Raw genomic sequence first — 115,343 nt, 5'->3', positions numbered from 1 at the left:
AGCTGGCTTTAATGGTGTTTACTGGTATCAACTTCTTTCTGGAAGAAGTGGTGGCGGATGGAATCGAAACTTTCTTAATAATCCAACCTCACCATTCTTATTTTTAGTAGTATTAGCTGTATTTTTGATTTTTATTAAATTAATTAAATCATTTACAGTTAGAGAAATGCGCTACTTAATTCCAGTAGTAGTCTTCATGCAAGCACCAATTTCTAAGAACTTTATGCTTAGCTTTAGATTTACTGGAAGTGCTGGTATTAATGAATTATTAATGATCTTATTCATGATGCTAGCTAGCTTAGCATTAGCTGTTTTATATGAAAAATACTTGTACCAAGTACGTCCAATTAGAAGAGTCTTAATTGATTTAAGTAAGCAAGATAATTTAGCTGAAGTTATTCAATTGGCTTGGAAGAACTTTACTAATTGGATTAAGCAACACCATGTAAAAGTTCTTACGTGGAGCTGGTTCTACATCTTGAGTTTCCTTTCATTTTTAATTGAATCTGATAACTTAAGAATTCAAATTACTACTGCAACTGATATTAATGCAGTTATTTTCTTACTAGGAACAAGATTCTTTGCAATTATTTTAACAACCATCTTTTTAGATGCCTTGTTTTCAATTTTCTACTTTATTACTACAAGATATTGGACTTCCACTATTTTAGTAAGTGTAATTACAATTGGTTGGGCTATTGCAAATAAGGTTAAATTAAACTTACGTGGAGAACCAATTTATCCAAGTGAATTAAGTGAGGCAACTAACTTTAAGACTTTAGCACCAATGGTGGGAAATCAATTACTAATTGTAATTGGAATTGCCTTGGTAATCGTCATTGCACTGGATATTTACTTAGAAGTTAAACATCCAATTAAGAAAAAGGGATCCTGGAAGAGACGTGGAATTTGGGCCTTACTAAGCTTATTACTCTTTTTGACTCCATTACGATTTAACCATGATGGTGGAATTATTTACTACATTAATCGTGGTTTTGACAACAAACAATCTTTCAGAAACCCAGAAAGAGATATCCAGATTAATGGACCTGTTTTAAACTTTTTAAACTATATTGACCTGCAAGTAATGAATAAGCCAGAAAATTATTCTGCCGCTACAATTCAACACCTAAATGAGAAGTATAGTAAAGTTGCAGCTGAAATTAATAAGACTCGTAAGAATGATTTAAGTAAGCAAACTATCGTCTTTAATTTGAGTGAAAGTTTTGTTGATCCATATACAATTCCAACTATTAAGATTGATAAGTCAGCACCAAATCCAGTGAAATTTATTCAATCAATGGAAAGTAGAGCTACTTACGGTAATATGCTTAGCGCAGGTTATGGTGGTGGTACCGCCAATATGGAATGGGAGACTTTGACTGGACTTAATATGGGGATGTTCAAGACAACATTGACACCATATGTTCAAGTTGTGCCTAAGTATAAGTACTATCCAACAATTGGAATGGACTTTGGTATGAAGTCAGCAATCCACCCATTTATTGGTAGTTATTATTCACGTGTCGAAGACTACAAACGCTTTAAGTTTGATAAGTTTGCTTATGTTGGTTCTAAGTACAAGATTATTGATCAAAAGAAACTTGGTAAAAGTACTTATAACTCTGATTTCACCACTTATGCTAACGGAATTAAACAGATTAATTCTGAAAAGGGTGGCCAATTCATTAACTTGATCTCTATTCAAAACCACATGCCATATAATAACTGGTATCCAAATAATGAATATATGGGTAAGATTTCAGGTGAGTTATTTAACAGTAGTGCTGTTAAGGAACAAATTGCTACCTATGTAAAAGGTGTTCAATATACTGACCAGGCAGTTAAGAAGTTTATTGGTCAAATTGATAAGATTAATAAACCAATTACTATTGTATTTTACGGCGATCACTACCCAAGTATTCTTTCACAAAGTTATACTTCGAAGTACCCAGTTCAAATGCACTCAACGCGTTACTTTATTTACTCTAATAAGTACGCTAGAGAACATGGAGCAAAAGCTAAGTTGACTAATAAGACTAATTATGTAAATACTAGTGATTTCATTGCATTGATGCTAGAACAAACCAATTCAAAGGTTACTCCATATCAAGCTCTCTTAACCGAAGTACATGAAAAATTACCTGCAATTACAATCAATTATGAAGGTGATAAAGGCTTTGAATTAATTGATCAAAAAGGAAATAAAGTTGATCCAAAGACTTTGACTTCAGATCAACAAGCACTTTTGAGAGATTATGAAGAAGTTCAATATGATATGACAGCTGGTCAAGCTTATGGCTTAAAAGCAAAAGGTTTTTATAAATAGAAAAAGATGATTTGTCATTCGACAAATCATTTTTTGTTATCTAGTTGACTAATCTTCAAAAAGTAAGTAATATCATAGTTATAGAAGTAGTTGCTTGATTCAGAGTTCAGAGAACTAGCGGTAGGTGAAAGCTAGGCAGGTCAAGGTTTAAACGAAATACGATGGAGTTGTTTCCTTAAAGACAGATGAGAGGCATAGGTAATATGCAAATGTGGGTGGTACCACGGCTAAATTAGTAATTAAGTCGTCCCTAGTCTATTCGACTAGGGACGTTTTTTATGGAGGAAATTATGGCAAAATTTGATATCTTAGAAGACTTACAATGGCGTGGAGCTATTAATCAAGAAACTGATGCAGAAGGATTACGTGATTATTTAAAAGAACATGATGATTTGGCCTTATACTGTGGAACTGATCCAACTGGTGATTCACTTCACATCGGTCACTTAATTCCCTTTATGATTTTGAAGAGATTCCAATTGGCAGGTTATCACCCAGTAATTATTATTGGAGGGGGAACTGGCGCAATTGGTGATCCTTCTGGTCGTAAAACTGAAAGAACCCTTCAAAGTGCAGAACAAGTTCATAAAAATGAAGAAGCTCTAACTGCTCAAATGAAGAAGCTTTTTGGTACAGAAAACTTTGAAATTGTGAACAACAATGAGTGGCTCGGTAAGATGAATTTGGTTGACTTTTTACGTGATTACGGAAAGTATTTCCAAATTAATAACATGTTAAACAAAGATGTTGTGGCTTCTCGTTTAGAAAACGGAATTTCGTTTACTGAATTCACTTACCAAATTTTACAAGCGATTGATTTTTACCACTTAAATAAAGACCACAATGTTCAACTTCAAATTGGTGGTAGTGACCAATGGGGAAATATTACTGCTGGGATCGATTTAATTCATAAATTAGAAGGAAATGATAAGAAGGCTTTCGGCTTAACAATTCCATTAATGCTTAAAAGCGATGGTACTAAATTTGGTAAATCTGCTGGTGGTGCGGTATGGCTCGATCCTGAAAAGACAAGTCCATTTGAATTTTATCAATTCTGGCTCAATCAAGATGACCGTGATGTAATCAAATACTTGAAGTACTTTACTTTCTTATCACGTCAAGAAATTGAAGAGCTTGAAGAAAGTGTAGAAAAGGAACCTTGGAAGCGTAAAGCTCAAAAACGTTTAGCTGAAGAAGTTACGAAGTTTGTTCATGGTGAAAAAGCTTTGCAAGAAGCACAATACATTACTAAGGCACTCTTTAGTGGTGAAATTAAAGATTTGACTACTGAACAAATTGAACAAGGCTTTAAGAATGCACCAAGTGCTGAAGCTCCAAATGAAAGTAAAAACTTAATCGATTTCTTAGTTGAAACTAAGATTGAACCTTCTAAGCGCCAAGCACGTGAGGATGTTAAAAATGGTGCAATCTATGTAAATGGCGAAAGAATCCAAGACATGGACTATGTGGTAGATCCAACTGATAATTTTGATGGTAAGTTTGTAATTATTAGAAAAGGTAAAAAGAAGTACACTTTAGTGAGAATTAAATAATGAAAAAGATTGGAAATTTCCAATCTTTTTTAATTTTTCTTCGTTAAAATCTTGTTTATTAAAAGTTTTTATCATATACTTACAATAAGATTAAAAAATAGATAAAAAATTAATAATTTACAAGAAAGGGGTTAATAAGGATGAGACCCAAAAAGCTTATTGCCAGCATTGGTGTATTGTGTCTGGCAGCCGTTGGCTTGAGTGCGTGTAGTTCTTCCAATTCATCAAGTAAAGATAAACAAGAAATAACATGGATGGATGCAGCTGAAATTCCAACAATGGATATTTCAAAAGCAACTGATAATACCAGTTTTAACCAATTGAATAATGTGATGGAAGGATTATATCGCTTAGGAAAAGATGAAAAAATTGAGAATGCTTTAGCCACTAAAACACAAGTATCACAAAATGGTAAAAAGTGGGTCTTTACCTTACGTAAATCTAAATGGTCTGATGGCACTCCGTTAACTGCTAAAGACTTTGTTTATTCTTGGCGCAGAACGGTAAATCCAGCTACTGGTTCGCAATATGCTTATTTATTTGAAGGTATCAAAAATGCTACAGATATTACAGCAGGTAAAAAGCCAGTTTCCAGTCTTGGAGTCAAAGCAGATGGGAAATATAAACTTGTGGTAACACTTGATAAACAAGTACCATACTTCAAACTTTTGATGGGATTCCCATTATTTTTCCCACAACAGGAAAAAATGGTAAAATCTGCTGGTTCAAAGTACGGAACGGCTTCAAAATATGTTGCTTATAATGGTCCATTTGTACAAACCGGTTGGTCAGGTGCTAACTTATCTTGGAAATTAAAAAAGAATAAGAATTATTGGGATAAAAAAGCAGTTAAATTGAATACAATCAATTATTCAGTTCAAAAGACTACTTCAACGGCTTACAATATGTATCAATCTAATATGCTAGATGCAACTAAGTTGGATGCAGAACAAAGTAAACACTTAAAAGAAGATCCCGGTTACACTGTTCGTAATAGTGCGTCAACATTTTATTTGCAGTATAATCAAGCTAAACTTAAAGCTCTAAGAAATACCAACTTACGTCGTGCAATTTCAATGGCTGTAAATCGTCAAAGCTTAGTAAAAATTCTAGGTGGAGGTAATACAGCAGCTAACAGTTTGACAGCTAAGAACTTAGCTAAAGTTGATGGAGTAGATTTTTCATCAACTGTTTCAGATAATGGATATGATGCTTACAACCCAACTGCAGCTAAGAAGTTATTTAAACAAGCATTAAAAGAATTAGGTACTAAGAGTATTAGCTTAACAATTCTTTCTGATGATACCGATGTAGCTAAAAAGACCACTGAAACACTTCAAAGTCAACTTGAATCAACACTACCAGGAATGAATATTAAAACTCAAAATGTACCATTTAAGACACGTTTGAGCAGATCAACAGCTGGTGACTTTGATATTGTTGTTTCAGCCTGGGGAGCAGATTTTGCCGATCCAATTTCATTTGATGATTTGTTCACTTCAAACAATGCTAATAACAATGGTAAATGGAAAAACAAAGAATATGATCAATTAATTGAAGCTTCCAAGAATACTACAGATCAAAAGCAACGTTGGAAGGACTTAAGACAAGCCGAAAGCTTATTACTTGATCAACAAGGAGTATCACCTCTTTACTACCAAGGAGAAGCTTGGTTAGTACGTCCAGATATTAAAGGTATTATTTATAACTCTGCTGGAGCAAACTATAATTTTAAGAATGCATACGTTGCAAAAAATTAAACTGACACTGTAAGAAATTAGGAAATAAACTTCTGGTTTTTCTTAGGGTGAGGATTAATTAAAGGAGAACTTATGACAAAGTTTATATTAAAACGTGTATTTTATATGTTTCTAACACTCTTCATTGTGGCTACGGCAACTTTCTTCTTGATGAAAGCAATGCCAGGTTCACCATATGCCAATGAAGCAAAAATGACTCTCACCCAGCGTCATATTATGGATGAACAATATGGATTAAATAAACCAGTTATTGTTCAATACCTAATTTATTTAGGTTCAATGTTTAAGGGCGATTTCGGAACTTCATTCCAATATGCAAATCAATCTGTTTCAAGTTTAATCTTGCCAAGACTTGCTGTTTCAATGCAATTAGGATTACAGGCAATGGTTTTAGGAGTAGTTGTTGGAGCCTTTTTAGGGGCAGTAGCTGCAATTAAACAAGGTACTTGGGCAGATTCTGGTGCGACAGTTTTGGCCATTATTGGACGTTCTGTACCTAACTTTGTGTTAGCAGTTATTTTACAATACTACATTGGTTTAAAGTTAGGTTGGTTCCCAATTGCAGGTTGGGGTTCATTTGCCCAAACAGTATTGCCTACTATTGCATTGGCAGTAGCCCCAATGGCCGAAACAGAACGTTTTGTGAGAACAAGTATGGTTGACAATATGAACCAAGACTATGTTGAATTAGGGCGTGCAAAAGGTTTTAGTAGAATGGAAGTTGTACGTAAGCACGTAATGCGTAACAGTATGATTCCAATCGTAACTTTACTTGGACCTTATACTGTAGCATTGATGACTGGTTCAATGGTTATTGAAAATATTTTTAATATTCCAGGTATCGGTGAACAATTTGTTAAATCAATTTTAACTAATGACTACCCAACAATTATGGGAGTAACAATGGTTTATTCCATCGGACTAGTAGTAGTTTTATTAATTACTGATATTATTTATGGCTTAATTGATCCAAGAATTAGATTACAAGGAAATGAGGGATAAGGACAATGCAAGAAAAAGAACATTTAAATGCAGATTCTTTTGCACCATTAGCGCCTGAAGAGACACAAAGTAATGAAAATATTGTTGGTCCATCTCTCACTTTTGGACAAAGTGTTTGGCTTCAATTAAAAAAACGCAAAGCTGCCATTGTTTCAGCAATTGTAATTATTTTAATGGTGTTAGTTTCATTTGGGTCAACACCATTTATCAATAACAATACGTTAGTTAAATCTCAACCACAATATGCTAACTTACCAGCAAAAGTTCCAGGATTTAGCGCAATTAATGGACTGAATGGTAAATTAAAAGAAAATGGTAAGTGGGTTGATGTTTATGCCGAAAATAATGTTCCAAAAAATAAATATTTTATTGCCGGAACTGATTATTTAGGTCGACCACTTGCACCAAGAATTATTTATGGAACAAAAATTTCTCTAATTGTTGCCTTTGTAGCTGCTTTATTCGATTTAACGATCGGGGTAATTTATGGAATTATCTCAGGTTGGAAAGGTGGAGCAGTCGATAATGCGATGCAGCGAATTATTGAAATTATTTCCTCCATTCCTAACTTGGTTATTGTTGTATTAATGCTAGTAGTTTTAAAACCAGGGATGATGTCAATTATTTTGGCAATTGCCATTTCATCATGGACCACCATGGCACGACAAATTCGGGCTGAAACATTAACTTTGAAGAATCAAGAATATGTTTTGGCAGCAAAGAACTTAGGACAATCAGGTTGGAAGATTGCTTGGAAGCACTTAGTGCCAAACTTATCAAGTTTAATTATTATTCAAATGATGTACACAATCCCAACAGCAATTTTCTTTGAAGCATTCTTAAGTTTCATTGGGATCGGTATCTCAGCTCCACAAACATCACTTGGTGTTTTACTTAATGAAGGACAAAAGAACTTCCAATTCTTACCATATCAAATGTGGTTCCCAGCAATTGTTTTATGTATTTTGATGATTGCTTTTAACTTATTAGGTGATGGTTTACGTGATGCACTTGATCCAAGAACTAGAAGAAACTAGAAGGTAGGTAAAAATGGCTGAAAATGTTTTAGATGTAAAAAATTTAAAAATTAACTTTAATACGTACGCTGGTAAAGTAAAAGCCATTCGTAATGTTTCTTTTAGCTTAAAACCAGGTGAAACGTTAGCAATCGTAGGAGAATCTGGCTCAGGTAAATCTGTAACTACTAGAAGTATTATGGGATTACTTGCTCAAAATGCAGAAATTGCTGGTGGAGAAATTAATTTTCATGGCAAAAATCTTTTAGAAAACAAAGAAAAAGATTGGCGGCAAATACGTGGAAATGAAATTGCAATGATTTTCCAAGATCCAATGACTTCTCTTGATCCGACAATGAAAATTGGCCAACAAATTGCCGAGCCACTAATTAAACATAAAGGCGCAAGTAAAAAAGAAGCTTGGGCTAAGGCTTTGGAAATGATGAAAGCAGTTGGTATTCCTGATGCTGAAAAAAGAATTAATCAATATCCTCACCAATTTTCAGGTGGGATGCGACAGAGAATTGTGATTGCAATTGCTTTGATTTGTGAACCAGAAATATTATTAGCTGATGAGCCAACTACTGCTCTTGATGTGACAGTACAAGCAGAAATTTTGGACTTAATGAAGGATTTACAAAAGAGAGTTAAGACTTCAATTATTTTTATTACCCACGATTTGGGAGTGGTTGCTGGAATTGCAGATCGAGTAGCAGTAATGTATGCCGGCGAAATTTTAGAATATGGAACAGTAGAAGAAATCTTTTATCATCCACAACACCCATATACTTGGGGATTAATGAACTCTATGCCAACTCTTGAAAGTGAAGAGCTAGAATCAATTCCAGGGACCCCTCCTGACTTACTTGATCCTCCTAAAGGAGATCCTTTTGCACCAAGAAATAAATATGCAATGAAAATTGATGTTGAGAAAAAACCACCATATTATAAAGTGACTGATTCTCATTATGCAGCTACTTGGTTATTGCATCCAGATGCTCCTAAAGTTACCCCGCCAAAAGAAATTTTGCGTCGTTGGAAAAAATACGACGAGAAACACTCTAAAAAGGAGGAAAGCTAATGGACGAGAAAAAAAAGATTTTAGAAGTAAAAAATTTAAAGCAATACTTTAAGTCTGGTTCAAACACTGTTAAAGCAGTTGATGATGTTAGCTTTCATATTTATGAAGGAGAAACTTTTGGTTTAGTAGGAGAATCTGGTTCTGGTAAAACTACTACAGGAAGAAGTATCTTGAAGTTATATGAACCAACTGCTGGAGAAATCATTTTTGAAGGTAAGAATATTCATGACTTAAAAAAACGGAAAGATCTTCTTTCATTTAGAAGGGATGCACAGATGATTTTCCAAGACCCTTACGCATCTTTAAATCCAAGAATGACTGTTGAAGATATTATTGGAGAAGGTCTGGATATTCATGGTTTAGTTAAAAATAAGGCAGAACGTCGTGCACGTGTTGAAGCTTTACTAGATGAAGTAGGATTAGATAAAAAACATGCCACTAGATTTCCTCATGAGTTCTCCGGTGGTCAACGCCAAAGAATTGGGATCGCACGTGCGTTAGCTGTAGAACCTAAATTTATCGTAGCTGATGAACCTATTTCTGCTTTGGATGTTTCTATTCAAGCCCAAGTTGTTAACTTAATGAAAGAATTGCAGCAAAAGCAAGGACTAACCTACCTCTTTATTGCCCATGATTTATCAATGGTTAAATTTATTTCTGATCGAATTGGAGTCATGCGTTACGGAAAGCTACTTGAAGTAGGACCTGCTGATGATGTTTACAATAATCCTCTTCATCCATATACACAAAGTCTCATCTCAGCGGTTCCGATTCCAGATCCTGAAATTGAAAAAAATCGCAAACGAATTGATTATGATGGTAATTTGGAAAGTGATGGCCAAGAAAGAACGCTTCATGAAGTAGTTCCTGGTCGATTTGTTCGTTGTACTGATGAAGAAGTAGAGCATTATCGTCAATTAGCTTTGAATAACTAAGAATCCATCCATGAAGATGGATTTTTTTATTATGTGGTAAAATATAGGTGCTGCTTTAGCTCAGCAGGTAGAGCACCGCCGTGGTAAGGAGGAGGTCCCCAGTTCAAATCTGGGAAGCAGCTTTGAAAGAAGGAAAGAAAATGAGACATGAATTATCTTTTGAAGAAATAGCACAATTTCAGCAAGATTTTGAGGCAAGTAAGCAAAATAAACTTGCTACTTTGGCTGTAGTAAATAATGGTGTGAAAAAGGCTAGTTTGAATGAAGCGGCTGTAAGGAGTTTAAATCGAACTTTTTCAATTGAAATTCCTACAGATAATGTTACTGATCAAAAGCAATCCGGAAGATGTTGGCTTTTCGCTACTTTGAATGTTTTGAGACATCAATTTGCCAAAAAATATCAAGCAAAGAATTTTACCTTTTCACAAGCTTATTTATTTTTCTGGGATCGTATTGAGCGCGCAAATATCTTTTTTAATAATATTATCGCAACTGCTGATAAAGATTTAGATGATCGTACTGTTCATTCTTATTTTCAGGCACCAGATACAGATGGTGGTCAATGGCATATGGCGATTTCTTTGATTAGAAAATATGGATTGGTTCCTACTTATGCTTATGGTGAAAGTTTTACTGCCAATAATACTGCTAGTTTTAACCAAGCTTTGAATATGAAATTACGTGAAGATGGTTTGGTGTTAAGGAAATTAGTTCAAGCTGGAAAAGATAAAGAAGTAGAGCAAAAACGCCAAGAATTCTTGAGTGAAGTCTATCGGATGGCAGTTATTGCTTTTGGCGAACCAGTAAAAAAGTTTGACTTAGAATTCAAAAATGATAAAGGTGAGTACCTTTTTGAGGAAAATTTAACTCCTCAAGATTTCTTTAGAAATTATTTGATAGATGATTTGGATGACTATGTCGTCTTATTTAATGCTCCTGATCATGAATATGATAAATTATATGCTTTACCATTTGAAGATAACGTTGAAGGTGGCACTCCAGTGCAGTTCTTAAATACTAAAATTGAAAATCTTAAGGAGGCAGCAATTGCTCAATTGAAGGCTGGTGAAACACTGTGGTTTGGATGTGATGTAGGTAAACAAAGTGACCGCCAACAAGGAATCTTAGCAGCTGATCTGTATGATACAGATTTAATATTTGATATTGAGACTAAACTTTCCAAAAAAGAGCGTCTCCAAACGGGAGCAAGTGGTTCAACTCATGCTATGACTTTTGTTGGAGTAGATGTAGTTAATGGCAAGCCGCGTCAGTGGAAAGTAGAAAACTCCTGGGGAAGTAAGGTTGGTGATAAAGGCTACTTTGTTATGAGCGATAATTGGTTTGATGAATATCTTTTTAAAGTTGTAGTTAAAAAGAAATTTCTTCCAAAGAAACTAGTAGAAATCGCTCAAGGACCAGCCACAGCAGTTAAACCTTGGGATTCAATGGCATAAAGTGAAGTAAGAAGTAAAAGTAGGAAGTAAAAATGAAAAAGAATTTATATGGTTGGGGTGTCTTAATTTTAATGCCACTTTTTTTAACAGGATGTGGTAATAAACAGGCAGCAACTTCACCTCAAGTTTCTCATTCCAGTAAGGTTAATAAAAAAGCCACTACTAGTTCGAAGCCGGTAAAAAGTGTTGCCAAAACTTCATTTGATAGAGTAGTGGATGATACTCTAAAACGACATAAATACTCTGGAAAAATGACCAAAGAGGATTTTACGGTTAGCCAAATTGGTAATCAATTTGATGTACAAGAAAAAGAAACAGGAACAATCGTTAGCCACTATATTAAGAAAAATGGCAAATTATATTATCAAGATGTAACCACTAATAAACTGGAAGAGGTCAAATAATGGTCTATTTTCAAAAGATGACGCCACAAGGTTATCAAGAAATTGAGGAAGAAATTTCAAGATTAAAAAGGATCGGCCGCGGCGGATTAAAATCCTCCAGGAAGCTCGTAGTCTAGGAGATTTGTCAGAAAATTCTGAATATACAGAAGCCAAAAGAGATTTAGGTCACTTAGAAAGTAGGCTCCGTTATTTAAATAAACAATTGAAATATGCCCAAGTGATTGAAAAAAATGACAGTGGAGAAGTAGATCTTGGTTCAACAGTAGAACTTTTATTTGAAGGCGAAGAAGAAAGTGATACTTATCAGGTTGTAGGGCGCATGGAAGCTGATCTTGAGAAGGGAAAGGTATCATTTGATTCACCTTTAGGACAAGCGATTATGAAACAAAAGGCTGATACACTTGTGACAGTTGAGGCCCCAGCAGGAAGTTATCAGGTTAAAATTTTAAAAGTTGAGTAAACTTAAAAGTATATATTAATTTATACTTGTAAGCGCTTGAAAAAAGTACTATGATTAGCTTGTTGTTAAAGTCTGTTATTTAACTTAAAAGACAGAAATAATTACATGGTCAAAATTTTTGTTTCGATTTTGCTTATGATTTATGAGTAGAAAGTTAGTTTGATAACGCATGGTTTTGCAACATAGAATTTCTACATTAGGAAGCATATGATATGAATAAGATAGGCTAATAAGTTATGTAAAAAGTAGGGGGAATTATGTAACTTAATGCCTAATGTGGGAAGTTATATAGTTAAAATTAAAAAGGTGACTGAAAGTAGTCACCTTTTTTGTTTAATTGAAATTATCGTTATAAAGAATAGTATAAGTAACATCATCAAATTTATTTCTAATAGTTGAATAGTTAATAGGTTGGCCAGTACTTAGCCAAATAATCTGCTCCAGCTCTAAAATTGGATCATTTCTTTTGGCATTAAGGTAAGTAATGTCATTTTCTTCAGTTTTGCAGGCACGAATACGGCGATAGGAAGTAGCCAAAGTTAAGTGTAAGGCATCAGTAAAATAGCCATATAATGATCCAGATAGAGCTTCTTTGTTAATTTTAGGGACGATGCTTAAAGGGATAAAGAGATGTTCTAAAAGCAAAGGGTTATTTTTAAACATTCGTAAACGCAGAATATTATAAACGGGGTCATGATCTTGAATGAAAAGGTTCTCTTGAACTTCTTGATTGGGAAACTCAATTGAAAAATTAATAAGTTTAGTGGAAATATTTTCTTGCCCAAATGTTTTATCAATATCGTGAAAACTATTTATTGGGTGGTCATTCTTTCTTTCAATGGGCACCTCACTCAAAACTACTGTGCCATAACCAGAACGCTTATAAACATAACCTAATCGCTCCAAGTAATCAATAGCTTTCTTTACAGTTAAACGACTAACATTCAGTTCTTGGGCCAGCGCCTCTTGATCAGGAAGGAATGCCTGAGGAGGATAAACTTTATTTTTAATCCGATCTTCGACGATACTAGCAACTTGTAGATATTTGTGAATAGCCATTTTAAACTAAACTCCTTTGAATTAGTAGATTATAAATTTGCATTAACATCAAAGTAATAAGCAATGAATTATACTATTAAAGTATATAATTATTGATAACGTTTTCATTATACAACAATTAACTCAATCTACTAAGTTTAGAAGGTAAATTTCCGCTAAAAGATATATATTTTTTAGCGGAAATTTTTACTAATTGACTAGTTATTTTTTGCTTCAAAATAAGCAATAGAACCACGTAAAATAGCTTCATCGTTTAAAGTGGATAAATCTAAAATTGGAGAATGAGTAAAATGATAAGTGTGTTTTAAAGTAGTAAGTTCGTCTTCCAGTAATGGCAATAATTCTGGATGTTTAGTAATTGCACCAGTAAAGTAAATTCGTGCTGGATCTAAAGTGTGTTGTAAGTTAAAGATACCTTCAGCAAGGATGTGGAAGAATTTTTTAACAACTTCATTAGCTTGAGGATCACTAGTATTACCCAAATCAAACACTGTATTAGCATCAAAGTCTTTACCAGTGAGCTTGTTGTATTGTTCTGCCATGACATCAGGAGCCCCAATTTTTGACCAAGGAGTGTCATTAATTAAAAGTTCACCAACTTCTCCTGCAACTTTATGTGCTCCTTGCCAGAGCTGGTTATTAATGATAAAGCTACCGGAAATAATATGTTCAATTGATAAAATAATACTACTTGTAATAGGTTCTTTTTCTGACTTAATCAATCCTAGGGCAGCACTATCACTATCACTGCTTAAGGTTACTGGTACGTCGAATTCTTTTTTGAAATTATTAACTAGTGTTGTATTCTCAAGATATGAAATTCCACTTCCACCAGTGATAGTACCAGTTTGATAGTCAATAATTCCTGGAATAGAAAGAGCAATTCCTGAAATTGTCGAAGACTTTTTAATATCATTAACTGCTAAAGTAATCAATGTGTTGAATTCTTCAAGGGTTGTAGGGGTAGGGAAACTACTACTTAAGGTCAATTTATTATTTTCCCAAGTTCCAACTTTAATTTCTTGATCATTAATTTGAATTGCGACTAACATGTTAGCTCCGCTCCTTTTATTTCTTAATATAATTTCATGCTAGTTTTAAAAGTAACGAGTGTCAAAAATTTAGTCTTAAAAAATTAAGTGAAAAATGAATTTTTTGTTATAATTGAAAGATACGGGAACAATAAGGGAAGTGACAAGATTGGATCCAAATACACCTCAGTCTAAACAAGGTAATTTGGTTAGATATTGTGTATATTTAATTATTTATTTATTAGCAATTTTATGTAAAACCTGGGCAATTTGTAAAAATAAGTTTCATATTGTAGGGGCAATATTTTTTATAATTTTTGGGTTGTTTGGACTATGGTTTTATATTCGTCGCTATAATCGAGAACAAGAATTTTTTGAAGATCGAGTTTCTATTTCTTTATTAGCAGATTTTGGATTTAGTGCTGGAGTAAGTGTTATTGTAATTGGATTACGCTTTTTAACTTCCTATTGGCAAGCTCGTCACCGCTTTCCGATGACATATGTCCAAACAATGTTTTCTAATCAAGAATCAACGATTTTATTTTGGTTTTTAATTCTTGCTTTTGGAGTAATTTTACCAATTTTGCAGGTCTATCTAAGTGTTGGTTTCTTCTTTAATTATTACTTTAGAACTCAAGATATAGTTAGTTCTGTTTTTGGAATAATGGCGTCAGGAATATTTTTTGCAATTTTAAATGGACAATATTCACTTTCTTTATTTGTAATTAACAGTTTATGTGGGATGTTAATTGCCTGGTCTTATCTTTATACCCAAAATATTTTTACTCCAATATATTTAGCCATCTTGAATGGAATTTTTATGATTTTACTTATCTAAACAAAAAAGGATTACACTTTATAAAGTGTAATCCTTTTGCTTTAAGCGGATAGCGTGAATCGAACCCGCATCTTCAGCTTGGGAAGCTGACGTTCTACCATTTAACTATACCCGCGTAACGCATTTAGTATATCATAGCTAACTTCTGCGTTGCAACTCAATTTTATCTAAAGCAGGTGGAGTCTGATCCAAAGTAGCTGTAATATCTTGAGTTAACCAGGTGTTTAGCTGGTCGGGATTAAGTACAAGGGGCATACGGTCGTGAACTTGGGCATAACTTGGAGTTGGTTTGGTAGTTACCATGGCAAAGTCTTCTTTATTTCTAATTCCTGCAATAAAGGTTAAAGGAAAATCATTGTCTTTAAAGCTATATTGATCTTTGTAAGTTTTACCATTGCTTGCTTCATAGCTAGTTTTGCCAGCTTCAAAAAATTGATTGGCAACGATAATGCAGCGTCCCTTTTTAAAAGATTCATACCACATTGAATTTGGCCCAGCAAATACTTTTTCAATGCGGGCGTTAATTAAAGGACGCTTTGGATCAAATGGATTAGAATAACCCCAGTTTTTTGGAACGAAGCCCCATTTGCCAGTTGAACTTTTGGCTAAAAGTAAAGCTTGTTTTTTAGGAAAAATTTGTTGAGGAATTTGAAAATCTTCTTGGAAGTCTTGTGAAGCAACGGACAAATTGAGATCATCTTTTAAGATTCTTTGAATTTGTTTAATTGCAGGTTGTTCATAATGATTGCACATATTTTTTCCTCCATTTCTAACTTAATTCTATCAGGTTTTGTGATAGTTTAAAGAATTTGTGATTTTTGCTAAAATTAAGATTAACAGATAATTGTTGTGAGGAGAAAATTATGGCTAAAGAAATCTTATTAACTGGGGATCGCCCTACAGGGAAATTACATATCGGTCACTATATTGGTTCATTAAAAAATCGAGTAAAGCTTCAAAATGAAGATAAATATGATCCATATATCATGATTGCAGATACGCAAGCTTTGACTGATAATGCACGTGATCCTGAAAAAATCAGAAATAGTTTAATTGAAGTAGCACTTGACTATTTAGCAGTAGGACTTGATCCAGCAAAATCAACTATTTTTGTTCAATCACAAATTCCAGCACTTTTTGAATTAACAGCCTACTACATGGATTTAGTAACTGTAGCTAGATTAGAGAGAAACCCAACTGTTAAAACTGAAATTAAGCAAAAAGGATTTAAAGATTCTATTCCAGTTGGATTTTTAAATTATCCAGTTTCTCAAGCAGCAGATATTACAGCTTTTAAAGCTACTTTAATTCCAGTAGGGGATGATCAAGAACCAATGCTTGAACAAACTCGTGAAATTGTTCGTACTTTTAATCGAGTTTATAACACTGATATTTTAGTTGAACCTAAAGGTTATTTCCCACCTAAGGGGCAAGGAAGATTACCAGGGCTTGATGGAAATGCTAAGATGTCTAAGTCACTTGGTAATGCAATTTATCTTTCTGATGATGCAAAGACAGTCCAAAAAAAGGTAATGTCAATGTACACTGATCCAAACCATATCCATGTTGAAGATCCAGGCCAAGTTGAAGGAAATACTGTCTTTACTTACCTAGATGTTTTTGCTCCTGATAAAGAAAAAGTTGCTGAACTTAAAGCTCAATATCAAAAGGGTGGCTTAGGTGATGTAAAGATAAAGAAGTATCTTAATCAAGTACTCGAAGATGAACTAGGACCAATTAGACAACGACGTGAAGAATTTGCTAAGGATCCTGAAGCAGTTTATGAAATGCTATTAGAAGGATCAAAGAAGGCCAATGAAGTAGCCAATGAAACATTGCAACAAGTTCGAGATGCAATTGGGTTGAATTATTTCAAGAATATTTAGAATAACTGTGAAAAGAGTACAACGACTAATTTTAACTTTAGTATTTTTGGGATTTGGAGTTTTAAGCTTAGCAGCTAAGAACTCTGTGGTAAGTGATGAATTAGCAGTTTTTGATCAAAAAACTACTCAACTTTTAGCCCAGAGAAATACAAGTTTCCAGCGTCACCATGAAAAAGTTCATTTTGTTTTGCAAAGTAATAAAAAGGCTAAGGCGATTAAGCCCCAAGAAAATGAAATGATAATTTTTGTTACTAAAAATGCAAACAAAAGGAATGTAGAAATAAGTATGGGCAAAAACTTAGCAAGAATAATTCCACTTACTAAAAGAATGCAGATACTTCAAGCTACTAAGCAGCAACTGCGTTCAGCAGATAAAGGAACTTTTAATAGGGGTGTGCAAAGATTAATTAATATCAGTGCAACCTTAATTAATCAGCATTATCATGTAAAAGATAAAAATGATATAAGTGTGCGGCAATTGAGTAGCCTAAATACTTCAAAAAATATGAAAATACTTTGGTCACTAGCTGTGGGAATCTTTGCAATTGTTGCACTTGCATGGTACCAAAATTTTAAGATTAACCACTAAAGGGGTTGACGAATACAGCTAGAGCCTATAAAGTATTTGTATAGAAATTAATGAGCAAATAAACTGTTAGGTGAGACTCCTACGTGAACATATGCTGTCGCCCAGCAACATCCAGAGATGCCAACGGGTCAAACAGGGATCGTCGATTTAAGGCCCTCCCCAGCCAGCTAGACTTTTCTTACGTCACGTAGTGTTAAAGCTGAACGACGAGTAAAAATCGCTTGGATTTAAGACTAATACAGTTTGTGTATTAGTCTTTTTTGTTTGTTTGCTTGGTCTAGAAAGGATTTTGAGTGGTGTTCAAATTCAATACGACTAATAAGAAACAGCAGGCAAATACAAAATTAGTAAAAAGAATTGCAGAAGAAGACAAGTTTGCAACTTTACAAAGATTGAAGACATCTACTAGTGGCCTTACGCAGAGGGATGCAGAAATTCGCTTAGCCCAGCAAGGGCCAAATGAGGTGGTAACAAATCAAAGAAATAGCAAAATTCAATCTTTGATAAAATCTTTTTTTACCCCTTTTTCCGTTGTGTTAATAATTTTGGCAATAATTTCTTTTTTAGCAAATTATTTTTTAGAGCCAGTTGGTGAAAAAGATTTTAGTACTTCGATTATTTTGGCAATCATGGTCTGTATTGCAGCAGTAGTGAGATTTGTACAAGATCTAAAAACTAGTGATGCAGTCGAAGATTTAATGGAACTAGTTTCTGTTACAACAAATGTTAAAAGAAATCGAAAAAATGTAGAACTACCAACTCAAGATATTGTAGTAGGAGATATTATTAATCTAGCCGCTGGTGATATCATTCCAGCAGATATGCGGCTACTAAGAAGCAAGGACTTGTTTTGTTCTTCTGCTTCTTTAAATGGAGAATCACAACCGATTGAAAAGATAGCTAATAAAAAGCCTTCTGCTACTCAAATTAACAATTATTTAGAGTATCCTAATATTCTTTACGAAGGAACCACAATTGTTTCTGGCTCAGGGATGGGTGTTGTATTTGCGACAGGAGATAACACTGTTTTTGGCAAACTAGCTCGTACATTAGCTAAGACAAAAGTTAAACAAACAAGCTTTGATATTGGAATTAGGAAAATTTCCACATTACTTTTACTAATGACTTTAATTATCGCACCCTTAGTATTCTTGATTAATGGAAGCATTAAAGGTGATTGGAGCAATGCCCTAGTTTTTGCAATTGCAATTGCTGTTGGGTTAACACCTGAAATGCTACCAGTAATTATTAGCAGTAACTTAGTGCGAGGATCACTTGAATTATCCAAGCATGGCACAATTGTCAAAAAGATGAATTCCATTCAAAACTTTGGCTCAGCAGATATTTTGTGTACTGATAAGACAGGGACATTGACACAAGATAAGGTGGTTTTAGAACGACATTTTAATTTGGCCTTAGAGGAAAAAAAGAAGGTACTAGAATTAGCTTATTTAAATAGTTATTATCAAACAGGAATGAAGGATTTAATTGATAAAGCAATTATTGAAGCAGCCGCTGGAGAGATAGATACTAATGACATTCAATATCGCTATACTAAGATTGATGAAATTCCATTTGATTTTACTAGACGTCGAATGAGTGTAGTAGTTGCAGATGCAGAAAATGAACACTTACTTTTAACAAAGGGAGCAGCTGAAGAAATGCTGGCCTGCAGCGATCGAGTAGAGATCGATGGCAAAATTATGCCTCTTACTCAGCAATGGCAAGAAAAAATTCGCCACGAGATTAAACAGATGAATGAGGATGGTTTCAGAGTAGTTCTCTTAGGATATAAAAAGAATCCAGCACCTGTAGGTGAATTTGGGCCAGAAGATGAAAAAGAATTAATTTTAATTGGCTTCTTAGCATTTTTAGATCCACCTAAAGAAAGTGCCAAAGAAGTATTAAATAATTTACGTAAAGATGGAATTAAAGTAAAAATTCTAACTGGAGATAATGAAGCAGTTACCCGAGCAGTTTGTTTACAAGTGGGACTAAACATTGAGACAGTATATGAAGGTAGTGATTTTGAAAATAAGAGTTTTGATGAGATGAAAAAGATGGTGGAGGAATGTGACATTTTTGTAAAAGTTTCTCCAGAAATTAAGGCAAAAATTATCAATGTTTTAAAATCAAATGATCACACTGTTGCCTATCTTGGAGATGGAATTAATGATGCAGCAGCTATGCGAGTAGCAGATGTTTCAGTGTCAGTAGATGATGCAGTAGATGTTGCTAAGAAAACAGCAGATATTATTTTATTACGGAAGGATTTAAGGATTTTAGAAAAAGGGGTGCGAATTGGACGCCAAGTATTTGGAAATTCGATGAAGTATATAAAAATTACCTTGTCTTCGAATTTTGGTAATATGCTTTCAATTTTATTAGCATCATTATTTTTACCCTTTTTACCAATGTTGCCGTTACAAATTGTAGTATTGGACTTACTTTATGGGGTTAGTTGTCTCTCTATCCCATTTGATACAATGAATCCTAATTACTTGGAAGTACCACGAAAATGGCATGTAAAGAAACTGCCAAAGTTTATGCTTACTTTCGGTCCTGTTTCTTCGCTATTTGATATACTTACTTTTGGCTTTTTGTTTTATTATCTTTGTCCAAAATTAGTGGGACACTCTTATGCAGCAGCTAGTGTAAGTGAAAAAATTAGTTTTATGGCAATCTTTTGTACAGGTTGGTTTGTTGAATCATTATGGACGCAAGAAACTGTAATTTCAGTTTTGCGTGATCCACGTTTTCCTTTTTTAAAACAACATGCTACTTTACCGGTAATAATTGCTACTTTTGGAGTGGCAATTATTGGAACAATTATTCCATTCACACCACTAGCAAAAATTATGAATTTTGGCTTTGTACCACTTGAATATTTATTCTTTGTAGCTTTAATGTTAATTTTGTATATTGGATTAGCTAGTCTAGTTAAAAAATGGTACATGAAGAGGGAAAAATACTTAATTTGATGGGATTTTCTTTTACTGAGAAAATCCTTTTTGCTTCCTTGCATGCTATACTTATAGGTAAGAATTAAAGGAGGCACTATTAACATGACTAAAGAAAACAAAACATTTTATATCACAACTCCTATCTATTATCCTTCAGGTAAATTAACGATCGGAAATGCTTATACTACTGTGGCAGCTGATAGTATGGCTCGTTATAAGCGTGCGCGAGGTTATGATACTTTCTTTTTAACAGGTACTGATGAACACGGTTTAAAGATTGAACAAAAGGCAGAAGCCAAAGGAATTAAGCCACAAGAATTTGTGGATGAAATGGCAGATTCATACAAAAAACTTTGGAAGATGTTAGATATTTCTTATGATAAGTTTATTCGTACAACTGATAAAGAACACGTTGCTGCTGTCCAAAAGATATTTGAACAATTATTAAAGCAAGGTGACATTTATTTAGGAGAATATCAAGGCTGGTATTCTGTTGAAGATGAAGAGTATTTTACTGAATCACAATTAGCAGAAGTTTATAAAGATGACAATGGTAAGGTAATTGGGGGTAAAGCTCCATCAGGGCATGAAGTTAAGTTAATTAAGGAACCTTCGTATTTCTTTAAAATGAGTAAATACGCAGATCGTTTGTTAAAGTATTACCAAGAGCATCCTGAATTTATTTTGCCTCATTCTCGTGAAAAAGAAATGATTAATAATTTTATCAAACCAGGCCTTGAAGATCTTTCTGTCACTAGAACTACTGTGGATTGGGGAATTCCTGTTCCAAGTGACCCTAAGCATGTTGTTTATGTCTGGATTGATGCACTTTCCAATTATATTAGTGCCTTGGGTTATGGAAATGAAAACGATGAATTATTTAAGAAGTTTTGGCCAGCTGATGTTCATTTAGTAGGTAAAGAAATTGTTCGTTTCCACACAATTTACTGGCCAATTATGTTAATGGCACTTGGAGTACCACTTCCTAAGCAAATTTTTGGCCATGGTTGGGTATTGATGAAAGATGGAAAGATGTCTAAGTCTAAGGGAAATGCAGTTTACCCAGAGATGATTGTTGAACGTTACGGCTTAGATGCTTTACGTTACTACTTGATGCGTGCTATTCCCTTTGGCAGTGATGGAATTTTTACACCTGAAGATTTTGTAGAAAGAGTCAACTTTGATTTAGCAAATGATTTAGGTAATTTGCTTAATAGAACTGTTTCAATGATTAATCAATATCAAGAGGGATTAGTTGCACCAGTAAGTGAAGAACAAGATGAATTTGGTGAAAGTTTAAAGAAAGCTGCACAAGAAACTATTGCGACCTACTATGAAAAAATGGATGCTTTGCATTTTTCACAAGCTTTAGATGCAGTTTGGAAATTAATTTCTCGTGCTAATAAGTATATTGATGAAACTACACCTTGGATTTTAAATAAAGAGGGTAAAAAGATCAGTTATCTGTTGTAATGACCAATTTAGCAGAAACTTTACGCCTAGTTGCACTTTTGATTAAGCCAATTATGACCCAAAGCCCAATAGAAATGTTTAATCAACTTGGACTTGACTTAGATGATCCAGCTGCTAATGAACTGGTTTGGGGAAGCTATGGTTGGAATAATACTGTAACCACTGATCCTAAGCCAATTTTCCCTCGTCTTAAAAATGATGAAGAAATCAAATATATCAAAAAGCAAATGGCTAAGGCTAAACCTAAGAAAGAAACTAGAAGCCAGCAAAAAGATAAGACCAACAATAAAGCTATTACAATTGATGACTTTGATAAAGTAGAAATTAAAGTAGCAAAGGTTTTAGAAGTAGAACCAGTTAAGGGTTCAAATAAATTATTATCTTTTAAGCTTGATATAGGCGAAGAGCAACCTCGACAAATTTTGAGTGGGATTGCTAAGTTTTATCCAGATTATGAAAAATTAGTCGGTAAAAAATTACTTGCTGTTACTAATTTGAAACCTCGCAAGATGTTAGGCCAACTAAGTCAAGGAATGCTTTTATCTAGTGAAAAGGATGGTAAAGTTAAATTGGCAATTGTTGATCAAGAACATGAAGTAGGAGCACGTTTAGGATAATGGAAATTTTTGATTCTCATACTCATTTAAACGATGAGCCTTTTAGAGGTAAAGAGGAAATTTATTTAGAGCGTGCAAAGAATTTAGGTGTTACTAGAGCAGCAGTTGCAGGACAAGATCCTGAATTTAATCAACGAGCAGTAGATCTTAGTGAAAAGTTTGATAATCTTTATGCAATTGTTGGATATTGTCCAGATGTAGCTAAAGATTGGAATCAAGAAGCTGCAGATCAGTTAATTGAGCAGTTAAAGAAAGAAAAGACTGTAGCATTAGGCGAAATTGGACTTGATTATTATTGGGACGAGTCTCCCCGAGAGATACAAAGAAAAGTTTTTGCCGAGCAATTAGAAATCGCTCATGATTTAAAAATGCCTGTAAATATTCATACTCGTGATGCTTTTGAAGATACCTATCAAATTTTAAAGGAAAGTAAGGTAGGAGAGTATGGAGGTATTCTCCATAATTTTAATGGTAATCCAGAATGGATGAAGAAGTTTTTAGATCTAGGATTAATGCTTTCTTACTCTGGAGTTGTTTCCTTTACTAAAGCAACTGATGTACATGCAAGTGCCAAAGTTGTTCCTTGGGATGCAATGTTAATTGAAACTGATGCTCCATATTTAACACCCAAACCTTACCGTGGTAAACAAAATGAAACAGGATATGTTTATTATGTGGCCAAAGCAATTGCGGAGTTGCGTGGTGTAGAAATCGAGGAAGTAGCAGCTCATACGAACCAAAATGCGAAAAAAATTTATGGAATCAAATAAAGAAAAAAATTTTAATGCGGTGGTTATTGTTGAAGGACGCGATGATACTAAACGTCTAAAACAATATTTCCCAGGAATTGAAACTATTGAAACTAATGGGTCTGAGGTATCAAAAGAAACTTTAGCAGAAATTAAAAAATTGGCTCAAACAAGAGAAATTATTGTTTTTACAGATCCAGATTTTAATGGGGAAAGAATAAGGCGCTTAGTATCCCAAGTAGTTCCAAATGCTAAGCAGGCTTTTATTACTCGCAAAGAAGGTGAGCCAACTAAGCGGGGGAATAGTTTAGGAGTTGAACATGCATCTAAAGAAGCCTTGATGCGAGCTTTAAGCGATTTGCATGAAGTAGAAGAAACAAAAAGCGATTTAACAAAAAGTCAGTATAACGCTTTGGGGCTAGGGATGGGTCCAAATGCAAGAAAACTACGTGAAAAAGTAGGAGTTAAATTGAGTATTGGCTATGGGAATGCCAAACAGTTTTTTAAGCGTTTAGAAATGTTTGGAATTAGTTATGAAGAATTGAAAGAGGCGGTTGAAAGTGTCAAATAATATGCCAATTGCCAATCCAGTAAGGACTAAGGCGATTGTTAATCGGTACTTTGTGCATGCAAAAAAGAATCTTGGACAAAATTTTTTGGTAGATTTAGCTGCAATAAAAGGAATTGTGACAGCAGCAGATATCCAGCCAGGTGATCAAGTAATTGAAATTGGACCAGGAATTGGTTCTTTAACAGAACAAATTTTGTTAGCAGGGGCTAAAGTAGCAGCGTATGAAGTTGATACGGATTTGCCTGAAATCTTAAAAAATGAATTACCCGCTAAGATTGATGGGCAAACACTTGCTGAACGTTTTAAGTTAATTATGAAAGATGTTTTAAAAGCTGATTTTAAAGAAGATATAGGAGATTTTTTTGATTTTAATCACCCAATTAAAATCGTAGCTAACTTACCCTACTATATCACGACGCCAATTTTATTTGACTTAATCAAAAGCGATTTGAATTTTGTAAGTTTAACTTTAATGATGCAAAAAGAAGTTGCAGAACGTTTAGTAGCCCATCCGAAGACTAAAGAATACGGCCCTCTTTCAATTGCAGTACAAACTAGAATGAATGTAACTTTTGATGAAGAGGTAAAAAGTTCTTCTTTTATGCCTCGGCCAAAAGTTGATTCAGCAGTAGTTACTTTGAAACCACTAAGTAAAAAATATGATATTAAAGATTATAAATATTTCGATCACTTAGTAAAAATGAGTTTTTCTCAAAGGAGAAAGACTCTTAATAATAATTTAAAGCCTTTAGTTAAAGATAAAGATGAACGGGAAGAAATCATTGAGTCTTTGGGAGTAGATTTAAGAGTACGCCCAGAAGAATTAACAATTCCGCAATTTATTGAATTAGCTCATCTTGTTAGGGAGCACAGTATAAATTAAATGTCAATAATTAAACTTGATGTTTTTTACTTTTTTTGGTATAATCGAACCTATGCAAAGGAGTGACGTCGAGTGCCAATGACATTGATGGCTATTAAAGAAAAGTTAGACGCTCATATTGGAGAAAGTCTTATTGTAGTTGCACAAGCAGGACGCAAGAAAGTAACGCGCAGAAAAGGGACACTTAAAGAAACATATCGCGCTATATTTGTAGTAGATCTAGATCAAAATCAAAACAAATTCGAACGTGTTTCATACAGTTATACTGATGTATTAACTAAGAATATAGAACTTGAATTTAGTGAGTTCTAATTATAAAATTAATATTAATACGAACAATCACTAATGTTTTAGATTTAAACATTAGTGATTTTCTTATATTAAGAAAGGAGTAATTATGAAACGTTCAGAGCGATTAGTAGATATGGTGAAATATCTGATTGCGAGACCTCATACTTTGATCCCACTTCCTTTTTTTGCTAAACGATACGGAGCCGCAAAATCATCTATTTCAGAAGACTTATCAATTTTTAAGAAAACTTTGGCGCAGCAAAAAAATGGAATTTTGGAAACTATTCCAGGAGCAGCTGGAGGAGTTAAATATATTCCTTTTATGGGTGAAGAAGAAGCAAGGGAATATTTAAATAAATTGGCAGCCAAAATTCAAGATCCTGATAGAATATTACCGGGAAATTTTGTTTATCTTTCAGATATTTTAGGTTCTCCCGAGCAATTAGCCAAAATTGGACAATTAATAGCTACTACTTATGCCTATAGCAAAATTGACTATGTGATGACGGTTGAAACAAAGGGAATTGCTTTAGCACAAGCGGTTAGTCGTTACTTAAATGTGCCTTTTGTTATTGTGCGTCACCGTCCTAAAATTACAGAAGGAGCAACTATTTCTGTTAATTATGTTGCCTCATCAAGTGAACGTGTTGAAAAAATGGAGCTTGCTAAAAGGAGTCTTCCAGCCGGTTCTAATGTCTTAATTGTCGATGACTTTATGAAAGGTGGAGGCACATTAACTGGAATGGAAGAATTAGTTAATGAGTTTGGCTGTCATGTTGGGGGAATGGCAGTTTTGTGTGAGACACAATATGCATCCCAGAAAGTTGTTGATGATTACCAATCATTAATTAAAATTACTAGTGTCAATCGAGTACATAAAGTGATTGAGGCAGAACCAGGAAATATTTTAAAACAAACGAATTTTAATCGCTTTTAATAAAAAATGGTATACTTGTAGCAGTTAAGTTAATGAAGGGATTTAACAATGAATAAGTATGTAGTTATTTTAGCTGCGGGTAAGGGTACTCGTATGAAGTCGAAGCTTTATAAGGTTTTACATAAAGTAGCTGGTAAAAGTATGGTAGAACATGTTGTAACAGCTGCTGAAGGAACAAATCCTAATAAGATTATTACAGTTGTAGGAACTGGAGCTGCTAAAGTTAAAGACGTTTTAAAAGATCGTTCTGAATTTGCTTTTCAAAAAGAACAATTGGGAACTGGCGATGCTGTAATGGCAGCTAGTGAATTATTAAAAGATTTAGAGGGAGTAACATTGGTTGCTACTGGGGATACCCCACTTTTTACTAGTGAAACTTTTAATAATTTATTTAAAGAGCATGAAACTAGTGGTAATAGTGCGACAGTTTTAACTGCTAAGGCCCCTAATCCATACGGTTATGGAAGAATTATTCGTGATGAAGCAGGAAACGTATTGCGAATTGTTGAACAAAAAGATGGTAACGAAGCAGAATTAGCTGTTGATGAAATTAATACAGGTGTTTTTGCTTTTAATAATAAAGAATTGCTCGAAGCTTTAAAGCAAGTAGGCAATAATAATGCCCAAGGTGAGTATTATTTAACGGATGTGTTAGAAATTATGCGTAAGGCTGGTAAAAAGGTGGGGGCCTACCAAATGCCAGACTTTTCTGAAAGTTTAGGTGTTAATGATCGAGTTGCATTGGCACAAGCAACTAAATTAATGCGTAAGCGAATTAATGAAAAACATATGCGTAACGGCGTTACTTTTGTTGATCCAGAAACAGCTTATATTGATAGTGATGTCAAAATTGGAAATGATACGTTAATTGAAGGTAATGTTGTTATTAAGGGTAATACTGAAATTGGATCTGAGAGTCATATTACATCAGGTTCAAGAATTGTAGATTCTAAAATTGGTAATGGCGTAACGGTTACTTCTTCAACAATTGAAGAGGCAGAAATGGATGATAATACTGATATTGGTCCAAATTCACACTTACGTCCAAAAGCAGTAATTCGCCAAGGTGCACATATTGGTAATTTTGTAGAAGTTAAGAACGCTGAAATTGGTGAAAACACTAAAGTAGGACATTTGACTTATGTAGGGGATGCCACTTTAGGAAAAGATATTAACATTGGATGTGGAACTATTTTTTCAAATTATGATGGGGTGAAGAAATTCCATACTAATGTTGGTGATCATTCATTTATTGGTGCAGGTTCAACAATAATTGCACCAGTAAATATTGCTGACCATGCATTTATTGCGGCTGATTCAACGATTACTAAAGATGTTGAGAAATATGATATGGCAATTGCACGCGGTAGACAAACCAATAAAAAAGATTATTGGCATAAGCTTCCTCTTTCTCAAGATAAGGAATGGAAATAATTTTTTAGAAAGTAAATATTAAATATTAAAAAAGCGAGCGCAAACTCGCTTTTTTTGCTATGATTAAGTAGAGAAACATCATAGCTATTGTTGTGGAGGAAATTATGTCTAAATTAGACAAAGAAATTAAAATTTTTGCTCTTAACTCTAATAAACCGTTAGCAGAAAAGATTGCTAAAAGTGTTGGAGTAGAGTTAGGCAAGTCTGACGTTAAACGGTTTAGTGATGGAGAAATTGAGATTAACATCGATGAATCTGTGCGTGGTAAAGACGTTTACTTAGTCCAGTCAACTAGTGATCCAGTAAACGATAATTTAATGGAATTATTAATTATGATTGATGCCCTTCGTCGTGCATCAGCACGTACTGTTAACATTGTAATTCCTTACTATGGATATGCACGTCAGGACCGTAAAACACGTGCAAGAGAACCAATTACTGCCAAGTTAGTAGCTGATATGATTCAAACTGCAGGTGCAGATCGTGTTCTATCACTTGATTTGCACGCTCCACAAATTCAAGGATTCTTTGATATTCCAGTTGATAACTTAATGGGTGCACCATTACTTGCGGACTACTTCTTAAGTCATGGTCTTGAAAAAGATGCTGTTGTAGTTTCGCCTGATCATGGTGGGGTTACTCGCGCAAGAAAGTTGGCAGAATTTTTAAAGGCTCCGATTGCTATTGTAGATAAGCGCCGTCCAAAGGCAAATGTAGCAGAAGTTATGAATATTATTGGTGATGTTAAAGGAAAACGTGCCATAATCATCGATGATATGATTGATACTGCTGGAACTATTACTTTGGCATCACAAGCTTTAATTGATGCTGGTGCAACTGAAGTTTATGCTTCAGCTACTCATGCTGTTTTATCAGGACCAGCTATCGATCGCTTAAATGCATCCCCAATTAAAAAGTTAATTTTAACTGATTCAATTAATCAACCTGAAGAAAAAGAATTATCAAAGGCTGAGTTAGTTTCAGTAGGCCCATTAATGGGAGCAGCTATTAAATTAATTCAAGAACATAAACCAGTGAGTCCATTATTTGATACTCGCTTTGTAGCTAATAATTATAAATAAAACGTTGAGTTTTAGGCTCAACGTTTTATTTTTTGCGTGGTTTACGCAAATAATGAATTGTCTGATTTTTAATGTATTTTTGAAATTCTTGATAAATAGGCTCAAAGATTTGTACTTCTGAGTGTTCTTCCACCATAGCCTTGGGAAAGAAAAATCTTTCATCCCCTTGCAAGGTTCCATCTAATGATTTAACGAGTGGACTTAATTTAGATAATTCAACTAGAGTGCCATCTTCTTGCATGATTTCAATAGGACTATGAGCATTTTTACCGGTCGGTTTATAGGCATCATACGGTTCATCGAATGCAGAATTTAGAGCTGTATAGTACTTTGGATTAAATCCGGCTTGTTCAATTAACTTGTTGAGTTTTGGAATTAAGTTTTTAGTGTCTTCAGAAATTTTGGCACTTTCTAGTGGGTGGCGATATAAATAACTTTTGGCTAAATCTGATAAAATTTGATCAGGTGCATTAACCCACATTAAAAAGTTGGTTTCCATCACTCCATCATCTAACTGCAAGTAGGCTTCTAAGTTAGTAGTATCTCCCTTTAAAAAAGTAGCTAATTGAGGAGTTACTTGTAGTTGACCTTTTTTGTAAAGGTGTTGAGCTCTTTGAAGTAGACGGTGTAAGATAACTTCCATAGAGCGACCAAAGCGGTGAAAGTAGACTTGTTGATACATTTGGTAGCGACTGACAACATAGTCTTCAACTGCATGAATTCCTTTAGTAGTAAAAGAAATTCCATTCTTATAGGGACGGATTGCTTCTAAAAGGCGAGTTAAATCAAAATCTCCATATGAGGCACCAGTAAAGTAGGCATCCCGAAGCAGGTAGTCCATTCGATCGGCATCTGCTTGACTGGAAATAAGTTTGACTACTTGGGGATTAGGATAAGTTTTGGCAATAACACTAGCAACTTTTTTGGGAAAGTCATCTCCTACCTGCAAAAGTGCTTGATGAATTTCAGTGTTTTTGTCTAAAATTATTCGCTGACCCATTTTTTCATGGTCAGTATTAAACAGATGCTCAAAAGTATGAGAGTATGGTCCGTGACCAATATCATGAAGAAGTCCTGCTACTTGAGCAAGTAAACTTTCTTCAGAGTTCCAAAGTCCGTCATCTGGAGTTTTAGAAGGATATTTATCTTCAAAAATTTTGGTAATTCTTCTTGTAAGCTCATAAACTCCTAAATTATGTTCAAAACGTGTATGAGTTGCTCCTGGAAAAACATAGGAAATGGGGCCTAGTTGTTTAATACGGCGCAAACGTTGAAATTCTTTGGCGCTAATAATATCTAAAATAACTTGATTTTGAATGTGAATGTACCCATGAACAGGATCACGAATAACTTTTTCTTGTTTTAGTTGATTAATATGTGTTGTTTTCATTGATAATAATTTATAAGTTAAAATTCTTTGTATATTTGCTAAAATTGATTATAACAGGATTGTGGTAGAAGTGCTAATTTAGAAGGGATGAAAAGGATGGAAGACGTAAAAGTTAAAATTACTAGTACTATTACTCAAGAAGATCAAACGGAAACTTTTTCAAAATATGGCATTGGAACTCTTGAACAAGCGGGTGATAATACCTGGCGCGTGAAATATGATGAAGAAAACCCTGAAGGTAATGTTGAGGTTAAATTGTTAATTAAACCAGATGAATTAATCATGCAAAGAGGGAAAATCCAGGAAAATAACTATAACATGATGAAATTTGTTCCAGGTGAAAAGAAGAATTGTCGTATTATCGCAGCTAGTAAAATAATGGATTTAACTAGTGAAACTCAAAAACTAGAATTTTCTGGGAAAATGGGTGAGAATATGCAACTAAAAGTTGAATATAAGCTCTTTTCTGGTCTATACTTAATAGGTAGTTATGCAATTACAATGGAATTTTATCCGCAAAATTAAATTTAAAGTAAACTTATAACTGAAAGGACGTGCCATTAGTGGGTTTAAGCGAGTTTGAAGATCAAAATAAAGATGAATTATCAATGATTGAAGTTGCCCGTGCAATTTTACAAGACAATGGTAAACGGATGGCTTTTGCAGATATTGTGAATGCCATTCAAAAATTTTTAGGTAAAAGTGACGAAGAAATCCGTGAACGGTTACCACAATTTTATACTGATTTGAACACTGACGGTGAATTTATCTCTCTTGGAGATAATATTTGGGCATTAAGATCATGGTATCCATATGAATCAGTTGATGAAGAAGTAAATCACCCAGAAGATGAAGAAGATGTGCCACGTAAAAAACGCCATAAGAAAGTTAATGCCTTCATCGGGGATAGTGATGATGACGATATCATTGATTATGATTCTGATGATCCAGAAGATGAAGATTTAGAAATCGAAGATGATGACGAAGATGAGTACTCAGATGATGATCTTGATGATGCAACTGATAATGAATTAGATGATGGAATCGAAGGTCAGCTTTCAGAATTACATCCAGATGATGACGATGAAGATGAATAAAGTGCTTGACGAAAAGGTATTTTCCCTTTAATATTTTGTATGGGCACTTTAAGTGCAATTATAGCTCCCAGCTTGAGGGAGCTTTTTTTGTTTTTTCTAGAATAATGATTTTAATTTGATAATTTTTAAAGATGAAAGGAAGCAGCATGACTAAATATATTTTTGTAACTGGTGGGGTAGTTTCATCCTTAGGAAAAGGAATTACAGCATCTAGTTTAGGTCGTTTATTAAAGAATCGTGGATTAAAAGTAACGATGCAAAAATTTGATCCATATATTAATATTGATCCAGGTACTATGAATCCTTACCAACACGGAGAAGTATTTGTAACTGATGATGGTACTGAAGCTGACCTTGATTTGGGACACTATGAAAGAATTGTCGATGTTCGTACAGGAAAATACTCTAATGTAACTACTGGTAAAATTTACAAAGAAGTATTAGAAAAAGAACGTCGTGGAGACTACCAAGGTGCAACTGTCCAAGTTATTCCACACATTACTGACATGATCAAGAAGAAGATTATGCGTGCTGCGATGACAACTGATTCTGATGTCATTATTTCTGAAATTGGTGGTACTGTTGGGGATATTGAATCTACACCATTTATGGAATCAATTCGTCAAATGCGTCGTGAAGTTGGAGAAGATAATGTAATGTATATTCACTGTACTTTAGTTCCATATCTTCATGCAGCTCAAGAAATGAAGACAAAACCTACCCAACACTCAGTTGCAGAACTTAGAAGTATTGGTATTCAACCAAATATGTTAGTATTGCGCGCAGAAGAAAGTGTACCACAAGAATTAAAGAATAAGATTTCTACTTTTACTGATGTACCAGTAGAAAGAATTATTGAATCAATTGATGCACCTTCACTTTTCGATTTACCCCTTGCCTTTCAAGAACAAGGAATGGATCAAAAAGTGGTTGATTTCTTGAAGATCGATAGTCCAAAACCTGAAGCTGATATGGAAGCTTGGAAGAAACTTGATGAACGTGCTAAGAATTTAAGTCACACTACTAAGATTACTTTAGTGGGTAAATATGTAGAATTAGAAGATGCATATATTTCAGTTACTGATGCGCTTCAACATGCGGGTTACTTGTATGACACAAAGATTGAAGTAAATAAGGTTCAAGCTGAGGATATTACTGAAGATAATATTGCTGAGATTATGAAAGACTCTGATGGTTTAATTGTACCAGGAGGTTTTGGAACTCGCGGACTTGAAGGAATGATTACTTCAATTAAATATGCACGTGAAAATGATATTCCATTCTTAGGAATTTGTTTAGGGATGCAAATGGCTAGCGTAGAATTTGCAAGAAATGTTTTAAATTTAGAAGATGCACATTCTGCAGAAGCTAAGCCAGATGCTAAGAATAATATTATCGATATTATGGCTGATAAGCGTGATATTGAAGAAATTGGTGGAACTTTACGTCTAGGTCTTTACCCTGCTGCCTTAAAAGAAGGAACTAAGACTAAAGCTGCTTATGATGATCAAGATGTAATTCAAGAACGTCACCGTCACCGTTTCGAATTCAATAATAAATACCGTAAGCAATTTGAAGATGCAGGAATGGTATTTTCTGGGGTGTCACCAGATAATCGCTTAGTTGAAATTATTGAAAATCCTAAAAATAAATTCTTTGTGGCTGCTCAATATCACCCAGAATTTTTGAGTCGTCCACAACGTCCAGAAGGACTCTTTAAAGCCTTTATTGGTGCTGCAAGTGATTTACCTGCTAAAAATTTTTAATATAAGTTAAATTTAGATAACAGAAAAGTAAGCATTCTGTTATTCGCTTGTTTTTTCCCATATTTTTTTATATGATATAAATTGATACATTAGGTATTTAATTATTATTAGATGAAGAGGATTGTTTCCCCAATGAAACAAATGATTATTCATGGTGGAAAGCCCTTAAAGGGCGACGTATGGATTGGTGGAGCTAAGAACTCTACTGTAGCACTAATTCCTGCGTCCATATTATCACGTACTCCGGTGACACTTGAAGGTGTGCCAAGAATTGCGGATGTAGACAACTTGATGGATCTTTTAAGTGAAATGGATGTAGTTTCTGAACTTGACGGTACTACTTTGACGATTAATCCTGAAAAGATTGAACGGCGTCCACTTCCAGCAGGTAAAATCAAGTCATTAAGAGCCTCATATTATTTTATGGGAGCTTTATTAGGTCGTTTTGGGAAAGCAGTTGTAGGTTTTCCTGGAGGAGACGATATCGGTCCACGTCCTATTGATCAACATATTAAAGGTTTCGAAGCACTTGGTGCAACTGTCAAGAATGAAAATGACCAAGTGATTATTACTGCTCCAGAACAAGGCTTGCACGGTGCTGATATTCATCTTGCGATGCCATCAGTTGGTGCAACTATGAATATTATCATGGCTGCAGTAACTGCGAAGGGACAAACAATAATTGATAATGTAGCTAAAGAACCTGAAATTATTGATCTCGCAACTTTCTTGAATAACATGGGAGCTGTGATTCGTGGTGCAGGAACTGAAACTATAAGAATCGAAGGCGTTGATCATTTAGAGGCACAAGTTCCACATACAATTATTCCTGATCGAATTGAAGCAGGCACTTATATTTCTTTAGCTGCTTGTATTGGTGATGGAATTAAGATTCACAATATTATTGAAGAACATTTAGATAGCTTTTTAGCTAAAGTTGAAGAGATGGGTGTTGTAACTGAAGTACAAGAAGATTCACTTTATGTCTATCCAGCTGGTGATTTAAAGATGATTCAAGTAAGAACAGATCCTTATCCAGGATTTGCGACAGATTTACAACAACCAATTACTCCATTATTACTAACAGCTAAAAAGGGCGAAGGTGTAATTATAGATAATATTTATCCGAAACGAGTTGGTCATATTCCCGAATTACAAAAAATGGGTGGAGCAATTCAGGTACAAGATAACATTATTTTAATTCACCCAACTAAGAAAATGCATGGGGCCCATGTAAACGCTGGGGAAATTCGTGCAGGTGCGTCTTTAATGATCGCTGGTTTAATGGCAAATGGTGAAACCATAATTTCAAATGCGGGTAATATTTTACGTGGTTATGACCGTGTTGAAGAAAAAATTAGAAGTTTAGGCGGAGATGTTGAAATCCGCGATGTAGATTAAAAAGAGATTTGAAATTTCAAATCTCTTTTTTTCTATATTTCAGAAGTTTCATTTGCTTTACCCCAATCGCAAATTTGTTTAAGAATCGGTAATAGACTTTTTCCTTTTTTAGTAATGGTATATTCAACTTTAGGAGGAATTTCTGGATAGACAGTTCTCGAAATTAAGCCTTTTTCTTCAAGTTCTTTTAATTTATTGGCTAAGACACGATGGGTAACATTTCCTAACAGTCTTTGTATTTCTCCATAGCGCAGAGTTCCTAAAGTAGAAAGAGCGTATAAAATATTCATTTTCCACTTTCCAGAAATTAAATCTAATGCTTTGTTAAAAGGTTCCATTTCTTGAATTTGAAAATTATTAATTTCCTTTTTTGAGTGTTCGTTCATTTATCAATCACTATCCTTTTAGATACTAGGTGTTTAAAAAGTGCGTACTTGTTAAAGTTAGTTTAACAACTATAATAATAAATATCAAAAACAACTAACTATTTGTAAGTAAAGGAGAAAAAAGATGGAAATTACTGTATGGTCAGATTATGCTTGTCCTTTTTGCTATATTGCAGAAGCAAGAATTGAGAATTTACTTAATGACATGGGAGTAAGTGATCAAGTACATTTTGATCGTCATGCATTTCAATTATATCCAGATGCACCAAAAGATGTAACTGAAACTACTTTGGACCGTTTTGCAGCTAAATACGGATTAAGTAAGCAAGAAGCTGCTCAAAGAATTGAACAAATTTCTCAAATGGGACGTGCAGAAGGGTTAGACTTTAAATATTCTTCAACTTTGAATACAAATACAATGGATGCTCATCGACTTACTCAATGGGTAAAAGATAATTATGAAGGTGAAGTTGTAGATAAGTTATCTGAGCTCTTATTTAAAGCTTACTTTAGTGAAAATGTAAAATTAGCAGATCATGCTGTCTTACTTAAAGCAGCTCAAGAAGCTGGAGTTGATGTAGCTGCTGCAAAGAAATTACTTGATTCAACTGACTATCATGATAAGGTCGTAGCAGATGAAATGTTTGTCCAACAAAATGGAGTACATGCAGTACCATTTTTTGTCATTGATGGCAAAGGCTACATGGGAGCTCAACCACGTGAGGTCTTTGAAAAGGCAATCAAGGAAGGCTTAGAAAAGGAAAAGACAAAATAATGCAGTTATTTATTCAACCGGTTGTAAATATTTTTCAGACAGCTGCCTACTTTTTCATTGATGAAAAAACAAAACATGGCTTTTTAATTGATCCAGGTGCAGAAGGAGAAAAATTACTACAAAAAATTGCTGAAAAAGGTTGGAAGATTGATAAAGTACTCCTTACCCATGGACATTTTGATCATTCTTATCAGGCTGCTAAAGTGGCTGATACTTTGGGCGTAGAATGCATTGTAAATGAAAATGCTCCCTATTTCATGAAAAATGATCAATTAAATTTGGCAGCTCGTTATGGACAACATGTAGTTTGGCCAAAAAAGGTAAAATTAGTTAAGGATCATACTTTGATAAAAAGTAATGATGGTTCTTTTGAATTAGAAGCAATTGCTACTCCAGGTCATACTCCAGATTCTCAAATTTTTTATTCAAAAAAATATGACTTTGCTCTAGTAGGGGATATGCTTTATAACGGTGACATCGGATTAACTGAATTCCCAGGAGGAGATCAGAGTCAAATTTTAGATTCAATATCGCAAAAGATTGCGACTCTCCCTGAGAAGACAGAACTTTTGAATGGCCATACAGCTCCGATGAATGTTGAAGGTGTAAAGGCCCTTTTAGCCCAGGATTATGGAATTAGAAGATAGAGGTGGAAAAATGAGTACAGAAAATAAGAATCTTAATAAAAATACTTTTGAAGATTTGAAAATTCAAGAAGGTATGGTTTGTGGCCCAGATGGTTGTAGTTTAGCCGACCATTTTGATTGGGCAAAGAAGGCAAAAGAAGCTAAGTAAAGGAAGTTCGATGGAAGAACTTCCTTTTTTATTTTTAATTTATTAAAAATATTTTTTAGATTATCATTTTAAATTAATATTTCTTTTGATAAAATATAAAATTGTAAACCTGTCATCCACACTAATATTACATAGGTGGGAGAGATTTTATGAATAAAAATAAGCTACATAAAATGAGTTTATTTTCAGCAGTAATGCTAGCTTTGAATTCTTTAATTGGTTCAGGCTGGCTTTTTGGAGCAGGCTCAGCCGCTAAGATTGCGGGACCTGCAGCCATTATTTCGTGGATATTGGGTGGAGCAGTAATTATTATTATTGCTTTGACCTATATTGAGTTGGGAGCAATGTTTCCTGAAAGTGGTGGAATGAGTAAATATGCTCAATACAGTCATGGTCCACTTTTAGGATTTATTGCAGCCTGGGCAAATTGGATTTCCTTGATAACTTTAGTCCCCATGGAAGCCGTTGCGGCAGTTCAATACATGAGTTCATGGCCCTGGAGTTGGGCAAATTGGACAAAGAATTTTATGAACAACGGTACAATTACGGTGACAGGTTTATGGGTTGTATTTCTGTTTATGTTTATTTTTACGTTAATTAATTTTTGGTCAGTAAAATTAATGACGAGATTTACAAATTTGATTTCTATCTTTAAGGTATTATTACCAACTTTAACAATTTTAGTGTTGATCTTTAGTGGTTTTCATGCAGAAAACTTTGGCCATAGTGTTCATACGTTTATGCCTTATGGAAGTCGCGCAATTTTTGAGGCCACTTCTGTTTCAGGGATTATTATGTCTTATGATGCCTTTCAAACTGTGATTAACGTTGGTGGAGAGTTAAAAAATCCAAGAAAAAATATTGTTCGTGGTGTATTGATTTCAATGCTGGTAACAGCAGCAATTTATATTTTGCTGCAAGTAACTTTTATTGGTGCAATTGACCCAAGTTTAGTTGCTAAAACTGGTTGGAAGGGAATTAATTTTACCTCTCCATTTGCAGATATTGCAATGCTTTTAGGAATTAATTGGTTAGTAATCTTACTTTATTTGGATGCTTTTGTATCACCATTTGGAACTGGGGTAGCATTTGTAGCTACAGCTTCACGTGCTATTGCTGCGATGACTCATACAAAGCATTTACCTAAATGGTTAGGAAGATTAGATCGTCGGTACATGGTTCCTCGCTTTGCAATGGTAGTTGATTTTATTTTAGCGATGATTTTAGTAAGTGTTTTTAGAAATTGGAACTTACTTGCGACAGTTATTACTGCAGCAACTTTAATTGCCTATTTAACAGGACCAGTAACTGTGATCTCTTTGAGAAAATTAGCTCCAGATTTAGATCGGCCTTTTAAACCAAATTGGATGAAGTGGGTTGCCCCATTGGCATTTATTTTAGCCAGTTTAGCAATTTATTGGACAATGTGGCCAACAACTATTCAGGTTATTTTAGTAATTGCTTTAGGCTTACCAATCTATTTATATTATGAAGTTCGTTACCAACATTCTTCTTTGAAAAAGCAACTAAAAGGATTCTGGTGGCTATTAGGATATTTAGTATTTATTTCATTAATGTCTTACATGGGAAGTGTAGGTTTTGGTGGTCAAAACTGGATTAAGTATCCATGGGACTTTGTAGTAATTATAATTGCTTCATATCTATTTTATCTTTGGGGAATTAAATCCCACTTAGAAAAGATTGAGCCAATTGCTATTGAAATAAATAAGAGGGTTAAAGATAAATAGTAATCTTCACGGACTTGAAGTATAGTGGTAAACATGCTACACTTATCTAGTCAAATTATAATCTATGATCTGAAAAGATGATCATGGCAAAGGAGTATTAAATTATGAAACAAGGTATTCATCCAGACTACCAAGAAGTAGTATTTATGGATTCAGCAACTGGTGCTAAGTTTTTAGCAGGTTCAACTTTAAAGCCAACTGAAACTATTGAATTTGAAGGTAAGACTTACCCATTAGTACGTGTTGAAGTTTCTTCAGCTTCACACCCATTCTACACTGGTAAGCAAAAGTTTGCTCAAGCAGATGGACGTATCGAAAAATTCAACAAGAAATACGGTATGGCAAAGAAAGACTAATATTTTCAATATTAGTAAAAGAGCGGTTCCTTTTGGAATCGCTCTTTCGTTTTTAATCACAACGTAACGTGGTATAATTCTAAAAGGTGCACATAGAGATTTTGCCAATTAAGTAAATGGTAAAGTATAATTAAGCTATATGCAATTTTTAGTAGGAGTAATCGAATTATGAAAATGCAACTAGCAGAAATAGCTAAGGCTTTAGATAGTGAATTAAATAATGGAGAAGAAACAGTTATTACATCCGTTGAATTCGATTCGCGAAAAGCAGCTGCTGATTCTTTATTTGTCCCTTTACAAGGAAGTAGAGATGGCCATGAGTTTATTGAAAGTGCAATTGAAAATGGTGCAGCAGCGACCTTGTGGAAAAAAGGTCACCCTGGAAAGCCAGAAAATTTTCCTGTAATTGAGGTTGAAGATCCATTAAAAGCATTACAAAAACTTGCAAAGTACTATCTTACTAAGGTAAATCCGACTGTTGTTGGGATTACAGGCTCAAATGGTAAAACTACTACGAAAGATATGGTTTCAGCAGTTTTATCAAAACGTTTCAATGTTCATAAGACGCAAGGAAACTTTAATAATGAAATTGGAGTACCAATTACAATTTTAGAAATGAAACCTTCTACTGAAATTGTAGTATTGGAAATGGGGATGGATCGTCCAGGCCAACTCCATCATCTAAGTGAATTGGTCCGCCCTGATGTATGTGTAATTACAATGATTGGTGAAGCCCATATTGAATTCTTTGGTAGTCGTGATAAGATTGCCGATGCAAAAATGGAAATTACTGACTTTTTAAAAGAAGATGGAAAGTTCATCTACAATGGGGATGAACCATTATTACGTCAGCGTGCAGAAAAGATTAAACAAGAGACAGGAACTTTTGGCTTTAATGATACAGATGATGTGTATGCCACAGAATTTGACTCACAAATGCGAAAAGCAACTTTTTCAGTTAATAATACTAAGCAAAAATTTACTATTCCAATGATTGGGAAACACAATGTTTCTAATGCTTTAGCTGCCTTAAGTGTAGGAAGACATTTTGGAGAAACCGATGAAGAAATAGCAGCAGCCTTGGCTCATTTTACTCCTACTGCAAATCGAATGGAGTGGAAAACAGGTGACGTGGGTGAGGCAATTATGGATGATATCTATAATTCTAATCCGACCGCTGTTAATGCTGTAGTGAAGTCTTTTGGCCAGGTTAAAGTTGAAAATAATGGCCGAAGAATCGCAGTTCTGGGGGATATGTTAGAATTAGGAGCTAAATCTTCACAGTTGCATGCTGAACTTGCCCCAATTTTTGATCCCAAGGTAATTAATGAGCTTTACTTATATGGACCAGAAATGAAAAATCTCTACGATGCGTTATTAGAAAAATACGATCAAGATCATTTACATTATTATGCGCAAGATAAAATGAATAAATTAAATGCGGACTTAGAAGAAGATATTAAGGCTGATGATATTGTTTTATTAAAGGCTTCTCATGGAATGCATCTTGAAAAAGTTTTAGACAATCTCCTTTAGGAAAGGAAAAAAATTATTTGAAATTCGCAGATTTAAATTTAAAACCAGAAATCTTAAAAGCTATTAAAAGAGCTGGATTTGAGGAAGCTACCCCAATTCAAGAAAAAACAATTCCACTAGTTTTAGAAGGAAAAGATGTAATTGGGCAAGCTCAAACAGGAACTGGAAAAACAGCTGCTTTTGGATTACCAGTTCTTCAAAAAATTAACCCTAAAGAAAAAAGTGTTCAGGCTTTAATTATTGAACCTACACGTGAACTTGCAATTCAGACTCAAGAAGAATTATTCAGACTAGGTAAAGATGAAAAGGCAAAGGTTCAAGTAGTCTATGGCGGAGCTGACATTCGTCGTCAGATTCGTTCTTTAAAGCAAGCACCAGATATCTTAGTAGGGACACCTGGTAGATTGTTGGATCATTTAAAACGTGGTACAGTCAATTTATCAGACGTAAAGACAATTGTTTTAGATGAAGCCGATGAAATGCTTGATATGGGTTTTATTCAAGATATTGAAAGTATTTTGAAGTATGCATCTAATGATCACCAAACGCTTTTATTTAGTGCAACAATGCCTAAGCCAATTATGCGAATTAGTGAAAAATTCATGAAAACTCCAGAAATTGTTCAAATTAAGGGAAAAGAATTAACAGCTAATTTAATTGATCAATATTTTGTTCGAGCAAAAGAGAATGAAAAATTTGATATTTTATGTCGTTTAATTGATGTGCAAAATCCTGAATTAGCAGTAGTTTTTGGAAGAACTAAAAGACGAGTAGATGAATTAACTAGAGGTTTGCAGGCACGTGGCTACAATGCAGCCGGAATTCACGGCGATCTTTCTCAAGGACGTCGAATGAATGTGCTTAAGCGATTTAAAAATGGCAAGCTTGATATTTTAGTGGCAACTGATGTGGCAGCTCGTGGATTAGATATTTCAGGTGTAAGTCACGTTTATAATTATGATATTCCGCAAGATCCTGATTCATATGTTCACCGAATTGGAAGAACGGGACGAGCAGGTAAAAATGGTATTTCAGTAACCTTTGTTACGCCAAATGAAATAGGTTATATGAGAACTATTGAACAATTGACCCGAAAGAAGATGATGCCTTTACGTCCACCATCAGATGAAGAGGCATTTAAGGGCCAATTAAGTGCTGCTACTAAAAAGGTAGATGACCTTTTAAAAGGTAATTTAGACAAATATACTAGTGGAGCAAATGAACTCTTAGAACAATATTCTGAAGTTGATCTAGCTGCTGCTTTACTTAAGACACTTTCTAAGGATGCTGAAAGTATCAAAGTTAAAATTACCCCTGAAAAGCCACTTCCATTTAAGGGTAAGCATGAGCGTAAGCGGGGTAATTTTAGACGTTCTAACAAGCATAATAATCGTCACCGCACTAATAATCGAAATCATACAACTAAAAAGCCTAGCGGACACGATTTTGTGATTAAAAAGAAAAAAGACTAAAAAAATCTCCTTCTATGATGTAGTAGAAGGAGATTTTTTGGAAAGGGTAAGTAATTGATTAAGGGAATTGGAATCGATATTTTAGATTTAGATCGAATCAAGAAAATTATTGCTAAGGGTGATCTATTTGCTAAAAAGGTTTTAACTGAAGCAGAGTTTTTACAATATAAAAAATTTTCTGGTCAGCGACAAGCCGAATATTTAGGAGGCAGATTTTCTTGTAAGGAATCTTTTACAAAGGCCTATGGAACAGGAATTGGAAAAGAAATAGGGTTTCAGGACTTAGAAATTTTACAAAAAGAGACTGGTCAACCAGTGATGACGTGCAAAAAATTTAGTGGTAAGATATTTGTCAGTATTTCTCATGAAAAGAAATACGTAATCACAGAAGTTTTGTTGGAGGAAAACAATTAAGATGATTCCTACTATTCATCGTCCAGCACAAGTAAATGTAAATCTGGATGCTATTAAACAAAATGTAAAAAATGAAGTAAAACATTTGGCTCCTAAGCAACAACTTTGGGCAGTTGTCAAAGCAAATGCATATGGTCATGGTAGTGTTCCTGTTGCTTATGCAGCAGAACAAGCAGGAGCAACAGGATTTTGTGTAGCTACTTTAGATGAGGGGCTACAATTAAGAGAAAAAGGCATAACTAAGCCAATTTTAGTTTTGGGAGTTGTTGATCCAAAATATGTTTCAGTAGCTAGCGAAAATAATATTTCTTTAGCGGCAGCTAGTTTAGAGTGGCTGAAGGAAGTTGGAGAAATTTTACAAATTAATCAGCAGATATTGAAAATTCATTTAGCTATTGATTCAGGGATGGGAAGAATTGGATTTTCAGAAAAAGAAGAGTTTATTGCAGCTAATCAATATTTAGAAGGTAATAAAAATTTTGATATTGAAGGGATGTTCACTCACTTCTCTAAAGCGGATTCGGCAGATACAGAATATTTTGATTATCAAGTCAAGCGCTTTAAGGAAATGCAATCCTTACTTACCGTTACTCCAAAATATATTCATGTGGCAAATACAGCAACAAGTATTTTTAATCGAAAAGTTAAAAGTGATATTGTAAGATTTGGAATTGGAATTTATGGCTTGAATCCTTCTTCTGCACCTAATACAAATGATTTGAAATCTGAAGTTACCTTAAAACCTGCACTTTCCTTTACTTCAGAACTTAGTTTTGTTAAACAAATTCACAAAGGTTATGGAGTGGGATACGGGGTCACTTTTAAGGCTAAAAAAGATGAGTGGATTGGAACAGTCCCTGTAGGTTATGCAGATGGTTGGTTACGACAGATGCAGGGCTTCAAAATTAAAGTAGGCGAAGAATATTGTGAAATTGTTGGTCGAATTTGTATGGATCAATTTATGGTATTACTTCCTCATGAGATGCCTGTAGGAACTAAGGTAGAATTGATTTCATCTGATCCTCAAGCACCAAATAATATTAAGGCTGTGGCCGATTATGCAGGAACAATTCATTATGAAATTGCCTGTTTATTGAGTGATCGATTACCTAGAAAATATAACTAATAAAATAAACTAGTTAGCAATATTGCTAACTAGTTTATTTTGTCTGCTAAAGAATTTTCGTCGTTTTTAATCGTTAACCCGGATTCTAAATCTTCGATTTCTGGTACTGGGTAACCCTTCTTTTCGAGTTTTTGCACAATATTTTTCATTGTAGTTTCTGAAACACCAGAAGGTAAGGTAAAAAGTGTGCGTCGAATTAATTCGCCATTTCTAACATCTAATGTTAAGCAGCCAGCAATTGTAGAATATTTGGAAATAATTTTAGACATTTTTGCTAAATTTCCTCGGTTATTATCTGACAAAACTGTTAAAACATAAGAACCAGTTTTCATGTTCCAAGCATCTGACAACATATCAAGTAAACGAGAGTGAGTTAGGATGCCGTAGAAACGATTTTCTTGGTCTAAAACGGCAATATAAGGTAAATCACGAATATTAAAGAAGACACGATAAAAAGGTGAATCAACTTTGATAGTTTTGGTGGCATTCTTTAAAAGGTAAGTTACAGGTAGTGACATATCACCACCTTGTGATTTGTGACGATAAATGTGCATTTTATAGATGTTCCCTCTAAAAATTTTTCCACTATCATCTAAAATAGGAACACAGCGAAATCCAGAATCTTCTAAAATTTCCAAAGCTTCTTGTAGGGTAGCTTTTTCATTTACTGTAGTTAAGTATGCTCGTTTACGCACAAGTGATTTAATAAGCATCAGCTTACCTCCAAATAATTGATTTAATAACTTATAAATTATAACATATTTAGATTTTTTGATTATGGTGAAAGAAAAGATAGATTAATTTTAGGTAAATAAAAAAACATTTGCCTAAGCAAATGTTTTTTTAGTAATTTGATAATCGATTATTGACGAACCTTAACGCCAGTTTCCTTGAAGGCTTTGTCCATAACTTCCTTCAATTGCTTAGCTGAAGCTTGCATCTTTTGCATTTCATCTTCATCTAAAGGCATTTCAATAATTTGTTCCAAACCATGACGACCGATAACAGCTGGAGTACCGATGTGAACATCGTGTAAGCCGTATTGACCATCCATAGGAACTGAAAGTGGAAGAACTGCGTGTTCATCGTTTAAGATAGCTTTAGTAATACGTGCTAAAGCAGTACCAATTCCGTAGAAAGTTGCACCCTTCAAGTTAATGATAGTGTAAGCTGCGTCTGCAACAGTCTTGTGAATTTCTTCAAGCTTGTTTTCGCCAACTTCTGGGTGAGCAGCAACCCAATCACGAACCTTAACACCACCAACGTTGTTGTAGCTCCATACTGGGAATTCAGTATCACCGTGTTCACCAAGCATGTAAGCATTAACTGAACGTGGGTCAACGTGTTCCATTTCACCGATAACCTTTTGAAGACGACCTGAGTCAAGAGAAGTACCTGAACCGATAACGCGGTCTTTAGCAAATCCTGACATTCTCCAAGTTGCGTGAGTCAAGATATCAACTGGGTTAGCAGCAACTAAGAAGATACCGTGGAAACCAGATTCAACGATTGGTTCAACGATTGAACTTAAAATCTTTAAGTTCTTGTTAACTAAGTCAAGACGAGTTTCACCAGGCTTTTGTGGTGCACCAGCAGAAATAACTACTAAGTCAGCATCTTTAGCGTCTGAGTATTCTGCTGAGTAGATGTTCTTAGGTGCAAGCCATGGAGTAGCGTCAGCTAAGTCAATTGCGTCACCCTTAGTTCTATCCTTAACGATATCAACGATACCTAATTCTTGAGCAATTCCTTGTTGAACTAATGAGAATGCGTAGCTAGAACCTACAGCACCGTCACCTACAAGAATAATCTTATGAATCTTTTCTTCTGTCATAATGTTAATACTTCCTTCCACTTAATTAGTGATAGATTTAACAATATAAATTATATCATTCTAGAGCGAATATGCTAAATAATTTCTCAAAAAAGTTGAAAACCTTCTTAAAAAGTGGTGAATAAGAAGAAAAGAGAGAGAATATGTTATAATTTTCACACTAAGAAAAAAGGATGGCGTAATTATGAAATTAATTGTAGGATTAGGAAATCCTGGAGCAAAATACGATAAAACAAAGCACAATACTGGATTTATGGCTATTGACCACTATCTTGAAAAAAATAATCTAAAACTCGATAAGGAAAAATTTTTGGGCCACTGGACTAAACAAAAAATTAAAGGTGAAGATGTTGTTATCTTAGAACCTCAAACTTATATGAATGATTCTGGGAAATCAATTGCACAAGTTACTAACTTTTTTAAAATTAAACCTGAAGATATTTTAGTTATTCAAGATGATATGGACATGCCGGTAGGTAAAATTCGAGTAAGAGCGAGTGGAAAATCTGGTGGCCATAATGGAATAAAAAGTATTATCGCATTATTAGGAACAAGTAATTTTAATCGTTTAAAAATTGGAATTCAGCACCCTGCAAAAGAGAGTGTGGTTTCGTGGGTATTGACACCGTTTAAAGGAGAAGATCAAAAAGCTATTGATAAAGCTTTAGATATAAGTGATCAAATTATTGAAGATTTTATTGATGGTAAGAGCACTCAATACTTAATGAATCGTTATAATTAAGAACTGGAGTTAATTATGCAAGTTTCAGACATTGTTGCAGAAGATAAGACACTAAATAACTTTATTGAAAAAATTCCTGGGTCTAATCGTTCACTTTTGACAGGAGTAAACGAAGTATCGCAAGCTCCTATAATTAAGCAAATGATGAATAAACTTCAGCAGCCATTAATGGTTATTGAGGAAAATGAAGACAAAGCGCAGCGACTTGCAAATGAACTTAGCAGTATTTTAGGAGAAGAGATTGTTCATACATTTCCAATCGATGCAACAATTGCTACACAAGCGGCAGTTGCCTCGCCTGATGAACTTAGTCAGCGTTTAAAAACGCTAAATTTTTTAAATAGTGGACGTCCTGGCGTTATTGTCGTCACTCCTCAAGCAGTGCAATACCAACTTTCAGATCCGGCTGAATTTAAAGCGGGGGCAAAAGTCTTTAAGCCAGAAAAAGAGTATGATTTACAGGAACTTTCTAAGTGGTTGACTAATGTAGGTTATCAGCGTGAAAGTATTGTAGCTAAGCCAGGAGAGTTTGCAATTCGTGGTGATATTGTTGACATTTATCCATTAGATAGAGAAAATCCTGTTAGAATTGAATTTTTTGGTGATGAAATTGACACCCTTAAAGAATTTGATGTTGCTACTCAACGTAGCTTAGATGAAGTAGAGACGATTACAATTGCTCCAGCACTAGATCGAATTTATCACAAAGAAGATTTTGAGCGAGCAGTAAAGCAGATTGAAGAAGATATTAAAAAGTCTCCTGCTGATCCACAAGCAGTAAACAATCATTTTGAGTTAAGTTTAGAAGCATTAGAAAAAGGCCAACTTCCTGAAAACTCTTCATTTTTAGTAGATTATTTATTGGCCAAGTCCTTTAGTTTGGTAGATTATTTAGCAGATTCTGGAATTGTTTTGTACGATGATTGGAATTTATTAAGAAAAAATATTACTGACATTGACCAACGTAACCAGGAATTTTTAAAAGAAGAAGTGGTTGCAGGAGCAATGCTGGCTAGACAAAAATTACGGCTTGATTTTAAGAAAGTCTTGAATCATGCTAAACAAGTTCGAGTTTACTTCTCGATTTTTCAAAAAGGACTGGGACGTTTAAAACTAGATCAGCTTGCTAATATTACTACCCGACAGCCACAGCAATTTTTTAGTCAAATGCCTCTAATTAAATCTGAATTGACTAGTTTTCATAAAGAAAAGCAAACAGTAATTTTACAAGCAGATAGCAAGCAAAGAGCACGTGAAATTAATCAAACTATGATTGATTATGGGCTCGATATTCCAATTGTAGCTAAAGATAAAATTTTACCAGGAAAAACTCAAATTATGGTTGGCAATTTGGTTAATGGTTTTGGCTTACCAAGTGTCAATTTAGTTTACTTGACTGAGCGAGAATTATTTAATCAACAAAAAAAGGTACAGCGTAAAGTTAGAACTCTTGAAAATGCACAACGTTTACGTAGCTATAATGAGTTAAAACCTGGTGATTATGTTGTGCATGTAAATCATGGTATTGGTCGCTTTGAGGGAATAAAAACTCTAGATAATAATGGTAAAAAGAGAGACTATATTACCATTACCTATCAAAATCATGATCAATTATTCGTACCAGCTGATCAGTTAGGCTTAGTTCAAAAATATGTTGCTTCTGAAGGAAAAGTACCTCGAGTTAATAAATTAGGAAGTAGCGAATGGGCTAAAACAAAGCGTAAGGTTCAAGCAAAAGTTGAAGATATTGCGGATGATTTAGTGGAGCTTTATGCAAAAAGAGAGGCAGAAAAAGGTTTTGCGTTTAGCCCAGATGATGAATTACAGAAAGAATTTGAAGCCTCATTTCCTTATCAAGAAACTCCGGATCAATTGCGTTCAATTAAAGAAATTAAGCAAGATATGGAAAGTGCTAAACCAATGGATCGTTTGCTGGTGGGGGATGTTGGGTTTGGTAAGACAGAAGTGGCAATTCGTGCTGCGTTTAAAGCAGTAAGAGATAATAAACAGGTAGCCTTTTTAGCTCCAACAACAATTTTGGCTCAGCAACACTTTGAAACAATGCAAGATAGGTATAAGGATTTTCCAGTCCGGGTTGCTCTTTTGTCACGTTTTCAATCTGCAAGTGAAGTTAAACAAATAATCGCTGATTTAAAAGCTGGGAAAATTGATATTCTTGTGGGAACGCACAGAGTATTATCAAAAGATGTCGAATTTAAAGATTTAGGCTTATTGATTGTTGATGAAGAACAACGATTTGGTGTTAAGCATAAAGAACGATTAAAGGAATTAAAATCTAATATTGATGTATTAACTTTAACCGCAACCCCAATTCCAAGAACGCTTCATATGTCGATGGTTGGTGTGCGTGATTTATCAGTAATGGAGACGGCCCCAACTAATCGGTATCCAGTACAAACTTATGTAATGGAAGAAAATAAGAGTGTGGTTCGAGAAGCAATTTTACGAGAAATGAAGCGAAACGGCCAAGTGTTCTATTTACATAATCGAGTGGGGGATATTGACAAAACAGTAAGTCAATTGCAAGAATTAGTTCCAGAAGCAAAAATTGAATTCATTCATGGGAGAATGAGTGAAAATCAACTTGAAGATATTATGTATCGCTTTGTTAAAAATGAATTTGATGTTTTAGTAACCACAACAATTATTGAAACAGGTGTAGATATGCCGAATGCAAATACTTTAATTGTTGAAGATGCTGATCATTATGGCTTAAGTCAACTTTATCAATTACGTGGTCGAATTGGGCGAAGCGCTCGCCTGGCTTATGCCTACTTTTTATATCGTCAAAATAAGGTGTTAACTGAGGTAGGAGAGAAAAGATTAGGTGCAATCAAAGACTTTACTGAGTTAGGCTCAGGCTTTAAGATTGCGATGAGAGATCTTTCAATTCGTGGTGCAGGAAATATGTTAGGAAAACAGCAACATGGATTTATTGATAGTGTGGGATATGATTTGTATGCCCAAATGCTTGATGAATCTATTAAAAAGCGCCAAGGGAAAAAGCAATTGCCTAAGACTAATGCTGAGGTTCAATTTAATCTTGAAGCTTATATTCCAGATGGTTATATTGAAGATCAAGAACAAAAAATTGAATTTTATAAAAAATTAAAGCAATTCAAACTAAAAGTGATGCTGATGAAATCTCAGATGATTTAATAGATCGTTTTGGTGATTATCCACTTCCTGTTGAAAACTTACTAAATGTTTCTGCAATTAAAGCAATTGCAGATTATGCCCAAGTTTTAACTATTGAGCAAAAAGATGATAAAGTTCGTATTATTTATGATAAAGAAGCTAGTAGACATTTAGAGGGGCCAAATGTCTTTAAGGCCTTAGAAAATGTTAATCTACGTGCTCGAGTAAATAATGATCCGCAAGAAAGATTAAATGTAATGCTTGAAGTAGAAAAGAAAACTTCTACAAGACAATTGTTTAAAGAACTTACAACATTTTTATCTGCAAGTTCGGAAATTTTAGAACAAGAAGAAGGAAATAAATAGATGCGTTTAGATAAATTTTTAAAGGTTTCTCGCTTAGTTAAGAGAAGAACAGTGGCTAAAGAGATGGCTGATAAAGGAAGAGTAAAGGTCAATGATAAAGTTGTAAAGTCTAGTTATGATGTCAAGCTAGGAGATACAATTGAAATTGGCTTTGGAACGAAGGTCTTGAAAGCAAAGGTAGTTGATATCAGAGATACTACCAAAAAGGCAGAAGCAAGTGATTTATATGAATTAATCGATTAATGACATTTTAGGTGTTAAATGTTATAGTTACACTTGTGAAAGATGGAGAGAGTAAGATTTTGAATAAGGACGGTGAAGAACGTGGTAAAAAAAGGCCCAAGAATTTATAATGGTCCTACTGAGGATGTTAAGTGGGAAAAAATGCAAAAACAAGCTAGGCGAAAGATAAAAGAAAAGCATCGAATTCGAAGAAGCTGGATTATAGCTATTTTTTCATTTTTAATTATTATTGGGTGTCTAAATTTATTACATCTAAAATCTAAGACAAATCAGCTTAATCAACAAATTTCTGCTAGTAAGATGAAATTAGATCAGGTTGATAAAACAAATACTAAACTTAAGACTCAGGAAAAGAATCTTAAGGAGACTGATTATCTTGAAAAGTGGATTCGTTACAAATTATATTATTCAAAAAAGGGAGAACAAATTTATAATATTCCTGAACCTCAGGATAATGATTAAATTATGAAATATAAAATTGGTTTACGTGTTAACGGTAAAGTTAATAACATTACAAAAACAGGAATTTTTGTTACTTTAGACAAGAAACATCATGGTTTAATTTATTACAAAGAGTTTGGTAATGATTGGAAAAACATTCAAGCTAAATACGAAAAGGGCCAAGAACTCAGAGTAGTAGTAATAAATAATAAAGATGGAAAATTGGCTTTATCCTTAAAACAAGTAAATAATCCAGATTTAGTTGACCCAACTAATCAATTTAACCATCAAGAAAATTTCTCCAAAACATTAGAAGAAGTAATAAATGAAGCAGATAAGAAAATATCAAGTCTTCAGAAAAGTTGAAAGTGATCCTTCAGGGATCGCTTTTTCCATAAGGAAATTAAATGATAAATTTAGAAAAGTTTTTTAATGACAATAATTTAGATTACAAAGATAAAAATATTTTGGTTGCAGCAAGTGGTGGACCAGATTCGATGGCTTTGGTTGATTTAATAAGAAAATTGAATCCTCGTAAGCTTGTGATAGCACACTTAGATCATCAGTTACGGGCAGATAGTTATTTAGAAAGTGAAGTTTTAACTGCTTATTGTCAAAAATATAAACTTCCATTTTTTGAAACTAAATGGGATAAAAAAGATCATCCTAGCACAGGAATTGAGGAAAAGGCGAGAAAAGTAAGATATAGCTTTTTAAAGAAAGTAGCTAGTCAAGAACAGATTGATTATGTTTTAACTGCTCACCATGGAGATGATTTATTTGAAACAATTTTATTGAAATTAACTCGCTCAGGTGATCCAAGAGAAATGAGTAGTTTAAAACCAGTTCGTCCTTGGGAAAACTTTCTTTTAGTTAGGCCATTATTGATGTATTCCAAAGAGCAGCTACTGGAATATGATAAAAAAGAAAAATTAGAGTTTATAAATGATCAAACAAATGATGAAGATAATATTATTCGTAATCGTTTGCGTCATCATGTAGTTCCAAAATTAAAAAATGAGAATAAATTGCTTTTAAAGAATGGGAATCGTTTTTTTAAAGAAATGGCTACTCTGATGAAAGAAAGAGAGTTACTTTTTAGAAAAATTAAATACGAAATTTTTTTAGGAACATTAAGAATAAAGGAAGAAGAAATAGCAGGATTTGATGAGTCCTTAAGACTAGATTATTTTTCTTATTTAATTAAGAAACGCTTTGGTAAGCAAGTTTCATTTAGTGAAAGAAATAGTGCGCAAACTAAAAATGGGTATAGTTATACCGCTTATCAAGGTTACTATTACTTATATAGAAAAGATAAATTCTTAAAACAGAAAATGTCCTGGGCAAAAGTGTTGATAAATACACCATTTAAGTGGCAAAATAATATGTACATGATTGCAAATCAAGAACTTAAAGATAAAAATTTAGAAAAAATAGGTGTATTTTTTACTACAGCTAATTCTAATTTTAGTATTGGGGAATTAATGCCAGGAATGCGGCTAAATTTGGCAAACGGTCAAAAGGTTAAGCCCAAAAAAAAGTTTGCAGAAAATGCTATTCCTAGTTTTTTACGTCCTTTTTGTTTGGTGATTTTTGCAAATAATCAGGTAAAATATATTCAAAATGTTTACCAGAATCAAAATTATGATAAGAGCTATAAAAAATATTATGTATATTCTTTAAAGAATAAATTAATTAATTAGGGATTATGGTAAATTTATGGTAAAATTTTGAAAGTAATTCTAGAGTATCCTGCGGAGGTTTTATATGAAAAATAAAAGAAATAGGCTATTTTCAAATGGTCTTTTCTACATCTTAGTATTCGTAGTACTCTTGGCTGGAATTAATTGGGCGATGGGTGGCTCAGGAAGTGGCTCATCTAGTGAAAATATCCGCTATTCTGAATTCTTAAAGGATTTGAAAGCTGGAAAGGTCAAGAGTTTCAATATACAACCAGCGAATGGTGTATACACTGTAACGGGTACATTTAAAAAAGCTCAAACTGCCAAAAATCAAAATAATAATACTTTTTCTTTATTAGGTGGATCTAGTTCTAAAGGAAAAGTAACTAACTTTAGTACTACGATGCTTCAAGATAACTCAATGGTTAGTGAAGTATCAAAGGCAGCTCAGCAAAATGGTACAGCAATTTCAGGGCAAGGAGAATCTCAGTCTGGGACTTGGATTTCTACCTTAGTAATGCTTGTTCCTACCATTATCTTCATCGTAATGCTATGGATGATGATGAACCAAACTGGTGGTGCTGGTAGAGGCCGCGGTATGATGAGTTTTGGAAAGACGCAAATTAAACCACAAGACCCATCAAAAAATAAAGTTCGTTTCTCAGATGTTGCTGGTGAAGAAGAAGAAAAGCAAGAATTAGTAGAAATTGTTGAATTTTTAAAAAATCCATCAAAATTTACTAAATTAGGAGCACGTATTCCAGCTGGTGTTTTACTTGAAGGACCTCCTGGTACTGGTAAAACTTTATTAGCACGTGCAGTTGCCGGTGAAGCAGGGGTACCATTTTACTCAATTTCAGGTTCTGACTTTGTGGAAATGTTTGTTGGGGTTGGTGCTTCTCGTGTGCGTGATTTGTTTGAAACTGCCAAAAAGAATGCTCCAAGTATAATTTTCATTGATGAAATTGATGCCGTTGGTCGTAAACGTGGTAATGGGATGAATGGTGGTCACGATGAACGTGAACAGACTCTTAACCAATTACTTGTTGAAATGGATGGATTTGACGGTGATGAAGGTGTAATTGTTATTGCAGCTACAAACCGCTCAGATGTTTTAGACCCAGCATTATTGCGTCCAGGTCGTTTTGATAGAAAAGTTTTAGTTGGTCGTCCAGATGTTAGAGGACGTGAAGCAATTTTAAAGGTACATGCACGTAATAAGCCTTTAGCAAGTAATGTTGACTTAAAGGAAATTGCGCGTCAGACTCCTGGATTTGTAGGAGCTGACCTAGAAAACCTTCTTAATGAAGCTGCTTTAGTTGCTGCAAGACGTGATAATAAACAAATTACCGCAGCTGATATTGATGAAGCAGAAGATCGTGTAATTGCGGGACCAGCTAAGAAGGATACTGTTATTTCTGCAGCTGATCGTAAGCGTGTGGCTTACCATGAAGCTGGACATGCAATTGTAGGATTGGTATTAAGTGATTCTAGAACTGTTCGTAAGGTAACTATTGTACCTCGTGGACGTGCAGGCGGATATAACATTATGCTTCCAAAAGAAGATCAAAATCTTTTAACTAAGAAGCAATTAATGGAACAAATCGCTGGTTTCATGGGTGGACGTGCTGGTGAAGAAATTGCAGTTGGTGAAAAATCTACTGGTGCTTCAAATGACTTTGAACAAGCAACTAATATTGCTCGTGGAATGGTTACCCAATATGGAATGACAGATGTTGGTATGGCAGAGCTTGAATCTCCAAGTATGCAAACCCCATATGGTACTAAGCCTTATAGTGAAGCTACTGCAGCAAAAATTGATGACACTATTGAAGCACTTCTTAACCAAGGTTACGAAACTGCTAAAGAAATCATTAACAATAATCGAGAAATTCACCATGCTATTGCTGCTGCTTTGCTTAAGTATGAAACCTTGAATGAAAAGCAAATTCTTTCATTATACAAAACTGGTAAGATGCCTGAAGATAGTGAAAATGAATTTCCAAGTGAAAATACGCCAACAACTTTTGAACAAGCAAAAGCTGCTGCGGAAAAACAAGCTCTTCATGAAGAAAAAGTTCAAGAAGAAGATGACAAAAAGAATATTCATCCTCTTCCAGATGATGATCGTAATATCAACGATATTCCACTTAATCCACCATCTGAAAAATCTTCTAACAGTGAGTCAGACTCACATGAAGATAACAATGAAAAAGATAAATCAGACAAAACTGATGATCAAAATTAAGTGTAAAATAGAGCCGATAAAGGCTCTATTTTTTTGAGAAAGGATATATTTAATGAGTGATTATTTAGTAAAGGCAATTGATAAAACTAAAAATTTACGTTTACTTACTATCAGTGCAAAAGATGTTGTAAGTGAAGCTCAAAAACGTCATGATACTTGGAGTGCTTCTTCTGCTGTGTTAGGTAGAACCATGTTGGGAAGTTTACTTTTAAGTGGAGCTTTACTAAAAAATGATAGTGAACTAACTGTACGCCTTTTAGGAAATGGACCAGTTGGTGCTACAATTGTTACCACTACTTCCGATTTAAAAGTTAAAGGTTATATTCAAAATCCTCATATAGCTTTACCACCAAAAGCAGATGGCCACATTAATGTTGGCAAGGCAGTAGGACAAGGTTGGTTACAAGTGACTAAAGATATGGGCTTAAAAGAACCATATACAGGCCAAGTGCCAATTGTATCGGGAGAAATTGCTGAAGATTTTACTTACTATTTGGCAAAGTCTGAACAAATTCCTTCCGCAGTTGGTCTTTCTGTATTTGTAAATCCTAATAACACAATCGGAGCTGCAGGCGGTTTTATGTTACAAGCATTACCAGGTGCAAGTGATGAGTTATTAAGTAAGGTTGAAAAGAAGATCAAGGAATTACCACATCTTTCTACATTAATGCTTGATGGTGTAACACCTGAAGAGTTAGCAAAAAAGATTTTAGGCGAAGATTGTAAAATTTTAGATAAAGAACCTGTAGCCTTTGAATGTGATTGTTCCAAAGAAAAATATGCAGAAATATTGGCTACTTTAAAGCCTAAGCAACTTAAAGAAATGATCGAAGAAGATCACGGAGCAGAGTTAACCTGTCAATTTTGTGAAGACAAATATCACTATAGTGAAGATGAATTAAAGGAAATCTTGAAAAAGCAAAAAGAAGACTAGTTTTGACTCACTAGCAATGAATTAAGGATTATGTTAGGATATTGGTTATTATTAGTAAGTGAATTTTATAAGGAAGGTGAATTATGGATCAAAGTTGGAAAATTCGCGATATAGAAATTCCTAATCGAGTTGTAGTGGCACCAATGGCGGGAATTTCAAATGCAGCGTTTAGGGTTGTAAGTAAAGAATTTGGTGCAGGGCTAGTTGTTTGTGAAATGATTTCAGATCGTGGAATTCTTCATGGTAACAAAAAAACTTTAAGTATGCTTCAAGTTGATCCGCGAGAACATCCGATGAGTATTCAGATTTTTGGTGGTAGTGAAGAAACTTTGGTTCAAGCAGCTCACTATGTTGATACTCATACTGCAGCAGATATTATTAATATTAATATGGGTTGCCCAGTGCCAAAAGTAACAAAAACTGATGCTGGTGCGCGTTGGTTGCTTGATCCTAATAAAATTTATCAAATGGTGCGAGCAGTTGTGCGTAATGTAGATAAACCAGTAACAGTTAAAATGCGTACTGGTTGGGATAGTAAGCATGTTTTTGCAGTAGAAAATGCACTAGCTGCACAAGAAGCAGGAGCTAGTGCGGTTGCCATGCATGGTAGAACGCGCAAGCAAATGTATATGGGTGAAGCTGACTGGGGAATTTTAAAGGAAGTCGCAGACCATTTAACAATTCCATTTGTTGGTAATGGGGATATAACGAGCCCAGAAAAAGCTAAACAAATGATTGATGAAGTAGGAGCTACTGCTGTAATGGTAGGTCGAGCTGCTTTAGGTAATCCTTGGATTTTGAAAGATATTGAGCATTATCTTGAAACAGGAGAAAAATTACCCCCGCAAACTGTGGCAGAAAAAGTTGAAACTGCTAAAAATCAACTCAATGGTTTGGTAGAATTAAAAGGTGAAAAAATTGCCGTACCAGAATTTCGCCGCCAAGCAGCTTATTATTTAAAAGGAGTTCCCCGTTCGGCTCGTACACGTGCTAAAATAAATGATGTATGGACTAAAAAAGAGGTTTTTGATTTACTAGATAACTTTGTAGAAAAGTATGAAGCAAGTCAGAAGCAAAAATAAAGTTAAAGGAGTTTTAACAGTGGCAAAAAATGAGATGAATGACCAACTTATCGTTCGTCGCGAGAAGATGGAAGAAATGCGCGAAAATGGAATTGAACCTTTTGGCGTAAGAAAATTTGATCGTCAAGATTTAGCAAAGACTTTAAATGAAAAGTACTCTGCTGAAGATAAAGATGAATTAAATGCAGATATGCCTAAGACCAAAGTTGCAGGTCGTATGCTTGCAAAACGTGGTAAAGGTAAAGTGGGATTTGCGGATATTTACGATCGAACTGGTAAGATTCAAATTTACGTGCGTAAAGATATTGTAGGAGAAGAAAACTACAAGATCTTTAAGAAATCTGATATTGGTGATTTTCTTGGTATCGATGGTGAAGTAATGAAAACCGATACTGGAGAATTAACTATTCGTGCTACTCACGTTACTTTCTTATCTAAGGCTCTTCGTCCATTACCTAATAAATGGGATGGATTAAAAGATGTTGAACAAATTTATCGTCAACGTTACTTAGATCTTATTACTAATCATGAAAGTTACGAACGTTTTGTTAACCGTACTAAGATTATCAAGGCTATCCGTAATTACTTAGATAGTCGCGATTTCTTAGAAGTTGAAACTCCAGTTCTTCATAACATCCCTGGTGGTGCAGAAGCTCGTCCGTTTATCACTCACCACAATGCTTTAGATATTAGTCTCTATATGAGAATTGCCCTAGAACTTCCTTTGAAGCGTTTAATTGTTGGGGGGATGGAAAGAGTTTATGAAATTGGTCGAGTATTCAGAAATGAAGGTGTTGATACTCGTCACAATCCAGAATTTACTGAGCTTGAAACTTATGCAGCATACTGGGACTTCCATGATGTAATGGATGAAGCAGAAGGAATTATTAAAGCAGCTGCTAGTGTGGTTACTGATGATGGCAAGATTACCTACCAAGGAACTGAACTTGATTTAGGCAAGCCATTCCGTCGTGTTCACATGGTTGACTTAATTAAGGAACAAACTGGTGTTGATTTCTGGCAACCAATGACTTTAGATGAAGCTAAAAAAGTTGCAGAAGAACATGGTATTCATGTTGAACCTTTCTGGAAAGTTGGTCATATTATCAATGCCTTCTTTGAAGAGTTTGGTGAAAAGACTATTGTTAACCCAACTTTTGTTTATGGTCACCCAGTAGAAGTGTCACCACTTGCTAAGAAGAATGCTGATGATCCAAGATTTACTGATCGTTTTGAAATCTTTATTATGGGTACCGAATATGGTAATGCTTTCTCAGAATTAAATGATCCAGTGGATCAACGTCACCGTTTTGAAGATCAAATGGCAGAACGTGAAGCTGGTAATGATGAAGCTGATATGATTGATGAAGATTACATCCGTGCCATGGAATTTGGTATGCCTCCTACTGGTGGTTTGGGAATCGGTATTGATCGTTTAACTATGCTTTTAACTGATGCACCTGCTATTCGTGATGTTTTGTTATTCCCAACAATGCGTCCTGAAAAAGTTGAAGACGTTGACGCAGAAGTGCAAGCAGATTTGAAAGAAAGAGCTAAAAAAGGCGATAAATAAGCTTTTAGACTATTTTGATTTAAAAGTAAAAAACTCTCTTCCTGTGTTATTAGGTACAGGGGGTGTTATATAAAAATTTTGATAGTAAAAGATAGATCATCCAGTTTTGGGAGGAATGAACTATGAGTAAGAATAAATTGCGGGCCATAGCTGCTTCTGATTTAATTGCTATTTTAATAGTCATTTTTTGGAGACCAAATACTTATTTTTTAAAGGCAGTAGATGCTGCAATAGTATTAATATTCATCTGCCTCTCTGTTTGGTTAATAGTTCAAATTATCAAAAATAGAAAAATACAAAAGTAAGCTCTAATATTCTAGAGTTTGATTAGGTAAATTGGATGGTTTTAACAAATAAAATAAAAGAGTCTGGGGAAAAACTAAATCCCTAGACTAAAAATTAAGAGTAAGAATTCTATTTTTAGAAATCTTGCTCTTTTTGTGCCTTCTTTTTGTTAAAACAGTTTCCTTTAGAACCTTTCTGTTCCAAAGTCATAACAGTAGAAATAGCTACTTTCTTCTCTTTTAGATATTCCTTAATTTGTAGTCGTAGCTGAATTAAGCGAATAATGTTGCTGGCTTCTGACATTGCCGAACGTGGTGCGTTAAATATTGGAGGGGGTAAGTTATAGTAATTTTATTTCTCCCATACGTCATAGGAAGCCCTATTATCTGAACGAAGCACTGTTTTATATAATTCTTTTGGCATAAGTTCATGCCAAGCAAGATAGAGTTTCTTTTTAAAGGCTTGTAAGTTGCTAGTAATCAACTTATTAATTTGCGGTATTAGATTTTCAGTAAGAAAACTGTTGCTATTTTTTACTTGGCTGATAATGTCGGCATGGTTTTCTCTCTTTTAAATTATTTCTATCTGTGCTTATAATTTACAGCCAAGCTTATTTTTATGAGAGAAAACTTGAAATCCACATTTTTGGTGGACTATAATTATTTTTCTCATAGTTGAGAAAAATAAAAATCACCAATTATCCTTACTTTACACTTGGATAATTAGTGATTTTTAGTTGTTTAGTGCATTTTAATATTGGAACGTATCGATTAACTCTTTCGCCTCATTATTTGTCTACTTACCTTATATAGTTAATTTTTATATTACTCATCTGGTTCGCTGTAATCCTCATAAATTGGAGTTGTAATCCTCATAAACTGGAGTATAGGAAGCAATACAACTAACTGGAATAAAGGTCCAAAAACCACTTTTATCACCACAGACTATAGAGTAACCAGTCTGTTCATCTATAATAGTAATTTCAGGATCATCAATTGTAATTGTATCACCAGCCTTATAATCTTCTGCCAAACTAGTAGGGATTGAAGCTATCTTAGTATTAAAAGTTACCTTAGCGGCATTATATTTGCTTTTGTCATAAACGTATTTCTTTACTAAATCCTTATACTCTGAAGACTTTCTATAGGGGACGAACTTAAAGTCAGCTGCTGGAATTGTAAAAATTCCAGCTTCACCATTTTGACCATAATAAAATCCAATATAATATTTACCGTCTTTTCCCTTAAATACTTTTATATCATATTGATTTTCATCAAGCTCATCCAAAGAATGCCAATTTTGAAGAACGGCATCCCCTTTTTTAATTTCCATAGTATCCACATTAATACCATCGGTACTACTTTCTTCGGTATCTCGAATAGCTATTAAATCGCCGTCTTTAATATTATCAATCCAACTTTGATATTTATTTAACAAGTTATCAGATGCTTTATCATTATTCTCACTGGTGTTGGTATTAGAGCCAGAATTAGTATCAGTTTTATCGCTGGTGTTAGTGTTAGAACCAGAGTTGGTATTAGTCTTATCACTGGTGTTGGTATTAGAGCCAGTTATGGTACTGGTCTTATCATTAGTGTTAGAAGCAGTATTAGTATTAACCTTAACACTGGTGTTGGTATTAGAGCCAGAATTAGTATCAACTTTATCACTGATATTAACTTTATCGCTGATATTAGTAGTAGGATCAGTTTGCTTCTTAAAGTTAGTAATAATTACATACTCACCTGGTGCAATTCTGTACATTGCCTTTGCAACACCGTTTTTCTTAATAATGAAGGAACCACCATAAATAGTTATAGTCTTACCCTTCTTAAGGACCTTAGAACCAGCTTTTCTCATACCCTTTGAAGTATAAATGTAAGCATTGCGAGCTAAAGTACGCTTCGTACCATCAATATTTTCGGCCTTAATGTATTCATTTTTACCTGAAATTTTGTAAAATTTAGAGCCATTAATAGTAACTTTCTTACTTACTTTGACAAATTGGTATGATTTTATCATTTTCTTTTTGCCATTAGTTTTCTTAACAATAGTTTTACCATCTTTTTTGTAGTAATAAGCATTGTGCATTACCTTCTTTTTAGCAGTTGCAGCTTCAACTACTGGTGTTGAATTCTCGGCTTCAACTAATGCAGCACCTGCTGAAAATAAAGTTAAAGCAGTAGCACTGGTAAAAACAAACTTTTTAAGATTCATATTATACCCCTTCAAATAAACATATCCGTAATTAATTTTTACATACAGAAGCTATTATAAAGATACTTTTATCAAAAAGCTTAAAATCTTCTATATCGAAATTTTTAATGGCCTATCTATTTTTGCTGTTTCAGAACGTCTCAGTATTAATTATTTTACTTTGATATTGATATATGGAATGCAAATGCAAACAAGAAAGCAAGAATAATGAAAGTACAAAAGTTTTTAGGAGATTATGATTGTATTGCTAAAACCAAGATCAAGGTCAAGGTCTTAAAGGGTAAAGGAATATTAGCCGACAATAATATTTTGGTATCAACCTATGATAGAGTTTTTAAATTACTCTGGCTGGGAGATAATGTATAGAAAATCCGTTAGAACAAACGCGTTCTAACGGATTTTCTATTTTAAGCACCTAGTTTCTTGATCCTATCTAATGCATTTCTTTAAAATATTTCTTGCAACTGAATTTATTTCTGCTATAATATTAATGTAATGCGGAAGTAGTTCAGTGGTAGAACATCACCTTGCCATGGTGGGGGTCGCGGGTTCGAATCCCGTCTTCCGCTCTATAGTAAAGACTTACCTTCGAAGGTGAGTCTTTTTTTGTACCGGGATATGGCTTAGCTTGGTAGAGCGCTGCGTTCGGGACGCAGAGGTCGCAGGTTCAAATCCTGTTATCCCGATAAGACTATCTCACAGTTAGGGATAGTTTTTTTTATTACTTGAGAATTGGTATAATTATTTTGAATAAAAAATTTTACTTTTACTATAGATAAAGAGTAAAATATTTACCTAAGATAAATGTACTTATAAAAAATTAGTAAGGCGGTGCAAAATGGAAAATTCTTACAGTAAAAATGCAAAAGAAGTTTTAGATATTGCACGAGAACAGGCACAAAGTTTTCACCATCGAGTAATTGGAACTGAACATGTATTATTAGCCCTTGTAATGCAAGCAGATGGTAATGCAGGGAAATTACTGCGAGCAAGTGGGATAACTCCGATGGCAGTTAGGGAAGAAATTGAACGTTACACTGGCTACGGTTCAAGCCCCAAAGTAACTTATATGGAAATGTCTCCACGATTAAATTTAGTTTTAAAATACGCCCAAGAAAAAGCCAGCAAAGTAGGTTCAAGAGAAATTGGGACTGAACATATTTTATTGGGACTATTAGCAAGTAATCAAATTTTAGCGAGCTTAATTTTAAAAAATCTAGGAATGGATACGGCCTTTTTAGCAGACCAAATTAAAGATGATATTGGTGAAGAGCCAGATTTTCAACCACAAATGTTTGGCCCAGGAGTTCCTAATGAAACTCAAAAAAATGGAAAATCAAAAACACCAAATTTGGATAATGTAAGTATTAATTTAAATAAACGTGCTCGAGAGGGAGGAATTGACCCTGTAATTGGACGTGATAAAGAAATTGATCGTGTTATTCAGATTTTATCGCGGCGGACAAAAAACAACCCAGTGTTAGTAGGTGAACCTGGTGTTGGTAAAACAGCTGTAGCTCAAGGAATTGCTAGTGCAATTGTTAATCACCAGGTGCCTCGAGATTTAGCTAATAAGCGTGTAATGGCTTTAGAAATTGGAAGTCTGATTGCTGGAACTAAATATCGTGGTGAATTTGAGAATCGCATGAAGAAGATTCTAGAAGAAATTCAACAGGATGGAAATGTCATTTTATTTGTTGATGAAATGCATACTTTAATTGGTGCTGGTGGAGCTGAAGGTGCAATTGATGCATCTAATATCTTAAAGCCCTCTTTAGCGCGTGGTGATATTCAAATGATTGGAGCCACTACGTTTGATGAATATCAAAAATATGTTGAAAAAGATTCTGCCTTAGCAAGAAGATTTCAGCAAGTTAAAGTAGGTGAGCCTTCTGAAGAAGATACAATCAATATTTTAGAAGGTTTGAAGCAAAAGTATGAACGTTATCACCATGTAAAAATTAGTGATCAGGCAATTGAGGATGCGGTGAGTTTATCGACACGTTATATTCCTAATAGATTTTTACCTGATAAAGCGATTGACTTAATAGATGAAGCAAGTGCAGCAATTAAGATCAAGGAAAAAGGAAAGCTTAATCCAAAAGTTTCAGAAATTGAAAAGGCACTAAAAGAAACAATTGCTAAAAAAGAAGAAGCAGTTGAAAGCCAAGATTTTTCTACAGCAGCTGAATTGAGAAATCATGAAAGTAAATTAAGGGCTATGCAAGAGTCACTTTTAGCATCTGAAAAAGATGATAAATTACCAGTAGTTGAGCCAGAAGAAATTGCAAAAGTTGTTTCTGAATGGACTGGTGTTCCAGTTACTAGAATGAGATCTAATGAAACTAAACGTTTGGCTGAATTAGAGAATATTTTACATAAAAGAGTTATTGGCCAAAATCGTGCAATTGAAGCAGTTAGCCGTGCAATTCGCCGTAGTAGAAGTGGAATTAAAGATGAGAAGCGTCCAATTGGTTCTTTCTTATTCTTAGGGCCAACTGGTGTTGGTAAAACTGAATTGGCTAAGGCCTTAGCAGATTCTGTATTTGGCTCAGAAGATAATATTATTCGAGTAGATATGTCTGAATATATGGATCAAGTTGCAAGTAGCAAGTTGATTGGATCAGCTCCTGGTTATGTGGGATATGAAGAAGGTGGCCAACTATCTGAAAAAGTGAGACGAAATCCATATTCTGTTGTTTTACTTGATGAGGTTGAAAAAGCAAATCCAGAAGTATTTAACCTACTTTTACAAGTATTGGATGAAGGATTTTTGACAGATTCAAAAGGTAGAAAAGTTGATTTTAGAAATACAATTATTATCATGACTTCTAATTTGGGATCTCGCTCACTTCAAGAAGATAAAGTAGTAGGTTTCTCAACTTCAAATGAAGATTTGGCTAAGATTCAAGCTGAAAAGGTAAAAGGTGCTACTAAGCAATTCTTTAGGCCAGAGTTTTTAAACCGAATTGATGAAACAGTGGTCTTTGAAAGTTTAACTAAGCCACAATTGAGAGAAATTGTCTCTTTGATGACTAAACGATTGGAAAAACGTTTAGCTGCACAAGAAATCACTTTAAAGATTTCACCAGCTGCTCTTGATCTTTTGGCAAAAAATGGTTTTGATCCTGAAATGGGTGCTCGTCCATTACGTCGTACTATTCAAAGAGAATTGGAAGATGTAATTGCAGAGCAAATTATTAAAGGCGAACTGAAAGCTGATCAGACAATTAAAGTTGGTAGTAATCGAGGTAAGTTAAAGTTTTCAATTGAAGATAAAGCCTTAAGTAAAAGTCTTTGACAAAAATTAAAAATTAATATACAATTTAGTCTGATAAAAAGGCTGAAATTCAGAATTTTACCGATCTATTGTCCGGTAAAATAATAAAACAAAAACGACTTCTGCGTTGTTTTTGTTTTTTTATACTTAAATTTCTCTTTTTTGCAAAATGTAACATAAATGTAATATTTATTTCTAGATGGATTTGGAAAGGATGTTTGCTTTGTTAGGACACGCTGTGAACTATGGTCAACATCGTACACGTCGCAGTTTCTCACGTATCAAAGAAGTTTTGAAATTGCCTAACTTGACCGATGTACAAACTCAATCTTACAAGTGGTTTCTTGATGAAGGAATTAGCGAAATGTTTGCGGACATTATGCCAATTTCAGATTTTTCAGGAAAGCTTTCTCTTGAATTTGTAGACTACAAACTTTTAAAACCTAAATATACTCTTGAAGAAGCACGTGATCATGATGCTAATTACTCTGCACCACTTCATGTAACTTTAAAATTGACTAACCATGAAACTGGTGAAATTAAAACCCAAGATGTTTTCTTTGGAGAATTTCCATTAATGACTGATTCAGGTACTTTTGTTATTAATGGTGCTGAAAGAGTTATCGTTTCACAGTTAGTTAGATCACCAGGTGTTTACTACAATTCTGATTTCGACAAAAATGGTCGAGAAATTTTTGGAGCAACTGTTATTCCTAACCGTGGTGCATGGTTAGAGTACGAAACAGACTCAAAAGATTTAGCTTATGTACGTATTGACCGTACCAGAAAGCTTCCTCTTACAGTTTTAATTCGTGCATTAGGTTTTGGCTCTAACGATGAAATTTTAGATATTTTTGGTGATAATGATTCTCTTCGTTTCACTCTAGAAAAAGATATTCACAAGAATCCAGCTGATTCTCGTGTTGCTGAAGCATTAAAGGATATCTATGAAAGATTACGTCCTGGTGAACCAAAGACAACTGACTCTTCACGTTCACTTCTCTTTGCACGTTTCTTTGATCCTAAGAGATATGATTTAGCTGCTGTTGGTCGTTACAAGATTAACAAAAAACTTTCATTAAAGAATCGTCTTTTAAGACAAACTTTAGCTGAAACTTTAGCTGATCCAGATACTGGTGAAATCATTGCTAAAAAGGGTGATGTAATTACTCATGAAGTAATGGAAAAACTTACTCCTTACCTTGATCGAGACGATTTCAAGATGGTGACTTATCAACCATCTGAAGAAGGGGTACTTACTGATCCAGTAACTGTTCAAGAAATTAAGGTTTATTCAAAAGTTGACCCTGATAGAGTAGTTAAATTGATCTCAAATGGTCATATTCCAGATGATGTCAAGAGTTTAACTACAGCTGACATTTTAAGTTCAATCAACTATTTCTTTGCTCTTCAAGATGAAATTGGAGTAACAGATGATATTGACCACTTAGGTAATCGTCGTATTCGTCGTGTAGGTGAATTACTTCAAAATCAATTTAGAATTGGTTTAGCTAGAATGGAACGTGTAGTACGTGAAAGAATGTCTATTCAAGATATTTCCACTGTTACTCCACAACAATTAATTAACATTCGTCCAGTAGTTGCGTCAGTAAAAGAATTCTTTGGTTCTTCACAACTTTCTCAATTTATGGATCAAACTAATCCATTAGGTGAGTTAACTCACAAGCGTCGTATGTCAGCTTTAGGACCTGGTGGTTTGTCACGTGATCGTGCGGGTTATGAAGTTCGTGATGTGCACTACACGCACTATGGTCGTCTTTGTCCTATTGAAACACCTGAAGGTCCTAACATTGGTTTGATTAACTCATTGGCAACTTATGCTATTGTTAATAAATATGGTTTTGTGGAAACTCCTTACCGTCGTGTTTCATGGGATACTCATAAAGTAACTGATAAGATCGATTATTTAACTGCTGATGTTGAAGATAACTACATTATTGCCAGTGCAAACTCTCCTTTAAATCCAGATGGTTCATTTAAAGAAAAAGTTGTTTTGGCTCGTCACAAAGAAGATAACATCGAAGTTTCACCAGACAAGATTGATTACATGGATGTTATTCCTAAGCAAGTAGTTTCTGTAACTTCTGCATGTATTCCTTTCCTTGAAAACGATGACTCAAACCGTGCTTTGATGGGTGCTAACCACCAACGTCAAGCTGTACCTTTGATTAATCCACATGCACCACTTGTAGGTACTGGTATGGAATACCGTGCAGCCCACGATTCAGGGGATGCTGTTTTAGCTACTGCACCTGGTGTAGTTGAATATGTAGATGCAAATGAAATTAGAATTAGACGTGATGATCAAACTTTAGATAAGTATGTTCTTGAAAAATATCGTCGTTCTAATGCAAGTAAGAACTACAACCAAACACCAAATGTTTACAAGGGTAAAGAAGTAGTTGCTGGCGAAGTTATCGCTGATGGTCCTTCAATGGAAAAAGGAGAACTAGCTTTAGGTCAAAACCCAGTTATTGCCTTCACTACTTGGAACATGTACAACTATGAAGATGCGGTTATGATTTCTGAAAAATTAGTCAAAGATGATGTCTACACTTCAATTCACATTGAAGACTATGAATCAGAAGCTCGTGATACTAAGCTCGGACCAGAAGAAATCACTCGTGAAATTCCAAATGCTGGTGAAAGTGCACTTAAGGACTTAGATGAAAATGGTATTGTCCGTATTGGTGCAGAAGTAAAAGATGGAGATATTTTAGTAGGTAAAGTAACACCTAAAGGTGTAACTGAATTATCTGCTGAAGAAAGATTACTTCACGCAATCTTTGGTGAAAAGGCTCGTGAAGTTCGTGATACTTCTCTTCGTGTACCACATGGTGGCGGCGGAATTGTGCAAAATGTTCAAGTATTTACACGTGCCGCAGGCGATGAACTACCACCTGGTGTAAATGAAATGGTTCGTGTATACATTGTTCAAAAACGTAAGCTTCAGGTTGGGGATAAAGTTGCTGGACGTCATGGTAACAAAGGTACTATTGCTTTAGTTTGTCCTGAAGAAGATATGCCATATTTACCAGATGGTAGACCAGTTGATATTTGTTTGAACCCAATGGGTGTGCCATCACGTATGAACATCGGACAGGTTCTTGAGCTTCACCTTGGAATGGCTGCTAAACAATTGGGTATTCACATTGCTACACCAGTATTTGATGGGGCTTCTGAAAGTGACATGTGGGAAATGGTACGTCAAGCAGGACTTGGTAAAGATGGAAAGACTGTTTTATATGATGGTCGAACTGGTGAACCATTCCACAACAGAGTCTCTGTTGGTATCATGTACTACTTGAAGTTAGCTCACATGGTTGATGATAAGATTCACGCACGTTCAATTGGGCCATACTCCTTAGTTACTCAACAACCACTTGGTGGTAAGGCACAATTTGGTGGACAGCGTTTTGGTGAAATGGAAGTTTGGGCACTTGAAGCATATGGTGCTGCTTACACTTTACAAGAAATCTTAACTTACAAGTCTGATGACGTTGTAGGACGTGTTAAAGCTTATGAAGCAATTGTTAAAGGTGAAAGAATTCCTAAACCTGGTGTACCAGAATCATTCAGAGTTTTAGTTAAAGAATTACAATCTCTTGGATTAGATATTGAAGTTTTGGATATGAACCACAAGGAAATTGAATTACGTGATATGGACACAGAGTCTGATGAACATATCAGTATTGATAAACTTTCTGAAATGGCCCAAAAACAAGAGAAGAAAAATTTAGCTGAACAAGCAGCTAAAAAAGAAGAAAAAGAAGCAGATACTTCTAAAATAGCTAATGATGATGCTTCTAGTGCATCCGATGATAAGGTTTCTAAGTAATATAGGAGGTTAAACTTTTGATCGACGTAAATAAGTTTGAAAGTATGCAAATTGGTTTGGCTTCACCAAATAAGATCAGAAGTTGGTCTTACGGAGAAGTTAAAAAACCTGAAACTATCAACTACCGTACTTTGAAACCAGAAAAAGATGGTCTATTCGATGAAAGAATCTTTGGACCAACTAAAGACTGGTCTTGTGCTTGTGGAAAGTACAAGGGTGTACGTTACCGTGGAATTGTATGTGATCGTTGTGGAGTTGAAGTAACTTCTTCTAAAGTTAGAAGAGAAAGAATGGGTCATATTGAATTGGCCGCTCCTGTATCTCATATTTGGTACTTCAAGGGTATTCCATCAAGAATGGGATTAGTTTTAGATATGTCTCCAAGATCATTGGAAGAAGTAATTTATTTTGCAGCTTATATTGTAATTGATCCTGGTGATACTGATTTAGAATACAAGCAACTTTTAACTGATGCTGAATACCGTGAAAAGAAAGCAAAATATGGTAAACGATTTACAGCTAAAATGGGTGCTGAAGCCATTCAAGAATTACTTGAACAAGTTGATATTGAAAAAGAAGTTAAAGATCTAAAAGAAGAATTAAAAACTGCACAAGGTCAAAAGAGAACTCGTGCAATTAGACGTTTGGATATTTTAGATGCCTTTAGACTATCAGGAAATAAACCATCTTGGATGATTTTAGATTGTCTTCCAGTTATTCCACCAGATCTTCGTCCAATGGTTCAATTAGATGGTGGACGCTTTGCGGTTTCTGATTTAAATGATCTTTACAGACGTGTCATTAACAGAAATAATCGTTTAAAGAGATTGTTAGACTTGAATGCCCCTCACATTATCGTTCAAAATGAAAAGAGAATGCTTCAAGAAGCAGTTGATGCTTTAATTGACAACGGTCGTCGTGGTCGTCCTGTTGTTGGACCAGGTAACCGTCCATTGAAGTCTCTTTCTCACATGTTGAAGGGTAAACAAGGACGTTTCCGTCAGAACTTACTTGGTAAACGTGTTGATTACTCAGGTCGTTCTGTTATCGATGTTTCACCAACATTGAAACTTTACCAATGTGGTGTTCCTCGTCCAATGGCTCTTGAATTATTCAAGCCATTTGTAATGCATGAATTAGTAAAGCGTGGATTAGCATCAAACATTAAGAATGCTAAACGTAAAATTGATCGTGAAGATGATGACATTTGGGATATTTTAGAAGATGTTATCAAGGAAAGACCAGTTCTTTTAAACCGTGCACCTACTCTTCACCGTTTAGGTATCCAAGCATTTGAACCAGTTTTAGTACCAGGTAAAGCAATTAGATTGCACCCATTGGTTTGTGAAGCATATAATGCCGACTTTGATGGAGATCAGATGGCGATTCACGTTCCATTGTCAGATGAAGCAGTAGCTGAATCAAGATTATTAATGCTTGCTGCTCACCATATCTTAGCTCCTAAAGATGGGAAGCCAATTGTAACTCCATCACAGGATATCGTTCTTGGTAACTACTGGTTAACCCAAGTAGAACGTGGTCGTGAAGGTGAAGGAATGATTTTTAATTCCCCAGCTGAAGCAACCATGGCTTATGTAAATGGTGATATTCACTATCATACTCGTATTGGTTTAGCGGCTGATTCAATGCCTGAAAAGCCATGGCCAAAGGGTTATGAACACGGAATCTTCGTAACTACTTATGGGAAGCTTTTATTTAACCAAATTTTCCCTAAGGACTTCTTCTATGTAAATGATCCAACTCAAGAAAACTTGACTAATCCACTTGATGAAAGATACTTCTTGCAACCAGGTGAAGATATTCATGAAAAATTGAACAACATGAAATTAGGTCAAGCCTTTAAGAAAGGATTTTTATCAGATTCAATCGCTCAAATTTATAAGGATTACAAGGTTCAAAGAACTTCTGATTACTTAGATGATTTGGAACAATTAGGATATACTATCTGTACTATTTCTGGTTTAACGATTGGGGTAGAAGATATTCCTACAATTACTGATAAAGACGACATTGTAGCAGAAGCTAGAAAGAAAGTTGCTGTTGTATCTAAGCAATATCGTCGAGGCTTGATTACTGATGAAGAAAGACATGATCGAGTAATTAATATTTGGAATAATTGTAAAGATATTGTTCAACAAGAAATTGCTCAAATTCATGCTCCACGTAATCCAATCACTGTCATGGCTGATTCTGGAGCTCGTGGTAACATTTCTAACTTTACTCAGTTAGCAGGTATGCGTGGTTTGATGGCCGCACCTAACGGAGGAATGATGGAGATTCCTGTTACTTCAAACTTCCGTGAAGGTTTATCTGTGTTGGAAATGTTCATGTCCACTCACGGTGCTCGTAAAGGTATGACTGATACTGCGTTGAAGACTGCTAACTCAGGTTACTTAACTCGTCGTTTGGTTGATGTTGCACAAGATGTAATTGTTCGTGAAGAAGATTGTGGTACTGATCGTGGAATTACTGTTCGCGCAATCAGAGAAGGCGATGAAATGATTGAACCATTATTTGATCGTTTGGTTGGTCGTTACACGGCTAAAAGTGTCACTAATCCAGAAACTAAAGAAGTAATTTGCAAGGCAAATGAAATGATGGACGAAGATATGGCACAAAAGATTGTCGATGCTGGAGTAACAGAAGTAACTATCCGTTCAGTCTTTACTTGCAACACTCAACATGGGGTATGTAAAAAGTGCTACGGTATGAACTTGGCTACTGGTGAAGCAGTTGAAGTAGGTGAAGCAGTCGGAACAGTTGCTGCTCAATCTATTGGTGAACCAGGTACTCAATTAACTATGCGTAACTTCCACAATGGTGGGGTTGCAGGTGGTGCCGACATTACCCAAGGTCTTCCTCGTGTGCAAGAATTGTTTGAAGCACGTAATCCTAAGGGTCGTGCAACAATTTCCGAAGTAACTGGTGAAGTGGTTTCAATTGAAGAAGATCCTGCAGAACATACTCGTCAAGTTACTGTTAAAGGTGAAACTGATACTAGAACTTACGATGTACCTTATACTGCTTCAATCGCAGTTAGCGAAGGAGATCATGTTGAACGTGGAGAAAAATTAACTTTAGGATCAATTGATCCAAAGGAATTAATCCGTGTATGTGATTCTTTAACTACTGAAAAATACATTCTTAGCGAAATTCAAAAAGCCTACAGAATGCAAGGGGTAGAAGTTGCTGATAAACACGTTGAAGTAATGGCACGTCAAATGCTTCAAAAAGTTCGCATTCTTGATCCAGGTGAGACAGATATTTTACCAGGTGAATTAATGGATATTGGTGAATTTAAGGAAAGAAATAGGGAAGTAATTATTTCTGGTGGTATTCCTGCTACAGCACAAAGTGTAATTCTCGGTATTACTAAAGCTGCTTTGGAAACTAATAGTTTCTTATCAGCTGCTTCATTCCAAGAAACTACTCGTGTGCTTACTGATGCATCAATTCGTGGTAAAAATGATCCACTTCTTGGTCTTAAAGAAAACGTTATTATTGGTAAAATTATTCCAGCTGGTACTGGAATGCCAGTATATCGTGAAATGGAACCAAAAGTTGATGTTCCAAAAGAGGTGGAAAGTAAAGTTTACTCAATTTCAGATCTAGAAAAGAAAATGGCTGCAGAAGATAAAGTGAAATCTCCAGAAGCTACAACTGAAAATAAATAATAAGATAGAGCCTAAAAACTCTTAGATTAGAAAACCGTCAATATTCTTGGTTTTATAAAACCTTGATATATTGGCGGTTTTTCGTTTCGGGATTGCTTAACAGCTTAAACTAAAAGACAAGTTAGATAGGACAAATAGATAAAGGGTAAAAAAGGAAGTGGTGAAGCAACTTTTTTAAAGAGGTACCAGATAATAAAAAGTAAACATGCGATTAAAATTAACCAGAGAGTACTTTCAATTCCGAGAACTAAGAAAAGAATAATAAAAATTATAATATCTCCAAGCCCAAGTTTATTTCGTAAAGTCAGAGTAGAAAAAATTAAAATAATAAATAAAATGATTAAATAATCTGTTTCTAAAAAGTTTTTAAAAGCACTTGAAGGAGAAAAAAAGGTAGAAAAAAGAAGAGGAAGTAAATAAATAGTAGAAAAGGAACTAGACCAAAAATCTTCAAAGCTAATTAAGAGAAAGAAAAATAAGAAAATCATTGAGTAAAAGTCAAGTGAAAAAATATTTAGTGTAAGGTAGACTAATAAACTATAGAGCAAACAAATTGATTGAAAGGAAAAATGTGTCATATTAAAAGACTTAAGGGTTAAGTGGCAACACCAATAACCAAAAAAACTAAATATAAATATTAAGAGATTAATTTTAATCACCCTTAAAGTATTACGCAAAAAAATGTTTTTTAATGTTGACCAGATTCTAAATTCGAGTTAAACTATCACTTGTGCATATAAATTATGATGTCCGTGAGGTGAAAAAGAAACTCCCGGATGTGTGAACAAATATTTTAGGAGGAAAATTTAATGCCAACAATTAACCAATTGGTTAGAAAAGGCCGTCACTCAAAGACGACTAAATCAAATTCACCAGCTTTGAATTACGCTTACAACAGCATGAAGAAGAAATTAAACTACAATCCAGCTCCTCAAATGCGTGGAGTTGCAACTCGTGTAGGTACTATGACACCTAAGAAGCCTAACTCAGCTTTACGTAAGTATGCTCGTGTTCGTCTTTCTAACATGTTTGAAGTTACTGCTTACATTCCAGGTGTAGGCCACAACTTACAAGAACACTCTGTTGTATTAATTCGTGGTGGACGTGTAAAGGACCTTCCAGGGGTACGTTACCACATCGTTCGTGGTGCTTTAGATACTGCAGGTGTTGATGGTAGAAAGCAAAGCCGCTCTAAGTACGGTGCAAAGAAGGACTAATAGGAGGAATTTCGAATGCCTAGAAAAGGTAAAGTTGCTAAGAGAGATGTTTTAGCAGATCCAGTTTACAACTCTAAATTGGTTACTAAATTAGTAAACCACTTAATGATTGATGGTAAGAAGGCCAAAGCTTCATCAATTCTTTACGATGCTTTTGATATTATCCAAGATAAGACTGGAAAAGAACCAGTTGAAGTATTTGAAGAAGCAATGAACAACGTTATGCCAGTTTTAGAAGTTAAGGCTCGTCGTATTGGTGGTTCTAACTACCAAATCCCAGTTGAAGTTCGTCCTGAAAGAAGAACTACTCTTGGATTAAGATGGATTGTTTCTTACGCACGTTTACGTAATGAACATACTATGGATGAACGTCTTGCAAATGAAATTATGGATGCTGCAAACAATACAGGTTCTGCAGTTAAGAAGCGTGAAGATGTTCATAGAATGGCAGAAGCTAACCGTGCATTTGCACACTACCGCTTCTAATTGGATGAGTTAGTTTTTTAAGGAGATAATTTTTATGGCTAACAAACGTGAATTCCCTTTGGAAAAAACACGTAATATCGGTATCATGGCTCACATCGATGCTGGTAAGACAACAACAACTGAACGTATCTTATACTACACTGGTAAAATCCACAAAATTGGTGAAACTCACGAAGGTGATTCACAAATGGACTGGATGGAAGAAGAAAAAGAACGTGGTATTACTATTACTTCTGCAGCTACTACTGCTCAATGGAAAGATTACCGTGTTAACATTATCGATACCCCAGGACACGTTGACTTTACTATCGAAGTAGAACGTTCACTTCGTGTTTTGGACGGTGCTGTAACTGTTCTTGATGCTCAAGCTGGTGTAGAACCACAAACTGAAAATGTTTGGCGTCAAGCAGATACTTATGGTGTTCCTCGTATTGTTTTCATCAATAAGATGGATAAAATTGGTGCTGATTTTGATAAATCTGTTAAATCTTTACACGAACGTTTAAGAGCCAATGCACATGCAGTACAAATGCCAATTGGATCAGCAGACACTTTTGAAGGTGTTATTGACTTAATCGACATGGTTGCAGATGTATACGATGAAGATAAGACAGGATCAGAATGGGAAACTATTCCAGTTCCAGATGAATACAAAGAAGAAGCAGAAAAGCGTCGTGCTGAATTAATTGAAGCAGTAGCAGATGTAGATGACGACATCATGGAAAAATACCTTGGTGGTGAAGAAATCTCAAATGAAGAATTAAAGAAGGCTATTCGTAAAGCTACTTTAGACTTGAAGTTCTTCCCAGTTTATGCAGGTTCTGCATTTAAAAACAAGGGTGTTCAAATGATGCTTGATGGTGTTGTTGATTACTTACCATCACCTATTGATGTTAAACCTTATGTTGCTCATGATCCTAAGACTGGTGAAGAAGTAGAATTAATGGCTGACGATAAAAAGCCATTTGCTGCATTAGCATTTAAGATTGCTACTGACCCATTTGTAGGACGTTTAACATTCATTCGTGTTTATACTGGTACTTTACAATCAGGTTCTTATGTTTTAAACGCTTCTAAGAACTCACGTGAACGTGTAGGTCGTTTACTTCAAATGCACGCTAACTCAAGAACTGAAATTCCAGAGATTTTCTCTGGTGATATTGCTGGTGCTATTGGTTTGAAGAATACTACTACTGGTGATTCTTTAACTGATCCTGATCACCCATTAGTATTGGAAAGTTTACAAGTTCCAGATCCAGTTATCCAAGTATCTGTTGAACCAAAATCAAAGGCTGACCGTGATAAGATGGATGTAGCTTTACAAAAGCTTACTGAAGAAGACCCAACTTTCCGTGCAGAAACTAACCCAGAAACTGGTCAAACTTTAATTTCAGGAATGGGTGAATTACACTTAGACATCATGGTTGAACGTATGAAACGTGAATTTAACGTTGAAGCAACTATTGGTGAACCACAAGTTGCTTACCGTGAAACTTTCACTAAGCCAGCTAAAGCTCAAGGTAAATTCGTTCGTCAATCTGGTGGTAAAGGTCAATATGGTGACGTTTGGGTAGAATTTACTCCAAATGAAGAAGGTAAAGGTTACGAATTCGAAGACGCTATCGTTGGTGGTGTTGTTCCGCGTGAATTTATTCCTTCTGTTGACCAAGGTTTACAAGAAGCAATGAAGAATGGTGTTCTTGCAGGTTACCCATTGATCGATGTTAAGGCAAAACTTTATGATGGTAGTTACCACGAAGTTGACTCATCTGAAGCTGCCTTCAAGGTTGCTGCATCTCTTGCATTGAAGAATGCTGCTGGTAAGGCTGGTGCAGTAGTCTTAGAACCAATTATGAAGGTTCAAGTAACTACTCCTGAAGAATACTTAGGAGATGTAATGGGATCTGTTACTGCACGTCGTGGTACTATGGAAGGTATGGAAGACAGAGCTGGTGCTAAGGTAATTAACTCATTTGTTCCACTTTCAGAAATGTTTGGTTATGCAACTACTTTACGTTCATCAACTCAAGGACGTGGTACATTTACAATGGTATTTGACCACTATGCTCCAACTCCAAAATCAATCCAAGAAAAGATTATTAAGGAACGTGGCGGCAATAGTGCTGAATAATTTAAAAAGTTATTGAGAATTTTCTCAATAACTTTTTTTATTAAAATAAAAATTATTTTTTAAAAGCCTTGATATTTATAGATTTACCAAGTACAATAGAAATCGTGCATTTAGAAAATTCTAAATGGAGACACAAGTAAGCTTTGACGCAAAAGGTTGCGGCACACCCGGCTGCATTGCCACAGTGGTGAGTCGGTAATTTTTGCCGAGCTAGTCATCTTTCATAAAGAAGACGAGGAGGTAATTAGATGGCAAGTCAACAAATTCGTATTAGATTAAAGTCTTACGAACATGGTATTCTCGATGAATCAGCTGCAAAGATTGTAGCTACTGCGCAAAGAACTGGTGCAGAAATTTCAGGTCCAGTTCCATTGCCTACTGAAAGAACTTTGTTCACAGTTTTACGTTCACCACACAAGAACAAGGATTCACGTGAACAATTTGAAATTCGTACGCACAAGCGTTTAATCGACATTTTGAATCCAACACCTAAGACTGTGGATTCATTAATGAAGCTTGATCTTCCAAGTGGTGTCGATATCGAGATTAAATTATAGTATTAAAATTAAATGGAGGTGTAATCATGACCAAAGGAATCTTAGGAAGAAAGGTCGGTATGACTCAAGTCTTCACTAAAGACGGTGTATTGGTTCCTGTAACTGTTATTGAAGCAACCCCTAACGTTGTTTTACAAGTTAAAACAAATGAATCAGATGGTTACGAAGCAGTTCAAGTAGGTTACCAAGACAAGCGTGAAGTATTGAGTAACAAGCCAGCCAAAGGTCATGCTGCAAAGGCAAAGACTTCACCTAAGCGCTTCATTCGAGAAATCCGCGATGTAGAGCTTAAGGACTATGAAGTCGGCTCAGAAATCAAGGTGGACTCATTTAGTGAAGGTGACGTAGTTGACGTTACTGGAACTTCAAAGGGTCATGGTACTCAAGGTAACATTAAACGTTGGGGTCAATCAAGAGGTCCTGAAACCCACGGTTCACGTTATCACAGAGTTCCAGGTTCAATGGGATCTATTATTAACCGTGTACCAAAGGGTAAGAAGTTACCTGGACGTATGGGTGGCAAGACAGTCACTGTACAAAATTTAGTAATCGAAAAAGTTGTTCCAGAAAAGAATGTATTACTTATTAAAGGTAACGTTCCTGGTGCAAAGAACTCATTAATTGTTGTTAAGTCTGCTGTTAAAGCTGCTAAATAGGAAGGAGGACTATAATGGCTAATATGCAAGTTATCGATCAAAAAGGAAAAGCTACTGGTAACGTTGATTTAAATGAAGAAATCTTCGGAATTGAACCTAATGAAGCTGTTGTTTTTGACGCAATCATTAGACAAAGAGCTGGTAAGCGCCAAGGTACTTCCGCTGTAAAGAATAGATCTGCTGTTCGCGGTGGTGGTAGAAAACCTTGGAGACAAAAGGGTACTGGTCGTGCTCGTCAAGGTTCTATTAGAGCCCCACAATGGCGTGGTGGTGGTGTTGTATTCGGCCCTACTCCACGTTCATACAAGATGAACATGCCTCGTAAGGCACGTCGCTTAGCTATGAAGTCAGTTCTTTCTCAAAAAGTTGCTGACAATGAATTAGTTGTTCTTGATCAATTAACTTTAGCTGCACCTAAGACTAAAGATTTGAAAGCTGTTTTAGATAGCGCAAATATTAATGGTAAGGTGTTAGTTGTATCTGATGACAAGAACGTTCAATTATCAGGAAAGAACCTTCCTAAGGTTAAAGTAGTTCCTGTTAATGGCTTAAACGTTGTAGATGCGGTTAACTACGATACTTTAGTATTGACTCAAGACGCTATTAAGAGAATTGAGGAGGTATTGGCATAATGGATGCACACGATATCATCTTACGCCCTGTAGTAACCGAAAAATCCATGAACTTAATGGATGATAACAAGTACACTTTTGATGTGCTTGTATCTGCTACTAAAACCCAAGTACGTAATGCTATTGAAGAAATTTTTGATGTGAAAGTTAAAAAAGTTAACATCATGAACGTACGTGGAAAAGAAAAGAGAGTTGGTCGTTATACTGGTAAGACTGCTCGTCGTAGAAAAGCTATCGTAACTTTAACTGAAGATTCTAACCCAATTAAGATCTTTAATGATAGCGAAAACTCAGAAAATTAAGTATTAGGAGGTCAGTCAATTGGCAATTATCAAATATAAGCCAACTACAAACGGCAGACGTAATATGACTTCTTCAGACTTTGCAGAAATCACTAAGAGTAAGCCTGAAAAGACTTTACTTGAATCAAAAAGTAAGACTGCAGGTCGTAACTCTTATGGACATATTACTGTAAGACACCGTGGTGGTGGTCACAAGCAAAAGTACCGTATTATTGACTTCAAGCGCAATAAAGACGATGTAAAAGCAATTGTAAAGGCTATCGAATACGATCCAAATAGAACTGCTAACATTGCTCTTCTTCACTACACAGATGGAATCAAAGCTTACATTTTAGCTCCAAAAGGATTAAAAGTTGGAGATGTTGTAGAATCTGGTTCAAATGCTGATATCAAACCTGGTAATGCATTACCATTAGGTGAAATCCCAGCTGGTACTGAAGTACATAATATTGAGCTTAAGCCTGGTAAAGGTGGACAATTAGTAAGAAGTGCTGGTGCAGTTGCACAAGTACTTGGTAATGATGGAAAATACACTTTAGTAAGATTACAAAGTGGTGAAGTACGTCGTATCTTATCAGTTTGCCGTGCTACGATTGGTGCTGTTGGTAATGAACAACACTCATTAATTAAGTTAGGTAAAGCTGGACGTAGTCGTTGGTTGGGCAAGCGTCCACAATCTCGTGGTTCTGTAATGAACCCTAACGATCACCCACACGGTGGTGGTGAAGGTAAGGCTCCAGTTGGTCGTCCACAACCAATGACTCCTTGGGGTAAGAAGTCTCGCGGAATTAAGACTAGAAGTTCTAAGGCTAGAAGTGAAAAACTTATTATCCGTCACCGCAAGGGTAACAAATAGTTAAACAAAAGGAGGTTAATTAATGAGCCGTAGTATTAAAAAAGGACCTTTCGCTGACGAAAGCCTTTTAAAGAAGATCGAAGCCCAAGAAGGCTCCGAAAAGAAGCAAGTAATTAAAACCTGGTCCCGTCGTTCAACTATTTTCCCTTCCTTTGTTGGTTACACAATAGCTGTTTACGATGGTAGAAAACATGTTCCAGTTTATGTGACTGAAGATATGGTTGGTCACAAGTTAGGTGAATTTGTGCCTACTAGAACTTTCCGTGGTCATAAGGCTGCTGATAAGGCAACAACTGGTAAGTAAGAGAAAGGAGAAACACATAAATGGCAGAACAAATTAGCTCAGCTAAAGCTGAAGCAAGAACAGTTCGCATCGCTCCTAGAAAAGCCCGCTTGGTTGTAGACCTTATTCGCGGAAAGAGTGTTGCTGAAGCATTGGCTATTTTAGAATTTACGCCAAGAGCTGCTTCCCCAATCGTTAAGAAAGTTTTGAAGTCAGCAATTGCTAACGCAGAACATAACTACGATCTTGAAAGTGCAAATCTTTACGTTTCTGAAGCATACGTAAATGAAGGAGCAACTTTAAAGAGATTTCGTCCACGTGCTAAAGGTATGGCTTCTCCAATTAACAAGAGAACTAGCCATGTAGTCGTTGTAGTATCTGAGAAGAACGATTAAGGGAGGTAAATTTAATGGGTCAAAAAATTAACCCAAATGGTTTCCGTCTCGGTGTTAACCGTGATTGGGAAGCAAAGTGGTATGCAGATAAAGATTACGCTGACACTTTAAATGAAGATTTACGTATTAGAAAGTTCATCTCTAAGAAGTTAGCGGATGCAGCTGTATCTACTGTAGAAATTGAACGTGCTGCTAATAGAATTAACATTTCTATTCACACCGCAAAGCCAGGAATGGTTATTGGTAAAGGTGGAAAAGAAGTTGAAGCTTTAAGAAAACAATTAAATGCTTTAACTCATAAGAATGTTCACATTAATATTGTAGAAATTAAGAAACCTGATTTAGATGCTGAATTGGTTGGAGAAAGCATTGCACGTCAACTAGAAGCTCGTATTGCTTTCAGACGTGCTACTCGTCAAGCAACTCAAAGATCTATGCGTTCAGGCGCTAAAGGTGTTAAGGTACAAACTGCTGGTCGTTTGAATGGTGCCGATATGGCAAGAAGAGAATGGCATACTGAAGGTAGTGTACCACTTCATACTTTAAGAGCTGATATTGATTATGCATGGGTAGAAGCAAACACCACTTACGGACAAATTGGTGTTAAGGTTTGGATTAACCGTGGAGAAATTTTACCACAACGTAAGAACAAGCCTAATGCTTCTAAGAAAGCGAAGGGAGGAAACTAAGAGTGTTAGTACCTAAGCGTGTAAAACACCGTCGTGAATTCCGCGGTAAAATGCGTGGTGAAGCCAAAGGTGGAAAAACTATCGCATTCGGTGAATATGGTTTAGAAGCTGTAGAATCTCACTGGATTACTAATAGACAAATCGAAGCTGCACGTATTGCCATGACTCGTTACATGAAGCGTGGTGGTCGTGTATGGATTAGAATCTTCCCACAAAAATCCTACACTGCTAAAGGTGTTGGGGTACGTATGGGATCTGGTAAAGGTGCTCCAGCTGGTTGGGTAGCTGTTGTTAAGCGTGGCAAGATTATGTTTGAAATTGGTGGCGTTCCTGAAGAAGTCGCTCGTGAAGCATTAAGACTTGCATCTAATAAGCTCCCAATTAAGACTAAGTTTGTTAAGAAGAGTTCGGAAGTAGGTGGCGAATCTAATGAAGGCTAAAGATATCAGAGCATTAACCACTGAGCAAATGTTAGAAAAGGAAAAGCAATATAAAGAAGAACTTTTTAATTTGCGTTTCCAACAAGCAACCGGTCAATTAGAAAACACCGCTCGCTTGAAACAAGTCCGCAAGAATATTGCTAGAATTAAAACAATTCTTAGCGAAAAAGAATTGAGTAAGAATTAAGTAGTGGAAGGGAGTTATTAACTTGAGCGAAACTAACGAAAGAAACCGTCGTCACGTATACCAAGGCCGCGTTGTTTCTGACAAGATGGATAAGACTATCACTGTTGTTGTTGATACTTACAAGAACCACCCTGTTTACAAGAAACGTATTAAGTACTCAAAGAAGTACTATGCACACGATGAAAACAACGAAGCTAATATTGGCGATACTGTTCGTATCATGGAAACCCGTCCATTATCACATGCGAAGCGTTACCGTCTTACAAAAATTGTGAAGAAATCTATTTAATCACGCGGATTTTTATTGAGGGGAGGATATACTAGTGATCCAACACGAAAGCCGTTTAAAGGTTGCTGACAACTCCGGTGCAAAGGAACTTCTAGTTATTAAAATTTTAGGTGGTTCTAAACGTAAAACCGGTAATATTGGTGATATTATTGTTGCTACTGTTAAACAAGCAACACCAGGTGGCGTTGTCAAAAAAGGTGACGTTGTAAAGGCTGTTATTGTTAGAACAAAATCAGGTGCACGTCGCGAAGATGGTTCATACATCAAGTTTGACGAAAATGCAGCAGTTATCATTAATGCTGATAAGAGTCCTCGTGGTACTCGTATCTTTGGACCAGTTGCTCGTGAACTGCGTGGGAACGATTTTATGAAAATCGTATCTCTTGCTCCTGAAGTATTGTAAAAGTTTTAGGGAGGTGCACTGATGTTTGTTAAAACAGGTGACAAAGTAAAAGTTATTACCGGTAAAGATAAAGGTAAAGAAGGTACTGTTCTTTCAGTCAACGCCAAAACTAACCGTGTCGTTGTCAAAGGTATCAACAAAATCAAGAAGCACGTAAAACCTTCACAAACCAACGCAAATGGTGGGGTTGAAGAACGAGAAGGTTCTATCCATGCTTCAAATGTAAAAGTTATTGCAAAAGCAGAAAAGTAGGAAGGAGGACATAAATGGCTAACAGTTTATTAGAAAAGTACAAAAACGAAATTGCACCTGCAATGAATGAAAAGTTTGATTACAAATCAGTTATGGAAATTCCTAAGATTGATAAAATTGTATTAAACATGGGTGTAGGTGACGCTGTTTCTAATGCAAAAAATTTAGATGAAGCAGTTGAAGAATTAACTTTAATTGCAGGTCAAAAGCCTTTAATTACTAAGGCTAAGAAATCTATCGCTAATTTCCGTTTACGTGAAGGCATGGCTATTGGTGCTAAGGTTACTCTTAGAGGAGATAGAATGTATGACTTCTTAGACAAATTAGTAAACGTTTCTCTTCCTCGAGTTCGTGATTTCCGTGGTGTAAGTGCTAAGTCATTTGATGGCCGTGGTAATTATACTTTAGGAATTAAGGAACAATTGATTTTCCCAGAAATCGATTACGATAAGGTAAACCGCGTAAGAGGTTTAGACGTTGTTATTGTAACTACTGCCAATACTGATGAAGAAGCTCGTGAACTTCTTACAGAATTTGGTATGCCTTTTGCTAAATAATTGGAGGACATTAATGGCTAAAACATCACAAATCGTCAGAAATCATCGTCCTGCTAAGTTTTCAGCACGTGAATACACTCGTTGCGAAAGATGTGGACGTCCACACTCTGTTTACCGCAAATTTAAATTATGCCGTATTTGCTTAAAAGACTTAGCACACAAGGGTCAAATCCCTGGTCTTAAGAAGGCAAGTTGGTAATTAAACGGTAAGGAGGCAAAATAAATGGTCATGACAGATCCGATTGCAGATTACTTAACTAGAATTAGAAATGCCAACATGGCAAGACATGATTCAGTTGAAATTCCTGCATCATCATTGAAAAAATCACTTAGTGAAATCTTAAAACAAGAAGGTTTCATTCGTGATTACCAAATTGAAGAAGACAATAAACAAGGTATGATTAAGATCTTCTTGAAGTATGGACCAAATAGTGAACGCGTAATTTCTGGATTAAAGCGTATTTCTAAACCAGGTTTAAGAAACTATGTAAGTGCAGAAAACTTACCAAAAGTTCTTAATGGTCTTGGTATTGCCATCATTTCTACTTCTGCTGGTGTAATTACCGATAAAGAAGCTAGAGAAAAGAACGTCGGCGGCGAAGTTATTGCCTACGTTTGGTAATTTTGACAGAAAGGAGAACTATTAATGAGCCGAATTGGTTTAAAGGTCATCAACGTTCCTGAAGGTGTCACTGTTACTAAAAATGGTGATGATATTACTGTAAAGGGACCAAAGGGTGAACTTACTAGATACTTTGACCCACGTATTACTTTTGAACAAAATGATGGTGAAATTCACTTCAGTCGTTCAAGTGAGTCAGATAAAGCTCTTCACGGAACTGAAAGAGCAAACCTTGCTTCAATGATCGAAGGAGTAACTAACGGATATGTTAAGAAATTAACTTTAGTTGGTGTTGGTTACCGTGCAGTTGCTCAAGGTAAGAAATTGACTTTAAATGTTGGTTATTCTCACCCAGTAGAATTTGAAGCTCCAGAAGGTGTTACTATTAAAACACCATCAGCTACTTCAATTGAAATTGAAGGTATTTCAAAGCAAGTAGTTGGTCAATTTGCGGCAGAAATTCGTGATGTTCGTCCACCAGAACCTTACAAGGGTAAAGGTATCCGTTACGAAGATGAACATGTTCGTCGTAAGGAAGGTAAGACTGGTAAATAATTAAAATAGAAAATTTTTGAGGTGAAATTGTGATTTCTAAACCAGATAAAAACAAATTACGCTTAAAGCGTCATAAACGTATTCGTGGTAAAATTTCTGGTACTGCTGCGCGCCCACGCTTAAGTATTTATCGTTCAAATAAAAACATCTACGCTCAATTAGTTGATGATGTAGAGGGTGTAACGCTTGCAAGTGCCTCAACAAATGACAAGAATATTACCGCTGAAGGATCTAAGATGGATCAAGCAGCCCAAGTAGGTAAAGCATTAGCTGAAGCAGCTGCTGCAAAGAATATTAAAGCTGTAGTGTTTGACAGAAGTGGTTACTTATACCACGGACGTATTCAAGCATTAGCTGATGCAGCCCGTGAAAACGGATTAGAATTCTAGGAAAGGAGAACAACTAATGGCAAACCGCAACGATTCTCGTAGAGATTCTCGAAAAGATCGTAAAAAAGACGATATTGAAGACCAATTAGTAGCTATCAACCGTATTACTAAGGTTGTTAAAGGTGGACGCCGCATGAGATTTGCTGCCGTAGTAGTAGTCGGTGACAAAAAGGTCGTGTAGGCTTTGGTACTGGTAAAGCTCAAGAAGTTCCAGAAGCTATCCGTAAGGCTGTCGAAGCTGGTAAAAAGAACATGATTAAGGTACCAGTTGTAGGAAGTACAATTCCTCACGAAGTTATAGGTCACTATGGTTCTGGAAATATTATGTTAAAACCAGCTGAAGCAGGTTCTGGAGTTGCTGCTGGTGGTGCAGTTCGTATCATCATGGACTTAGCCGGTATCGCAGATGTAACTTCTAAGTCTCTCGGTTCTAACACTCCAATTAACGTAATCCGTGCTACTATGGATGGTTTAAAGAAGTTAAAAACTCGTGAAGATGTATTAAAGCTTCGTGAATCTGCAAAGAGCTTAGAAGATTAAGGAGATTAAAAAATGACTGATTTAAAAGTTACCTTAATTAAAAGTGCCGCTCACCGTCTACCAAAACAAAGAAAGATTGTTAAGGCCTTAGGTCTTGGTAGAGTGAATAGTACTGTTGTTCTTCCTGACAACGCTGCAACTCGTGGTGCTTTACTAAAGATTGCACACTTAATCTCTGTTGAAGAGGTTAATAAATAATATAAGAATCCAAGGAGGTGCCTGAACTATGAAGCTCAATGAATTAAAGCCAGCTGCTGGCTCACGTCGTAACAGAAAACGTGTTGGTCGTGGTACATCTAGTGGTTATGGAAAAACTGCTGGACGTGGTCAAAAAGGTCAATTAGCTCGTACTGGTGGTAAAACTCGTTTAGGTTTTGAAGGTGGACAAATGCCATTATTCAGAAGAATGCCTAAGCGTGGTTTTAAGAATATCAATCGTAAAGAATACGCTATTATTAACGTAGAAGACTTAAACAAATTTAAAGACGGCAGTGAAGTAACAATTGATACTTTAAAGACTGCTGGTCTTGTGAAAAAAGAACTTTCAGGAGTTAAATTATTAGCTAACGGTGAATTGAAAGTGAAGTTAACTGTTAAAGTTAATAAAGCTTCTCAAGCTGCTAAAGAAGCAGTTGAAGCCGCTGGCGGAACTGTTGAGGTGATTTAATGCTCTCGACCTTGAAGAACGCCTTCAAGGATAAGGAAATAAGAAGTAAAATCTTTTTACTCTCTTTATCCTATTGCTTTATCGCATTGGAGCTAATATTACAGTTCCAGGTGTAAATGCGAAGGCAATTACAAAGGTAGCTCAAACTGGACTTGTTCCCATGTTAGATACTGTAAGTGGGGGAGGTTTGGATAATTATTCCATTTTCTCTTTAGGGGTCTCTCCTTATATTACAGCTCAAATTGTTATTCAATTATTACAGATGGATATTGTTCCTAAATTAGTTGAATGGGGAAAACAAGGTGAAGTTGGTCGTCGTAAAACCAATCAAGTAACTCGGTATTTAGCCTTAGGAATTGCCTTTGTTCAAAGTATCGGGATTACCTTAGGTTTCAATGTATTGACTCAAATGGGGTTGGTTAAATCTCAAACCCCACAAACATATGTTGAAATTGCCATTATTATGACGGCTGGTACAATGTTATTAACTTGGTTAGGAGATCAAATTACAGATAAAGGTTTGGGTAATGGTGTTTCAGTAATTATTTTTGCTGGTATTATTGCTCGCCTTCCTAACGGGTTGTACCAACTTGTTAAAGATTTGATCATCAATAATAGTCCGAGTGATCGTTGGCAAGGAGCATTGTTCTTCATTGCGATCATTATCGCTATTTTACTTGTAACACAGTTTGTTACATGGTTTCAACAAGCTGACTTACGTGTCCCTATCCAATATACACGTCGAGCAGTAACAAGTGGCTCCGAAAGTTTTCTACCTTTAAAGGTTAATGTATCCGGAGTTATTCCAGTTATTTTTGCGAGTTCTTTTATTGTAACTCCAGCAACTATTTTGATGGCCTTTCAAAGAACTCACGGAGATGAAGAATGGTTTAAAGTTGCTAATCAAATCTTTAGTCTTCAAACTACTCCTGGTGCTTTAATTTATACTTTATTAATTATTTTATTTACTTTCTTTTACGCTTTTGTTCAAGTTAATCCAGAAAAACTTTCAGAGAACTTACAAAAACAAGGAGCTTATATTCCAAGTGTATGGCCAGGAAAAGACACACAACAATATATCTCTAAAATTTTAATGAGATTATCAACTGTTGGAGCAATTTTCTTAGGATTAGTTGCATTACTTCCACAACTAGCTACTAACATTTTTGGCTTACCAAGTTCAATTGGATTAGGTGGTACAAGTCTTTTAATCGTAATTGGGGTTGTGCTAGAATTAGGACGCCAAGTTGATGGATTACTAATGAAACGTGAATATGTTGGATTTATTAGAGAGGATTAGAAATGATTAATTTAATTCTTTTGGGTTTACCCGGTGCTGGTAAAGGCACGGCTTCTGAACGTATTGTAGATAAATATCATTTAGCTCATATTTCTACAGGAGATATGTTTAGAGAAGCAATGGCTAAAAAAACTCCTGTAGGACTAGAAGCAAAAAGTTTTATTGATAAAGGTGACTTAGTTCCTGATGAAGTTACTGCAAAATTAGTTGAAGAAAGACTTCAAGAAGATGATACAAAAAATGGATTTATTCTTGATGGTTTTCCAAGAACTATTGCTCAAGCAGAACTTTTAGAAAAAATCACTAAAAAGCTTGATAAACCTCTTACTAATGTAATTGCAATTGATGTAGATGAAGACGTCTTGATCAAACGCTTATCTGCACGATTCATTTGTAAGAATTGTGGCGCTACTTATAACAAAAACTCAAATCCTCCTAAAGAAGAGGGAGTTTGTGACCGTTGTGGTGGCCATGAATTTTATCAACGCGAAGATGATAAACCTGAAGTAGTTAAGAATCGTTTAGAAGTTAACGAAAAAATGAACACACCACTTCGTGATTTTTATGAAGAAAAAGGTTTGTTGGCTACTGTGAATGGGGAACAAAGTCCAGAAAAAGTTTTTGCTGAAATTGAAAAAATTTTAGATAAAAATTAGTTGGGAATTGTATTTTTTACTATCCGTGCTATAATTTCATAAGTGTAGCTAATTTCTCAATTATGGAGGAAAAGTTTTGGCAAAAGAAGATGTCATTGAAGTAGAAGGTAAAGTAGTAGATACTTTACCTAATGCTATGTTTAAAGTTGAATTAGAAAATGGAGCTACCATTTTGGCACATGTTTCTGGTAAAATCAGAATGCACTATATTCGCATTTTACCAGGAGATCGTGTAACTGTAGAACTTTCTCCATATGATTTAACTAAAGGTAGAATAACATATCGTTTTATTAAGTGATTACGGAGGCAAACATGAAAGTTAGACCATCTGTTAAACCAATGTGTGAACATTGTAAAATTATCAAGAGACAAGGTCGTGTAATGGTGATTTGCTCTGCAAACCCTAAGCACAAACAACGTCAAGGTTAGTATTTTTTAAATAGGAGGTGCGAAAATGGCACGTATTGCTGGTGTTGACTTACCAAGAGATAAAAGAATTGTAGTTGCATTAACTTACATTTATGGTATTGGTGAACCAACTGCTAAGAAGATCTGTAAAGAAGCTGGAATTTCAGAAGATCTTCGTACAAACGATTTAACTCCAGAAGACCAAGAAAAACTTCGTAGCGAAGTTGATAAGTACCGTGTAGAAGGTGATCTTCGTCGTGAAGTAAGCTTGAATATCAAGCGTTTGGTTGAAATTGGCTCTTATCGTGGTATGCGCCACCGTCGTGGTTTACCGGTTCGTGGTCAAAATACCAAGAACAACGCTCGTACTCGTAAGGGTTCAAAGAAGAGATAATTTGTTAATAGGAGGTTAAGTTAATGGCTGCAAAGAAAACAGCACGCAAGCGCCGTGTAAAGAAGCATGTCGAAAGCGGAGTAGCTCATATTCACTCTACGTTCAATAATACATTAGTTATGATTACTGATGTACAAGGTAACGCAGTAGCATGGTCTTCTGCTGGTGCTTTAGGATTTAAAGGTAGTAGAAAGTCTACACCTTTCGCAGCACAAATGGCTGCAGAAGCAGCAGCTAAGACCGCAATGGATCAAGGTATGAAACATGTAGAAGTTTCAGTTAAGGGTCCAGGTGCAGGTCGTGAAGCTGCAATTAGAGCATTGCAAGCAACTGGTCTTGAAATCACTGCTATTCGCGATGTTACACCAGTTCCGCACAATGGTTCCAGACCACCAAAACGTCGTCGTGTCTAGTTTAACCTGCGTGCAGGACATTACGTTTTGAAAGGGGCCCAGTAATGATTGAATTTGAAAAACCAAATATTACCGTAGTAGACCAAGAAGAAGAATACGGTAAGTTTGTTGTCGAACCACTGGAACGCGGTTTCGGGACTACTTTAGGTAACTCACTCCGTCGGGTGTTATTAACCTCTATTCCAGGAACGGCACTTTCTTACATTCAGATTGATGGTGTATTACATGAATTTTCAACTATTCCAGGTGTTAGAGAAGATGTCACTAAAATTATTCTTAATCTGAAGAAACTAGAATTAAAGTCACTCTCAGATGAAGAAAAAGTTGTTGAAATTGATGTAAAAGGCCCTGCAGTAGTTACTGCAGCAGATTTGAAAGTTGATTCTGACATCGAAGTCTTAAATCCGGATCAATACATTTGTAGTATTGCTGAAGGTGGCCATTTGCATATGAACGTTGCGATCAAGCAAGGTCGTGGCTATGTTCCTGCAAGTGAAAACAAGACAGAGGACATGCCTATTGGTGTCATCCCCGTTGATTCACTCTTTTCACCAATTAAGAAAGTAAACTATCAAGTTGAAAATGCTCGAGTTGGAAAAAGAGATGATTTTGACAAATTAACTTTAGAAATTTGGACTAATGGTTCAATTACACCTAATGATGCTTTAAGTTTTGCATCAAAGATTTTAATTGAACATTTCAAGGTTTTCATGTCTACTGAATTAGATACAAAATTTGATGAAGTAATGGTTGAAAAAGAAGACGACCAAAATGAAAAGAAACTTGAAATGACGATTGAAGAATTAGATTTATCTGTTCGTTCTTATAATTGTCTTAAGCGAGCAGGCATTAATACAGTTCAAGAATTAACTGATAAATCTGAAGCTGATATGATGCGGGTAAGAAACTTAGGAAGAAAGTCATTAGAAGAAGTAAAGAATAAACTTGATGATCTTGGTCTATCTCTTCGAGAAGAAGACTAAGTAATAATAAGGAGGGAAAATTCATGGCATACCGTAAATTAGGTCGCGATAGCGCTCACAGAAAAGCAATGCTTAGAGAAATGACTACTCAACTTATCATGAACGAACGCATTGTTACTACTGAAGCCCGTGGTAAAGAAATTCGCAAGACTACTGAAAAAATGATTACCTTGGGTAAACGCGGTGACTTAAATGCTAGAAGAAAAGCTGCTACTTTTGTACGTAATGAAATTGCTGATATTCATGAAGACGGTGATTCAGTAGTAGTTAAGTCTGCATTACAAAAATTATTTAGTGATATTGCACCACGTTACAAGGATCGTAATGGTGGATACACTAGAATGTACAAACTTGCTAACCCACGTAAAGGTGATGCAGCACCTATGGTTATTATTGAATTAGTTTAATCATAGTTAATTAAATAGTTTATAATTAAATCTTTCACGAAAGCGAGAACAAGTGTGATGATGGTGGCTTATAGCCGGCTAATAGCCTAGTCTAGCTTAGATGATTAAGTTCATCCCTCTTCGTGGATGATTTTTTTATATGCAAAAGTTTCTAGGAGGAAGATCTTAGAAATTTTTGCATATAAGAATTATTTGTTACAATTAGAAGGAAACTAATTTTGAAAGAAGGGTAAATGATGAAAGATATTATTGATGTAAAGCATTTATCTTACACTTATGCTGATATGCAAACACCGGCCCTTTCTGATATTTCTTTTTCTATTCAAGAAAAAAGTTGGGTCTCCATAGTCGGTCATAATGGTAGTGGTAAATCAACACTTTCAAAATTATTAGATGGAATTCTAGAGGTTGATTTTAAAAAAAATCGCATACTTATTGATAATATTTTATTAGATGAAACTACACTTCCTCAAATTAGAGATAAAATTGGAATCGTTTTTCAGAACCCTGATAATCAGTTTGTTGGTGCAACTGTGCAAGATGATATTGCCTTTGGTTTAGAGAATAGAGATATTTCTTATGAAAAAATGCATCAAATTGTGCCCAGAGTTCTTGAAGAAGTAAATATGTTGAAATATAAGGAAAAAGAGCCTCAAAATTTATCAGGAGGTCAAAAGCAAAGAGTAGCAATAGCAGGAATTTTAGCTATTCAACCGAAGATCATCATTTTAGATGAGGCAACTAGTATGTTAGATCCAGAGGGCCGTAAGGAAATTTTAAAGGTAATAAAAAGGCTTCAAAAAAAGTTTGGATTAACAGTGTTGTCGATTACGCATGATATTGATGAAGTAATGTCATCAGATGAAGTTCTGGTATTAAATGAGGGAAATTTAATGGGAAAGTTTTTACCAGATGAACTTTTTGAAAATGAAGAATTAGTAGTAAAAGCTGGTTTAGTTCCCCCTTTTTTATATCAATTAAGAAAAGAATTTGAAAAAAAAGGAATAGATATTCCAAGAAATTTAAAAACTGAAAAAGAGGTAGTAGAGTTTTTGTGGCAATTAAATTTGAAAAAGTAAGTTTTACTTATAATGTGGGGACACCCTTTGAATATCCTGCTTTAAAAAAAATTAATTTTGAAATTAAAGATAATAGTTTTGTAGCACTAGTGGGTCACACTGGTAGTGGGAAATCAACTTTAATGCAACTGTTTAATGGACTTTTAAAGCCGACTATAGGAAAAGTAGAGATAGACAATTTTTCATTAGACACTCACACACCTAATAAAGATCTAAAACCTTTGCGAAAAAAGGTAGGGCTTGTTTTTCAGCTTCCAGAAAACCAGCTATTTGAAGAAAATATTTTGAAAGAAGTAATGTTTGGTCCTTTAAATTTTGGCTTTTCACGCCAAGAAGCTGAAGAAAGTGCAAAGCTTTGGTTAAAAAAAGTAGGAATAGCTTCCGAGTTTTATCATCGTTCTCCTTTTGATTTGTCAGGAGGGCAAAAAAGGCGAGTAGCTATTGCTAGTGTAATGGCTTCTAAGCCAGATATTTTGTGTCTTGATGAGCCAGCTGCAGGACTAGATCCAGAAGGAAAAAAGGAACTCTATAAGCTCTTAGAGCAGTATCATCAACAAGGACATACAATTGTTGTGGTTACCCACGATATGGAAGATATTGTAGATTACGCTGAAGAAATGTTAGTCCTTGAAGAAGGAAAACTTATTGCTCAAGATAAAACTGATAAATTATTTAATCAAAGTAAGTGGTTAAAAAAGCATCACCTTTTAGAACCTAAAATCTATGGATTTAAGCAGCTTTTATCACAAAAAGGCTTTTCCATTAAAGAAGATAAAATCACCCTTACAAGCCTTGTAGAAGATGTTATAGATGAAATCAATAGGAGGGAACCAAAGCAATGAGCAAAATAATTATTGGTCGTTATATACCTGGTGACTCAATTGTTTATCGAATGGATCCCCGTAGTAAAATTATTGGAACTTTTTTATTTGTTTTTTTAATGTTTTTAGCCAATAATTGGTTAACTTATGGAATATTGATTTTATTTACTTTAGTAGCTATTTGGGCGACTAATTTAAAACCAAAAATATTTTGGGATGGAATAAAGCCAGTAATTTGGTTAATATTCTTTACCTCCCTTTTACAAATGTTTTTTACAAGTGGAGGACGCATTTACTGGAGCTGGTACTTTTTAAAAATTACACAAGTTGGGATTGAAAATGCGGTATATTTATTTTTACGTTTTGTAATGATTATCTGCATTTCAACTGTGTTAACCTTAACCACCTCATCTCTTCAAATTGCAGATGCACTTCAGTGGATAATGAAACCACTAAAAATTTTCAAGGTGCCAGTAGAGCAGTTGTCTTTAGTCATGGCAATTGCCCTCCGCTTTGTGCCAACTTTAATGGATCAAACAGTTAAAATTATGAATGCTCAACGGGCACGTGGAATTGATTTTAGTAGTGGCAGTTTATTAAAAAGAATAAAAAACATTATCCCTATTTTAATTCCACTTTTTATTACTTCGATGACTGTAGCTTTAGATTTAGCCACCGCAATGGAGGCGCGGGGTTATCAAGAAGGAAAGCCCCGCTCTCACTATAGAGTATTGAGCTGGACAAAAGCTGATGGAATAATTTTAGGATATTTCCTTTTATTAAGTATTGGATTGATAATATTTAGGACAAAATAATGACGCGTTATAAAATGACAATGGCCTATGATGGTCATTTATTTCATGGATTTCAAATACAACCCAACCAAAGAACTGTCCAAGGAGCAATTGAAGAAGCCTTGAAAAAAATTAACAAGGGCCAGAGAATTATTGTGCATGGCTCTGGACGAACAGATGCAGGAGTACATGCAAAAGGGCAAGTAATTCATTTTGATTATCTAGGTAATCCCATTCCTGCTAATAAAATGCTGTTGGCTTTGAATTCTTTGATGCCAACAGATACAGTTTTTTATGAAAGTGAAATTGTAGATAAAAATTTCCATGTACAATATTCAACTAAAGGAAAATGGTATCGCTATGTAGTCAATCAGCATCATTTTGTGGATCCCTTTAATCGCTTTTACACTGGTCACTATCCCTACAGCGTAGATATAAAATTAATGCAACAAGCAGCTTTGGACTTGCTAGGAGAACATGATTTTACAAGTTTTGCTGCAAGTGGTGGCCAAATTAAGGACAAAGTTAGAAAAATTTATTATATAAATATCATTGAAAAGCCAAAAGAGAAAAAAATAATTTTTGATTTCATTGGTAATGGTTTCTTGTATAATATGGTAAGGATCTTAGTTGCAACTTTATTAGAAATTGGAAGTAAAAAACGTCCAGTTGATGATATTCCACGAGTAATTGCAGCTAAAGATCGTCAAGAAGTTCGAGCAACGGCGCCAGCGAGTGGATTGTATTTAAAACATGTATTTTATGAAGAAATCCCTAAAAAATATCGATTAGATTTGAAAAATAATTGACATTTTGCAAAAAAAGACGTAAATTAATATACGTATGTTTGTCCACGATAGGCCCCGGAAACTTATTGTATGTCAAACACAAGAAAACGGAGGAATTTAAATTGCGTACTACCCCATTAGCTAAAACTAGTGATATTAAACGTAAGTGGTATGTTATTGATGCCAATGGTGTTGCACTTGGACGTGTATCAACTGCAGTAGCATCAATTTTAAGAGGTAAGAATAAGCCTCAATATACACCTAATGTAGATACTGGTGATTATGTTATCGTTATCAATGCCGATAAGATCAAATTAACTGGTAAAAAGGCAACTGATAAGATCTACTACCACCACTCAGATTACCGTGGTGGTTTAAAGGCTACTCCTGCCGGTGAATTATTAGCAAAGAACCCAGTAAGATTAGTTGAACAATCTGTAAAGGGTATGTTGCCTAAGAATACGCTTGGTCATCAACAATTCATGAAATTACATGTTTACGCAGGTGAAGATCACAAGCATGCAGCACAACAACCTGTACAATTAGATATCAACGAATTAATCTAGGAGGTTTTAATAAATGGCACAACAAGCAGCTTACGCTGGAACTGGTCGCCGCAAAGATTCTGTTGCGCGCGTTCGTTTAGTACCAGGTAATGGTAAGATTACCATTAATAAAGAAGACGTAACTAAATACATTCCATACCCTAACTTGGTTAAGGATATGAAACAACCATTAGACATTACTGAAACTGAAGGTCAATATGACATTTTAGTTAATGTTAACGGTGGTGGTTTCTCAGGCCAAGCTGGTGCAATTCGTCTTGGTATTGCACGTGCACTTTTAGAAGTTGACCCAGATTTCCGTGGTCCGCTTAAGAAGGCTGGTATGTTAACTCGTGACCCAAGAATGAAGGAAAGAAAGAAGCCAGGTTTGAAGAAAGCCCGCAAAGCTTCACAATTCTCAAAACGTTAATATTATTTTATTATCGTTTAAATATCTCAAAGACTCAGCTTTTGCTGAGTTTTTTTGTGGAGATTTTTAGTATATTATTGCAACGAAACGCTGTGTAAATTTAGATACCATGTAATAAAATCAAGAAAAGTAATAAATAATCTTTGTATAATGTACTCCCATCTTTTAAAATTAAAGAAAAAGGGGCATTTAAAGTGAAGTATATAATAAATTCAACTCATTCTTTAGGTCAAAAAATAACTGCCTGGATTTCATCCCTAGTTGATAAGTCAATAGGAGTTACGAGTAGTTTAAATTTAATTGAAAATGGAGACTGCATCATTTATTTACCTTCTGAGCAGGAAAATATTCAAACACAAATTAATAATTTTGAAAATTTGTTAGTTAGAGTTAAAGGCAAAAAAGTTAATTTTATGCTTATCAATCTGTTTGCTGACCAAAGTAATAATCCTTATGTATTTTCAGCTTTATATGGGTATCTTCAAAGACGATTAGCAGCCAGCTCTATTAATTATACGTTGATTCGCCATGGAGTCTTGGCAGATAAAATAGTAAAAGATATCTTAGAAATTCGAAAGAATGGAAAAATTAAGTCTCCATGTGAAATTAACAAAATAAACTTTATTACCGCTAATGATGTTGCCCATGCAGTAGCAAAAATTGCTACACAGAGATTTTTACATCAGAAAAAGGGGCAAACGTATTTGTTAACGGCTCCTCAAGGCTACAATATGGTTGAATTAGCTTATCTGTTATCACAAATTATAGAGGAAGAAATTGAGTATGCTCCTCAAGATAATTTTGAAGCATCAGGAATAGATTTAAGTTTAGCAAAAGCAGCTTCATTAGGGTTATTGAATCAAGTAAGTGATGATTTTCAGAAAGTGACAGGAAGAGAGTGTGAAGATTTAAATCATTTTATTAGAAATTCTTATCAACTTACTAAGTTGATGAATAAATAAAAGTTTGTACATCCGTTGCATGAGATGTACAAACTTTTTATTTATCAATATTTTCTTTTAAATAATCATAGAGCATACCCTCTTGTAGCCCGGCTGTATCGATTCCTAAAGTTTCTGCAATTTGATAAGCAAAAGCTAAAGCAGTGGCTGGGCCACGACTGGTGATAATTTTTTGCTCTTGATCTGTGACTGTAATATCAGTGGAAAAGTGACTACTTGGACTTTCTTGTGAAATTTCAGTTTCAAATCCTGGATAACAGGTATAGTTAGTATCAGTTAATAAACCATATCTTGAAAAGGCAATTGGAGCCGCACACATCGCTGCATTCCATTTACCTAATTGATGACGTTTAAGCATCAAATCTTTCAAAGTAGCACTATCGCGTAAATTCTCGGCTCCTTTAAGTCCCCCAGGGAAAACTACCATGTCGTAGTCTAATAAACTGTCATCGACAACTTTGCTGCATTCTAAAGGAATATTATGCCCACCAGTAATAGCTTTTTTATCAAGCCCGACCATATCACATTCTACATTAAGGCGGCGTAAAACATCGACACTAGTTAATCCTTCGATTTCTTCTGCTCCATCTGCAAAAACTACAGCTACTTTTACCATAAAATCATCCTTTCTCAAATTTAATTATAAAAGAATTAGAGAGAATTTCTAGAATAATGTCTACTTTGTAGTAATTAATATTGTGAAACACATAAAAATATTTTAGCAAAACTTGCATAAAAAGTGCTATTTGGTAAGATTAGGTAAATGGTATTATTTTTGTGAAACATAGGGAAGAGGAGCTGAGAAGATGGCTACTGAGGTATATTTAGTTCGTCATGGTGAAACAATGTTCAATCAGCTAAATAAGGTACAAGGTTGGGCAGATTCACCGTTAACGGTTAAAGGAATTAATGATTTAAAAGTAACTGCGCGGCATCTATCACAAGTTCACTTTGATAAAATGTATAGTTCGGATTTAAAAAGAGCAATTGATACAGTTCATTTAATTGCTGGAGAAAATAAAGTATCAAAGATTGGAAAAATCAAAAAGTTACCAGCATTTAGAGAAGTATTTTTTGGCTCCTTTGAAGGTGACGATATTAATGAAACCTGGGAGAAAATTGCCATTGCTGGAGGAATGGGACCTGAAACAGATATCGATAAAATTATCGCTACTTTAGGGATGAAAAAATTTAGACAGGCCACTAAAGAAGCTGACCCACGTCATTTAGCAGAAAATGAGCAAGAATTAGAAGAAAGAATGCAGCAAGCAATAAAGCAGTTGGGTGAAGAAACTAAAGATCTAGGGCGAGTTTTAATTGTATCGCATGGAGATTTTATTAAAACTTTGGGAACCAAATACTGGATTAATTATAATGACAAAAATAAAATTGAATTTCCAGCAAATGGCAGTGTTTCGCGTGGGATTTTACATGATAATGACCGTTTTGAAATTGTGGATTATAATGTAAAGAGTAGTGATTTAGTTAATCTATAATTTTGAGGAAAAACATGGATAAAAAATCTAGCTTAGCATATTTTTGGGTAACAGTTTTAAATATTCTGATTACGGTGGCAGAATTTATTGGAGGTGCTCTTTCAGGTTCATTAGCATTGTTATCAGATGCAGTGCATAACTTGAGTGATGTTGGTTCAATAATTTTAGCCTTTGTAGCTAATTTGATTGCTAGAAGAAAAAGAAATGAAAGCAAAACTTTTGGTTATGAACGTGCAGAAATTTTGGCGGCTTTTACCAATGGAATTATTTTGATTATCATTAGTATTTTTTTGCTAGTAGAAGGAATCAGACGTTTTTCTCATCCTGAAGTTATTAAGAGTGGCATCATGCTATGGGTAGCGCTAATTGGGTTAGCAGCTAATGTGGTTTCGATGTTGATAGTGGCAAGGGATGCAAAGAAAAGTTTAAATGCACGGGCAACTTTTTTAAATATGATGTCAGATGCATTGACAAGTATTGCTGTAGTGGTAGGAGCAATTATAATCGCAATTTGGAAAGTAGAATGGATTGATCCGGTATTAACAATTGCAGCTTCATTATTTTTACTGAATGAAGCATATAAAGTTACAATCAAGGCAGCTAATATTTTAATGGAGACCAACCCTAGCATTGATTTAAATGAAGTAAGTAAGATAATTTTAAAGTTTCCAGAAGTTAAAAATGTTCATCACATGCACGTTTGGCAATATTCTGAAGATATGACCATGCTGGATGCCCACATTAATGTCGATGGTAAAATGGATGCTGCAAGTTTAGATAATCTTTATGGTGAAATTGAAGAAAAACTCAAAACTTTGGGAATAAACCACGTAACTTTACAAGCAGAATGTATTCGCGGAAAAAACGATGCAATGTTAGCTGAGAGAATAAGTGAAGGAGACGATTGTAATGAAAATTGATACTGATGAATTAAAGTCTCAAATTAAAAAAGAGGCAACCCAGTTAGCTAGTTTAGCAAAAAAACAAGCCGAAAGTTTCCACAAAAATCAATGGCCAACAATTAAAGCAGCTATTGCGCAAGGAGCTAATAAAGTTAATAAGGCAACTGATGGAAAAGGCCAAGAAATTTTAAAGAAATCTAAGCAAGTATTTAAAGATGGGGTGCGAGCTTTAGATCAAAAAGTTAATGGAAGCAGTGTCCATCGAGATAAAAATGAGGATGAATAATGAGTAATATATGGGTTAGTATTATTGTATTAGTAGTGGGCTTATGGGATCTTTATACAGCCTGGAAAAGACGACTAAATAAGAAATTAATTGCAGAAAAGAAAATTACTTTTACTGGTCAGGATAAAGTTAGCAAGATGAAATATCCAACAGGTGGAGAAAAGAGCTTTTTAATTTTAGGCATTATTTTCACAATTACAGGAATAGTTATGTTAGTGATACGCTAGATAGGATAAAAAGTGGCAAAATTAGTTTTGGTAAGACATGGCGAGAGTGTGGCAAATGCAGAAAACGTCTATACAGGATGGAATGATGTTGCATTAAGTAAAAAAGGAATTTTACAAGCAAAAGAAGCAGGAAGAATTATCAGCAACTTAAAGGACTTCTCACCTACCCATATTCACACTTCTTTGTTATCGCGAGCAATTATTACTGCCAATATTATTGCGGAAATTGGGGGCTTTTTGTGGCTCCCAATTACTAAAACATGGCGCTTAAATGAAAGACACTATGGGGCACTCAAAGGAATTAATAAAGAAGAATCAAAACGAATTTTTGGGATTGAACAAGTAAAAGAATGGCGACGTGGGTTTGATAGTGTACCACCCAAATTAGAAAATAATTCCCCAGACCGTCGTTATCAATTTTTAGATCCAAAATTAATTCCTAGAGCTGAAAGTTTGCACCAAACTCAAAAAAGATTAATGCCCTATTTTGAAGATCAAATTGCTCCTTACTTGGTAGCTGGTCAGGATCAATTAATTGTTGCTCATGGCTCAAGTTTAAGAGCCTTGATTAAAAAGTTAGAGAACATAGATAATCATGAAATTTTAAACCTAGAAGTTCCTAATGCCCAACCAATAGTTTATGAATTTGATAAGCAGTTAAATATTAAAGATAAAAAGATTTTTTCTTAATTCAGCTAGTATCCTTTGATTGATAGTGTAGAAAGTCAATTATTATGATAAAATTCAATAGTGATTAAGACTATTAATAAATGGAGAAAATAGATGCGTAAAATATTTTTATTGAGGGGAGCACCGGGTTCTGGCAAATCTTCTTTTATTGCTCGCCACCATCTACAACCATACGCAATTTCTCGTGATGAAGTACGTTTGCTTTTAGCAGATTTAACAGTATTTTATGAAAAAAAGTATGATTATCTTCATCAAGTAGTACCACGCTACGCTAATAAAAAGGCAACTGCTTTAGTTGATGAATTTGTAGAAGAAAAAATGAAGCGTGGGGAAACTGTGATAGTAGATGGAACTCATATTACGCCGGAATCAATTGAACACTTTAAGCCTTGGGTGGATAAATATCATTATGAATTGTTTGTGGTAGATTTGATGTATCACAATACTTTAGATGGATTACTACGTCGCAATCGGACACGAATGCATTATGATTGGGTTAAGCCAGAAGTGGTTAAAATGATGTATAACGAATACATTGCACATCCAGAAATTCCAGATTGGGCCTTTTCAATTTTACCAACGGGGATGGAACACGCTTTAAGTCAAAAAGAAAAAAATCTTGACCATTATGCCCATGTAATTTGTGTCCCAGATAAGGTAAAACCTGAACATTTTCCTAGTGTTCATATTTCGAATTTTTATTTTTCATTTAATGATAAATTTAACGCAGAGTATGGAACTTATCGAAATGTAATTCCTTTAGCTAAGACAGCTCAAGAAGCTATTAAAGATTTTAAATTACCATTTTTTGTGTTTAAATTTCATCGAAAGCACTTTTTGATTTCTGCTTATCCAATTCGTAATGAGATGTTAGATCCAATCAGAAAGGTTAAAGGTGTTTGGAGCTATTCCACAGGTTTATATAATATTGGAGATTTTGTTAAGGAATTTCCAGAGAATAAGCATCAACATGTTCATCAATTCAATTTATCAAAAATTGATCCAACCCGCTTATTGCACATTTGGTAACAAAAAACTACACAAAGATTTGTGTAGTTTTTTATTCATTAAAATTTAGTTGCCAAAGCACCCATTGGATCCCATGGAGAAAGTTGAATAGGATTTTTACTGCCTTCTTCAAAGGCTTTCTTTAAATCTTCAGAGAGGTATTTTTTGTTAATAACAGCTTGATAAACAAAATTATCAAACCAATCATCACTCATTACAAAGTAGCCTTTAAAACCAGGTTTTTCACCCCATGAGTTTTCAATCTTCCATTTAGTAGGTTTACCATCAACTAAGTCTACGCCGGTGATTACCATTGCATGATCCATTAAGGATTCGCCAGAGTTCAAACGATCAGCTTTTGACATATCAAAGTCAACGTTGAATAGCTCGTCACGTCGATATAATTTGGTATCTAGTAAACCTGCTTGACGTTCTGAATCTTTAACAACGTTAGAACCAAACCAAACAACTTCACCATTTTTTAATTGTTCAATAATTAGGTTTTTCATTTCATCAATTGGTAAGTTCAAGTGACGAACTTGACGTCCACCTTTAACATTTCCTAAATATTCAACTGAGAAAACCTTATGGAATGGTTTATCTTCTGTAGGTGCGTTAATAGTTGAGATGTATTGACTTAAATCCCAGCCAACATACTTTTTAAAGAAATCTTGTGGGGTTAAGTTAGGATCACGGTGGAAGTTTTTATCATCATCGCGATATTCAAAATCGAAGGTAGTAGGTGGCACTCCCAAAGAAATTGCCAAAATTCGATAAACTTCTTCTAGCATTTCATCTTTGCGATTTTGGATTTCTTCATCTGATTTACCCTCTTGAACCATTTTACGTAATTCAAGTCCGTCTTTACGAAGTAAAGTATTTAAAGTGTCATTTAAAGCACGAGAATTAGTGGCATTGGCAGTTTCAGGATAAGCAGATTTTGGTACAATACCATATTTTTCAATAATTCCACAGAGCATATCCCATTGCCCACCATCTTGTTGTGGAGTAGTAAATAAAAATGCTACCTTACGGTCATCTAAATCTTTATCTGCAGTTTCAATGACATTTTCAAAGAACCAGTTAGATTTTTCAAATTTATCCCAAAAGTTAGTGTAGTTTTGAGATAATTCAAAATCCTTGATCTTAAATTCTTTTTGAATTGAGTGACGCATTGTGTTCAAAGCACTAAACATCCAGCAGCGTCCAGATTGTTTTTGATTAGCAACTTTTCCAGTGTCGATTTCAATTGAAAATGTAGGTTCTAAGTTGATCTTAGTTTCTAAACTTTGGCTGGCCTTATAAATACCGTTTTCTTGAGCGGCACGGCTGGCAATTCGATTAGAACGACTAGACTTAAAATCTTTTTTAAAGTTTTTAATCTTGTCAGATGTGATTTCTTTTGTCATAATAAAAACCTCCTAATAGTTAATTATAAGTATTTTATACCATTGAAATTAATAGGTCTAATTTAATTTTGTGAAAATTTGTATTTTTTGCATAAAGAAATACGTTAGAATTAAATCAGAATTAAGCAAAGGTAGGAAGTAAAATGCATAAAAGAGGATTTGAAATTGTCTCAAAGTATAAGGATGCTAATCTAACATTGCCTAGACGCCAAACTATTGCTAGTGCAGGATATGATTTTGAAGCGGCGCAAGATGTGGTGATCCCTTCAATTTGGCGCTTTAATTTTGTGCGGATTTTTAGATTAATTAGAAATCACCATGAAGTAAATGAGCATGACTGCAAATTAGCAGCAGAGATCTTAAGACCTTTTTTGGTACCGACAGGAATAAAATGTTATATGCCAGACGATGAAGTGTTAATCTTAGCTAATCGTTCATCGAATACTTTTAAAAGAAATGTGACTTTACCAAATGGAATTGGTGTAATTGATAGTGACTATTATAATAATGAAAATAATGAAGGAGAAATTTATTTTCAGCTATTAAATTATGGGGTTAAACCTCTAAAAATAAAAAAGGGTGAACGTATTGGACAGGGAATTTTTCTCCCTTATTTAAAAGCAGATAATGATGAGCCAATTATTAGAAAAAGAGATGGTGGATTTGGTTCTTCTGGATTAGGAAGGAATAGTTAATGGCAAAAGTTAAAACTCAATATAAATGTAGAAGTTGTGGATATATTTCTGCCTCATATTTGGGGCGTTGTCCTAATTGTGGGGCCTGGAATCAGTTTGAAAAAGAAAGTATTCAAAGCTCTAAGACTTCTACTAAAGCAACTCCCAGTCGTTTAATGACCAAAGTAGGATTAAATGAGCCAGTAAAACTTAATGAAGTAAAGGCAGAAAAAGAAACACGAATTAAGACAGAATTTGAAGAGTTAAATCGGGTTTTAGGTGGAGGAATTGTGCCGGGATCACTTGTACTAATTGGTGGAGATCCAGGAATTGGTAAGTCGACTTTAATGTTACAAATCATGGGTGCAATTGCAAAGAAACACAAAGTTTTGTATGTTTCAGGAGAAGAGTCAGCAAGTCAAATTAAGATGAGAGCTGATCGTTTAAATGTGGCTGAGTCGGGGATGCTTTTGTACCCAGAGACAAATATGGAAAATATTCGGCATCAGATTGATGAAATAAAGCCGAAATTTTTAGTAATTGATTCTATTCAAACGATGAACGAACCGAGTCTTGATTCGGTGGTAGGATCAGCTGCCCAGGTCAAAGAAGTTACCAATGAATTAATGAAGATTGCAAAAAATGATGAAATTACAGTTTTTGTAGTTGGACATGTGACCAAGGAAGGGGCAATTGCTGGGCCAAAGATTTTAGAACATATGGTAGATACTGTTTTGTATTTTGAAGGAGATGGGCATCATGCTTATCGAATGTTACGGTCTGTAAAAAATCGTTTTGGAGCCACTAATGAAATGGGGATGTTTGAAATGGAAAATGAAGGATTAAAAGAAGTAACTAATCCGTCAGAAATTTTCCTAGATGAACGTTTACCTGATTCAACTGGTTCAGCAATTGTAGTGTCGTTAGAAGGAACAAGGCCCATTATGGCTGATATTCAGGCATTAGTAGCGCCCACTGCTTTTGGTTATGCCAAAAGGACTACTTCTGGACTTGATTATAATCGTGTTGCCCTTTTGTTAGCTGTGCTTGAAAAAAGAGGTAACTTAATGTTACAGAATCAAGATGCTTTTTTAACGGCAACAGGTGGAATTAAATTAAATGAACCAGCAATTGATTTAGCTATTGCAATGGCAGTGGCTTCTAGTTATAAAAATGAAGGAATTCCTGCAACAGATTGCTTTGTGGGAGAAATCGGCTTGACGGGTGAAGTTAGAAGAGTCAATCAAATTCAAGCAAGAGTTAATGAAGCCGCAAAGATAGGCTTTAAACGAATTTTTATTCCCCGTCATAATTTATCAACTGACCTTAAAAATCGAACCGATATTGAAGTAATAGGAATTTCAAGTTTAGCCCAAGCTTTAAAGCTAGTTTTTGGATAACAAGATAAACAATTGAACTTTTTTATGAGAAAAGTTAAACTTAAAGAGACACATTTATAAAGAATGAAAGAGGCGCTTTAATTGGCTAAGAAAAAGATTCGTGTACGTTATGCACCAAGTCCTACTGGACACTTACATATTGGTAATGCACGTACTGCATTATTTAATTATTTGTTTGCACGTCATAACAAAGGAAAAATGATCCTTCGAATTGAAGATACTGACCAAAAACGTAATGTTGAAGGTGGATCTAAATCTCAAATGGAGAATCTTCATTGGCTTGGGATTGATTGGGATGAAGGTCCAGATATTGGTGGAGATTACGGCCCATATAGACAGTCTGAAAGAAAAGATATCTATAACAAATACATTCAGCAATTACTTGATGAAGGTAAAGCATACTATTCTTATAAGACTGAAGAAGAACTTGAAGAGCAACGTGAAGAACAACGTGCAATGGGAATTGCCCCTCATTATGTTTATGAATATGAAGGCATGACTGCAGATGAAATTAAGCAAGCTCAAGAAAAGGCAGCCGCAAAAGGTATTACTCCTGTCGTAAGAATTCATATTCCAGAACATCGAACTTATGCATGGGATGATATGGTTAAAGGAAAAGTTTCTTTTGAATCAGATACTATTGGTGGCGATTTTGTTATTCAAAAGCGTGACGGAATGCCAACTTATAACTTTGCTGTAGTAATAGATGATCACTTAATGGAAATTACTCATGTTTTACGTGGGGATGACCATGTGGCTAATACTCCTAAGCAATTGGTAGTATATGAAGCGCTTGGATGGGATGCACCTAAATTTGGTCATATGACATTGATCATTAATTCTGAAACTGGTAAGAAACTTTCAAAACGTGATGAATCAGTTCTCCAATTTATTGAACAATATCGTGAACTTGGTTATTTACCAGATGCAATGTTCAATTTTATAACTTTGCTTGGTTGGTCACCTGTTGGAGAAAGCGAAATTTTTTCAAAGAGAGAATTAATTAAATCTTTTGACCCAGATCGTCTTTCTAAGTCACCAGCTGCTTTTGACCAAAAGAAATTAGAGTGGATTAACAATCAATATGTAAAGAATGCTGATCGTGATGTATTGTTAGATTTAGCTTTAAATAATTTGCAACAAGCAGGTCGTGTAGGTGAAGAAATCAGTCCAGAAAAAATGGAATGGATTCGTCAGTTAGTGAATATTTATGCTGTTCAAATGTCTTATACTCAACAAATTGTTGATTTTTCTAAAATTTTCTTTGAAGAAGAACCAAAGCTTACTGCAGAAGAAATTGAAGAAATTAAAAATGATGATGCTCGTCCAGTAATTGAAGAATTCAAGAAACAACTTGATTTAATTCCTCGTTTCACTGCTGTTCAAGTTATGAATGCAATTCAAGCTACTCGTAAACAAACTGGGGTAAAGGGAAGAAAACTCTTTATGCCAATTAGAATTGCTGCTACTCGTTCAATGGTGGGACCTGGAATTGGAGAAGCCCTTGAATTAATGGGTAAAGATAAAGCAATGAAGCACATTGATTTGACTTTAAAGCAATTGGATGAAGAAAATATTTAGTAAGCTTTCAAAGTTAAAAGCCACGTGAAAACGTGGCTTTTTTGGTAAAATAGAAAATAGAAATTTATTCAAGGAAAGAAGGCTTGAGTGTGAAAATTTATAATACCTTAACCCGGCAGAAGGAAGAATTTAAACCTTTAGTGGCTGGAAAAGTAAGCATGTATGTTTGTGGGCCAACGGTTTACAACTATATTCACATTGGTAACGCAAGAAGTGTAATTGCTTTTGATACAATTAGACGCTACCTTGAATATAAAGGCTACAATGTAAATTACGTCTCTAATTTTACAGATGTTGATGACAAAATGATTAATGAAGCTAGAGCAGAAAATATTACTGTTCCAGAACTAGCAGATAGATTTATTGAAGCTTATTTAGAGGATACAAAAGCATTAAATATTAAAGATGCTACTCTTCATCCCCGTGCTACTCATGAAATCAAAGACATTATTTCCTTTGTGCAAGATTTAATTGATAAGGGATATGCTTATGAAGTTGATGGGGATGTATACTATCGTGCAAAGAAATTTAAAAATTATGGAAAATTAAGCGATAAAAATATTGCACAACTTGAAGAAGGAGCCTCTGAGCATATTTCAGATGCTGAGCAAGATAAGAAAGAAGATCCGATTGACTTTGCTCTTTGGAAAGCACAAAAACAAACAGATGAAATTGCTTGGGACTCACCATGGGGTAAGGGACGACCAGGCTGGCATATTGAATGTTCAGTAATGAGCACCAAATACTTAGGTGATAGCATTGATATTCATGGTGGAGGTCAAGATCTTGAGTTTCCTCATCATGAAAATGAAATCGCACAAAGTGAAATAAAAACAGGTAAAAAGTTTGTAAATTATTGGATGCATAATGGATTTGTAACTGTAGGTAAAAAGCAAGAAAAGATGTCAAAATCTTTGCATAATTTTGTGACAGTACATGATCTGTTGAAAAAAGTTGATCCTCAAGTATTACGTTTTTACATGTCTAGTGTGCAGTATCGTCGTCCTATTAATTATTCTGAAGATGGTTTGACGCAGGCAAAAACGATTTTGGAGCGGTATCAAACAGTTTTAAGAAATATGGCTGATCGTTTAGCTGACAAGACAGCAGGAGAAGAAGCAACTGACTTTTTGAAAACTGTAAATTTAGCAAAAGAAAAATTTGAAAAAGAAATGGATGACGACTTTAACGTTCAAAATGCTTTGAGTGTTATGTATGATTTTGTGACAGAAATTAACAGTCATTTACAAAAAAACAAAGTTGATAAAGAAGCTTTGCAACAAGCTTACAATCTCTTAAAGCAATGGCTTTTAATTTTTGGAGTAGAGTTTGCAGAAAATAGTAATTCGGTTGATAACGATGAAATCCTTGCCTTAATAGCTGAGAGAAATCAAGCCAGAGAGAATAAAGATTGGGCTAAAAGTGACGAATTGCGTGATAAATTAAAGGAAAAAGGAATTATTTTAGAGGACACTCCTCAGGGAACGAGGTGGCACCATGCCTAAGCCTAAAAAGTTAGTTGAAAAAAAGGTTGATCCTTATACCACTAGTTCCTTAACCCTAGCTTATTTGGGGGATGGTGTTTATGAAGCCTATATCCGTCGTCATTTAGTTAAAAGTGGTATCGTTCGGCCTCAAAAATTACAAAGAACTGCAACACATTATGTGTCAGCTAAAGCCCAAGCAGATTTGATCACTAAAATGGAAGAGGATGGAATGTTGGCTAATGATGAGTTAGATATCTATCATCGTGGTCGAAATGCCAAAAGCCATACCCACGCTAAAAATACATCATTAGCTACTTATCGATTATCAACTGGCTTTGAGGCTTTAATTGGTTATTTAGATTTAGCTGGCAAAGATGAGAGAGTAAAAGAATTATGTGAATGGTGTATTTATCAGGTTGAACATGGAGAAAAAAATGAGTGAAAATAAAGAAGATTTTGTTTTTGGACGTCATGCAGGAATTGATTTTTTAAAAACGCAAGATGCTGAAAAAATAAATAAAGTTTTTTTACAAAAGGGTATTCACGAAGATTTTGCTAATCAAGTTTATCAGTTAGCTAAGAAAAAGAATTTAGTTGTTCAAGAAACACCTAAAAATAAACTTGATCAATTAACTAATCAAGGTAATCACCAGGGGTTAGTTTTAGCGATTGCTTCTTTTGAATATGCAAATTTAGATGAATTACTTGATAAATTTGATGAAGAAGGGAAAGAACCTTTTTTATTAATGCTAGATTCTATAGAAGATCCTCATAATTTGGGCTCAATTTTAAGAACAAGTGATGCTACAGGTGTTGATGCGGTAATTATTCCTAAGCGTCGTGCTAGTGGCTTAACATCAGTGGTAGCTAAAACTTCAACAGGAGCAATTGATCATGTACCAGTTGCTCGTGTAAATAATTTAGTACAAACAACTAAAGTATTGAAAAAAAGAGGCTTTTGGTTCTTTGGCACAGCGATGGAAGGAATAGATTATCGACGTTGGGATGCCCAAGGTAAAAGTGTCTTGGTAATTGGAAATGAAGGTAAAGGAATTTCACCTTTATTACTAAAACAAATGGATCAAACTTTAACGATTCCAATGGTTGGCCATGTTCAATCATTAAATGCGAGTGTTGCTACAGGGGTATTACTTTACCAAATGTTTAACAGTCGTCACCCATTAAATTAAGAATATCAATAAAATGAGACATCTAAAAATAGATGTCTTATTTAGCTGCAACAATATTAAGGATCTGTCTTGTTTAAACTGGTGTTTGGTTAGCGAAAAATTCATTTTATCGTATTCTTTAAAAGTAAAAATTAGAAAGGAAAAGTCAATTTTGAAATTAGAAGAAAGACACGATGAAGAATTAATTCTCTTAGTAAGGGAAAGAAATAGCGAAGCTTTAAAAGAATTAATGAAGAGATATCAGGGAGTAGCAATTAATGTGCAGAAAAGATTCTATCTACGTTCATATGATTATCAAGATTGGAATCAAGATTCACTTTTGATATGCTATCAAAGTTGTAAAAAATACGATTTTGAAAGAGGCGGTAAATTTGGTTCCTTTTTTAAGACAAATTTGGTAAATCATGCATGCTCACTATTACGTCATGAAATGGCAAAGATAAGAGAACCATATCGGAAGGCATTATCTTATGAATTAATGGTTGATGATGGAATAATCCAAGAAGAAGGTTCACTCCTACAGTTAATACCAAATAGTAAGATTCTTAATGAATATGTGTCAAGTCTATCAGGCTTGGAAGTATTAGCTTTACTCCATCATTTAGGAAAACTAGATGAGGACAAATTAACTGAGGTAACAAAAAGTCAATTGCAACAGGCTAAGCATCGTTGTAAAAAGAAGCTTGAACGGTTATTATTTAATATGGAAGATTAAAAGAATGGATGAAAAAATGACAAACTTTCTAGATAAACCGTTAAAAGAAGTTTTAGAAAATACTAAAGAAGAAATCAGTGTCCGTGAATGGATGTGGAATTTCTTTTTAGAAAAAAGTGGTCATGATACTCTTAAAGCAGAAGAGGAAATGTTACCATGGCTTGAAGAAAAAGATATTGAAATTTTGAATTTTATTCAAAAAAATTCAAAATAAAGGCGTTAGATTACCTAACGCCTTTTTTGTTGTCGCTTAATTAAGCGAGCAATATTTTCACTTGTTTGTCTAAGATCATGCTTGCTATCTTTAATAGCTTGAGAAAGGGATTTAGCACCAGTTTCTGTAGCAAAAATTGCGTCAATTTTATCATCCCCATATAAGACTTCAACACTAGCCCCAATATTTCCAGCTAGAGCAATTACAGTGCAATTTGGACTAGCAAGTTTAGCTGCTTGGGCAACTCCAAAAGGGGTTTTACCAAATTGAGTTTGAAAGTCGATTCCACCTTCGCCAGTAAAAACTAGATCTGCATCTTTAGCTTTTTGATGAAAATTTGTTAATTTTAATACTAACTCAATTCCGGATTCAATTTTGGCATTTAAAAAAGTTAATCCTGCAAAGCCAAGACCTCCGGCAGCCCCAGCACCAGGGGTAAATTCGTGGTCTAGTCCTGTAATTTGTTTAGAAAGTTGGGCAAAAGAGTGGAGTTTTTTATCTAGCATAATTGCCTGAGAATTGCTGGCACCCTTTTGTTTAGAGAAAACAAGAGAAGCGCCCTGTTTTCCAGTTAAAGGATTTTGAACATCGGTTGCTAAAATAATATTAGTCTTTTTAAGGCGAGCATCTAATTCCGTAAGATCGATTTTAGAAATTAAATCTAAGTTTTCACCACCTAGGTTAACGGGCATGTTATTGTTGTCTAATAATTTTGCCCCGAGAGCAGTGATCATTCCTGCTCCAGCATCATTAGTACTACTTCCACCCATAGTAATAATAATATTCTTGGGATTATATTCTAGGGCTTTAGCTATTAATTCACCGGTTCCATAGGTTGATGTAAAGCCTGGGTTAGCCGTATTTTTGTCCACGAACTGTAATCCACTGGCTTGTGCCATTTCAATGATTGCAGTTTGTTTATCACCAGTTAATCCAAAATAACTTTCGGTAATTTTATGAAGTGGATTATGAACTTTTACTTTAATAAAACTTCCTTTGGTGGCTGTTACTAAAGCCTCAAGGGTACCTTCCCCACCATCTGCCATTGGAATTAATTGATACTTTGCATGAGGAAACACACGTAAGAGACCGGTATGAATTTCTTGGCTCACCTCGTCTGCAGTAAGCGAGCCTTTAAAAGAATCAGGTGCGATAATAATTTTCATTAAATTTCTCCTAAATAAAAAGCTGCTAAGAATTATCTTAGCAGCTAAAAAATAAATGTTAAAGTCCGAAAATTACTTTGTAAAGTAATACTCCGCAGATACCTCCTAAAATAGGAGCAATTACTGGAATCCAACCATATTCCCAGTGAGATGAACCCTTGTTGGGAAGTGGTAAGATAGTATAAATCAATCTAGGACCTAAGTCACGAGCAGGGTTAAGAGCGGGACCTGCTGGTCCACCACCAGACATAACAAGGGCAGTAATTAAGAATCCTACGCCGATGTTAGCAATATCTACTGATTGGTGGTAGAACATTCCTCTATAAAGACCTACAGCAGCAAAAAGTAAAATGGCTGTATCGATAAACTCAGTAATAAAACCGTTAAATCTACTGTTTGCATAATCTGATGTAGAAAAGCTTCCGAATACGGCGTCAACTTCTTTAGTTTGTTTAATATATGGATAGTAAAGTGCAACAACAAGTAATTGCCCTACCATTGCCCCAAGTAATTGGGCGATGATATAAGGAACTACGTGAGCCCAAGGAAAGACTCCTGCAGTTGCTTGAGCTAAAGTTACGGCAGGATTTAAGTGATTTCCTGAAATTGCTCCGAATAGGAAAGCAGGAATCATGACACCGAATCCAAATCCCCAAGCAATTAAAATCCAACCACCGTTAGCTTTATCATTTTCATTATTACCAGCAGTACCTTTTAACATAGCGTTAGCTACGGCACCGTTACCAAAAAGTACTAAAATAGCTGTTCCGAGAAATTCAGCCCAGTACTTTATCATCCATGTATGTTCCATAAAATAATATTTTCCCCTCTGAAATTTAATAAAAAAATAACATGCAAGCAAGATTATAATAGAAAAACGCTCCCATTAATAGATGTACACGTATAATGAAAGCGCATTAAAAGCAATTTTTTTGATTTTAAAGAATTTATATGTTAATAATAAGATTTATATGTCTTGCAACTCATAAAAAAGTGAATTAGAATTTAAAGTACAAGGCTATAACTGTACAATTTAAGGTTCACTTTAAGTTAATACTTATTAAATTATTTAATTTAGGAGTGAAAAAAATGGTAGTTAAAAAAGCTTCACTTGCATGCACAGTTTGTGGATCACGCAATTATTCTATTGCTGCAAGTAAAAACAGAAGTCAACGATTGGAATTAAAAAAGTTTTGTAAACATTGCGGTAAGCAAACGGTTCACAAAGAAACAAGGTAGGGGAAAGTAAATGTTTAAATTTTTAAAGAGTGTAGGCCAAACAATGAAAAAAGTTTCTTGGCCAACTTGGAAACAAAATAGACGTGATACAGCAGTAGTTGTGGGAAGTACTATTTTGTTTGGTGTTTATCTTGGAATTTTAGATTGGCTATTTACTTATATGACACAATTATTCTTATAAAGTTGGTAGTGTGATATAATTAATACAAAGTTAAACCTCCCTGATGGAGGTTTTTTATTTCGCAGATTTTATTTGATTAATAAGAGGTTTAAAATGGTTGAAACTCAGAAAAAACAATGGTACGTGGTACACACTTATTCAGGTTATGAAGACAAAGTAAAGAAGGATTTACTCTCTCGTGCACAATCATTGGGGATGCAAGATTATATTTTCAGAGTAGTAGTTCCTGAAGAAGAAAAAACTGAAATGGTTCGGGGAAAGAAACAAGAAGTTGAAGAGAAGATTTTCCCTGGTTATGTTTTAGTTGAAATGATCATGACTGATGAAAGCTGGTTTGTTGTTAGAAACACTCCTAATGTAACAGGGTTTATCGGAAGCCATGGTGGTGGTTCTAAGCCATCTCCACTTTATGATGATGAAGTTGAGCGAATTTTATCTGCTAACAAGACAAATAATAAATCAATTCCAGACGTAGAATATGAAATTGGAGAAACAGTTACAATTACAGGTGGTGCTTTCAATGGCCTTTCAGGAAAAATTACTGAAATTGAACCTGAAAAAGGTAAGTTAACTGCTGTGATTGATATGTTTGGTCGTCAAACTAATGCTGAACTTGATTATGACCAAGTAAAAAAATTAGATGACTGATATTGTAATTAAAAATAAATGATGCTACAATAACACAGTATCTGTAATATTGTGGGAGGAGAAAAAGGAAAATTCTCCACTATAACCGCATCACGGAATCAAGGAGGTATTGACCGTGGCAAAAAAAGTTATTAATGTAGTTAAATTACAAATTCCTGCTGGTGCAGCAACTCCTGCACCTCCAGTAGGTCCTGCATTGGGTCAAGCTGGAATCAACATTGTTGGTTTTACTAAGGACTTTAATGCACGTACTGCTGATCAAAAGGGAATGCTTATTCCTGTAGTTATTACTGTATATGAAGATCGTTCATTCGAATTCATTACTAAGACTCCACCTGCTGCAGTTCTTTTAAAGAAAGCTGCTAAGGTTGATAAGGGATCTGGTGAACCTAATACTAAGAAGGTAGCTAAGGTTACTAAGGCACAAGTTAAGGAAATCGCCGAAACCAAGATGCAAGATCTAAACGCTGCAGATGTTGAAGCTGCTATGCGCATGATTGAAGGTACTGCTAGAAGCATGGGATTTGAAGTCGAAGACTAATCCATACTTTTTAGAAATGTCGGATTGTTAACCAAAGTTAACGAATCAAGGTGGGAGAGTTGAGAACTCGTTTGACCACATTTGCAAGGAGGAAATCACATGCCAAAGCATGGTAAAAAATATTTAGAAGCAGCTAAAAAAGTTGATTCAAACAAATTTTATTCAGTAGATGAAGCAATGAAGTTAGCTAAAGAAACTTCATACGCTGATTTCGATGCAACTATTGAAGTTGCTTATAATCTTTCTGTTGATCCAAAACAAGCTGATCAACAAATTCGTGGTTCTATCGTTTTACCTAATGGTACTGGTAAGAGCCAAAAAGTTATCGTTTTTGCTGAAGGTCCACAAGCAGAAGCTGCAAAAGAAGCTGGTGCTGATGAAGTTGGCGGTGACGAATTAGTAGAAAAGATTCAAAATGGTTATTTAGACTTTGATGTTGTTGTTGCAACACCAATGATGATGGCTAAAGTAGGACGTTTAGGTCGTATCTTAGGACCTAAAGGTTTAATGCCTAACCCTAAGACTGGTACTGTAACTATGGATGTTGCTAAAGCAGTTGAAAATGTTAAGGCTGGTCAAGTAGAATACCGTGTTGATAAGCAAGGTTTAATTCACGCACCTATTGGTAAAGCTTCATTTGAAGCAGATAAGTTAGCTGAAAACTTTAATGCTTTACGTGATGTTATTTTACGTGCACGTCCTGCTGCAGCAAAAGGACAATATATTAAGAGTGTTGCTGTTTCAGCAACCTTTGGACCAGGTATCCACTTGGATCCATTAAACTTAGACTAATTAGAATGAAGAGCTTTGAAGAAAATTCAAAGCTTTTTATTTTAAAAAATGGTTGACATCTTTATGGATACCTAGTAAAGTATTTGGTGAAGTAAATTCTACCTAAGACTCGGGTGGCAACATGCCTCAATATCCCGCCGAGGCCAGAAAACAAAGAGTATTACAACTCCACGTGTTTTTGGCGTGGAGTTTTTAATTTCGGCAGATAGGATTTATATTATACTACACTGTAGTATTAAAAGATGTATTAAAAATCTGGAGGTGAATTCATTGAGTAAAGCTGCTATTGCTGCTAAAGAAAAACTTGTTGACGCATTTGCAGAAGAACTTAAGGAAGCAAAGGCAATTCTTGTTGTTGATTACTTAGGTTTAACTGTTGAAGAAGTTACTAATTTACGTAAAGAATTACGTGATTCTAACGTAAAGATGAAGGTCATCAAGAATACTTACTTAGAACGTGCTGCTAAAAAAGCTGGGATCGAAGGATTGGAAGATACTTTTGTAGGTCCAACTGCTGTTGTTTATACTGCTGATGCAGAGGATATTACAGAACCAGCTCGTATCGTTTCAAAATATGAAGACGATATTGATGCCTTATCAATTAAGGGTGGTATGCTCGAAGGTAAGGTTGCCAGCCAAGACGAAATCAAGAAGCTTGCTTCTATCCCAGGTCGCGAAGGTTTGCTTTCTATGTTACTTTCTGTATTACAAGCACCTGTTCGCAACGTGGCATATGCTGTTAAGGCTGTTGCTGATTCTAAGGACGAATAAGATAAATAGTCAAAAAATTAATTTATATTACGGAGGAAACTTATAATGGCTTTAGATACTGATAAGATTATTGAAGCTTTAAAAGATGCATCAATCCTTGAATTGAACGATTTAGTAAAAGCTATCGAAGATGAATTTGGCGTTTCAGCTGCTGCTCCAGTTGCAGCTGCAGGTGCTGCTGGTGGTGACGCTGGTAAGACTGAATTTGACGTTGAATTAACTGACGTTGGTCAAGAAAAAGTTAAGGTTATCAAGGTTGTACGTGACATCACTGGTCTTGGCCTTAAGGATTCTAAAGATCTTGTTGATGGTGCACCTAAGAACGTTAAGGAAGCTGTTTCTGAAGACGAAGCTAACGACATCAAGGCTAAGCTTGAAGAAGTTGGTGCTACTGTTACTGTTAAGTAATAGTCTCATTTATAAGATAAGCTCTTTGCCATTTGCAGAGAGCTTATTTTTTTATAAATTTAGAAAGTTGTAAAATGAAAAATACGAAAATAAAATTTAGTTTGTCCCGAAAAAATATTTATAACTGGGTAATAGCTTTTATTGCGATATTTTCCATTTTACTAATCGTATTAGATTATGCAGCGGTCATTAACTTAAATACGACGCATAGTAAATGGTTCTGGATAAATAATGCTTTATTAGCTATATTGGCAGTTGATTATTTTTGGCAGCTGTTTAGGTCAAAGAATAAAAAAGAGTATGTAAAAAATAATATTTTTGAATTACTCTCTATTTTACCAATTAGTTTAGTGTTTATCTGGATAAGAATGACAGAAGTTGGTTTTTTAATTCCAATTAGATTTTTGCGTCTAATTCGGTTAACTGGATTGATGGGAAGATTAAGAAAAATTTTTCATAATTCTGGTTTTTTATATGTGATTTACTTTTCACTGACTTTTTTACTGCTTGGTTCAATTGGAATTGCTCTTACAGAACATGTTTCTTTAGATGAGGCTTTTTGGTGGGCAATTTCAACAGCTTCTACAGTTGGCTACAGTGATGTTTCTTCTAAGAGTTTAGTTGCTCATACCTTAATTGGAAAATTTGTGACTTTAGTAATGATATTTTTAGGGATTGGAGTGATGGGAATCTTAACTTCAACTCTAACTACATACTTAGTAAAAAGGGATTCAAATAAAGAACTCTTATCAGATGATGATAGTATACGCTTGATTTTAAAAAAATTGGAAAACTTAGAACAGCAAAACGAAAATCTAGTTCGACAAAATCAAGAGATCCAGCAGGAACTTAATAATTTGAAGTCTGCACAGAATAAAGGTCCAGAAGGAATTGAAAAATTAGAAAAATGGTTTAAACATAGAAATCCAAAAAAATAAGATGGTTCGTGAGAACCATCTTTTTAATATAGTTTAAAGTATAAGTGTAAAATAATCCCAAAAATAAAGTAAAGCACGGATAAGCCAATAACTACCCAACCAGCAGTAATCCAAAATCTTGCCCAGGTTTGCTTACTAGTCTCTAATTCTTGACCAAATACTTTTGATTTTCCTTTAATGTTAAAGCCGATAATTAAAGCAATTATTCCAATAACTACAAGAACGATAAAAATTGGAAATGAAATATCCATAAAATTTCCCTTCTTACTAATTGTGATTGTTCAGTATAAACTGTTTCTTAGTTATTATACCATTTATTTCTATTAATTTATTTAATCCACATTTTGAAAAAAGAATAGTAAAATGTTAAATGAAAAGTAGAAAAGAGGACAAGTAATGGCTGAAAAAAATCAAATGTATTTTGCGACTAATCCGGATGCAAAACATGATGAAAGACAGGTACATTATAAAGTAGACAAAGTAGATTTAAAGTTCACAACTGATGCAGGAGTTTTTTCAAAACTTAGGATTGACTATGGGTCAGGAGTTTTAATTAAGGCAATGAAGGGAGTTCATTTTCCACCAGTTGGTATTTTGGATGTTGGGACAGGTTATGGGCCGATTGGATTATTTGCAGCGAAGTTTTGGCCGAATCAGACAGTAGATATGGTAGATGTAAACGAACGTGCTTTAGAATTAGCTAAGAGAAATGCAAAGATCAATCAATTGAATAATGTGAATATCTATTCTTCCAATGCTTATCATGAGATTGCAAGCGATAAGAAGTATGGATTAATTTGTACAAATCCACCAATTCGTGCAGGTAAAAAAGTAGTTGATGAAATTTTGGAAAATGCCAAAGATCATTTAGTAAAAGATGGGGTATTGCTTGTGATTATTCAAAAAAAGCAAGGAGCACCTAGTGCTAAAAAATTACTTGAAGCAACTTTTGGTAATTGTGAAATTTTAGCGCGTGATAAAGGATATTATTTGCTAAAGAGTATAAAAAATTAAACCTAATAGTAGCTTTTTTGAATAATAGTTGATATTATTAAAGCAAGAATTAAAATATACTATTTGTATAGGAGTATAGATATGAAAGCAATCAATATTATCTTAACCATTATTGTAGTTCTTGCAGCGATTGGTCTAACTGCCGTAGCTTTAAATAATAATGCACTATTCGGTATCACAGGCATAGCCTTTATCTATTTTATTGGAGCAGGAGCTTATTTTTTGAATTGTTACACTTTTCATCGCAAAGATTAGTAACTATTTTGCGACGGATTTCTCCCTGATTTGCTATAATTAACTAGAAGTGAGGGAAAAAAGTGCGTTCTAAAGAAGAAAAAGAAAAATTTATGCAACTGGCTTTTAAACAAGCGCAGCAAGCTCAAAGTCAAGGTGAGGTTCCGATTGGCGCAATTGTGGTTGATAAGGCTGGAAATGTAATAGGTGAAGGGTATAATCGGCGTGAGCTCGATGAAGATGCTACACAACATGCAGAATTGATTGCAATTAGGCAAGCCTGTGAAACTTTGGGTTCTTGGCGGCTAATTGATTGTAGCCTTTTTGTAACCCTTGAGCCATGTGCAATGTGTGCTGGAGCAATTATTAATGCTCGTTTAAAAGATGTTTATTATGGAGCATTTGATCCTAAGGCGGGAGCGGCTGGAAGTGTAATTGATCTCTTTAAAGTAGATAAGTTTAATCATCATCCACAAGTTTATGGTGGAATTTACCAGCCTTTAGCTGCTCAAATGTTAAAAGATTTTTTTAGGGCAATTCGAAAGAAGCAAAAAGTAAAAGATAGTGGAAATTTTTCTTAAAATAGAGTATTATTAAATACAGGCAATATCTGACCTCTGAATCGTGTCAGGACCGGAAGGTAGCAGCACTAAGGTTGCTTGGATATGTGCCTTTTTTTGAGACATTTGATCGCTCTTAACTCTTTTAAAGAGTTGAGAGCTTTTTAATTCGGTAAAGGAGTATATATG

At 35.0% G+C, this 115,343-nt stretch carries 123 protein-coding genes, 4 tRNA genes, 1 other RNA gene, 5 pseudogenes, 1 riboswitch and 1 other annotated feature (2 of these 135 cut by a window edge); of the genes and pseudogenes, 119 read left to right on the top strand and 14 right to left on the bottom strand.

From position 1 onward, the window contains the following. From FP435_RS07165 to greA, 11 genes and pseudogenes are all read left to right on the top strand, one after another. Positions 1–2,329 carry the 3' portion of an LTA synthase family protein gene (locus FP435_RS07165; protein WP_265483603.1) on the top strand. Its footprint begins 647 nt before the window's first position, so only the last 2,329 of its 2,976 coding nucleotides appear in the window; its start codon lies off the left edge, out of view; its stop codon occupies positions 2,327–2,329. Between the two features lie 290 nt (positions 2,330–2,619). Then, positions 2,620–3,882 (top strand): tyrosine--tRNA ligase, encoded by a 1,263-nt coding sequence (gene tyrS / locus FP435_RS07160; protein ID WP_265483601.1) that lies wholly within the window; start codon positions 2,620–2,622, stop codon positions 3,880–3,882. Positions 3,883–4,022: 140 nt separating this feature from the next. After that, on the top strand, positions 4,023–5,642 hold the full coding sequence (locus FP435_RS07155) for a peptide ABC transporter substrate-binding protein (protein ID WP_265483599.1): 1,620 nt from the start codon (positions 4,023–4,025) through the stop codon (positions 5,640–5,642). A gap of 72 nt (positions 5,643–5,714) precedes the next feature. Further along, positions 5,715–6,644 (top strand): oligopeptide ABC transporter permease, encoded by a 930-nt coding sequence (gene opp3b / locus FP435_RS07150; protein ID WP_265483597.1) that lies wholly within the window; start codon positions 5,715–5,717, stop codon positions 6,642–6,644. A gap of 5 nt (positions 6,645–6,649) precedes the next feature. After that, on the top strand, positions 6,650–7,681 hold the full coding sequence (locus FP435_RS07145) for an ABC transporter permease (RefSeq protein ID WP_265483595.1): 1,032 nt from the start codon (positions 6,650–6,652) through the stop codon (positions 7,679–7,681). 13 nt (positions 7,682–7,694) lie between these two features. Next, the gene (locus FP435_RS07140) at positions 7,695–8,741 is read left to right on the top strand and encodes an ABC transporter ATP-binding protein (RefSeq protein ID WP_265483593.1); all 1,047 of its coding nucleotides are present in this window, start codon (positions 7,695–7,697) and stop codon (positions 8,739–8,741) included. Continuing rightward, positions 8,741–9,676 carry an ABC transporter ATP-binding protein gene (locus FP435_RS07135; protein WP_265483591.1) on the top strand — a complete coding sequence of 312 codons (936 nt, stop codon included), beginning with the start codon at positions 8,741–8,743 and terminating at the stop codon, positions 9,674–9,676. The genes FP435_RS07140 and FP435_RS07135 overlap by 1 nt, the downstream gene beginning before the upstream one ends. A gap of 49 nt (positions 9,677–9,725) precedes the next feature. Next, a tRNA-Thr gene (locus FP435_RS07130) sits at positions 9,726–9,798 on the top strand. Between the two features lie 18 nt (positions 9,799–9,816). Beyond that, the gene (locus FP435_RS07125) at positions 9,817–11,130 is read left to right on the top strand and encodes a C1 family peptidase (protein ID WP_265483589.1); all 1,314 of its coding nucleotides are present in this window, start codon (positions 9,817–9,819) and stop codon (positions 11,128–11,130) included. A 32-nt stretch (positions 11,131–11,162) separates the two neighbouring features. Further along, the gene (locus FP435_RS07120) at positions 11,163–11,534 is read left to right on the top strand and encodes a hypothetical protein (protein WP_265483587.1); all 372 of its coding nucleotides are present in this window, start codon (positions 11,163–11,165) and stop codon (positions 11,532–11,534) included. After that, positions 11,534–11,994: pseudogene (gene greA, locus FP435_RS07115) on the top strand (transcription elongation factor GreA). Before FP435_RS07120 ends, greA begins: the two are co-directional and overlap by 1 nt. A 333-nt stretch (positions 11,995–12,327) precedes the next feature. Here the strand turns inward: greA and FP435_RS07110 are convergent. Together FP435_RS07110 and FP435_RS07105 are read right to left on the bottom strand one after the other, a co-directional pair. Continuing rightward, a complete protein-coding gene (locus tag FP435_RS07110) occupies positions 12,328–13,053 on the bottom strand; it encodes a GntR family transcriptional regulator (RefSeq protein WP_265483585.1) in 726 nt (241 codons plus the stop codon). A gap of 197 nt (positions 13,054–13,250) precedes the next feature. Continuing rightward, complete coding sequence (locus FP435_RS07105) at positions 13,251–14,105, bottom strand: ROK family protein (protein ID WP_265483583.1); 855 nt, start codon at positions 14,103–14,105, stop codon at positions 13,251–13,253. A 148-nt stretch (positions 14,106–14,253) separates the two neighbouring features. Here FP435_RS07105 and FP435_RS07100 point away from each other — a divergent pair, with 148 nt between their 5' ends. Further along, entirely contained in the window at positions 14,254–14,922 is a 669-nt protein-coding gene (locus tag FP435_RS07100; RefSeq protein WP_265483581.1) for a type II CAAX prenyl endopeptidase Rce1 family protein, read from the top strand. A 44-nt stretch (positions 14,923–14,966) separates the two neighbouring features. Here FP435_RS07100 and FP435_RS07095 read toward each other — a convergent pair. Together FP435_RS07095 and FP435_RS07090 are read right to left on the bottom strand one after the other, a co-directional pair. Beyond that, positions 14,967–15,037 (bottom strand) — tRNA-Gly (locus tag FP435_RS07095). 23 nt (positions 15,038–15,060) lie between these two features. Then, positions 15,061–15,675: an SOS response-associated peptidase family protein gene (locus tag FP435_RS07090; RefSeq protein WP_265483579.1), complete on the bottom strand. Its 615-nt coding sequence runs from the start codon at positions 15,673–15,675 to the stop codon at positions 15,061–15,063. 110 nt (positions 15,676–15,785) lie between these two features. On the opposite strand from FP435_RS07090, the gene trpS reads away from it, so the two are divergent. The 11 genes and pseudogenes from trpS to FP435_RS07035 all read left to right on the top strand — a co-directional run bounded on the left by trpS (position 15,786) and on the right by FP435_RS07035 (position 28,397). Further along, positions 15,786–16,808 carry a tryptophan--tRNA ligase gene (gene trpS, locus FP435_RS07085; RefSeq protein WP_265483577.1) on the top strand — a complete coding sequence of 341 codons (1,023 nt, stop codon included), beginning with the start codon at positions 15,786–15,788 and terminating at the stop codon, positions 16,806–16,808. 7 nt (positions 16,809–16,815) lie between these two features. Continuing rightward, the gene (locus FP435_RS07080; protein WP_265483575.1) at positions 16,816–17,397 is read left to right on the top strand and encodes a hypothetical protein; all 582 of its coding nucleotides are present in this window, start codon (positions 16,816–16,818) and stop codon (positions 17,395–17,397) included. A 55-nt stretch (positions 17,398–17,452) separates the two neighbouring features. Further along, positions 17,453–17,616, top strand: a riboswitch (M-box (ykoK) riboswitch). A 77-nt stretch (positions 17,617–17,693) separates the two neighbouring features. After that, positions 17,694–20,378, top strand: a complete 2,685-nt coding sequence (gene mgtA / locus FP435_RS07075; RefSeq protein ID WP_265484653.1) for a magnesium-translocating P-type ATPase — start codon at positions 17,694–17,696, stop codon at positions 20,376–20,378. Between the two features lie 84 nt (positions 20,379–20,462). Further along, positions 20,463–22,450, top strand: a pseudogene (gene metG, locus FP435_RS07070) (methionine--tRNA ligase). After that, entirely contained in the window at positions 22,450–23,220 is a 771-nt protein-coding gene (locus tag FP435_RS07065; RefSeq protein WP_265483573.1) for a TatD family hydrolase, read from the top strand. The pseudogene metG and the gene FP435_RS07065 overlap by 1 nt, the downstream one beginning before the upstream one ends. Continuing rightward, complete coding sequence (gene rnmV, locus FP435_RS07060) at positions 23,207–23,770, top strand: ribonuclease M5 (protein WP_265483570.1); 564 nt, start codon at positions 23,207–23,209, stop codon at positions 23,768–23,770. The genes FP435_RS07065 and rnmV overlap by 14 nt, the downstream gene beginning before the upstream one ends. Next, the gene (gene rsmA, locus FP435_RS07055) at positions 23,760–24,653 is read left to right on the top strand and encodes a 16S rRNA (adenine(1518)-N(6)/adenine(1519)-N(6))-dimethyltransferase RsmA (protein ID WP_265483569.1); all 894 of its coding nucleotides are present in this window, start codon (positions 23,760–23,762) and stop codon (positions 24,651–24,653) included. Before rnmV ends, rsmA begins: the two co-directional genes overlap by 11 nt. Before the next feature lie 72 nt (positions 24,654–24,725). Beyond that, positions 24,726–24,965, top strand: a complete 240-nt coding sequence (locus FP435_RS07050; RefSeq protein ID WP_265483567.1) for a Veg family protein — start codon at positions 24,726–24,728, stop codon at positions 24,963–24,965. An 85-nt stretch (positions 24,966–25,050) separates the two neighbouring features. Continuing rightward, the gene (gene purR, locus FP435_RS07045; protein WP_265483565.1) at positions 25,051–25,881 is read left to right on the top strand and encodes a pur operon repressor; all 831 of its coding nucleotides are present in this window, start codon (positions 25,051–25,053) and stop codon (positions 25,879–25,881) included. 48 nt (positions 25,882–25,929) lie between these two features. Next, positions 25,930–27,315: a bifunctional UDP-N-acetylglucosamine diphosphorylase/glucosamine-1-phosphate N-acetyltransferase GlmU gene (gene glmU / locus FP435_RS07040; protein ID WP_265483563.1), complete on the top strand. Its 1,386-nt coding sequence runs from the start codon at positions 25,930–25,932 to the stop codon at positions 27,313–27,315. 104 nt (positions 27,316–27,419) lie between these two features. Next, positions 27,420–28,397, top strand: coding sequence for a ribose-phosphate diphosphokinase (locus tag FP435_RS07035; RefSeq protein WP_265483561.1), 978 nt, complete (start codon positions 27,420–27,422; stop codon positions 28,395–28,397). Positions 28,398–28,422: 25 nt separating this feature from the next. On the opposite strand, the gene FP435_RS07030 is transcribed toward FP435_RS07035, so the two are convergent. After that, a complete protein-coding gene (locus FP435_RS07030; RefSeq protein WP_265483559.1) occupies positions 28,423–29,787 on the bottom strand; it encodes an HD domain-containing protein in 1,365 nt (454 codons plus the stop codon). A 96-nt stretch (positions 29,788–29,883) separates the two neighbouring features. Here FP435_RS07030 and FP435_RS07025 point away from each other — a divergent pair, with 96 nt between their 5' ends. The 4 genes from FP435_RS07025 to FP435_RS07010 all read left to right on the top strand — a co-directional run bounded on the left by FP435_RS07025 (position 29,884) and on the right by FP435_RS07010 (position 34,051). Further along, positions 29,884–30,312, top strand: a complete 429-nt coding sequence (locus FP435_RS07025) for a DUF1934 family protein (RefSeq protein ID WP_265483557.1) — start codon at positions 29,884–29,886, stop codon at positions 30,310–30,312. A gap of 38 nt (positions 30,313–30,350) precedes the next feature. Continuing rightward, positions 30,351–30,884, top strand: coding sequence for a DNA-directed RNA polymerase subunit delta (gene rpoE / locus FP435_RS07020; protein WP_265483556.1), 534 nt, complete (start codon positions 30,351–30,353; stop codon positions 30,882–30,884). Between the two features lie 146 nt (positions 30,885–31,030). Next, positions 31,031–32,650 (top strand): CTP synthase, encoded by a 1,620-nt coding sequence (locus FP435_RS07015; RefSeq protein ID WP_265483555.1) that lies wholly within the window; start codon positions 31,031–31,033, stop codon positions 32,648–32,650. A gap of 132 nt (positions 32,651–32,782) precedes the next feature. Further along, positions 32,783–34,051: a UDP-N-acetylglucosamine 1-carboxyvinyltransferase gene (locus FP435_RS07010; protein ID WP_265483554.1), complete on the top strand. Its 1,269-nt coding sequence runs from the start codon at positions 32,783–32,785 to the stop codon at positions 34,049–34,051. Positions 34,052–34,083: 32 nt separating this feature from the next. On the opposite strand, the gene FP435_RS07005 is transcribed toward FP435_RS07010, so the two are convergent. Further along, positions 34,084–34,437, bottom strand: a complete 354-nt coding sequence (locus FP435_RS07005; protein ID WP_265483553.1) for a winged helix-turn-helix transcriptional regulator — start codon at positions 34,435–34,437, stop codon at positions 34,084–34,086. A 124-nt stretch (positions 34,438–34,561) separates the two neighbouring features. On the opposite strand from FP435_RS07005, the gene FP435_RS07000 reads away from it, so the two are divergent. The 9 genes from FP435_RS07000 to alr all read left to right on the top strand — a co-directional run bounded on the left by FP435_RS07000 (position 34,562) and on the right by alr (position 42,659). Then, positions 34,562–35,212 carry a DsbA family oxidoreductase gene (locus FP435_RS07000; RefSeq protein ID WP_265483551.1) on the top strand — a complete coding sequence of 217 codons (651 nt, stop codon included), beginning with the start codon at positions 34,562–34,564 and terminating at the stop codon, positions 35,210–35,212. Further along, positions 35,212–35,859, top strand: a complete 648-nt coding sequence (locus FP435_RS06995) for an MBL fold metallo-hydrolase (RefSeq protein WP_265483550.1) — start codon at positions 35,212–35,214, stop codon at positions 35,857–35,859. Before FP435_RS07000 ends, FP435_RS06995 begins: the two co-directional genes overlap by 1 nt. A gap of 10 nt (positions 35,860–35,869) precedes the next feature. Beyond that, positions 35,870–36,007: a hypothetical protein gene (locus FP435_RS06990; protein WP_265483549.1), complete on the top strand. Its 138-nt coding sequence runs from the start codon at positions 35,870–35,872 to the stop codon at positions 36,005–36,007. A 149-nt stretch (positions 36,008–36,156) separates the two neighbouring features. Continuing rightward, positions 36,157–37,755, top strand: a complete 1,599-nt coding sequence (locus FP435_RS06985; RefSeq protein ID WP_265483547.1) for an APC family permease — start codon at positions 36,157–36,159, stop codon at positions 37,753–37,755. Between the two features lie 104 nt (positions 37,756–37,859). Further along, complete coding sequence (locus tag FP435_RS06980) at positions 37,860–38,111, top strand: type B 50S ribosomal protein L31 (protein WP_265483546.1); 252 nt, start codon at positions 37,860–37,862, stop codon at positions 38,109–38,111. A 168-nt stretch (positions 38,112–38,279) separates the two neighbouring features. Then, positions 38,280–39,647 (top strand): UDP-N-acetylmuramoyl-tripeptide--D-alanyl-D-alanine ligase, encoded by a 1,368-nt coding sequence (locus FP435_RS06975; protein ID WP_265483544.1) that lies wholly within the window; start codon positions 38,280–38,282, stop codon positions 39,645–39,647. A gap of 17 nt (positions 39,648–39,664) precedes the next feature. Next, on the top strand, positions 39,665–41,119 hold the full coding sequence (locus FP435_RS06970; protein ID WP_265483543.1) for a DEAD/DEAH box helicase: 1,455 nt from the start codon (positions 39,665–39,667) through the stop codon (positions 41,117–41,119). Between the two features lie 54 nt (positions 41,120–41,173). Continuing rightward, positions 41,174–41,533: a holo-ACP synthase gene (gene acpS, locus FP435_RS06965; protein ID WP_265483541.1), complete on the top strand. Its 360-nt coding sequence runs from the start codon at positions 41,174–41,176 to the stop codon at positions 41,531–41,533. A 1-nt stretch (position 41,534) separates the two neighbouring features. Then, complete coding sequence (gene alr, locus FP435_RS06960) at positions 41,535–42,659, top strand: alanine racemase (protein ID WP_265483539.1); 1,125 nt, start codon at positions 41,535–41,537, stop codon at positions 42,657–42,659. 29 nt (positions 42,660–42,688) lie between these two features. Here the strand turns inward: alr and cbpA are convergent, their stop codons facing one another. Together cbpA and FP435_RS06950 are read right to left on the bottom strand one after the other, a co-directional pair. Further along, positions 42,689–43,372, bottom strand: coding sequence for a cyclic di-AMP binding protein CbpA (gene cbpA, locus FP435_RS06955; RefSeq protein WP_265483537.1), 684 nt, complete (start codon positions 43,370–43,372; stop codon positions 42,689–42,691). A gap of 149 nt (positions 43,373–43,521) precedes the next feature. Continuing rightward, positions 43,522–44,493 carry an L-lactate dehydrogenase gene (locus FP435_RS06950; RefSeq protein ID WP_265483536.1) on the bottom strand — a complete coding sequence of 324 codons (972 nt, stop codon included), beginning with the start codon at positions 44,491–44,493 and terminating at the stop codon, positions 43,522–43,524. A 184-nt stretch (positions 44,494–44,677) separates the two neighbouring features. Here FP435_RS06950 and pth point away from each other — a divergent pair, with 184 nt between their 5' ends. The 11 genes and pseudogenes from pth to FP435_RS06895 all read left to right on the top strand — a co-directional run bounded on the left by pth (position 44,678) and on the right by FP435_RS06895 (position 57,267). After that, positions 44,678–45,235, top strand: a complete 558-nt coding sequence (pth, locus tag FP435_RS06945; RefSeq protein ID WP_265483535.1) for an aminoacyl-tRNA hydrolase — start codon at positions 44,678–44,680, stop codon at positions 45,233–45,235. A 15-nt stretch (positions 45,236–45,250) separates the two neighbouring features. Next, positions 45,251–48,759 (top strand): annotated as a pseudogene (gene mfd, locus FP435_RS06940) (transcription-repair coupling factor). Then, on the top strand, positions 48,760–49,002 hold the full coding sequence (locus tag FP435_RS06935; RefSeq protein ID WP_265483534.1) for an RNA-binding S4 domain-containing protein: 243 nt from the start codon (positions 48,760–48,762) through the stop codon (positions 49,000–49,002). 81 nt (positions 49,003–49,083) lie between these two features. Next, entirely contained in the window at positions 49,084–49,464 is a 381-nt protein-coding gene (locus FP435_RS06930) for an FtsB family cell division protein (protein ID WP_265483533.1), read from the top strand. A gap of 3 nt (positions 49,465–49,467) precedes the next feature. Beyond that, positions 49,468–49,809 (top strand): S1 RNA-binding domain-containing protein, encoded by a 342-nt coding sequence (locus tag FP435_RS06925; RefSeq protein ID WP_265483532.1) that lies wholly within the window; start codon positions 49,468–49,470, stop codon positions 49,807–49,809. 41 nt (positions 49,810–49,850) lie between these two features. Further along, positions 49,851–51,146 carry a tRNA lysidine(34) synthetase TilS gene (gene tilS / locus FP435_RS06920; RefSeq protein ID WP_265483531.1) on the top strand — a complete coding sequence of 432 codons (1,296 nt, stop codon included), beginning with the start codon at positions 49,851–49,853 and terminating at the stop codon, positions 51,144–51,146. Positions 51,147–51,210: 64 nt separating this feature from the next. After that, complete coding sequence (ftsH, locus tag FP435_RS06915) at positions 51,211–53,373, top strand: ATP-dependent zinc metalloprotease FtsH (protein ID WP_265483529.1); 2,163 nt, start codon at positions 51,211–51,213, stop codon at positions 53,371–53,373. Between the two features lie 52 nt (positions 53,374–53,425). Beyond that, positions 53,426–54,307 carry an Hsp33 family molecular chaperone HslO gene (gene hslO, locus FP435_RS06910; RefSeq protein WP_265483527.1) on the top strand — a complete coding sequence of 294 codons (882 nt, stop codon included), beginning with the start codon at positions 53,426–53,428 and terminating at the stop codon, positions 54,305–54,307. A gap of 80 nt (positions 54,308–54,387) precedes the next feature. Further along, complete coding sequence (gene dusB / locus FP435_RS06905) at positions 54,388–55,389, top strand: tRNA dihydrouridine synthase DusB (RefSeq protein ID WP_265484652.1); 1,002 nt, start codon at positions 54,388–54,390, stop codon at positions 55,387–55,389. Positions 55,390–55,408: 19 nt separating this feature from the next. Next, a complete protein-coding gene (gene lysS / locus FP435_RS06900; protein WP_265483526.1) occupies positions 55,409–56,962 on the top strand; it encodes a lysine--tRNA ligase in 1,554 nt (517 codons plus the stop codon). A gap of 122 nt (positions 56,963–57,084) precedes the next feature. Then, on the top strand, positions 57,085–57,267 hold the full coding sequence (locus tag FP435_RS06895; protein ID WP_265483525.1) for a hypothetical protein: 183 nt from the start codon (positions 57,085–57,087) through the stop codon (positions 57,265–57,267). Positions 57,268–58,096: 829 nt separating this feature from the next. On the opposite strand, the gene FP435_RS06890 is transcribed toward FP435_RS06895, so the two are convergent. Next, entirely contained in the window at positions 58,097–59,464 is a 1,368-nt protein-coding gene (locus tag FP435_RS06890) for an SLAP domain-containing protein (protein ID WP_265483523.1), read from the bottom strand. 207 nt (positions 59,465–59,671) lie between these two features. On the opposite strand from FP435_RS06890, the gene FP435_RS06885 reads away from it, so the two are divergent. The 45 genes and pseudogenes from FP435_RS06885 (at position 59,672) to FP435_RS06665 (ending at position 93,383) form a co-directional block, all read left to right on the top strand. Next, positions 59,672–59,830, top strand: coding sequence for a hypothetical protein (locus FP435_RS06885; protein ID WP_265483522.1), 159 nt, complete (start codon positions 59,672–59,674; stop codon positions 59,828–59,830). Between the two features lie 131 nt (positions 59,831–59,961). Further along, a tRNA-Gly gene (locus FP435_RS06880) sits at positions 59,962–60,033 on the top strand. A gap of 43 nt (positions 60,034–60,076) precedes the next feature. Next, positions 60,077–60,150, top strand: a tRNA-Pro gene (locus FP435_RS06875). 152 nt (positions 60,151–60,302) lie between these two features. Further along, positions 60,303–62,765, top strand: coding sequence for an ATP-dependent Clp protease ATP-binding subunit (locus tag FP435_RS06870; RefSeq protein ID WP_265483521.1), 2,463 nt, complete (start codon positions 60,303–60,305; stop codon positions 62,763–62,765). A 193-nt stretch (positions 62,766–62,958) separates the two neighbouring features. Further along, positions 62,959–66,603 (top strand): DNA-directed RNA polymerase subunit beta, encoded by a 3,645-nt coding sequence (locus FP435_RS06865; RefSeq protein ID WP_265483519.1) that lies wholly within the window; start codon positions 62,959–62,961, stop codon positions 66,601–66,603. A 17-nt stretch (positions 66,604–66,620) separates the two neighbouring features. Further along, positions 66,621–70,298: a DNA-directed RNA polymerase subunit beta' gene (gene rpoC, locus FP435_RS06860; RefSeq protein ID WP_265483517.1), complete on the top strand. Its 3,678-nt coding sequence runs from the start codon at positions 66,621–66,623 to the stop codon at positions 70,296–70,298. 809 nt (positions 70,299–71,107) lie between these two features. Further along, complete coding sequence (gene rpsL / locus FP435_RS06855; protein ID WP_265483516.1) at positions 71,108–71,515, top strand: 30S ribosomal protein S12; 408 nt, start codon at positions 71,108–71,110, stop codon at positions 71,513–71,515. Between the two features lie 15 nt (positions 71,516–71,530). After that, positions 71,531–72,001 (top strand): 30S ribosomal protein S7, encoded by a 471-nt coding sequence (rpsG, locus tag FP435_RS06850; protein ID WP_265483515.1) that lies wholly within the window; start codon positions 71,531–71,533, stop codon positions 71,999–72,001. 34 nt (positions 72,002–72,035) lie between these two features. After that, positions 72,036–74,132: an elongation factor G gene (gene fusA, locus FP435_RS06845; protein ID WP_265483514.1), complete on the top strand. Its 2,097-nt coding sequence runs from the start codon at positions 72,036–72,038 to the stop codon at positions 74,130–74,132. 248 nt (positions 74,133–74,380) lie between these two features. Next, complete coding sequence (rpsJ, locus tag FP435_RS06840) at positions 74,381–74,689, top strand: 30S ribosomal protein S10 (protein WP_008469934.1); 309 nt, start codon at positions 74,381–74,383, stop codon at positions 74,687–74,689. A 26-nt stretch (positions 74,690–74,715) separates the two neighbouring features. After that, complete coding sequence (rplC, locus tag FP435_RS06835) at positions 74,716–75,345, top strand: 50S ribosomal protein L3 (RefSeq protein ID WP_265483512.1); 630 nt, start codon at positions 74,716–74,718, stop codon at positions 75,343–75,345. A gap of 14 nt (positions 75,346–75,359) precedes the next feature. Next, entirely contained in the window at positions 75,360–75,977 is a 618-nt protein-coding gene (gene rplD, locus FP435_RS06830) for a 50S ribosomal protein L4 (protein ID WP_265483511.1), read from the top strand. After that, positions 75,977–76,279 carry a 50S ribosomal protein L23 gene (gene rplW, locus FP435_RS06825; RefSeq protein ID WP_265483509.1) on the top strand — a complete coding sequence of 101 codons (303 nt, stop codon included), beginning with the start codon at positions 75,977–75,979 and terminating at the stop codon, positions 76,277–76,279. Before rplD ends, rplW begins: the two co-directional genes overlap by 1 nt. Before the next feature lie 19 nt (positions 76,280–76,298). After that, positions 76,299–77,135, top strand: a complete 837-nt coding sequence (gene rplB, locus FP435_RS06820) for a 50S ribosomal protein L2 (protein ID WP_265483508.1) — start codon at positions 76,299–76,301, stop codon at positions 77,133–77,135. Between the two features lie 22 nt (positions 77,136–77,157). Continuing rightward, entirely contained in the window at positions 77,158–77,439 is a 282-nt protein-coding gene (gene rpsS / locus FP435_RS06815; RefSeq protein WP_265483507.1) for a 30S ribosomal protein S19, read from the top strand. Between the two features lie 20 nt (positions 77,440–77,459). Then, on the top strand, positions 77,460–77,813 hold the full coding sequence (rplV, locus tag FP435_RS06810; RefSeq protein WP_265483505.1) for a 50S ribosomal protein L22: 354 nt from the start codon (positions 77,460–77,462) through the stop codon (positions 77,811–77,813). A 14-nt stretch (positions 77,814–77,827) separates the two neighbouring features. After that, positions 77,828–78,502, top strand: a complete 675-nt coding sequence (rpsC, locus tag FP435_RS06805; RefSeq protein ID WP_265483504.1) for a 30S ribosomal protein S3 — start codon at positions 77,828–77,830, stop codon at positions 78,500–78,502. A gap of 2 nt (positions 78,503–78,504) precedes the next feature. Beyond that, positions 78,505–78,942, top strand: coding sequence for a 50S ribosomal protein L16 (gene rplP / locus FP435_RS06800; protein WP_265483502.1), 438 nt, complete (start codon positions 78,505–78,507; stop codon positions 78,940–78,942). Continuing rightward, complete coding sequence (gene rpmC, locus FP435_RS06795; RefSeq protein WP_265483500.1) at positions 78,932–79,129, top strand: 50S ribosomal protein L29; 198 nt, start codon at positions 78,932–78,934, stop codon at positions 79,127–79,129. Before rplP ends, rpmC begins: the two co-directional genes overlap by 11 nt. A gap of 22 nt (positions 79,130–79,151) precedes the next feature. Then, positions 79,152–79,418 (top strand): 30S ribosomal protein S17, encoded by a 267-nt coding sequence (gene rpsQ / locus FP435_RS06790; protein ID WP_265483498.1) that lies wholly within the window; start codon positions 79,152–79,154, stop codon positions 79,416–79,418. A gap of 34 nt (positions 79,419–79,452) precedes the next feature. After that, positions 79,453–79,821, top strand: a complete 369-nt coding sequence (gene rplN, locus FP435_RS06785) for a 50S ribosomal protein L14 (protein ID WP_265483497.1) — start codon at positions 79,453–79,455, stop codon at positions 79,819–79,821. Between the two features lie 21 nt (positions 79,822–79,842). Further along, a complete protein-coding gene (gene rplX, locus FP435_RS06780) occupies positions 79,843–80,073 on the top strand; it encodes a 50S ribosomal protein L24 (RefSeq protein WP_265483496.1) in 231 nt (76 codons plus the stop codon). Positions 80,074–80,087: 14 nt separating this feature from the next. After that, complete coding sequence (gene rplE, locus FP435_RS06775; RefSeq protein WP_265483494.1) at positions 80,088–80,630, top strand: 50S ribosomal protein L5; 543 nt, start codon at positions 80,088–80,090, stop codon at positions 80,628–80,630. Positions 80,631–80,643: 13 nt separating this feature from the next. Next, a complete protein-coding gene (locus FP435_RS06770) occupies positions 80,644–80,829 on the top strand; it encodes a type Z 30S ribosomal protein S14 (protein WP_265483493.1) in 186 nt (61 codons plus the stop codon). Between the two features lie 24 nt (positions 80,830–80,853). Beyond that, the gene (gene rpsH, locus FP435_RS06765; protein WP_265483492.1) at positions 80,854–81,252 is read left to right on the top strand and encodes a 30S ribosomal protein S8; all 399 of its coding nucleotides are present in this window, start codon (positions 80,854–80,856) and stop codon (positions 81,250–81,252) included. A gap of 24 nt (positions 81,253–81,276) precedes the next feature. Further along, a complete protein-coding gene (gene rplF / locus FP435_RS06760; RefSeq protein WP_265483490.1) occupies positions 81,277–81,807 on the top strand; it encodes a 50S ribosomal protein L6 in 531 nt (176 codons plus the stop codon). A 29-nt stretch (positions 81,808–81,836) separates the two neighbouring features. Next, positions 81,837–82,196 (top strand): 50S ribosomal protein L18, encoded by a 360-nt coding sequence (gene rplR, locus FP435_RS06755; protein ID WP_265483488.1) that lies wholly within the window; start codon positions 81,837–81,839, stop codon positions 82,194–82,196. Positions 82,197–82,212: 16 nt separating this feature from the next. Further along, positions 82,213–82,736 (top strand): annotated as a pseudogene (gene rpsE, locus FP435_RS06750) (30S ribosomal protein S5). 12 nt (positions 82,737–82,748) lie between these two features. Then, positions 82,749–82,934 (top strand): 50S ribosomal protein L30, encoded by a 186-nt coding sequence (gene rpmD / locus FP435_RS06745; RefSeq protein ID WP_265483486.1) that lies wholly within the window; start codon positions 82,749–82,751, stop codon positions 82,932–82,934. Positions 82,935–82,962: 28 nt separating this feature from the next. Beyond that, entirely contained in the window at positions 82,963–83,403 is a 441-nt protein-coding gene (gene rplO / locus FP435_RS06740; protein ID WP_265483484.1) for a 50S ribosomal protein L15, read from the top strand. Beyond that, positions 83,403–84,703, top strand: a pseudogene (gene secY, locus FP435_RS06735) (preprotein translocase subunit SecY). Before rplO ends, secY begins: the two are co-directional and overlap by 1 nt. A gap of 2 nt (positions 84,704–84,705) precedes the next feature. After that, positions 84,706–85,359: an adenylate kinase gene (locus FP435_RS06730; RefSeq protein ID WP_265483482.1), complete on the top strand. Its 654-nt coding sequence runs from the start codon at positions 84,706–84,708 to the stop codon at positions 85,357–85,359. A gap of 76 nt (positions 85,360–85,435) precedes the next feature. Next, positions 85,436–85,657: a translation initiation factor IF-1 gene (gene infA, locus FP435_RS06725; RefSeq protein WP_003647816.1), complete on the top strand. Its 222-nt coding sequence runs from the start codon at positions 85,436–85,438 to the stop codon at positions 85,655–85,657. Between the two features lie 14 nt (positions 85,658–85,671). Next, positions 85,672–85,788, top strand: a complete 117-nt coding sequence (gene rpmJ / locus FP435_RS06720; protein ID WP_011161523.1) for a 50S ribosomal protein L36 — start codon at positions 85,672–85,674, stop codon at positions 85,786–85,788. 25 nt (positions 85,789–85,813) lie between these two features. Then, positions 85,814–86,161 carry a 30S ribosomal protein S13 gene (rpsM, locus tag FP435_RS06715; RefSeq protein WP_265483467.1) on the top strand — a complete coding sequence of 116 codons (348 nt, stop codon included), beginning with the start codon at positions 85,814–85,816 and terminating at the stop codon, positions 86,159–86,161. 23 nt (positions 86,162–86,184) lie between these two features. Continuing rightward, positions 86,185–86,574 carry a 30S ribosomal protein S11 gene (gene rpsK / locus FP435_RS06710; protein ID WP_265483465.1) on the top strand — a complete coding sequence of 130 codons (390 nt, stop codon included), beginning with the start codon at positions 86,185–86,187 and terminating at the stop codon, positions 86,572–86,574. 44 nt (positions 86,575–86,618) lie between these two features. Then, complete coding sequence (locus FP435_RS06705; RefSeq protein WP_265483464.1) at positions 86,619–87,557, top strand: DNA-directed RNA polymerase subunit alpha; 939 nt, start codon at positions 86,619–86,621, stop codon at positions 87,555–87,557. 23 nt (positions 87,558–87,580) lie between these two features. After that, positions 87,581–87,964, top strand: coding sequence for a 50S ribosomal protein L17 (gene rplQ, locus FP435_RS06700; protein ID WP_265483462.1), 384 nt, complete (start codon positions 87,581–87,583; stop codon positions 87,962–87,964). 236 nt (positions 87,965–88,200) lie between these two features. Further along, a complete protein-coding gene (locus tag FP435_RS06695) occupies positions 88,201–89,043 on the top strand; it encodes an energy-coupling factor transporter ATPase (protein WP_265484651.1) in 843 nt (280 codons plus the stop codon). Next, positions 89,019–89,885 carry an energy-coupling factor transporter ATPase gene (locus FP435_RS06690; RefSeq protein ID WP_265483460.1) on the top strand — a complete coding sequence of 289 codons (867 nt, stop codon included), beginning with the start codon at positions 89,019–89,021 and terminating at the stop codon, positions 89,883–89,885. The genes FP435_RS06695 and FP435_RS06690 overlap by 25 nt, the downstream gene beginning before the upstream one ends. Next, entirely contained in the window at positions 89,882–90,679 is a 798-nt protein-coding gene (locus FP435_RS06685; protein ID WP_265483458.1) for an energy-coupling factor transporter transmembrane component T family protein, read from the top strand. The genes FP435_RS06690 and FP435_RS06685 overlap by 4 nt, the downstream gene beginning before the upstream one ends. Continuing rightward, positions 90,676–91,467, top strand: a complete 792-nt coding sequence (gene truA / locus FP435_RS06680; protein ID WP_265484650.1) for a tRNA pseudouridine(38-40) synthase TruA — start codon at positions 90,676–90,678, stop codon at positions 91,465–91,467. The genes FP435_RS06685 and truA overlap by 4 nt, the downstream gene beginning before the upstream one ends. A 101-nt stretch (positions 91,468–91,568) precedes the next feature. After that, positions 91,569–92,012: a 50S ribosomal protein L13 gene (gene rplM / locus FP435_RS06675; protein ID WP_265483457.1), complete on the top strand. Its 444-nt coding sequence runs from the start codon at positions 91,569–91,571 to the stop codon at positions 92,010–92,012. Between the two features lie 13 nt (positions 92,013–92,025). After that, positions 92,026–92,421 (top strand): 30S ribosomal protein S9, encoded by a 396-nt coding sequence (gene rpsI / locus FP435_RS06670; protein ID WP_265483456.1) that lies wholly within the window; start codon positions 92,026–92,028, stop codon positions 92,419–92,421. 194 nt (positions 92,422–92,615) lie between these two features. Next, positions 92,616–93,383, top strand: coding sequence for a hypothetical protein (locus tag FP435_RS06665; RefSeq protein ID WP_265483454.1), 768 nt, complete (start codon positions 92,616–92,618; stop codon positions 93,381–93,383). 37 nt (positions 93,384–93,420) lie between these two features. Here FP435_RS06665 and FP435_RS06660 read toward each other — a convergent pair whose 3' ends face one another. After that, the gene (locus tag FP435_RS06660) at positions 93,421–93,999 is read right to left on the bottom strand and encodes a DJ-1 family glyoxalase III (protein ID WP_265483453.1); all 579 of its coding nucleotides are present in this window, start codon (positions 93,997–93,999) and stop codon (positions 93,421–93,423) included. A 190-nt stretch (positions 94,000–94,189) separates the two neighbouring features. Between FP435_RS06660 and FP435_RS06655 the strand changes: the two genes are divergently transcribed. From FP435_RS06655 to FP435_RS06630, 6 genes are all read left to right on the top strand, one after another. Next, positions 94,190–94,879 (top strand): histidine phosphatase family protein, encoded by a 690-nt coding sequence (locus tag FP435_RS06655; protein WP_265483451.1) that lies wholly within the window; start codon positions 94,190–94,192, stop codon positions 94,877–94,879. Positions 94,880–94,893: 14 nt separating this feature from the next. Beyond that, positions 94,894–95,799, top strand: a complete 906-nt coding sequence (locus FP435_RS06650; RefSeq protein WP_265483449.1) for a cation diffusion facilitator family transporter — start codon at positions 94,894–94,896, stop codon at positions 95,797–95,799. Further along, positions 95,789–96,067 (top strand): hypothetical protein, encoded by a 279-nt coding sequence (locus FP435_RS06645; RefSeq protein ID WP_265483447.1) that lies wholly within the window; start codon positions 95,789–95,791, stop codon positions 96,065–96,067. Before FP435_RS06650 ends, FP435_RS06645 begins: the two co-directional genes overlap by 11 nt. Continuing rightward, complete coding sequence (locus FP435_RS06640) at positions 96,067–96,294, top strand: hypothetical protein (RefSeq protein ID WP_416209741.1); 228 nt, start codon at positions 96,067–96,069, stop codon at positions 96,292–96,294. The genes FP435_RS06645 and FP435_RS06640 overlap by 1 nt, the downstream gene beginning before the upstream one ends. Before the next feature lie 12 nt (positions 96,295–96,306). After that, positions 96,307–96,984, top strand: a complete 678-nt coding sequence (locus FP435_RS06635; protein ID WP_265483446.1) for a 2,3-bisphosphoglycerate-dependent phosphoglycerate mutase — start codon at positions 96,307–96,309, stop codon at positions 96,982–96,984. A gap of 93 nt (positions 96,985–97,077) precedes the next feature. Then, entirely contained in the window at positions 97,078–98,013 is a 936-nt protein-coding gene (locus FP435_RS06630; RefSeq protein WP_265483445.1) for an AAA family ATPase, read from the top strand. A gap of 38 nt (positions 98,014–98,051) precedes the next feature. Here FP435_RS06630 and pepC read toward each other — a convergent pair whose 3' ends face one another. After that, positions 98,052–99,401, bottom strand: a complete 1,350-nt coding sequence (pepC, locus tag FP435_RS06625) for an aminopeptidase C (RefSeq protein ID WP_265483443.1) — start codon at positions 99,399–99,401, stop codon at positions 98,052–98,054. Positions 99,402–99,544: 143 nt separating this feature from the next. Here pepC and FP435_RS06620 point away from each other — a divergent pair, with 143 nt between their 5' ends. The 8 genes from FP435_RS06620 to FP435_RS06585 all read left to right on the top strand — a co-directional run bounded on the left by FP435_RS06620 (position 99,545) and on the right by FP435_RS06585 (position 106,662). Further along, positions 99,545–100,096 (top strand): dUTP diphosphatase, encoded by a 552-nt coding sequence (locus FP435_RS06620; protein ID WP_265483441.1) that lies wholly within the window; start codon positions 99,545–99,547, stop codon positions 100,094–100,096. Then, the gene (radA, locus tag FP435_RS06615; RefSeq protein WP_265483440.1) at positions 100,096–101,475 is read left to right on the top strand and encodes a DNA repair protein RadA; all 1,380 of its coding nucleotides are present in this window, start codon (positions 100,096–100,098) and stop codon (positions 101,473–101,475) included. The genes FP435_RS06620 and radA overlap by 1 nt, the downstream gene beginning before the upstream one ends. Before the next feature lie 81 nt (positions 101,476–101,556). After that, the gene (gltX, locus tag FP435_RS06610; RefSeq protein ID WP_265483438.1) at positions 101,557–103,056 is read left to right on the top strand and encodes a glutamate--tRNA ligase; all 1,500 of its coding nucleotides are present in this window, start codon (positions 101,557–101,559) and stop codon (positions 103,054–103,056) included. Between the two features lie 89 nt (positions 103,057–103,145). Further along, entirely contained in the window at positions 103,146–104,561 is a 1,416-nt protein-coding gene (gene cysS, locus FP435_RS06605) for a cysteine--tRNA ligase (protein WP_265483436.1), read from the top strand. After that, on the top strand, positions 104,554–104,985 hold the full coding sequence (locus tag FP435_RS06600) for a Mini-ribonuclease 3 (RefSeq protein WP_265483434.1): 432 nt from the start codon (positions 104,554–104,556) through the stop codon (positions 104,983–104,985). Before cysS ends, FP435_RS06600 begins: the two co-directional genes overlap by 8 nt. Beyond that, positions 104,978–105,733: a 23S rRNA (guanosine(2251)-2'-O)-methyltransferase RlmB gene (gene rlmB, locus FP435_RS06595; protein WP_265483432.1), complete on the top strand. Its 756-nt coding sequence runs from the start codon at positions 104,978–104,980 to the stop codon at positions 105,731–105,733. Before FP435_RS06600 ends, rlmB begins: the two co-directional genes overlap by 8 nt. A 151-nt stretch (positions 105,734–105,884) precedes the next feature. Then, positions 105,885–106,448, top strand: a complete 564-nt coding sequence (locus FP435_RS06590; protein ID WP_265483430.1) for a sigma-70 family RNA polymerase sigma factor — start codon at positions 105,885–105,887, stop codon at positions 106,446–106,448. A 4-nt stretch (positions 106,449–106,452) separates the two neighbouring features. Then, a complete protein-coding gene (locus FP435_RS06585; protein ID WP_265483429.1) occupies positions 106,453–106,662 on the top strand; it encodes a hypothetical protein in 210 nt (69 codons plus the stop codon). 14 nt (positions 106,663–106,676) lie between these two features. On the opposite strand, the gene FP435_RS06580 is transcribed toward FP435_RS06585, so the two are convergent. Then, on the bottom strand, positions 106,677–107,828 hold the full coding sequence (locus FP435_RS06580) for a glycerate kinase (RefSeq protein WP_265483427.1): 1,152 nt from the start codon (positions 107,826–107,828) through the stop codon (positions 106,677–106,679). A 58-nt stretch (positions 107,829–107,886) separates the two neighbouring features. Beyond that, entirely contained in the window at positions 107,887–108,639 is a 753-nt protein-coding gene (locus FP435_RS06575) for an MIP/aquaporin family protein (protein WP_265483426.1), read from the bottom strand. Between the two features lie 278 nt (positions 108,640–108,917). Here FP435_RS06575 and rpmG point away from each other — a divergent pair, with 278 nt between their 5' ends. The 8 genes from rpmG (at position 108,918) to FP435_RS06535 (ending at position 113,346) form a co-directional block, all read left to right on the top strand. After that, positions 108,918–109,067: a 50S ribosomal protein L33 gene (gene rpmG / locus FP435_RS06570; RefSeq protein ID WP_265483424.1), complete on the top strand. Its 150-nt coding sequence runs from the start codon at positions 108,918–108,920 to the stop codon at positions 109,065–109,067. Between the two features lie 10 nt (positions 109,068–109,077). Next, positions 109,078–109,248: a preprotein translocase subunit SecE gene (gene secE / locus FP435_RS06565; protein WP_265483422.1), complete on the top strand. Its 171-nt coding sequence runs from the start codon at positions 109,078–109,080 to the stop codon at positions 109,246–109,248. Between the two features lie 93 nt (positions 109,249–109,341). Further along, complete coding sequence (nusG, locus tag FP435_RS06560; protein ID WP_265483420.1) at positions 109,342–109,896, top strand: transcription termination/antitermination protein NusG; 555 nt, start codon at positions 109,342–109,344, stop codon at positions 109,894–109,896. A gap of 115 nt (positions 109,897–110,011) precedes the next feature. Continuing rightward, on the top strand, positions 110,012–110,437 hold the full coding sequence (gene rplK / locus FP435_RS06555; RefSeq protein ID WP_117117543.1) for a 50S ribosomal protein L11: 426 nt from the start codon (positions 110,012–110,014) through the stop codon (positions 110,435–110,437). A 99-nt stretch (positions 110,438–110,536) separates the two neighbouring features. Then, on the top strand, positions 110,537–111,229 hold the full coding sequence (gene rplA, locus FP435_RS06550; protein WP_265483418.1) for a 50S ribosomal protein L1: 693 nt from the start codon (positions 110,537–110,539) through the stop codon (positions 111,227–111,229). A gap of 83 nt (positions 111,230–111,312) precedes the next feature. After that, positions 111,313–111,434 (top strand) — a sequence feature (ribosomal protein L10 leader region). Between the two features lie 65 nt (positions 111,435–111,499). Then, on the top strand, positions 111,500–112,000 hold the full coding sequence (rplJ, locus tag FP435_RS06545) for a 50S ribosomal protein L10 (protein WP_265483416.1): 501 nt from the start codon (positions 111,500–111,502) through the stop codon (positions 111,998–112,000). 45 nt (positions 112,001–112,045) lie between these two features. Beyond that, the gene (gene rplL, locus FP435_RS06540) at positions 112,046–112,408 is read left to right on the top strand and encodes a 50S ribosomal protein L7/L12 (protein ID WP_265483415.1); all 363 of its coding nucleotides are present in this window, start codon (positions 112,046–112,048) and stop codon (positions 112,406–112,408) included. 74 nt (positions 112,409–112,482) lie between these two features. After that, entirely contained in the window at positions 112,483–113,346 is an 864-nt protein-coding gene (locus FP435_RS06535) for an ion channel (RefSeq protein ID WP_265483413.1), read from the top strand. Positions 113,347–113,369: 23 nt separating this feature from the next. Here the strand turns inward: FP435_RS06535 and FP435_RS06530 are convergent, their stop codons facing one another. Then, entirely contained in the window at positions 113,370–113,597 is a 228-nt protein-coding gene (locus tag FP435_RS06530) for a hypothetical protein (protein WP_265483411.1), read from the bottom strand. A gap of 145 nt (positions 113,598–113,742) precedes the next feature. Between FP435_RS06530 and FP435_RS06525 the strand changes: the two genes are divergently transcribed. From FP435_RS06525 to dnaX, 5 genes are all read left to right on the top strand, one after another. Next, the gene (locus FP435_RS06525; RefSeq protein ID WP_265483410.1) at positions 113,743–114,360 is read left to right on the top strand and encodes a class I SAM-dependent methyltransferase; all 618 of its coding nucleotides are present in this window, start codon (positions 113,743–113,745) and stop codon (positions 114,358–114,360) included. A gap of 81 nt (positions 114,361–114,441) precedes the next feature. Then, positions 114,442–114,615, top strand: a complete 174-nt coding sequence (locus tag FP435_RS06520; RefSeq protein WP_265483408.1) for a hypothetical protein — start codon at positions 114,442–114,444, stop codon at positions 114,613–114,615. Positions 114,616–114,677: 62 nt separating this feature from the next. Further along, a complete protein-coding gene (gene tadA / locus FP435_RS06515) occupies positions 114,678–115,175 on the top strand; it encodes a tRNA adenosine(34) deaminase TadA (RefSeq protein ID WP_265483406.1) in 498 nt (165 codons plus the stop codon). Positions 115,176–115,184: 9 nt separating this feature from the next. After that, an RNA gene (ffs, locus tag FP435_RS06510) (signal recognition particle sRNA small type) lies at positions 115,185–115,281 on the top strand. 59 nt (positions 115,282–115,340) lie between these two features. Further along, a protein-coding gene (gene dnaX / locus FP435_RS06505) for a DNA polymerase III subunit gamma/tau (protein WP_265483404.1) crosses the window boundary here: on the top strand, positions 115,341–115,343 show its start. It continues 1,692 nt past the right edge of the window; 3 of the gene's 1,695 nt are visible here — the first part of the coding sequence; the start codon lies at positions 115,341–115,343; the stop codon falls past the right edge of the window.

This window comes from Lactobacillus sp. PV037 (assembly GCF_014522345.1).
Lineage (GTDB): Bacteria > Bacillota > Bacilli > Lactobacillales > Lactobacillaceae > Lactobacillus.
Note: the sequence above shows the minus strand (reverse complement) of the source record. Positions and strands in the feature narration are given on the sequence as shown.

Bases quoted from the DNA above. Each gene is read 5' to 3' on its own strand.
- FP435_RS06525 (WP_265483410.1), top strand. From the start codon at position 113,743: ATGGCTGAAAAAAATCAAATGTATTTTGCGACTAATCCGGATGCAAAA.
- cbpA (WP_265483537.1), bottom strand. From the start codon at position 43,372: ATGCTTATTAAATCACTTGTGCGTAAACGAGCATACTTAACTACAGTA.
- rpmJ (WP_011161523.1), top strand. From the start codon at position 85,672: ATGAAAGTTAGACCATCTGTTAAACCAATGTGTGAACATTGTAAAATT.
- radA (WP_265483440.1), top strand. From the start codon at position 100,096: ATGGCAAAAGTTAAAACTCAATATAAATGTAGAAGTTGTGGATATATT.
- FP435_RS06660 (WP_265483453.1), bottom strand. From the start codon at position 93,999: ATGGTAAAAGTAGCTGTAGTTTTTGCAGATGGAGCAGAAGAAATCGAA.
- FP435_RS07140 (WP_265483593.1), top strand. From the start codon at position 7,695: ATGGCTGAAAATGTTTTAGATGTAAAAAATTTAAAAATTAACTTTAAT.
- FP435_RS06895 (WP_265483525.1), top strand. From the start codon at position 57,085: ATGAGTAAGAATAAATTGCGGGCCATAGCTGCTTCTGATTTAATTGCT.
- rplQ (WP_265483462.1), top strand. From the start codon at position 87,581: ATGGCATACCGTAAATTAGGTCGCGATAGCGCTCACAGAAAAGCAATG.
- rplO (WP_265483484.1), top strand. From the start codon at position 82,963: ATGAAGCTCAATGAATTAAAGCCAGCTGCTGGCTCACGTCGTAACAGA.
- FP435_RS07155 (WP_265483599.1), top strand. From the start codon at position 4,023: ATGAGACCCAAAAAGCTTATTGCCAGCATTGGTGTATTGTGTCTGGCA.
- fusA (WP_265483514.1), top strand. From the start codon at position 72,036: ATGGCTAACAAACGTGAATTCCCTTTGGAAAAAACACGTAATATCGGT.
- hslO (WP_265483527.1), top strand. From the start codon at position 53,426: ATGAGTGATTATTTAGTAAAGGCAATTGATAAAACTAAAAATTTACGT.
- rpmG (WP_265483424.1), top strand. From the start codon at position 108,918: ATGGTAGTTAAAAAAGCTTCACTTGCATGCACAGTTTGTGGATCACGC.
- FP435_RS07145 (WP_265483595.1), top strand. From the start codon at position 6,650: ATGCAAGAAAAAGAACATTTAAATGCAGATTCTTTTGCACCATTAGCG.
- rplA (WP_265483418.1), top strand. From the start codon at position 110,537: ATGCCAAAGCATGGTAAAAAATATTTAGAAGCAGCTAAAAAAGTTGAT.
- FP435_RS06530 (WP_265483411.1), bottom strand. From the start codon at position 113,597: ATGGATATTTCATTTCCAATTTTTATCGTTCTTGTAGTTATTGGAATA.
- rpsL (WP_265483516.1), top strand. From the start codon at position 71,108: ATGCCAACAATTAACCAATTGGTTAGAAAAGGCCGTCACTCAAAGACG.
- opp3b (WP_265483597.1), top strand. From the start codon at position 5,715: ATGACAAAGTTTATATTAAAACGTGTATTTTATATGTTTCTAACACTC.
- FP435_RS06770 (WP_265483493.1), top strand. From the start codon at position 80,644: ATGGCTAAAACATCACAAATCGTCAGAAATCATCGTCCTGCTAAGTTT.
- tilS (WP_265483531.1), top strand. From the start codon at position 49,851: ATGATAAATTTAGAAAAGTTTTTTAATGACAATAATTTAGATTACAAA.
- FP435_RS06730 (WP_265483482.1), top strand. From the start codon at position 84,706: ATGATTAATTTAATTCTTTTGGGTTTACCCGGTGCTGGTAAAGGCACG.
- rlmB (WP_265483432.1), top strand. From the start codon at position 104,978: ATGAGTGAAAATAAAGAAGATTTTGTTTTTGGACGTCATGCAGGAATT.
- rpsS (WP_265483507.1), top strand. From the start codon at position 77,158: ATGAGCCGTAGTATTAAAAAAGGACCTTTCGCTGACGAAAGCCTTTTA.
- FP435_RS06620 (WP_265483441.1), top strand. From the start codon at position 99,545: ATGCATAAAAGAGGATTTGAAATTGTCTCAAAGTATAAGGATGCTAAT.
- FP435_RS06685 (WP_265483458.1), top strand. From the start codon at position 89,882: ATGAGCAAAATAATTATTGGTCGTTATATACCTGGTGACTCAATTGTT.
- rnmV (WP_265483570.1), top strand. From the start codon at position 23,207: ATGGAATCAAATAAAGAAAAAAATTTTAATGCGGTGGTTATTGTTGAA.
- rpsI (WP_265483456.1), top strand. From the start codon at position 92,026: ATGGCACAACAAGCAGCTTACGCTGGAACTGGTCGCCGCAAAGATTCT.
- FP435_RS06580 (WP_265483427.1), bottom strand. From the start codon at position 107,828: ATGAAAATTATTATCGCACCTGATTCTTTTAAAGGCTCGCTTACTGCA.
- FP435_RS07135 (WP_265483591.1), top strand. From the start codon at position 8,741: ATGGACGAGAAAAAAAAGATTTTAGAAGTAAAAAATTTAAAGCAATAC.
- rplX (WP_265483496.1), top strand. From the start codon at position 79,843: ATGTTTGTTAAAACAGGTGACAAAGTAAAAGTTATTACCGGTAAAGAT.
- rplF (WP_265483490.1), top strand. From the start codon at position 81,277: ATGAGCCGAATTGGTTTAAAGGTCATCAACGTTCCTGAAGGTGTCACT.
- FP435_RS07000 (WP_265483551.1), top strand. From the start codon at position 34,562: ATGGAAATTACTGTATGGTCAGATTATGCTTGTCCTTTTTGCTATATT.
- FP435_RS07110 (WP_265483585.1), bottom strand. From the start codon at position 13,053: ATGGCTATTCACAAATATCTACAAGTTGCTAGTATCGTCGAAGATCGG.
- alr (WP_265483539.1), top strand. From the start codon at position 41,535: ATGATTCCTACTATTCATCGTCCAGCACAAGTAAATGTAAATCTGGAT.
- trpS (WP_265483577.1), top strand. From the start codon at position 15,786: ATGGCTAAAGAAATCTTATTAACTGGGGATCGCCCTACAGGGAAATTA.
- FP435_RS06870 (WP_265483521.1), top strand. From the start codon at position 60,303: ATGGAAAATTCTTACAGTAAAAATGCAAAAGAAGTTTTAGATATTGCA.
- FP435_RS06925 (WP_265483532.1), top strand. From the start codon at position 49,468: ATGAAATATAAAATTGGTTTACGTGTTAACGGTAAAGTTAATAACATT.
- FP435_RS06645 (WP_265483447.1), top strand. From the start codon at position 95,789: ATGAAAATTGATACTGATGAATTAAAGTCTCAAATTAAAAAAGAGGCA.
- pepC (WP_265483443.1), bottom strand. From the start codon at position 99,401: ATGACAAAAGAAATCACATCTGACAAGATTAAAAACTTTAAAAAAGAT.
- FP435_RS07005 (WP_265483553.1), bottom strand. From the start codon at position 34,437: ATGAACGAACACTCAAAAAAGGAAATTAATAATTTTCAAATTCAAGAA.
- rplC (WP_265483512.1), top strand. From the start codon at position 74,716: ATGACCAAAGGAATCTTAGGAAGAAAGGTCGGTATGACTCAAGTCTTC.
- FP435_RS06935 (WP_265483534.1), top strand. From the start codon at position 48,760: ATGCGTTTAGATAAATTTTTAAAGGTTTCTCGCTTAGTTAAGAGAAGA.
- rplW (WP_265483509.1), top strand. From the start codon at position 75,977: ATGGATGCACACGATATCATCTTACGCCCTGTAGTAACCGAAAAATCC.
- FP435_RS06575 (WP_265483426.1), bottom strand. From the start codon at position 108,639: ATGGAACATACATGGATGATAAAGTACTGGGCTGAATTTCTCGGAACA.
- FP435_RS07025 (WP_265483557.1), top strand. From the start codon at position 29,884: ATGGAAGACGTAAAAGTTAAAATTACTAGTACTATTACTCAAGAAGAT.
- purR (WP_265483565.1), top strand. From the start codon at position 25,051: ATGAAACGTTCAGAGCGATTAGTAGATATGGTGAAATATCTGATTGCG.
- ftsH (WP_265483529.1), top strand. From the start codon at position 51,211: ATGAAAAATAAAAGAAATAGGCTATTTTCAAATGGTCTTTTCTACATC.
- rplV (WP_265483505.1), top strand. From the start codon at position 77,460: ATGGCAGAACAAATTAGCTCAGCTAAAGCTGAAGCAAGAACAGTTCGC.
- FP435_RS06695 (WP_265484651.1), top strand. From the start codon at position 88,201: ATGAAAGATATTATTGATGTAAAGCATTTATCTTACACTTATGCTGAT.
- FP435_RS06980 (WP_265483546.1), top strand. From the start codon at position 37,860: ATGAAACAAGGTATTCATCCAGACTACCAAGAAGTAGTATTTATGGAT.
- rpsH (WP_265483492.1), top strand. From the start codon at position 80,854: ATGGTCATGACAGATCCGATTGCAGATTACTTAACTAGAATTAGAAAT.
- FP435_RS06650 (WP_265483449.1), top strand. From the start codon at position 94,894: ATGGATAAAAAATCTAGCTTAGCATATTTTTGGGTAACAGTTTTAAAT.
- secE (WP_265483422.1), top strand. From the start codon at position 109,078: ATGTTTAAATTTTTAAAGAGTGTAGGCCAAACAATGAAAAAAGTTTCT.
- rpmD (WP_265483486.1), top strand. From the start codon at position 82,749: ATGACTGATTTAAAAGTTACCTTAATTAAAAGTGCCGCTCACCGTCTA.
- FP435_RS06585 (WP_265483429.1), top strand. From the start codon at position 106,453: ATGGATGAAAAAATGACAAACTTTCTAGATAAACCGTTAAAAGAAGTT.
- FP435_RS06865 (WP_265483519.1), top strand. From the start codon at position 62,959: ATGTTTGCTTTGTTAGGACACGCTGTGAACTATGGTCAACATCGTACA.
- FP435_RS07035 (WP_265483561.1), top strand. From the start codon at position 27,420: ATGTCTAAATTAGACAAAGAAATTAAAATTTTTGCTCTTAACTCTAAT.
- FP435_RS06630 (WP_265483445.1), top strand. From the start codon at position 97,078: ATGCGTAAAATATTTTTATTGAGGGGAGCACCGGGTTCTGGCAAATCT.
- FP435_RS06640 (WP_416209741.1), top strand. From the start codon at position 96,067: ATGAGTAATATATGGGTTAGTATTATTGTATTAGTAGTGGGCTTATGG.
- tyrS (WP_265483601.1), top strand. From the start codon at position 2,620: ATGGCAAAATTTGATATCTTAGAAGACTTACAATGGCGTGGAGCTATT.
- FP435_RS06990 (WP_265483549.1), top strand. From the start codon at position 35,870: ATGAGTACAGAAAATAAGAATCTTAATAAAAATACTTTTGAAGATTTG.
- FP435_RS07030 (WP_265483559.1), bottom strand. From the start codon at position 29,787: ATGAAAACAACACATATTAATCAACTAAAACAAGAAAAAGTTATTCGT.
- rplL (WP_265483415.1), top strand. From the start codon at position 112,046: ATGGCTTTAGATACTGATAAGATTATTGAAGCTTTAAAAGATGCATCA.
- glmU (WP_265483563.1), top strand. From the start codon at position 25,930: ATGAATAAGTATGTAGTTATTTTAGCTGCGGGTAAGGGTACTCGTATG.
- FP435_RS06535 (WP_265483413.1), top strand. From the start codon at position 112,483: ATGAAAAATACGAAAATAAAATTTAGTTTGTCCCGAAAAAATATTTAT.
- FP435_RS06985 (WP_265483547.1), top strand. From the start codon at position 36,157: ATGAATAAAAATAAGCTACATAAAATGAGTTTATTTTCAGCAGTAATG.
- FP435_RS06890 (WP_265483523.1), bottom strand. From the start codon at position 59,464: ATGAATCTTAAAAAGTTTGTTTTTACCAGTGCTACTGCTTTAACTTTA.
- FP435_RS07015 (WP_265483555.1), top strand. From the start codon at position 31,031: ATGACTAAATATATTTTTGTAACTGGTGGGGTAGTTTCATCCTTAGGA.
- nusG (WP_265483420.1), top strand. From the start codon at position 109,342: ATGGTTGAAACTCAGAAAAAACAATGGTACGTGGTACACACTTATTCA.
- rplE (WP_265483494.1), top strand. From the start codon at position 80,088: ATGGCTAACAGTTTATTAGAAAAGTACAAAAACGAAATTGCACCTGCA.
- rplD (WP_265483511.1), top strand. From the start codon at position 75,360: ATGGCTAATATGCAAGTTATCGATCAAAAAGGAAAAGCTACTGGTAAC.
- FP435_RS06885 (WP_265483522.1), top strand. From the start codon at position 59,672: ATGAAAGTACAAAAGTTTTTAGGAGATTATGATTGTATTGCTAAAACC.
- FP435_RS07125 (WP_265483589.1), top strand. From the start codon at position 9,817: ATGAGACATGAATTATCTTTTGAAGAAATAGCACAATTTCAGCAAGAT.
- FP435_RS06705 (WP_265483464.1), top strand. From the start codon at position 86,619: ATGATTGAATTTGAAAAACCAAATATTACCGTAGTAGACCAAGAAGAA.
- rpsG (WP_265483515.1), top strand. From the start codon at position 71,531: ATGCCTAGAAAAGGTAAAGTTGCTAAGAGAGATGTTTTAGCAGATCCA.
- FP435_RS07105 (WP_265483583.1), bottom strand. From the start codon at position 14,105: ATGTTAGTCGCAATTCAAATTAATGATCAAGAAATTAAAGTTGGAACT.
- FP435_RS06520 (WP_265483408.1), top strand. From the start codon at position 114,442: ATGAAAGCAATCAATATTATCTTAACCATTATTGTAGTTCTTGCAGCG.
- FP435_RS06975 (WP_265483544.1), top strand. From the start codon at position 38,280: ATGAAAATGCAACTAGCAGAAATAGCTAAGGCTTTAGATAGTGAATTA.
- FP435_RS06600 (WP_265483434.1), top strand. From the start codon at position 104,554: ATGCCTAAGCCTAAAAAGTTAGTTGAAAAAAAGGTTGATCCTTATACC.
- FP435_RS06655 (WP_265483451.1), top strand. From the start codon at position 94,190: ATGGCTACTGAGGTATATTTAGTTCGTCATGGTGAAACAATGTTCAAT.
- rpsM (WP_265483467.1), top strand. From the start codon at position 85,814: ATGGCACGTATTGCTGGTGTTGACTTACCAAGAGATAAAAGAATTGTA.
- FP435_RS07065 (WP_265483573.1), top strand. From the start codon at position 22,450: ATGGAAATTTTTGATTCTCATACTCATTTAAACGATGAGCCTTTTAGA.
- rpsJ (WP_008469934.1), top strand. From the start codon at position 74,381: ATGGCAAGTCAACAAATTCGTATTAGATTAAAGTCTTACGAACATGGT.
- FP435_RS06950 (WP_265483536.1), bottom strand. From the start codon at position 44,493: ATGACAGAAGAAAAGATTCATAAGATTATTCTTGTAGGTGACGGTGCT.
- FP435_RS06995 (WP_265483550.1), top strand. From the start codon at position 35,212: ATGCAGTTATTTATTCAACCGGTTGTAAATATTTTTCAGACAGCTGCC.
- rpsK (WP_265483465.1), top strand. From the start codon at position 86,185: ATGGCTGCAAAGAAAACAGCACGCAAGCGCCGTGTAAAGAAGCATGTC.
- rpsC (WP_265483504.1), top strand. From the start codon at position 77,828: ATGGGTCAAAAAATTAACCCAAATGGTTTCCGTCTCGGTGTTAACCGT.
- pth (WP_265483535.1), top strand. From the start codon at position 44,678: ATGAAATTAATTGTAGGATTAGGAAATCCTGGAGCAAAATACGATAAA.
- FP435_RS07090 (WP_265483579.1), bottom strand. From the start codon at position 15,675: ATGTGCAATCATTATGAACAACCTGCAATTAAACAAATTCAAAGAATC.
- rpmC (WP_265483500.1), top strand. From the start codon at position 78,932: ATGAAGGCTAAAGATATCAGAGCATTAACCACTGAGCAAATGTTAGAA.
- FP435_RS07010 (WP_265483554.1), top strand. From the start codon at position 32,783: ATGAAACAAATGATTATTCATGGTGGAAAGCCCTTAAAGGGCGACGTA.
- FP435_RS07120 (WP_265483587.1), top strand. From the start codon at position 11,163: ATGAAAAAGAATTTATATGGTTGGGGTGTCTTAATTTTAATGCCACTT.